Annotated in this window: 99 protein-coding genes, 1 tRNA gene and 2 pseudogenes (1 of these 102 only partly in view); 54 read left to right on the top strand and 48 right to left on the bottom strand. The window is 65.0% G+C overall.

The window, feature by feature from the left end; all coding sequences use genetic code 11:
* The 3 genes from HWX07_RS32430 to HWX07_RS32420 form a co-directional block, all read left to right on the top strand.
* A protein-coding gene (locus HWX07_RS32430) for a ClpXP protease specificity-enhancing factor (RefSeq protein WP_012327784.1) crosses the window boundary here: on the top strand, positions 1–162 show its final stretch. The gene continues 360 nt to the left of window position 1, outside the view; only the last 162 of its 522 coding nucleotides appear in the window; its start codon lies beyond the left edge, outside the window; its stop codon occupies positions 160–162.
* 18 nt (positions 163–180) lie between these two features.
* A tRNA-Thr gene (locus HWX07_RS32425) sits at positions 181–256 on the top strand.
* Between the two features lie 174 nt (positions 257–430).
* On the top strand, positions 431–1,648 hold the full coding sequence (locus HWX07_RS32420) for an integrase arm-type DNA-binding domain-containing protein (protein ID WP_175879127.1): 1,218 nt from the start codon (positions 431–433) through the stop codon (positions 1,646–1,648).
* Positions 1,649–2,268: 620 nt separating this feature from the next.
* Here the strand turns inward: HWX07_RS32420 and HWX07_RS32415 are convergent.
* The 9 genes from HWX07_RS32415 to HWX07_RS32375 form a co-directional block, all read right to left on the bottom strand.
* Positions 2,269–5,130: a DUF927 domain-containing protein gene (locus HWX07_RS32415; RefSeq protein WP_175879125.1), complete on the bottom strand. Its 2,862-nt coding sequence runs from the start codon at positions 5,128–5,130 to the stop codon at positions 2,269–2,271.
* Positions 5,131–5,257: 127 nt separating this feature from the next.
* Complete coding sequence (locus tag HWX07_RS32410) at positions 5,258–5,584, bottom strand: hypothetical protein (protein WP_009906778.1); 327 nt, start codon at positions 5,582–5,584, stop codon at positions 5,258–5,260.
* 9 nt (positions 5,585–5,593) lie between these two features.
* A complete protein-coding gene (locus tag HWX07_RS32405) occupies positions 5,594–5,941 on the bottom strand; it encodes a hypothetical protein (protein WP_009908645.1) in 348 nt (115 codons plus the stop codon).
* Positions 5,934–6,146 (bottom strand): hypothetical protein, encoded by a 213-nt coding sequence (locus HWX07_RS32400; RefSeq protein ID WP_124482805.1) that lies wholly within the window; start codon positions 6,144–6,146, stop codon positions 5,934–5,936. Before HWX07_RS32400 ends, HWX07_RS32405 begins: the two co-directional genes overlap by 8 nt.
* Positions 6,139–6,441, bottom strand: coding sequence for a hypothetical protein (locus HWX07_RS32395; RefSeq protein ID WP_175879123.1), 303 nt, complete (start codon positions 6,439–6,441; stop codon positions 6,139–6,141). Before HWX07_RS32395 ends, HWX07_RS32400 begins: the two co-directional genes overlap by 8 nt.
* Positions 6,434–6,610 (bottom strand): hypothetical protein, encoded by a 177-nt coding sequence (locus HWX07_RS32390; RefSeq protein ID WP_175879121.1) that lies wholly within the window; start codon positions 6,608–6,610, stop codon positions 6,434–6,436. Before HWX07_RS32390 ends, HWX07_RS32395 begins: the two co-directional genes overlap by 8 nt.
* 364 nt (positions 6,611–6,974) lie before the next feature.
* Positions 6,975–7,271 carry a hypothetical protein gene (locus HWX07_RS32385; protein ID WP_146254839.1) on the bottom strand — a complete coding sequence of 99 codons (297 nt, stop codon included), beginning with the start codon at positions 7,269–7,271 and terminating at the stop codon, positions 6,975–6,977.
* 2 nt (positions 7,272–7,273) lie between these two features.
* Positions 7,274–7,441: an AlpA family phage regulatory protein gene (locus tag HWX07_RS32380; protein WP_162631670.1), complete on the bottom strand. Its 168-nt coding sequence runs from the start codon at positions 7,439–7,441 to the stop codon at positions 7,274–7,276.
* 165 nt (positions 7,442–7,606) lie between these two features.
* Positions 7,607–8,140: a hypothetical protein gene (locus tag HWX07_RS32375; protein ID WP_038712382.1), complete on the bottom strand. Its 534-nt coding sequence runs from the start codon at positions 8,138–8,140 to the stop codon at positions 7,607–7,609.
* 373 nt (positions 8,141–8,513) lie between these two features.
* Between HWX07_RS32375 and HWX07_RS32370 the strand changes: the two genes are divergently transcribed.
* The 5 genes from HWX07_RS32370 to HWX07_RS32350 all read left to right on the top strand — a co-directional run bounded on the left by HWX07_RS32370 (position 8,514) and on the right by HWX07_RS32350 (position 15,398).
* Positions 8,514–10,556, top strand: coding sequence for an ATP-dependent endonuclease (locus tag HWX07_RS32370; protein ID WP_146254840.1), 2,043 nt, complete (start codon positions 8,514–8,516; stop codon positions 10,554–10,556).
* Positions 10,553–12,301, top strand: coding sequence for a UvrD-helicase domain-containing protein (locus HWX07_RS32365; protein WP_175879119.1), 1,749 nt, complete (start codon positions 10,553–10,555; stop codon positions 12,299–12,301). Before HWX07_RS32370 ends, HWX07_RS32365 begins: the two co-directional genes overlap by 4 nt.
* 234 nt (positions 12,302–12,535) lie before the next feature.
* On the top strand, positions 12,536–13,111 hold the full coding sequence (locus tag HWX07_RS32360; RefSeq protein WP_175879117.1) for a recombinase family protein: 576 nt from the start codon (positions 12,536–12,538) through the stop codon (positions 13,109–13,111).
* 287 nt (positions 13,112–13,398) lie between these two features.
* Entirely contained in the window at positions 13,399–14,196 is a 798-nt protein-coding gene (locus tag HWX07_RS32355; protein WP_175879115.1) for an alpha/beta hydrolase, read from the top strand.
* Positions 14,197–15,194: 998 nt separating this feature from the next.
* The gene (locus HWX07_RS32350) at positions 15,195–15,398 is read left to right on the top strand and encodes a hypothetical protein (RefSeq protein WP_175879114.1); all 204 of its coding nucleotides are present in this window, start codon (positions 15,195–15,197) and stop codon (positions 15,396–15,398) included.
* A 109-nt stretch (positions 15,399–15,507) separates the two neighbouring features.
* On the opposite strand, the gene HWX07_RS32345 is transcribed toward HWX07_RS32350, so the two are convergent.
* Positions 15,508–16,308 (bottom strand): cystine ABC transporter substrate-binding protein, encoded by an 801-nt coding sequence (locus HWX07_RS32345; protein ID WP_006477105.1) that lies wholly within the window; start codon positions 16,306–16,308, stop codon positions 15,508–15,510.
* 356 nt (positions 16,309–16,664) lie between these two features.
* Between HWX07_RS32345 and HWX07_RS32340 the strand changes: the two genes are divergently transcribed.
* From HWX07_RS32340 to HWX07_RS32300, 7 genes and pseudogenes are all read left to right on the top strand, one after another.
* On the top strand, positions 16,665–19,856 hold the full coding sequence (locus HWX07_RS32340; protein ID WP_175879112.1) for a type VI secretion system Vgr family protein: 3,192 nt from the start codon (positions 16,665–16,667) through the stop codon (positions 19,854–19,856).
* Positions 19,857–19,907: 51 nt separating this feature from the next.
* Positions 19,908–24,512 carry an RHS repeat-associated core domain-containing protein gene (locus HWX07_RS32335; protein WP_175879110.1) on the top strand — a complete coding sequence of 1,535 codons (4,605 nt, stop codon included), beginning with the start codon at positions 19,908–19,910 and terminating at the stop codon, positions 24,510–24,512.
* Positions 24,509–24,904 carry an immunity 50 family protein gene (locus HWX07_RS32330; protein WP_175879109.1) on the top strand — a complete coding sequence of 132 codons (396 nt, stop codon included), beginning with the start codon at positions 24,509–24,511 and terminating at the stop codon, positions 24,902–24,904. The genes HWX07_RS32335 and HWX07_RS32330 overlap by 4 nt, the downstream gene beginning before the upstream one ends.
* Before the next feature lie 395 nt (positions 24,905–25,299).
* Positions 25,300–25,575 carry an Imm53 family immunity protein gene (locus HWX07_RS32320; protein ID WP_175879106.1) on the top strand — a complete coding sequence of 92 codons (276 nt, stop codon included), beginning with the start codon at positions 25,300–25,302 and terminating at the stop codon, positions 25,573–25,575.
* Positions 25,576–25,639: 64 nt separating this feature from the next.
* Positions 25,640–27,501: pseudogene (locus tag HWX07_RS32315) on the top strand (RHS repeat-associated core domain-containing protein); the annotation flags it as partial.
* 566 nt (positions 27,502–28,067) lie between these two features.
* A pseudogene (locus tag HWX07_RS32305) lies at positions 28,068–28,386 on the top strand (type IV secretion protein Rhs); the annotation flags it as partial.
* A gap of 226 nt (positions 28,387–28,612) precedes the next feature.
* Complete coding sequence (locus tag HWX07_RS32300) at positions 28,613–28,930, top strand: hypothetical protein (RefSeq protein WP_011546583.1); 318 nt, start codon at positions 28,613–28,615, stop codon at positions 28,928–28,930.
* An 88-nt stretch (positions 28,931–29,018) separates the two neighbouring features.
* On the opposite strand, the gene icmH is transcribed toward HWX07_RS32300, so the two are convergent.
* The 3 genes from icmH to tssJ form a co-directional block, all read right to left on the bottom strand.
* A complete protein-coding gene (gene icmH, locus HWX07_RS32295; RefSeq protein WP_175879102.1) occupies positions 29,019–29,801 on the bottom strand; it encodes a type IVB secretion system protein IcmH/DotU in 783 nt (260 codons plus the stop codon).
* On the bottom strand, positions 29,798–31,144 hold the full coding sequence (gene tssK, locus HWX07_RS32290; RefSeq protein ID WP_006477098.1) for a type VI secretion system baseplate subunit TssK: 1,347 nt from the start codon (positions 31,142–31,144) through the stop codon (positions 29,798–29,800). The genes icmH and tssK overlap by 4 nt, the downstream gene beginning before the upstream one ends.
* A 102-nt stretch (positions 31,145–31,246) precedes the next feature.
* Complete coding sequence (gene tssJ, locus HWX07_RS32285) at positions 31,247–31,858, bottom strand: type VI secretion system lipoprotein TssJ (RefSeq protein WP_006477097.1); 612 nt, start codon at positions 31,856–31,858, stop codon at positions 31,247–31,249.
* Between the two features lie 372 nt (positions 31,859–32,230).
* Between tssJ and HWX07_RS32280 the strand changes: the two genes are divergently transcribed.
* The 13 genes from HWX07_RS32280 (at position 32,231) to HWX07_RS32220 (ending at position 48,618) form a co-directional block, all read left to right on the top strand.
* Positions 32,231–32,866, top strand: coding sequence for a tetratricopeptide repeat protein (locus tag HWX07_RS32280; protein WP_011546581.1), 636 nt, complete (start codon positions 32,231–32,233; stop codon positions 32,864–32,866).
* Positions 32,867–32,912: 46 nt separating this feature from the next.
* A complete protein-coding gene (tssB, locus tag HWX07_RS32275) occupies positions 32,913–33,428 on the top strand; it encodes a type VI secretion system contractile sheath small subunit (RefSeq protein WP_006484395.1) in 516 nt (171 codons plus the stop codon).
* A gap of 15 nt (positions 33,429–33,443) precedes the next feature.
* Positions 33,444–34,934: a type VI secretion system contractile sheath large subunit gene (tssC, locus tag HWX07_RS32270; protein WP_006477094.1), complete on the top strand. Its 1,491-nt coding sequence runs from the start codon at positions 33,444–33,446 to the stop codon at positions 34,932–34,934.
* A gap of 70 nt (positions 34,935–35,004) precedes the next feature.
* A complete protein-coding gene (locus HWX07_RS32265) occupies positions 35,005–35,508 on the top strand; it encodes a type VI secretion system tube protein Hcp (protein ID WP_006477093.1) in 504 nt (167 codons plus the stop codon).
* A 62-nt stretch (positions 35,509–35,570) separates the two neighbouring features.
* A complete protein-coding gene (gene tssE / locus HWX07_RS32260; RefSeq protein WP_006477092.1) occupies positions 35,571–36,056 on the top strand; it encodes a type VI secretion system baseplate subunit TssE in 486 nt (161 codons plus the stop codon).
* 76 nt (positions 36,057–36,132) lie between these two features.
* Positions 36,133–37,968 (top strand): type VI secretion system baseplate subunit TssF, encoded by a 1,836-nt coding sequence (gene tssF, locus HWX07_RS32255; protein WP_006477091.1) that lies wholly within the window; start codon positions 36,133–36,135, stop codon positions 37,966–37,968.
* Positions 37,932–39,032 carry a type VI secretion system baseplate subunit TssG gene (gene tssG / locus HWX07_RS32250; protein WP_006477090.1) on the top strand — a complete coding sequence of 367 codons (1,101 nt, stop codon included), beginning with the start codon at positions 37,932–37,934 and terminating at the stop codon, positions 39,030–39,032. Before tssF ends, tssG begins: the two co-directional genes overlap by 37 nt.
* A gap of 41 nt (positions 39,033–39,073) precedes the next feature.
* Positions 39,074–41,743: a type VI secretion system ATPase TssH gene (gene tssH / locus HWX07_RS32245; protein ID WP_175879100.1), complete on the top strand. Its 2,670-nt coding sequence runs from the start codon at positions 39,074–39,076 to the stop codon at positions 41,741–41,743.
* A gap of 44 nt (positions 41,744–41,787) precedes the next feature.
* A complete protein-coding gene (gene tssA, locus HWX07_RS32240; RefSeq protein ID WP_074801485.1) occupies positions 41,788–42,909 on the top strand; it encodes a type VI secretion system protein TssA in 1,122 nt (373 codons plus the stop codon).
* 66 nt (positions 42,910–42,975) lie between these two features.
* Positions 42,976–45,657 (top strand): type VI secretion system Vgr family protein, encoded by a 2,682-nt coding sequence (locus tag HWX07_RS32235; RefSeq protein WP_175879099.1) that lies wholly within the window; start codon positions 42,976–42,978, stop codon positions 45,655–45,657.
* A 2-nt stretch (positions 45,658–45,659) separates the two neighbouring features.
* The gene (locus HWX07_RS32230; protein ID WP_069232117.1) at positions 45,660–47,069 is read left to right on the top strand and encodes a hypothetical protein; all 1,410 of its coding nucleotides are present in this window, start codon (positions 45,660–45,662) and stop codon (positions 47,067–47,069) included.
* Positions 47,066–47,842: a hypothetical protein gene (locus HWX07_RS32225; RefSeq protein ID WP_175879098.1), complete on the top strand. Its 777-nt coding sequence runs from the start codon at positions 47,066–47,068 to the stop codon at positions 47,840–47,842. Before HWX07_RS32230 ends, HWX07_RS32225 begins: the two co-directional genes overlap by 4 nt.
* Before the next feature lie 206 nt (positions 47,843–48,048).
* Positions 48,049–48,618 carry a hypothetical protein gene (locus HWX07_RS32220; RefSeq protein WP_244130061.1) on the top strand — a complete coding sequence of 190 codons (570 nt, stop codon included), beginning with the start codon at positions 48,049–48,051 and terminating at the stop codon, positions 48,616–48,618.
* A 226-nt stretch (positions 48,619–48,844) separates the two neighbouring features.
* On the opposite strand, the gene HWX07_RS32215 is transcribed toward HWX07_RS32220, so the two are convergent.
* From HWX07_RS32215 to HWX07_RS32200, 4 genes are all read right to left on the bottom strand, one after another.
* Complete coding sequence (locus HWX07_RS32215) at positions 48,845–49,795, bottom strand: OmpA family protein (protein WP_175879097.1); 951 nt, start codon at positions 49,793–49,795, stop codon at positions 48,845–48,847.
* A gap of 4 nt (positions 49,796–49,799) precedes the next feature.
* Positions 49,800–50,789, bottom strand: a complete 990-nt coding sequence (tagF, locus tag HWX07_RS32210) for a type VI secretion system-associated protein TagF (protein ID WP_006477085.1) — start codon at positions 50,787–50,789, stop codon at positions 49,800–49,802.
* Positions 50,786–54,730, bottom strand: a complete 3,945-nt coding sequence (gene tssM, locus HWX07_RS32205) for a type VI secretion system membrane subunit TssM (protein WP_011546567.1) — start codon at positions 54,728–54,730, stop codon at positions 50,786–50,788. Before tssM ends, tagF begins: the two co-directional genes overlap by 4 nt.
* A 301-nt stretch (positions 54,731–55,031) precedes the next feature.
* Positions 55,032–55,877: a M15 family metallopeptidase gene (locus HWX07_RS32200; protein ID WP_175879096.1), complete on the bottom strand. Its 846-nt coding sequence runs from the start codon at positions 55,875–55,877 to the stop codon at positions 55,032–55,034.
* 121 nt (positions 55,878–55,998) lie between these two features.
* Here HWX07_RS32200 and HWX07_RS32195 point away from each other — a divergent pair, with 121 nt between their 5' ends.
* Entirely contained in the window at positions 55,999–56,991 is a 993-nt protein-coding gene (locus HWX07_RS32195; protein ID WP_175879095.1) for a phage tail protein, read from the top strand.
* Positions 56,992–57,202: 211 nt separating this feature from the next.
* Positions 57,203–58,231 (top strand): transporter, encoded by a 1,029-nt coding sequence (locus HWX07_RS32190; RefSeq protein WP_012327803.1) that lies wholly within the window; start codon positions 57,203–57,205, stop codon positions 58,229–58,231.
* 27 nt (positions 58,232–58,258) lie between these two features.
* Here the strand turns inward: HWX07_RS32190 and HWX07_RS32185 are convergent, their stop codons facing one another.
* Positions 58,259–58,411 (bottom strand): DUF1427 family protein, encoded by a 153-nt coding sequence (locus HWX07_RS32185; RefSeq protein ID WP_011694128.1) that lies wholly within the window; start codon positions 58,409–58,411, stop codon positions 58,259–58,261.
* A gap of 24 nt (positions 58,412–58,435) precedes the next feature.
* The gene (locus tag HWX07_RS32180; RefSeq protein ID WP_175879093.1) at positions 58,436–59,413 is read right to left on the bottom strand and encodes a zinc-binding alcohol dehydrogenase family protein; all 978 of its coding nucleotides are present in this window, start codon (positions 59,411–59,413) and stop codon (positions 58,436–58,438) included.
* Between the two features lie 162 nt (positions 59,414–59,575).
* Between HWX07_RS32180 and HWX07_RS32175 the strand changes: the two genes are divergently transcribed.
* On the top strand, positions 59,576–60,496 hold the full coding sequence (locus HWX07_RS32175) for a LysR family transcriptional regulator (RefSeq protein ID WP_012327805.1): 921 nt from the start codon (positions 59,576–59,578) through the stop codon (positions 60,494–60,496).
* Positions 60,497–60,618: 122 nt separating this feature from the next.
* On the opposite strand, the gene HWX07_RS32170 is transcribed toward HWX07_RS32175, so the two are convergent.
* Positions 60,619–62,787 carry a M1 family metallopeptidase gene (locus HWX07_RS32170; protein WP_012327806.1) on the bottom strand — a complete coding sequence of 723 codons (2,169 nt, stop codon included), beginning with the start codon at positions 62,785–62,787 and terminating at the stop codon, positions 60,619–60,621.
* A gap of 642 nt (positions 62,788–63,429) precedes the next feature.
* On the opposite strand from HWX07_RS32170, the gene HWX07_RS32165 reads away from it, so the two are divergent.
* From HWX07_RS32165 to HWX07_RS32150, 4 genes are all read left to right on the top strand, one after another.
* Complete coding sequence (locus HWX07_RS32165; protein ID WP_175879092.1) at positions 63,430–63,924, top strand: LEA type 2 family protein; 495 nt, start codon at positions 63,430–63,432, stop codon at positions 63,922–63,924.
* A gap of 154 nt (positions 63,925–64,078) precedes the next feature.
* A complete protein-coding gene (locus HWX07_RS32160) occupies positions 64,079–64,411 on the top strand; it encodes a YegP family protein (protein WP_175808571.1) in 333 nt (110 codons plus the stop codon).
* 136 nt (positions 64,412–64,547) lie between these two features.
* Positions 64,548–65,681, top strand: a complete 1,134-nt coding sequence (locus HWX07_RS32155) for a class I SAM-dependent methyltransferase (protein WP_175879090.1) — start codon at positions 64,548–64,550, stop codon at positions 65,679–65,681.
* Between the two features lie 89 nt (positions 65,682–65,770).
* Positions 65,771–66,661 (top strand): SAM-dependent methyltransferase, encoded by an 891-nt coding sequence (locus HWX07_RS32150; protein WP_077219032.1) that lies wholly within the window; start codon positions 65,771–65,773, stop codon positions 66,659–66,661.
* Between the two features lie 91 nt (positions 66,662–66,752).
* Here the strand turns inward: HWX07_RS32150 and HWX07_RS32145 are convergent, their stop codons facing one another.
* Positions 66,753–67,325: a DUF1415 domain-containing protein gene (locus HWX07_RS32145; RefSeq protein WP_012327811.1), complete on the bottom strand. Its 573-nt coding sequence runs from the start codon at positions 67,323–67,325 to the stop codon at positions 66,753–66,755.
* A gap of 85 nt (positions 67,326–67,410) precedes the next feature.
* On the bottom strand, positions 67,411–68,031 hold the full coding sequence (locus HWX07_RS32140; RefSeq protein ID WP_012327812.1) for a TetR/AcrR family transcriptional regulator: 621 nt from the start codon (positions 68,029–68,031) through the stop codon (positions 67,411–67,413).
* 214 nt (positions 68,032–68,245) lie between these two features.
* On the opposite strand from HWX07_RS32140, the gene HWX07_RS32135 reads away from it, so the two are divergent.
* The 3 genes from HWX07_RS32135 (at position 68,246) to HWX07_RS32125 (ending at position 71,731) form a co-directional block, all read left to right on the top strand.
* Positions 68,246–69,529 (top strand): MFS transporter, encoded by a 1,284-nt coding sequence (locus HWX07_RS32135; protein ID WP_175879088.1) that lies wholly within the window; start codon positions 68,246–68,248, stop codon positions 69,527–69,529.
* 157 nt (positions 69,530–69,686) lie between these two features.
* Entirely contained in the window at positions 69,687–70,292 is a 606-nt protein-coding gene (locus tag HWX07_RS32130; RefSeq protein ID WP_012327814.1) for a nitroreductase family protein, read from the top strand.
* 188 nt (positions 70,293–70,480) lie between these two features.
* Positions 70,481–71,731, top strand: a complete 1,251-nt coding sequence (locus HWX07_RS32125) for an Hsp70 family protein (protein WP_175879087.1) — start codon at positions 70,481–70,483, stop codon at positions 71,729–71,731.
* A gap of 103 nt (positions 71,732–71,834) precedes the next feature.
* On the opposite strand, the gene HWX07_RS32120 is transcribed toward HWX07_RS32125, so the two are convergent.
* Positions 71,835–72,038 (bottom strand): cold-shock protein, encoded by a 204-nt coding sequence (locus tag HWX07_RS32120; RefSeq protein ID WP_006477070.1) that lies wholly within the window; start codon positions 72,036–72,038, stop codon positions 71,835–71,837.
* A 418-nt stretch (positions 72,039–72,456) separates the two neighbouring features.
* Here HWX07_RS32120 and HWX07_RS32115 point away from each other — a divergent pair, with 418 nt between their 5' ends.
* Entirely contained in the window at positions 72,457–74,055 is a 1,599-nt protein-coding gene (locus tag HWX07_RS32115) for an APC family permease (protein ID WP_012327816.1), read from the top strand.
* A 111-nt stretch (positions 74,056–74,166) separates the two neighbouring features.
* Here the strand turns inward: HWX07_RS32115 and HWX07_RS32110 are convergent, their stop codons facing one another.
* From HWX07_RS32110 to HWX07_RS32080, 7 genes are all read right to left on the bottom strand, one after another.
* Positions 74,167–74,958, bottom strand: a complete 792-nt coding sequence (locus HWX07_RS32110; protein ID WP_175879085.1) for a class III extradiol ring-cleavage dioxygenase — start codon at positions 74,956–74,958, stop codon at positions 74,167–74,169.
* A 203-nt stretch (positions 74,959–75,161) separates the two neighbouring features.
* On the bottom strand, positions 75,162–75,758 hold the full coding sequence (locus HWX07_RS32105; RefSeq protein WP_175879083.1) for a UbiX family flavin prenyltransferase: 597 nt from the start codon (positions 75,756–75,758) through the stop codon (positions 75,162–75,164).
* A gap of 23 nt (positions 75,759–75,781) precedes the next feature.
* Positions 75,782–76,093: a Grx4 family monothiol glutaredoxin gene (grxD, locus tag HWX07_RS32100; protein ID WP_006477066.1), complete on the bottom strand. Its 312-nt coding sequence runs from the start codon at positions 76,091–76,093 to the stop codon at positions 75,782–75,784.
* Between the two features lie 67 nt (positions 76,094–76,160).
* Positions 76,161–77,003, bottom strand: a complete 843-nt coding sequence (gene prmC, locus HWX07_RS32095; protein WP_175879082.1) for a peptide chain release factor N(5)-glutamine methyltransferase — start codon at positions 77,001–77,003, stop codon at positions 76,161–76,163.
* A 7-nt stretch (positions 77,004–77,010) separates the two neighbouring features.
* Complete coding sequence (gene prfA / locus HWX07_RS32090; protein ID WP_006477064.1) at positions 77,011–78,093, bottom strand: peptide chain release factor 1; 1,083 nt, start codon at positions 78,091–78,093, stop codon at positions 77,011–77,013.
* 92 nt (positions 78,094–78,185) lie between these two features.
* The gene (gene hemA, locus HWX07_RS32085) at positions 78,186–79,484 is read right to left on the bottom strand and encodes a glutamyl-tRNA reductase (RefSeq protein WP_006477063.1); all 1,299 of its coding nucleotides are present in this window, start codon (positions 79,482–79,484) and stop codon (positions 78,186–78,188) included.
* Positions 79,485–79,510: 26 nt separating this feature from the next.
* Positions 79,511–80,275, bottom strand: a complete 765-nt coding sequence (locus HWX07_RS32080; RefSeq protein WP_175879080.1) for a response regulator transcription factor — start codon at positions 80,273–80,275, stop codon at positions 79,511–79,513.
* A 171-nt stretch (positions 80,276–80,446) separates the two neighbouring features.
* Between HWX07_RS32080 and HWX07_RS32075 the strand changes: the two genes are divergently transcribed.
* The 4 genes from HWX07_RS32075 to HWX07_RS32060 all read left to right on the top strand — a co-directional run bounded on the left by HWX07_RS32075 (position 80,447) and on the right by HWX07_RS32060 (position 83,794).
* Positions 80,447–80,701, top strand: a complete 255-nt coding sequence (locus HWX07_RS32075) for a hypothetical protein (protein ID WP_012327821.1) — start codon at positions 80,447–80,449, stop codon at positions 80,699–80,701.
* A gap of 18 nt (positions 80,702–80,719) precedes the next feature.
* Complete coding sequence (locus tag HWX07_RS32070; protein WP_012327822.1) at positions 80,720–82,534, top strand: aminopeptidase P family protein; 1,815 nt, start codon at positions 80,720–80,722, stop codon at positions 82,532–82,534.
* Between the two features lie 88 nt (positions 82,535–82,622).
* Positions 82,623–83,174: a cysteine hydrolase family protein gene (locus HWX07_RS32065; protein ID WP_012327823.1), complete on the top strand. Its 552-nt coding sequence runs from the start codon at positions 82,623–82,625 to the stop codon at positions 83,172–83,174.
* Positions 83,171–83,794, top strand: coding sequence for an HAD-IA family hydrolase (locus HWX07_RS32060; RefSeq protein ID WP_011546543.1), 624 nt, complete (start codon positions 83,171–83,173; stop codon positions 83,792–83,794). The genes HWX07_RS32065 and HWX07_RS32060 overlap by 4 nt, the downstream gene beginning before the upstream one ends.
* Before the next feature lie 140 nt (positions 83,795–83,934).
* Here HWX07_RS32060 and ettA read toward each other — a convergent pair whose 3' ends face one another.
* From ettA to gcvA, 3 genes are all read right to left on the bottom strand, one after another.
* Positions 83,935–85,602, bottom strand: a complete 1,668-nt coding sequence (gene ettA, locus HWX07_RS32055) for an energy-dependent translational throttle protein EttA (protein WP_006494122.1) — start codon at positions 85,600–85,602, stop codon at positions 83,935–83,937.
* 169 nt (positions 85,603–85,771) lie between these two features.
* Complete coding sequence (locus HWX07_RS32050) at positions 85,772–86,080, bottom strand: DUF3761 domain-containing protein (protein ID WP_012327825.1); 309 nt, start codon at positions 86,078–86,080, stop codon at positions 85,772–85,774.
* A gap of 90 nt (positions 86,081–86,170) precedes the next feature.
* Complete coding sequence (gcvA, locus tag HWX07_RS32045; protein ID WP_175808580.1) at positions 86,171–87,088, bottom strand: transcriptional regulator GcvA; 918 nt, start codon at positions 87,086–87,088, stop codon at positions 86,171–86,173.
* Between the two features lie 204 nt (positions 87,089–87,292).
* Here gcvA and HWX07_RS32040 point away from each other — a divergent pair, with 204 nt between their 5' ends.
* From HWX07_RS32040 to HWX07_RS32025, 4 genes are all read left to right on the top strand, one after another.
* Positions 87,293–88,561: an MFS transporter gene (locus HWX07_RS32040; protein WP_175879078.1), complete on the top strand. Its 1,269-nt coding sequence runs from the start codon at positions 87,293–87,295 to the stop codon at positions 88,559–88,561.
* 81 nt (positions 88,562–88,642) lie between these two features.
* Positions 88,643–88,987: an MmcQ/YjbR family DNA-binding protein gene (locus HWX07_RS32035; RefSeq protein ID WP_175879077.1), complete on the top strand. Its 345-nt coding sequence runs from the start codon at positions 88,643–88,645 to the stop codon at positions 88,985–88,987.
* 380 nt (positions 88,988–89,367) lie between these two features.
* A complete protein-coding gene (gene gabP, locus HWX07_RS32030) occupies positions 89,368–90,759 on the top strand; it encodes a GABA permease (RefSeq protein ID WP_012327829.1) in 1,392 nt (463 codons plus the stop codon).
* Positions 90,760–90,992: 233 nt separating this feature from the next.
* A complete protein-coding gene (locus HWX07_RS32025) occupies positions 90,993–92,192 on the top strand; it encodes a glycosyltransferase family 87 protein (RefSeq protein WP_175879075.1) in 1,200 nt (399 codons plus the stop codon).
* 174 nt (positions 92,193–92,366) lie between these two features.
* On the opposite strand, the gene ychF is transcribed toward HWX07_RS32025, so the two are convergent.
* Complete coding sequence (gene ychF / locus HWX07_RS32020) at positions 92,367–93,461, bottom strand: redox-regulated ATPase YchF (RefSeq protein WP_006477050.1); 1,095 nt, start codon at positions 93,459–93,461, stop codon at positions 92,367–92,369.
* 248 nt (positions 93,462–93,709) lie between these two features.
* Between ychF and HWX07_RS32015 the strand changes: the two genes are divergently transcribed.
* The 4 genes from HWX07_RS32015 (at position 93,710) to HWX07_RS32000 (ending at position 98,357) form a co-directional block, all read left to right on the top strand.
* Positions 93,710–94,888 carry a UbiH/UbiF family hydroxylase gene (locus HWX07_RS32015; protein ID WP_175879073.1) on the top strand — a complete coding sequence of 393 codons (1,179 nt, stop codon included), beginning with the start codon at positions 93,710–93,712 and terminating at the stop codon, positions 94,886–94,888.
* A gap of 90 nt (positions 94,889–94,978) precedes the next feature.
* Positions 94,979–95,707 carry a DsbC family protein gene (locus HWX07_RS32010; protein ID WP_006477048.1) on the top strand — a complete coding sequence of 243 codons (729 nt, stop codon included), beginning with the start codon at positions 94,979–94,981 and terminating at the stop codon, positions 95,705–95,707.
* Positions 95,708–95,812: 105 nt separating this feature from the next.
* Positions 95,813–97,612, top strand: a complete 1,800-nt coding sequence (locus tag HWX07_RS32005) for a PDZ domain-containing protein (protein WP_175879071.1) — start codon at positions 95,813–95,815, stop codon at positions 97,610–97,612.
* A 148-nt stretch (positions 97,613–97,760) separates the two neighbouring features.
* Positions 97,761–98,357: an NAD(P)H-dependent oxidoreductase gene (locus HWX07_RS32000; protein ID WP_011546535.1), complete on the top strand. Its 597-nt coding sequence runs from the start codon at positions 97,761–97,763 to the stop codon at positions 98,355–98,357.
* Positions 98,358–98,476: 119 nt separating this feature from the next.
* On the opposite strand, the gene HWX07_RS31995 is transcribed toward HWX07_RS32000, so the two are convergent.
* The 8 genes from HWX07_RS31995 to rpe form a co-directional block, all read right to left on the bottom strand.
* Positions 98,477–99,403 carry a uracil-DNA glycosylase gene (locus HWX07_RS31995; RefSeq protein WP_175879070.1) on the bottom strand — a complete coding sequence of 309 codons (927 nt, stop codon included), beginning with the start codon at positions 99,401–99,403 and terminating at the stop codon, positions 98,477–98,479.
* A 13-nt stretch (positions 99,404–99,416) separates the two neighbouring features.
* Positions 99,417–100,043: a CYTH domain-containing protein gene (locus HWX07_RS31990; protein ID WP_012327834.1), complete on the bottom strand. Its 627-nt coding sequence runs from the start codon at positions 100,041–100,043 to the stop codon at positions 99,417–99,419.
* Positions 100,043–100,828: an indole-3-glycerol phosphate synthase TrpC gene (trpC, locus tag HWX07_RS31985; protein WP_175879068.1), complete on the bottom strand. Its 786-nt coding sequence runs from the start codon at positions 100,826–100,828 to the stop codon at positions 100,043–100,045. The genes HWX07_RS31990 and trpC overlap by 1 nt, the downstream gene beginning before the upstream one ends.
* 28 nt (positions 100,829–100,856) lie before the next feature.
* Entirely contained in the window at positions 100,857–101,888 is a 1,032-nt protein-coding gene (gene trpD / locus HWX07_RS31980) for an anthranilate phosphoribosyltransferase (RefSeq protein ID WP_012327835.1), read from the bottom strand.
* A 13-nt stretch (positions 101,889–101,901) separates the two neighbouring features.
* On the bottom strand, positions 101,902–102,501 hold the full coding sequence (locus HWX07_RS31975) for an aminodeoxychorismate/anthranilate synthase component II (protein WP_069619494.1): 600 nt from the start codon (positions 102,499–102,501) through the stop codon (positions 101,902–101,904).
* Between the two features lie 13 nt (positions 102,502–102,514).
* Positions 102,515–104,008, bottom strand: a complete 1,494-nt coding sequence (gene trpE / locus HWX07_RS31970; protein ID WP_006477040.1) for an anthranilate synthase component I — start codon at positions 104,006–104,008, stop codon at positions 102,515–102,517.
* A 357-nt stretch (positions 104,009–104,365) separates the two neighbouring features.
* On the bottom strand, positions 104,366–105,130 hold the full coding sequence (locus HWX07_RS31965) for a phosphoglycolate phosphatase (RefSeq protein WP_175879067.1): 765 nt from the start codon (positions 105,128–105,130) through the stop codon (positions 104,366–104,368).
* Between the two features lie 4 nt (positions 105,131–105,134).
* Entirely contained in the window at positions 105,135–105,821 is a 687-nt protein-coding gene (gene rpe, locus HWX07_RS31960) for a ribulose-phosphate 3-epimerase (RefSeq protein ID WP_006482066.1), read from the bottom strand.
* 177 nt (positions 105,822–105,998) lie between these two features.
* Between rpe and apaG the strand changes: the two genes are divergently transcribed.
* Positions 105,999–106,373 carry a Co2+/Mg2+ efflux protein ApaG gene (gene apaG, locus HWX07_RS31955; protein WP_006477037.1) on the top strand — a complete coding sequence of 125 codons (375 nt, stop codon included), beginning with the start codon at positions 105,999–106,001 and terminating at the stop codon, positions 106,371–106,373.
* A gap of 21 nt (positions 106,374–106,394) precedes the next feature.
* On the opposite strand, the gene HWX07_RS37070 is transcribed toward apaG, so the two are convergent.
* Complete coding sequence (locus HWX07_RS37070) at positions 106,395–106,538, bottom strand: hypothetical protein (protein WP_226210963.1); 144 nt, start codon at positions 106,536–106,538, stop codon at positions 106,395–106,397.
* Positions 106,539–106,566: 28 nt separating this feature from the next.
* Between HWX07_RS37070 and HWX07_RS31950 the strand changes: the two genes are divergently transcribed.
* Positions 106,567–107,691, top strand: a complete 1,125-nt coding sequence (locus HWX07_RS31950) for an MltA domain-containing protein (protein WP_226210961.1) — start codon at positions 106,567–106,569, stop codon at positions 107,689–107,691.
* A gap of 285 nt (positions 107,692–107,976) precedes the next feature.
* Here HWX07_RS31950 and paaK read toward each other — a convergent pair whose 3' ends face one another.
* The 5 genes from paaK to paaN all read right to left on the bottom strand — a co-directional run bounded on the left by paaK (position 107,977) and on the right by paaN (position 113,601).
* Complete coding sequence (gene paaK, locus HWX07_RS31945) at positions 107,977–109,275, bottom strand: phenylacetate--CoA ligase PaaK (RefSeq protein WP_175879065.1); 1,299 nt, start codon at positions 109,273–109,275, stop codon at positions 107,977–107,979.
* 38 nt (positions 109,276–109,313) lie between these two features.
* Positions 109,314–109,766, bottom strand: coding sequence for a hydroxyphenylacetyl-CoA thioesterase PaaI (gene paaI, locus HWX07_RS31940; RefSeq protein WP_012327840.1), 453 nt, complete (start codon positions 109,764–109,766; stop codon positions 109,314–109,316).
* 1 nt (position 109,767) lies between these two features.
* Entirely contained in the window at positions 109,768–110,559 is a 792-nt protein-coding gene (paaG, locus tag HWX07_RS31935; RefSeq protein WP_012327841.1) for a 2-(1,2-epoxy-1,2-dihydrophenyl)acetyl-CoA isomerase PaaG, read from the bottom strand.
* Positions 110,560–110,604: 45 nt separating this feature from the next.
* Entirely contained in the window at positions 110,605–111,807 is a 1,203-nt protein-coding gene (gene pcaF, locus HWX07_RS31930) for a 3-oxoadipyl-CoA thiolase (RefSeq protein ID WP_175879063.1), read from the bottom strand.
* Between the two features lie 87 nt (positions 111,808–111,894).
* Complete coding sequence (gene paaN, locus HWX07_RS31925; protein ID WP_175879061.1) at positions 111,895–113,601, bottom strand: phenylacetic acid degradation protein PaaN; 1,707 nt, start codon at positions 113,599–113,601, stop codon at positions 111,895–111,897.
* Positions 113,602–113,730: 129 nt separating this feature from the next.
* Here paaN and HWX07_RS31920 point away from each other — a divergent pair, with 129 nt between their 5' ends.
* Positions 113,731–114,507: an enoyl-CoA hydratase gene (locus HWX07_RS31920; protein WP_012327844.1), complete on the top strand. Its 777-nt coding sequence runs from the start codon at positions 113,731–113,733 to the stop codon at positions 114,505–114,507.
* Positions 114,508–114,933 lie beyond the last annotated feature (426 nt).

Here is a 114,933-nt window from a genome sequence, read left to right as displayed (position 1 = left end):
CCGGCCGACGACGCGCAGCGTGACGAGTCGGTATCGCCGTTAGCGCCCGTCGCCGACAGCGGCGCGAACGAGGAACCGTCCGAAGGGGCCGACGAACCGCCGAAAACCGACGGCGACGGCTCGAAAGGCGGCAGCAGACCTCGCCTCAAGATCGTGAAATGAGGTAGAATCTCGCGCTACGCCGGCTTAGCTCATCTGGTAGAGCAGTTGATTTGTAATCATCAGGTGGCGGGTTCGAGTCCTGCAGCCGGCACCAAACACTAGTTTCAAGTAGTACCCGGAAGTCCCAAAACCCGCGTCCAGCCTAGCGCTGACGCGGGTTTTTTGTTTCAGGACGTCCCGTGAGAGGCCGGGGCATCCCCGAAATTTGGGGGTAAGATTTGGGGTATGACTTTGGCAATTTGGGGGTATGCCGTACCCCCGACGAACAATGAAAACCAAACCTCTTACCGACGCCAAGTGCCGCAACGCTAGATTCGATGAGGCCGGGGGAAACAAACTCTTCGACGGCGGCGGCCTGTATCTCGATCTGCGCTCCAGTGGTTCGAAGAAATGGCGGCTCAAATACCGGTTCAATGGCAAAGAAAACCTGCTGACGTTCGGCGACTATCCCGCGACGTCGCTCGCTGATGCTCGGTCGAGGCGTGACGAAGCGAAGCGGCTGTTAGCGGAAGGGAAGAACCCTGCGTTCGAGCGTGACGTCGAGAAGCAGACTCGCGCCATTGCCGCACAGAACACCTTCGAGGCCGTCGCGTTGGAGTGGTACGAGGCGCAGCAAGCGACATGGAGCGCTTCGCACGCGAACCGAGTCAAGAAACAGCTCGATCGCGAGGTGTTTCCCCTGATCGGCCAGCGTCCGATTTCTTCGATCGGCGCACCGGATTTGCTCGCGGTCATTCGACGAATCGAAGGTCGAGAGGCGTTCGAGACTGCGCGCAAGACGTTGCAGACGTGCGGCCAAGTCTTTCGCTATGCCGTTGCAACGAGCCGTGCCGAGCGAGATCCGTCGCCGGACCTGCGAGGCGCATTGAAGGCAGTGCCCGTCAAGCATATGGCGCGAATCGGCGAAAGCGAGCTACCGGAGCTGCTTCGCTCGATCGCTGCATATGAGGGCGAGCCGGAGACACGGCTCGCTCTGCGATTCCTGGCACTGACGTTCGTTCGTACGATCGAACTGCGGCAGGCCGAGTGGACAGAGATCGACGTGGAGCGCCGAGAGTGGCGAATTCCAGCAGAGAAGATGAAGATGCGCCGCGTGCATATCGTGCCGCTCGCTGACCAGACGATCGCGCTGCTTTCCGAGCTACGCGCGCTGACGGGCCACCGTCGCTGGCTGTTCCCGAACAGCCGTAGACCGTTGCAGCAGATGAGCGAGAACACGATCCTGTACGCGCTATACCGGATGGGTTATCGCAGCCGTATGACCGGGCACGGGTTCCGTGGTCTTGCCTCGACGATCTTGAACGAGAAGGGATTCAATTCCGACTGGATCGAGCGTCAGCTCGCCCACTCCGAGCAGGACGGTGTGCGGGCGGCATACAACCACGCCGAGTATCTGTCTGAGCGCCATCGCATGATGCAGTGGTGGGCGGACTATCTCGACAAACAGGGTGGGGCGAAGATCATCCCGATCGCGGCGGCAAGATAGATCCGTGCCGCTGCGAGTATGACCCCCTTCCGTGCGTCTCCCACCAGTAAAACGGACACGGCCTAGGCATAGGGTAAGCCGATGATTTGGCCCCTTATTATTATGTGCCCCCCCTATGTTTGCCGTCAGTAGAGAAAAGACGCGGGTGTGAGCCCCCGCGTCTTTGGCCTAGACGCAGGGTCCCCCGCATTCCGGCCTCCCTGACACTTGCGGCAGGCGCAACAATGCCTGATCGGGGCGCATCGCGAACACCCCCTCAAAAACACGTTGTCGACGCACCTCGAATCCCGGAGAACCCCGCCCCGTCTGGCTTCGCGGTCGCTACGGTCGGTCGGCACCTGTCCGCTCAGTGCAAAACGAGTTGGGGATTTGGAGATAAACGCCTGAATCGGCCGCAAAGCCTTATGGGGTAAGGCTTCGTGTGTCTCCAAACGATTTGGAGAACGCTGGAGATACTGGAGATAAACCGGGCTGGATTGTTACGGCTGAGGCAAGATTCGCGACAACCGCAGGCCCGGTTCCATCTGGAGCGGATCGCTCAAAGTAACTTTGACGCACGGGCCAAAAACGCCGCGCAAAGGAATGCCCGCCACCGCCCTCCCGGACGGCGGCGGTGCATTTCACAGCTCAAGCGTGAAGATGGACGGCAACACGCGATAGACCATGAACTTGCCGTGACCGGGGATGTATTCCTGCCGGTATGGGTAGCCGTCGCTACGCGGCATCAGCACGCCCCGCTTCATCAGTGCCTTGGCGACGATCTTGTGGTCGAAGCCGGCGCACACGTCCTTGCGGAACACGGCCGCTTCGATCAGGTATTCCGTCTCGACGCTTTCGGCATCGTCGGCACTCATCTTGCCGCCGAACTCGACGTAATACTCGCGATCGGAGGCGATGGGCGTGCGGCGCTCGTCGCGCTTCACGTGCTGCTTGAAGCCCGCTCGATGCGGCACGTTCGGCCGATGGTCGTCCTGCGCCCGGTTCATCCACACGAAACGGTTGTCGCCGTGTGCGGCGAGGAAGTGCTGTACCTGCCGCACGGCTTCCGCCTCGTCCGAGTTGCCGGTGCCGCCGCGCAGTTCGAGCCAGCCTTCGAAGCAGCGACGCGCGGCCTCGACCGCTTCGCCCTGCGGCCAGCCGGTCAGCCCGTGCGCCGTCGCCAGCTCGCCGGCCACCGCAACGAGGCAGAACCGCTTCGCGACACGCGCGACCTGCGAATGCGAGCCGTCCGGCACCCATTGCCCGACCAGCTCATCGACGCGCACACGCAGATGCTCGGCCAGCTCGCCGGCCTGCGACGACGCCCACTCGATGAACGCGGGGCCGGCGGTGCCGTAGTGCATGCCGGCGTGCCGCTCAAGATGCTCGATCAACGCGGCCGGCGTCGGAAAGCCGTGCAACTTCTCGACCACGCCCATTTCGCCGACCTCGGCCGGGATCGCGGGCAAGCGCACCTCGATACCGCCTTTCATGGGCTTGTTGCCCTCGGCCATCAGCGCGGACACGCTCTTTTCGCCGTTCGACAGGAACAGCAGTCGCCACGTGAGAACCGGCTTTGCCGAGCCGCTACGCGACGCACGGGCCTTGCCCGACTCGTTCGCGAGCATGTAGATCACATCGCCGACCAGGCGCGGCTCGACCTGCCCGATTTCATCGAGGATCAGCAGCGCGTCGCTATGCTGCGTGGCGACCGCTTCGAGCGCGTTGTCGGTTGCCTTCCAGCTCCGCACGTAGTCCGGCGAGCCGAACACGGACGCGGCGATGACGCCGCCGGTCGACTTGCCCTTGGACGTCGTGCCGAGCAGGTGGAAGCCGCCCGACTGAAGCCCGGAGAAGTGCAACAGCGGACCAGCGAAGGCGGTAGCGACGCAGAACAGCAGCCGGCTATTGCCGACGCAGTAGGCTGCGACCTCGCGTTGCCAGTCGTCCAGCGTGCCGCGCTCTTTGAACTGGCTCTGGATCGGCGTGTCGGCCTGATAGATCAGCGCCTCTTTGCCGGTGCCGATGACGCGATCGGGCAGCACGAACGCGCCGTGATGCCAGCCGACGCGCGGCACGCAGCGCACGCGCTCATCCGGCTGCGCCATCTGGACATAGTTGGCGATCTGCGTGCGGGCGATCTGCGTCACGCCAAGCTTCACGCCCATGTCGAGCAGCATGCGGCGCAGCTCCGTGCCGTCGCCGGCAAAGAGGCCGGCCGGCACCGCCCATCGTTTCAGGATGCCGTCGCGGTCCGTGAATTCGAGCAGGTAGCCCCACTCGCTGTTCATCTCGTTGCGCGTCTCCGCGATCACGTCGATACGCGTGCTGACCCAATGCGGCGGCAGCGGATCGCCCTGATTGTTGAAGCCGTGAAACCACACGCCCTTGTCGTCGACGACGAACCGCGACTTGCCATCCTGCGCGCGGGCCGTTTTGGGGCGCTTGGCGGGCTTTGCGGCGGCTGGAGCGGCCTTGCCCTTGCCAGCATCCGCCGAGCCGGCCTGAGCGAGCGCAGCGCGCACGGCGGCGGCCACCGCCTCCGGGCCGACGTGCGCAGCCAGGTCGTTGAAGTCGGTACCGGCTGCCGGGCGGTTCGAACCGAAGTCGGGCACGGCCACGATGCCGGCGACGGCCTCGGCCGCCGCGCGGGCCTTCGCCACGCCCGGATTGCCCTTCGTCGTGTGGTCGTCGTCCGCGCACACGACGATGCGGGCGTCCGGATACTGGCCGCGCAGCGCCGTCGCGACCGCGTGCAGATTGCCGGCATCGAACGCGACGGCGGCCGGATAGCCCGTTGCGGTCGCGAGCGTCGCGCACGTGGCGTAACCCTCGCCAATCAGCAGCGTGGACGGCGCGGAAGATAGCGGGCCGCCGATCAGCGAGAAGCAGCCCGCCTTGCGGCCGTTCGGCAGATAACGTTTCTGGCCGTCCGTCAAAACGAACTCCAGCGTCCACAGCTTGCCGTCCGCGTCACGCGCCGGGATGATCAGTGCGCTGTCACACGCGGCCGTCCCGATGCACAAGCCGCCGCGATAGACGCGCAGCGCGTCGACCGGGATGCGCTTGCGAACGAGATAGGGGTGATCGGCCGGCGCGGGCTCGGCCGCCGACCAGATCGACTCAGCGAGCGCCGACGCGGCTTGCTGTTTCTCGGTCAGTTCGGCCAGCTCGGCCGCTTCGCGTGCCGCGCGCTCGGCCTTCTGCCGCTCGCGCTCCGCTGGATCGACCGGCTTCGCCCGATGCGCGCGTGGATCGAAGCCGCCAAGCTTGGCGAGGTGAAACAGCGTGTTGATGGTGATCTTGCCGCCCTTGAACGACTTCCACACATCGCGCGCGTCCTTGCCGTTGTAGTTCTGCGCGCCTTGGCTCCATTCGTTCCAGAGGGCGAAGCCCTCCTCGCCAAACTCGGCCTTGAGCGCCATCCCCACCTGACTCCACGTGTCGCGGTCGTCGGGCGGGACATAGCCGAGCGCGACTCTCGCCCGCTCGAATTCGGACATGGGTGCGTTACTCATAGGTTCCCACTGGACGCGCGTCGGTCGGCTTCCGATTAGTAGTCCATATCGGATAAGCAGCTACCCGACGCGCGAAGAATTGAATGATTCGACGATGCCTAGCGGCGCAGCGTCAGCCGGCCGCGCGAGGCACCGACAGAACCGCACCGCCAGCCGTGACGTCGTTGCTGTAGACGTAGCGGCCGAGCCGCGACTCGCCAAGGGCGTCGTTGGCCGCCTCCAGCGCCGCGCCGATAGACGGCAGGGACGCGCGGAACAGGCTCAGCACAAGCCAGTAGTCGTCATCGGACATGGCCTTGTCGGCCGCCCAATGCAGGCTGTCCAGCAGCTCCATGGCGTCACTGATCCGCGTGCCGATACGGTTGCGGTCGGGCCGGTTCACCTCGGCCACGAAGTCCGACGCGAGCGGCTGCACGGCATTCTTGTTCGTCTTTGCCATGACCGCCCCTCAGTGCGTCGTGCGCGGTTCGCGCGTGACGAGGCCGAGCGCCGCGAACAGGTGCTGTTGCACGCGCCCCATCAGGCCGGCCGCGAACGCTTGGCGGCTGATCGTCACGCGGTGCGCGTCGACGTCGCCTGCGTCCTGCATGGCGGCTTCCATGCCGCGCGCGAATGCGGCGGCTTGATGGGCCGCGTAGTCGTGCAGCCGCACATCGCCTTTCAGGTCGAGCCATGCGTCGGCGCAGATCGCGCCCAGGTCGACGGCGAATTGCAGCTCGATCGGAGCGCCGGTATCGAGCGGTGGGGCGTTGTCGAATCCGTCGACAACCGCGGTTCGGATGCGTTGATCAGTCATGGCATGCCTCCGGTTGCGCGGTACGGCGCATTTCGGCGGAATACCGGCTCGCGACGCTTTGCCCCATGTCGACTAGCGCTCGCTCGTAAGTGCCCTCAGCAAGATGCGAACGGACAGCATCGAACAGGGCTTCGAGCTGGGCGAACTGATGGGCCGCACACACGGCGATCATCGTGACTTCGTTCGGCAGGCGGTATTTAGACATGGCGCACCTCCAGAATCGACGCGAGGAGTTGCCCGACATCGATCGTGCAATCCAGCTCCGCTTCGCCGCGAATCGGCGTGAGGTTCCAGTCGTGCACGGCTGCATGCGTGAATTCGCCGGACCGCCGACCACAGACGCTACGCCCCGAGACGGGGCCGCCCAAGATCCGCACGCGCCAATCGTGATCGGGCGTCGGGCGAGCCGATGCCACCTCGACCAGCATGCCGATACGCGAGCGAGCATCGCATTTCGTGACGATCGCGAGATCGCCAATCTTGCAGCGCAGCTCAGCCATGGCGCACCTCCGCACGGACGAGCGCCGCGATTGTGGCCAGTGCCGCGCCGGTTGCGTCGAGCGCGTCTTGATACGTGCTGGCGGTTGCCGCGTCGCGCAGTGCTGCGCGGACGATGGATTGAATGAGGTGGGATTGCTGCCCGGTATGGGCGTGCGACGACTGGCGCATTGGGTGCGACCTCCTTTGGGTTTGGCTACAACCCGCTCCCCGGTTCCAATCGGGGTGGGCGGGCACATGACGGGGTTGGAACACCGGACCAAAGGAAACCGGCACGGCCGAAGCCGTCCCCGCCAAGGCCCACCCATAAAAGAAGGCGCGCGAAGGCGTGCGGACGAAAAAATACCGCCTGAGCGGCGGTTGTCCGCCTTTGGATTCGGGGTTCCACGCCCGGCCGCTTTTGTCTCAGCGACGGTCACAGGATACTGCGCACCGCCGCAATGCGCAAATCGAGGAAGGGACAGACTAAAGGCAACGGCGTGACGCGGCCGACTCGCCGTGCCCTTCATCACGGCAAAGTGACTTTGGTGCGGCGTCATGCAGGGGCCTTCGGATCGAGGAGAAATACCGCGATCTTGATGACGTCGGCTGCCTTTTTTAATCTAGAAGGCATGCGCCGACCATCGATCTCGAAAATGGCGGCCGCAGCCATCATGCCGCGAGCCGCTTCCTTACGATCCGTATCAACACAATGCTCGTGCGCCAACGCGTAGCGCTCATGTTGATGCTCGACCAATGTCCAATAGTGCTGGACTTCGGCAGCCTTTTGCGTCGCACGCGCGGACTCTAAATCAATGGCAGTTTGTTCCGCCAACTTGGTCGTGTCGCTCATGCTCATGCCTCACCTCGCTTCGCGCGAGTCACGAGCCACAACTCTACGTCCCGTTCGAGCCAGCCAACGGCACGAACGCCGAGTGCGATTGGCCGGGGAAACGTTCCTGCCTGAATTCGGCGATAGATTTCGCTCTTGCTCAAACCGACACGCTCAATAAGCGGTCGCATGCGGACGACTCGATTGCCGGACGTTGACGACAGATTTTCCATTCAAGCTCCTCATCTCTAGGAACCGTGCGGGACTGCACGGGCTAATACGAAGCTTGAAGCGAGATACGCGACTACCGTATCGATAATCGCGTTTCGGTTGCGTCAAACAAGACGATCGATACGTCAGTCGCGTTTTTCATGCTTTAACCCACTGAGCCAGTTTCGCTTTACCTTGCGCACGTGATCTGCCGTAACACCAAGTCGCGCGGCGATCTCTGAGCAAACGTGACGACCCTGGATATCTTCGCCATTGCGTCGCCGTCGAGTCAGTTCAGCTGAGATCTTCGTATTTGTCGCCCCGGCAAGTCGGGCCGCTTGGGCCGGCTTGATAGCCTTGCGTCGCTTTTGCTTAGCTTGTTCTTGTCGCTCTCGTTGCTCCACCTGAAGCGTGGCAAAGCGGGCCTGCAATACGTCATGCTGCTCGGTAATCTCTGCAATCTGCATATGCAATGCATTGATTCGCCCTACGAGCGCGGTCTCGGTTTCACGTCGCGCGTAGTGCACAACAGCTTCCAACGCGCGCCCGTTGAAAAGCTCGTGTTTCATCAACTCTTGGGCCGCGCGCGGGTTGCCCGAATCGACGCACTTGACCAGCAAGCCCGCGAGCAATCCTATGGCTTCACCTACCGGGACATTCGGTGGGATGAGGTCCCGCATTTGGCCGAACGGGCTTTCTCCGCCATCAGCAGCAAAAGGCTGCGACGCTCGTTGCTTTGCAGCAACTGCAGCGACAGAGAGGAGGCTTCTGGCGCGAGGAACTGGGCGCCGCGCGCGGGAGCCGGAGTGCAGTTTCTGTCTGGGAGTCGGTCGAGAAGTATTCGTACTTGGCAATCGTGCACCCTTCTGTGCGACGACCTTCTGAAGAGTGCCAAGCCAGCCGGTGAAGGTGTCCGGTTTTCAGGTGGCCGCCCTAGGCTTGACGGTATATATTTTCCCACGGCTCGTATCTCGTTCGCTATGTCGGAGACGAAGCGTGTGCGGCCGATTCATGACATGCGGAGTCGCGCATAGACATTGGGGGAGGTGCCAAATGCAGTTGAAGAACATCTCAGTCAAGAATTTTCGACTGTTACATGACGTAAATCTGATGTTGGAGAAGCAAACGACCGTAATCGTCGGGCGAAACAACAGCGGTAAGACTTCTTTGACCGAAGTGATGAAGCGACTGTTGGGGGATAGTAGCCCCTCGTTTCAGCTGGAAGATTTTTCGTTTGGTACCCATGAAATGTTCTGGGGTGCTCTTGCTGCGGCGGCACAGAATCCCGAGGAATCCGAGGTGCGTAAGGCACTACCCAGCATCGAAATTCAGCTAACTTTCAGCTACGAAATTGGCGAGCCGCTGGGACCCCTTAGTGAGTTCGTGATTGACCTAGATCCTGCTTGCACCGAAGCGCTCGTCGTCGCGCGCTATACGCTCCGCGATGGCAAGGTCAAAGAGTTGTTTACAGATCTGACGGTTCCTGACGCTGCGGCCGAACCAGAGCAGATAGAACATGCGAGGGTCGCTCTGTTTAAGGCGCTGCGTGATCGCGTTCCACGCTTGTTCGCCACGGTCTTCGTTGCAGTTGATCCCCACGACGCAACGAATGAAAAGATTGTTGATGGTTCTGCGGTGAAAGCACTGTGTGCTAGTGGATTCATCAACGCGCAGCGTGGCCTCGACGATATCAGTCAGAAGGATCGCGTTGTCATAGGCAAGGTGCTCGAAAATCTCTTCGCAACCGCCAAGACGAACGCAAAAGATGCGGAGGACCATGGTACCGCCGAGCAACTCGAACAGGCGGTCAGCGAGATTCAGGAAAAGATCGGCGCGGATTTCAATTTGAAACTCGACGCGTTACTGCCAGCGCTTTCGTTGTTTGGTTACCCAAGTCTCTCAGACCAGAAGCTGCATACCGAGACCACCCTTGATGTTTCCCGACTTCTCACGAATCACACTCGCGTGCGCTACAGCGGCATAAACGGAGTTCACTTGCCAGAGGCTTATAACGGCTTGGGAACGCGCAACATCATTTTGATCCTGCTTCAGCTGCGCGAGTTCTTCAAGCTCTATTCGGCAATGGAGCCGCGACCGAATGTACACATCGTTTTTGTCGAAGAACCGGAGGTTCACCTTCACCCACAGATGCAGGAAGTGTTCATTCGGAAGCTTGGAGAGATTGCGGCGCTGTTCAGCAAGGAAATGGGAGCGCCGTGGCCCGTGCAGTTCGTCGTCTCGACTCATTCCTCGCATGTCGCCAATGAGGCGCATTTCGAGGCGATACGGTATTTCCTGGCTGCTCATGATGCGAAAAGCGGAACGAGGAGAACCAACGTAAAAGACTTGCGCAAAGGGCTGGAAGGAAAGGGCGAACCAGACAGAACTTTCTTGCACCAATACATGACCTTAACGAGGTGCGACTTGTTCTTCGCGGATAAGGCTGTTCTGATCGAGGGAACGACGGAACGGCTCTTGCTACCCCGCATGATCAAGATGTTGGACGAAGGGCGAGCAGCAACCCAGAAAATCGGCAGCCAATATATTTCCGTGATTGAAGTTGGGGGGGCTTACGCACATATCTTCTTCGATCTCTTGATCTTTCTTGAAATTCGCACGCTTGTCGTAACCGATATCGACACAGTAAAGTCAAATGGGAAAGGTAAATACGTGTCGTGCGAAGTGCGTCAAGGTACACGCACCAGCAATGCATGTATCAAGGCGTGGTTTAAGAATGATGTCACTCCGGCAGAACTCATAGCGGCCGATGCAGCCACCAAAACGCATGCCAGCCGGCGAATCACGTTCCAATTGCCAGAGCAAGAGCATGGTCCCTGCGGCCGTAGTTTCGAAGATGCCTTCATGTTGGCAAATCCGAAGCTTTTCACATTTGCAGGGCCGGGAGCCTCGGAACGTGAGACACAGGCTTGGGAGGCAGCGAAAGAGGTAAAGAAGTCCGAATTTGCCCTGACTTACGCGCTGTCGACGGACATATGGCAGATCCCACGCTACATAGCCGAAGGGCTCAATTGGCTGGCTGAGAACAGTCCACCGCAGGCGGACGCCGCGCCACTGGCAATAGGAGTCGTCGTATGAGTGCAGATCTGCAACCAAGCCCAGCCCTCGTGGCGGCACAGGCCGCAGACAATCAAGTTGCAGAATGCTTGAAGGACGGCGCGAGCTTTCTGCTTGAAGCCGGCGCAGGGGCAGGAAAGACCTACTCCCTGGTTGAAACCCTGCGACGCCTGATTGCCACCGAAGGCGATAGATTACGCCGACGAAGCCAGCGCATCGCGTGCATAACTTATACGAACGCCGCTACAGCGGTCATCAATGGGCGGATCGACGGGAACCCGCTAGTATTTACCGATACGATCCATGCATTCTGTTGGTCGCTGATTAAGGGGTTTCAGGCTGCGCTACGGGAGCGTTTGGCGGCGCTGCCCGCATGGCAAGAACGTGTAGCCAACGGTCCCGCGCTAACAACTCAAACCGTCGATTATGATCTCGGATACCGGCGCCTCACCGACACGCTCGTGTCGCTGCATCACGACGATGTGTTGGCCTTGACAGCGGCATTGTTGCCACTATCAAAGTTTCAAACCATTCTGGCCGATCGTTACCCGTTCATCCTCGTCGACGAGTATCAAGACACCAACACTGAGATCATGCAGGCTATCCAGGCCAACCTGCTGGGGCGGGTCGGCGGGCCTCAGATTGGGCTGTTTGGAGATCACTGGCAACGTATTTACGAGGATACGTGCGGCCATGTTGAGCACGAGGTGCTGACGGAGATTGGCAAGAAGGCAAACTTCCGATCCGCAACCTCGATCGTCAACGTACTCAACAAGATTCGGTATGAACTACCGCAGGCTGTGAAGGACGAGCGTTTTCTGGGCTCGGCGGTGGTCTATCACACCAACGCGTGGGTCGGCGATCGACGGACCGGAGCCGGCGGCGGCCACTGGAAGGACGATTTGCCGGCGGAGATCGCACATCAGTTTCTTGAGGCGTGCATCGCAAAGCTGAAGGGCGACGGATGGGACTTCGCACCAGACAAAACGAAAGTCTTGATGCTGACACACAACGTTCTCGCTGCCGAACAAGGCTACGCCGCACTTGCGAAGGTGTTCACATACACGGATCAATTCATCAAGAAGGAAGACGACTACATCGCGTTTTTTGCTGATCGACTTGAGCCTGCTTGCGATGCTTTTCAACGCCGTCGCTATGGGGAGATGTTCGATATTCTGGGCGACACGGTGCCTCAGTTCACCACCCATGCCGACAAGTTACGGTGGTCGACGGTGATGAGTGAACTCTTGGCATTGCGCCAATCTGGAACGATCGGAGAGGTAGTCGCGCATATCACCGCGCACGGCTATATTAGATTGCCAGAGGCGATCGGCCGACGCGAGCATGAAGCGGATCACTTCGAGCCGGCTGCCCAAGAGGATTTGCCTGAACGCGTGGTCGTTACAAGAAACCTTAGAACTGTGCCGTATCGGGAGGTAATTGCGCTCGACCAGTTCATTGATGGCCATACACCGTTCGCCACAAAGCATAGCGTCAAGGGCGATCAGTTCGAGAATGTGCTTGTCGTACTCGGCCGTGGCTGGAACAAGTACAACTTTGATCAGTACCTTCAATGGGCTGGATCAGGCAATATCCCGCTCGACAAACGGGTCGCCTACGAACGCAATCGCAATCTTTTCTACGTGTCGTGCTCGCGGCCGACGACACGTCTGGCGTTGCTATTTACACAGAAGCTTTCGCCGGAGTCAATTCAGACCTTGCAGTCGTGGTTCGGTGCCGACGCCGTTCATGACTTCATGCCATGACCAAATGATGCGCGTCAGCTTCCCACCGGCGTTGTGTTGGGGCGCACACCGCGTCGGATCGGCTTATGCCATTCGCATCGGGCGAATCCCCGCATCCAAGCCGATCGGGGGGGCGTGTCCGAAACCGATCCCTTTCGGGCAGGGGCATTTTGCCCTGTCCGTAAATAAGGGTTGAAATGTTTTGGACATTGCCTTACATTCGGACATCTATTTCGTACAGATTGAATGCCCGATATGTCTCGAACCTTTGCCTATGCCCGTGTCAGTACGTCCGACCAGACCACCGCGAACCAGTTACGAGAGATCGAGGCGGCCGGCTTCTCGGTCGACAGGCGCCGCGTTGTGTCGGAAAGCATTTCGGGGAGCGTAAGCGCCGATCAGCGGCCGGGGTTTGCGCAGTTGCTCGTCAAGATGGAAGAAGGCGACGTGTTGATCGTGACGAAGCTCGACCGACTCGGCCGCAATGCGATGGACGTGCGGGCCACGGTCGAGGGATTGGCCGAACGCGGTATCCGGGTTCATTGTCTCGCCCTGGGGGGCGTCGATCTGACTAGCGCGGCCGGCCGGATGACGATGCAGGTGTTGAACGCGGTGGCCGAATTCGAGCGGGATCTGTTGATTGAGCGCACGCACGCTGGTATCGCTCGCGCGAAGGCGGAAGGCAAGGCGATGGGGCGGCCGTCCGCCCTGTCAAACGAGCAGCGGGCGGACGTGCTGCGCGAGTTGGACGCGGGGGCAAGCGTGGCCGCGCTTGCTCGGCGATTTGGCACGAGCCGCCAGACGATCATGCGGGTACGCGACGCGGTCTAAGCGGCGCGCGCCGTTCAACTCACGCCCTGCTAGTGCCCGGCTCAGCGGACCAAGCAGACACTGTCAGGTTGTCTGGCTCAGTTCGGCCAGATGCGGTCGTTCGAGCGGGGCCAACGCGCATGCCGGAGCGGCACTTGATGTCCGTACTCCGGTCACGTGCCCGTCGCGCGCTCGCCTATTGACCCATGCTCCGGAGATTGATAGGATGGCCTCACTTTCAAAACGCCCTCCCGGTCCGCCGGGAGGGCGTTTCGTTTTGGTTCCTGCAACCAAAATGGAACCCTGGAATGAAAGCCTCTCTTGAAATCCGATCTGGCTCGGATGCCGGTCTCGGGTATGTGCAGTATGGCAATGGTCCAATTCGCGTGCTGGTCATGCACGACTGGCTCGGCGACCATTCCAGCTACGATGCAGTCATGCCTTGGCTCGATGGCCATTCGTTTAGCTACGTTTTCGTCGATTTGCGCGGCTACGGGCAATCCATCAACCTGGACGGTGAATTCACGGTCGAGGAGATTGCAGCCGATTGCCTCATGCTCGCTGACCGACTGGGTTGGACGCACTTCCATATCGTCGGCCACTCGATGACCGGAATGGTCACGCAACGTATTTCGGCGGACGCGCCGTCCCGCGTCATAAGCGCGATCGCCGTATGTCCCGTTTCCGCAGCTGGAAATCGGTTGAGTCCTGATGCACTGGCTTTCTTTGCCAGCACCATGCAAGACGACGACGCCCTTCGGCGGTTGTTTCGCTTCGTCACCGGAGGACTGTCCGATTCGTGGGCTGAACGTAAGGCCCGACAAAGCCGCGACACAGTCTCACCTGACTGCCGGGCCAGATACCTCGAAATGCTCGTCACGGCGGACTTCGTCGATGACGTTCGGGGTCTTGAAACACCGTATTTGGTCATCGTCGGTGATAAGGATCCCGGACTGGATTCGGAGGCAATGGCGCGCACTTTTCTCGCATGGCATCCGAACGCAGAACTGCAAGTTATCCCCAACTGCGGTCATTACCCGATGCAGGAGTGCCCGCCATATTTCGCAACCGTTATCGAAGGCTTCTTGAAGCGCGGCGCCATTTGACTTGACTGGCCGAAGGAAAGCTGTAAGCGGACATATTCGGGCACGGGCCTGGATTGTCCGCAACGGGTCGATCACGGCCCTTGATGAGGTGACGTCCAGGCAATCTCAGACCTGATCTGCCTCCGACTGAGAGGTTAGGTCTGGACTTGCACATCTCGGTCCCCGAATCACCAATTTTGTCGCGATTATGCCGCGCTTGCTTGCGCCAATCACTGACGTGATGCGACGGTTGCAAAGTAACTTTTCATTGAACACAAGGCCAGCTTTTGCCGTTGCATCGGGGAGGGCTGCGGCACGGGAGTTTCTTTGCGCGCAGCGTTCCAGACCGCAGGGTGCTTCTCGACACGGCTGGCGTCATGCGACGTATTTGCCGGCTATCTCCAACTTTGTCTCCAAGTAAATGAGTGTTTTGGAGATACATTTGGAGATAGTTGGACCCTTGACCAGTAAGGCTTTCGGGGTGAATTGAGCATATATCTCCAAATCTCCAGAAGTTTTCTGTTCGGGCGGCCGATGATCGGCGACCTACGCCACAATTTTTCGCTCGATGGCCTCATCCGCATTGGCTCACCCGATTGGGGGTATGTTTGGGGGTTCATGTTCCAACCGTCGATTTCATTTTCGTTTTGAATCAACGGATTGGATATGGATTGTTGATCCTGCAGCCGCACCAAATCCGAAAAAAGGGTTACGGAGTTTTCCGTAACCCTTTTTTCGTTCATGGAGCCGCGCGCCGCGATGGCGCGAGCACCATCGTCATCCCCCTTTTCTCGTCACACCCGCGTCACGCTGCACCGCTAACGTTGCACGCTCCCGTCGCGGCAGCATTGTCGCGGTCGGGGTGTACGTGACCGCGTCCGACGCCGTGCCCGCGTCGCGCAGGCTCACCCGGGATCTCGCTCCCGCCAGCGCCTTGGCTGCTGCCGCGCATCCATTCCATTCGAAAACGCGATCGACGCCGATCAAACTGCATCGCGCACGATCAGGAGACACGAACCATGCTGAGCCCGCATGAATTCTCGATGCTGTTGCGCATTGCACGTGCGACCGACAGTGTCGACCTCGCGAACCCGGCCTTTGCCGTGCTCGTGGAAAAGCGGCTGGTCGACGATACGCAGGTCCGCGTGAATGAGGTAGCGGCGCGCCCGGCGCTGACGCCGATCGGCCAGATGCTGCTTTCCCGCTTCGACGAGGCGGCCTGACGGAAAAAGGAAAAGGGGAAGAAGGGAAGAAGGCGAGGAGAACGCTGCAACTGCGCGTCACGCCTTCGCCGCAGCGAAAACGTGACGCATTGATCACGCGCCGAACCGCTTACTGCGCGACCGGCACCGTCACGTCGCTGCCGAACCAGTGCATCGAGATCTTCTTCAGCGTGCCGTCCTTGCGCAGCGACTCGAGCGCGTCGTTGATCGCCTTCTCGAACTTCGGATTGCCCTTGCGGAACGGGATCGCCATTTCCTGCTTGCCGCCATTCAGCACCGCTCCCGAGCGCAGCGGCAGGTTCGACGTCTTGATCATGTACGGCAGCATCAGGCGGTCGTCGAGCGTCGCCTCGATCCGGCCCGCGGCGAGGTCGCGCAGCTTCTCCGGCGCGCCCGGATACGTCTGCACCTCGATGCCCGGCACGGTGCGCGCCATTTGGTCGTAGTTGGTGCCGAGCGTCACGCCGAGCTTCTTGCCCTTGAAGTCGTCGAGCGACTTGAAGTTGCGCGTGTCGTCCTTGCGCTGGATCAGCTGCGCGGCCGAGTACGTGTACGGCTCGCTGAAGTCGAGCGCCTCCTTGCGCTGCGGCGTGATCGTGACCTGGTTGACGATCACGTCGAACTTGCCGGCCTGCAGGCCGGCGATGATGCCGCTCCATTCGGTCGGGATGAACTGCGTCTTCACGCCGAGCTTGCCGGCGACCGCATTCGCGACGTCGACGTCGAAGCCCTCGAGCTGGCCGGACGTGCCGCGCGAGTTGAACGGCGGATAGGTGCCTTCGAGGCCGACGCGCAGCACGCCGGCCTTCTTCACGGAATCGAGCAAGTCGTCCGCGTGCGCGGCGACGGCCGTGAAGCCGAGGGCCGACGCGAGCAGCAGGCCCGACAGCAGGAACTTCGAACGTTTCATCGCAGATCTCCAGGGTTCAGTGTCGTGATGTGAGCGCCGGCTCTCGGTCGGACCCGGCGGCGGCCGGCATACGGGCACGTAGACACTACTCGCAACCGCGCCGCGCCGGAAGTCGAATTGGCCCTGATTGCAATCGATTTCATGGGGCGGGGAAGGGCATCGCTGCGGCGCGGGTCGGTTTCGGCGAGCGGTCAGTCGGTGAGGTCTGTCTATCAGGCTCCCGGGCGCGTTTGAAAATGTGCTTTTGAATCAGGCTACTTTGGAGGGATTCGTGCAAAGTTTTGCCTGTAAAATCGCGCAAGCAAAATGAAGCTGCGCCATCCGAGGGCGCGTCAAAAGAAGAAAAGGCCGTAGCCATGAACATGCAGAACACAATCGCCGCATTGCGCGGCGGGTTGCTTCAGCAGGACCGGTTGTTGAAGCTCGATACGCCATTGGGGAGCAACGTCCTGACCGTGCAGCGGGCAGTTGGCCGTTCGCGGATCGGGCGCGCATACGAATTCACGCTCGACGTGTTGTCGGCCGATAGCGATCTGGAGCTTAAAAAGCTGATCGCGCAGCCGGTCACGTTGTGGATTCAGCAAGGCGATCGCAGCTATCGGCCGGTGAATGGCTACGTGCACACCGCGCGTCGTCTGGGCGCCGACGGCGGGCTCACGACCTATCAGCTCGCGTTCGCCGATTTCACCCATTTCCTGAAGTTCCGTCGCGACCAGCGGATCTGGAACGATACGACCGTCGACCAGATCATCAGCGACGTGCTGAACCAGCATCCGCAGGCGAAAGGCCATTTCCGCTTTGCGCTGTCGAAGCCGTTGCCGAACCGCTCGTACACGCGACAGCACGACACCGACTGGCATTTCGTGCATCGGCTGATGGAGGACGAAGGGCTCTACTGTGCGTGGCAGCAGGCCGACGACGGCAAGTCGCACACGCTCGTGGTGACCGACAACCTGCAGGCGTTCGCGCCGCTGTCGCCGCAGACCGTGCGCTTCTATCGTGGCGGGGCGGCGAGCGAAGCCGATGCGTTCACGCAATGGTCGGGCACGCGCACGCTGCAGAGCGTCACGCGATCGACGCGCACGTTCGACTACAAGAATCCCGCGCAGCCGTCGAATCCGAAAGGCACGTCGCTGCCGACGATGGCCGGTCAGGGCGAATTGCCCGATCAACTCGAAGTCTACGAATACACCGGTGCGTACACGTATCTGGACCAGACGCGCGGCGATCATCTGACGAAGATCCGGATGGAGCAGTGGGAGTCGGAGGCGAAGCGTTTCCACGGCGCGGGTGGCGTGCGTGCGATCGATGCCGGCCGGCGCTTCACGCTGGCGGATCATCCCGAACACGATCGCGATCCGGCCGACCAGCGCGAATTCGCGGCGATCGGCGTCGAATGGTGGATCGAGAACAACCTGCCCGTTGCGAACGGCAGCGCGGATTTTCCGTACAGCCTGCGCGACGCGTTGACGCAAGCGCAGGAGGGCTACGGTGCCGACCCCGCGTTTCGCGTGCCGCACGACGACGGCTCGGTCGGCTTCTATCTCGTCGAGGTCGAAGCGCAGCGCGTGAGCGTGCCGTACCGCAGCCCGTTCGAGCATCGCAAGCCGGAGATGCACCTCGAGACGGCGATCGTCGTCGGGCCGCAGGGCGAGGAGGTTTATACCGACGAGCTGAACCGGATTCGCGTGCAGTTCGTGTGGGATCGCCTGAACCCGGGTAACGAGAACGCGTCGTGCTGGGTGCGCGTCGTGCAGTCGGATACGGGCGGCGGCTACGGCGGCGTGCACGTGCCGCGCATCGGTGAGGAAGTGCTGATCGACTACGTCGGCGGCGACTGCGACCGGCCGCTGGCCGTCGGGCGCGTGTACAACGGCGCGAACCAGCCGCAGTGGCATAGCGACGGGATTCTGTCCGGCTATCGGTCGAAGGAGTATTCGGGCGGCGGCTACAACCAGCTCGTGATGGACGACGCGACCGGGCAGAACCGCGTGCAACTGATGAGCAGCAGCGCGAACAGCCTGCTGCATCTCGGCTACATCATCGACCAGAACGGCAATGCGCGCGGATCGTATCTGGGCAGCGGTTTCGATCTGCGCTCGGATGCATATGGCGCGGTGCGGGCGAGCCAGGGCCTGTACGTGACGACCCACCCGAAGGCGGCGAACAGCCAGCCGCTCGACGTGAAGGAGGCGCAGCAGCAGCTCGTGGCGGGCGAGAGCCTGGTCGAGGCGATGTCGGGCGTGAGCGAGCAGCATCAGGCGGAGAGCCTGAAGGACGCGCAGGACACGATGCGCGCGTTCACGGACGCGACGCAGGACAGCCAGTCGGGCAGCGCGGCGGGCGGGCGCACGGCGGGCGGCGGCACCGGTAACGCGAACGCGTTCAAGGAGCCGGTGATGCTGTTCGGCAGCCCGTCGGGAATCGGGATGTCGACGCAGCAGTCGGTGCATATGGTCGCGAACGATCACGTGAACGTGGCGAGCGGGCAGAGCGTGCACGTGGCCGCGGGCAAGTCGCTGATCGGCAGCATCGGGCAGAAGCTGAGCCTGTTCGTGCAGAACGCGGGGATGAAGCTGTTCGCGGGCAAGGGCAAGGTCGAGATCCAGGCGCAGTCGGACAACATCGAGGTGACCGCGCAGAAGGCGGTGAGGGTAGTGTCGGCGACGGACCGGATCGAGATCGCAGCCGATCAGGGGATTCTGCTGACGAGCGGCGGCGGATATATCCGCATCAAGGACGGCAACATCGAGATTCATACGCCGGGCGCGGTCGATGTGAAAGGGGCGTCGCATACGTTCGCGGGGCCGGCGAGCATGGGGTATCCGCTGCCGAGCCCGCGGCCGGATCAACCGGGGCAGCTCGAACTGTTTCACAAGTACGTGAACGGCGAGGCGGTGAAGGGCGGCCTGTTCACGGTGAAGGACGTGAACGGCGCCGTGCTGAAGAAAGGCGCACTCGACAACAGCGGCTATACGGTCGTGAGCGGCTTGCCGCCCGGGGCGGTGCGCGTCGAATTCGGGAAAGACCCACGCGAGTCGGATCAGCCGGCGAACTATTTCAAGCAGGTGAAGTGGCCGGCGGAGCCCGTGCAACCGTCGCCCGAGGCCGCGCAGGCCGCGGCGAGCGGACAGCTCGCAAGTCAGCTGCAAGGGATGGCGCCGGCCGCGACGACCGCGGCGATGGGGCTGGTGAGCGGCGGCGGCGCGGGTGCGGCCCTCGGCGGGTTCGCGAGCGCCGCATTGCCGGCTGCTGCGACCGCGTTGGGTGGCGCCGGCGTGGCGTCCGCGTTGCAGACCGCGTCGAGCCTGAGCGGTGCGGCGAAGCAGGTGGCCGGGATGGTTCAGGCCGCCCGTCAGGGCGGGCTTGCCGCGCTGGCCGCGCCGGCTGCGAATGCGGCGTCCGGGGCGTTGCAGGGCGCGTTGCCCGGTGCATTGCCGGGCGTGGCCGGTATCGCGGGCAAGGGCGCCACGACCGTGGCCTCGGCCGCGGGCGCGACGGGCATGAAGCTGCCGACAAGCGGGTTTGGCGGACCGTTGAAATCCTGAGAGGACGGCTCGTCAGCCGTCTTGAAAAAAACGAATTGAACGAACGACGACATGGCACAACAACTTCCACCCGGTGCAGAGAAGGAACAGGCTGTTTCCTGGCTCAGCGATATTTCACCGAAAGACGTGGCGGCGGGGGGCGACCGTTTCAATAAGTGGTTGCTCAAGATCAGCGGCAATCACATTTCGTTCGAGGATCTCAAAACCGTCGCGAGTGCGGTGCCGATCATCGGCAACCTGATGGCGTTCTACGATGCCGTGTGCGACATCGTGACGATCGTCGAGAAGCGTCATGCCGATCTGCTCGATTACCTTGGACTCGCGATCAACCTGATCGGGGTCATTCCGGTTCCGCCGCCGCTGGCGTCGTTCCGACTGTCGGCGCGGCCGCTGTTGGCGCTTGTGCGCAATCAGTTGCTGGTGTCTCGCGGCAATCTAGGGGCGGCGATCATTGGCGTGCTCGTTGCACACGTCAACGCCGCGGCCGCGACGGAAATCGAGAACTTCCTGAAGACGTTGCAGGAAGTTCTTGTCGATCTGCTGAATGACTGCGCGGCCAAGGCGCAGGAATTGATGGTCGGTATTGCCAGCGGACTCGAGCTTGCCCTCAAAGGGCAGATTTTCGACAGTAGTGCGAACGTGCGACGTACGCAGCAGATCGCGCGGAAGATGGGCGAGCGATCCTGGTACAACCCGAAGCTCTTGGTCGATGCGTTCGAGTACGGTTGCGAAGGTTCGATCGCGTTGGGCAAGGAAGCCGGAAACGCGACGGTCGGGACCGCCGCGAAGCTGGCGCCGGATTCGTGGCTCCAACCGTTTCGCGATATCGTCGCCTTCCTGAAGACTGAAGCGCCGAAAGTCGCGAAGGCCATCCGTGATCTGAATGGCAGCGAAGAAGGCAAGATGCTCTGGCTGATCGCGCAAGTGATCGAGGCCGTGGCAAGGGTGCGGGCGAGCGGCAAGCTTCGTGAAAAGACCGCCGACGTGCCGACTGGCGGCAAGGGAAGGGCACATCATGATCGCCCGCAGGAGCCGGTGGGTGCGGTCGAGCAGCATGCGCATCCGGAGGGGCCTGGCCAGAGCCCCTGCAAAGGTTGCGGGGTCGGCGCGTCGACCGGATCGATCGATTTCGCTTTCGGCGATGAGACGTTCACGCATACGGATTTTGAGCTGCCCGGCGCATTGCCGCTTGTCTGGGCGCGTACTTATCGGTCACGCCTGTCCGCATACGACACCGGAGAACTCGGCGCGCGATGGATTACGCCGTACACGACGCGCATCGATATAGAAGGCGACACATGGTTCTACCGTGATGCCAGCGGGCGCAGCATTGAGTATCGCGCGCTCGCAGCCGGAAGCGTGCATGACGATCTCTCGGAAAACCTGACGCTGTCGCGACTCGACGATACGTGGGTGACGATTGCGTACGGCCATGACGAGTTGCACGTGTATGAACGGCGTGGCAACGCGTTCAGGCTGGCGATGCAGAAAGATCGCGCGGGTAACACGATCACGCTCGACTACGATGCGCTCGACCACGTGGCGCGCCTGATTGATGCGAGCGGTAACGTGCTGTCGTTCGAGCACGACAAGCACGGCCGGATCGTACTGATCGAACAGGTGCTCGAAGACGGTAAGCGCCGCACGCTCGCGAGCTACGCCTATGACGAAGCGGCCGACTTGGTCCGCGCAACCGATCGGCACGGCAACGCGTGGAACTACCAGTACGACCGACATCTAGTGACGCGCTACACCGATCGTACCGGCCGTGGGATGTCGCTTGAATGGGACGGCGCGGACGCTGTCGACAACGCGAATGCGAAATGCGTGCGCGAGTACGCGGACGATGGCAGCCTCGATATCCGTCTTGCGTGGCATCCGAACATTCGATTGACCTACGTGACCGATGCGCTCGGTCAGACGACGCGTTATTACTTCAACATCAAGGGCTATGTTTATCGGATCGCCTATCCGGATGGGAATGAGGAGTGGTTCCGCCGCGACGAGCACAACAATCTGACGTTGCACATTCTGCCGGACGGCAGCGTCGAGCAGATGCGTTACGACGCGCGCGGTAACCGGACGTGGCACGAGCGCGCTGACGGTAGCATTGTCGAAATGGCATACGACGACAAGGACCAGATGATCCGGCTCGTCGATCCGAACGGGCATGTCTGGCAGCGCAAGTACGACGATGCGGGCAATCTCGTCGAGGAAATCGATCCGCTCGAGCACGCGACGAAGTACAGCTATAACGACAAGGGGCTGCCGACACAGATCACCGATGCCAAAGGCGGATCGAAGGCACTCGAATACAACGCCGCCGGGCAATTGACCGGCTACACGGACTGCTCCGGAAAGAAGACGGCGTGGCGCTACGACGATATCGGGCGTGCGATCGAGACAAAGGATGCTTCCGGGGGCGTCGTTGCTTATGCATATGGCCCGAACGGCCAGTTGACGGAGATTCGTTCGCCGGCCGGCGTCGAACACGTGCAGTACGATGCTGAAGGTCGGTTGCTTGGGCATACGGATCAACTCAATCGGTCGACGCGATATGGCTACGATGCCGTTGGCCGTATCGCGAGCCGCGCGGACGCGCTCGGGCAGACGATCGCGTATCGCTACGACCGTCTCGGGCGCTTGACTGCCCTGACCGATGCCAACTTTGCGACGTACCAGTTCCGCTACGATCCGGCAGGGCGGCTGATCGAGGAAATCGGCTTCGACGGCAAGTCGACGCGTTATCAGTACGATCCCGACAGCGGCAGTCTCGTTTCGATCGATGAAGCGGGTTGCGTGACGTCGGTCGACGTCGATGCGAACGGCCGTCTGCTGAAGCGCATCGCGGGTGACAGCGAGGAACGGTTCGCCTACGATCCGAGCGGCAGGTTGATCGACGCGGTGAATCGCTACAGCCGCGTGCAGTTCTTCTTTGATCCGGTTGGCAATCTGGTGCGTGAACATCACGCTTACGATCTGTTCGGCGACCGGCGCAGCTACGTGTGGCATCACGAATACGACGAACTCGGCAATCGGCGGCGTACCGTTCGGCCGGACGGGCATGCGGTCGACTGGCTGATGTATGGCTCGGGGCATGTGCACGGGATGCTGCTCGACGGCGAGGAGCGTGTGCAGTTCGAGCGCGATGACTTGCATCGCGAGACGGTTCGTGTGCTGTCGAGCAAGGTCGGGCAGCGCACGCACTACGATCCGGCAGGGCGCGTGCTGCAGCAGACGATCCAGCGGTCGACGTCGCCTGCGCCGCTTGCCGAGCGGCGGTATCGCTATGATGCAGCCGGGCAGTTGTCGCGAATTGAGGACAGCCGCAAGGGCGGGACCGACTATCGATACGATCCGGTCGGGCGTTTGATCGAGGCGGTCAGTCCCGTCGCGAAGGAGCGGTTCGCGTTCGATCCGGCGAGCAACATCATCGATCCGGTGCGGATTGCGGAGACGCCTGCATCGCGTCCGAGCCCGGTGCGGCCGGAAAGCACGTTGCCGGTCGAGGTGCCGAAGGTGCTCGGGAACCTGCTGAAGGCGTACGCGGGAATGCACTTCGAGTACGACGCACGCGGAAATCTGGTGCGCAAGCGCACGCCTGCGGGGCAGCAGGAATACGAGTGGGATGAATTCAATCGCTTGCTGTCTGCGCGGGTTGCCGAGACGGCGCGGCAGAGTCAGGCGCGGTATTTCTATGACGCGTTCGGTCGTCGTATTGCGAAGGAGGTGAACGGCGAGCGGACGGTGTTCGGGTGGGATGGCGACACGCTGGCGTACGAGAGTGATGGCGAGCGCGGCACGCACTATCTGTACGAGCCGGGGACGTTCGTGCCGCTGGCGCAGTATGTGGCGGGGCCGGTTGAGGGGATCGCGACGCCGGTATGGACGAGTACCGACCGCTATGTGCCCGAGGAAGACCCGCTGCAGAAGGTGCCGGAGCGGCGGGGCGACGCGGTGGTGTTCTATTACCACTGCGATCAGATCGGTACGCCGCAGCTTCTAACGGACGATGATGGTGATGTGGTCTGGGAAGCGTCGTACAAGGCGTGGGGCGAAGCGCGGGAGGTGATTGCGCGGGCGTCGAAGGCGGCGGGGATTGTGGCTAAGAATCCGCTGCGGTTTCAGGGGCAGCAGGGCGATGACGAGACGGGGCTGCATTACAACCGGCATCGGTACTACGATTCCGGAAGTGGGCGCTTCGTTAGCAAGGACCCGATTGGGCTGCCTGGCGGGATCAATCTCTATCAATATGCTGATAACCCAACAGGGTGGATCGACCCGCTCGGCCTTGCTCGCTGCCCTTGCGATCCGTGTGGTAAGTCTCGTCGGTCAAGCTTGAGAGATATTCGTCGACAGCTTGGCATCCCCTTGTCTCAACAGCCCATCAGTCAGAAAATGGTCCCGTTGACGGATTCCAGCGGGAATTGGCTTCTTGGTGACAACAACAAGCCCGTTATGACACGGGAACTCACCTATCAGGTCGGTGGTAGAAATGTGGTCATCCAGGACCATTCCGCAGGCCACGTGTTCGGAGAAGGGGGGATCGGCGATCAACCGTCACACCACAACGTGCGCCCCGAAGAAAACACCCGTACAGGAAAGATCCAAGGAATGGATGATCACTATTACTTCGACTGCCGGAACAAGAAATGAACCTGATACAGCGGATCATGAATCCACAAGCCCTTACGGCGCTTTATGGGAGCGAAGCACCGCTTGATGGTGCCGAGATCGTCGAGATTCAGCTCAAGCGGGACGAACCTCGAGTGTCGGTGAGAATCATGACCACTCAGAAGCCTTTTTCTCAGCCGAGCCGATGGCCGAAAAACTATGACGTCGTCTATCTGAGCTTGTCATTTATCGGTGTTTCCGGCCTTTCCATCGGAGGGTGGGGGTACGACAACATTGTTGCGGCGTTTGTATCGACCGTCGCGGACAATGTTGCTTCGATAACGATCAATTGCAAGGAAGGTGCGTCGATTGCATTGAAGTACGACTGGGTTCGCGTGGAGGGAATCACATACGGCGATCTAGGTAGCGCCTAACTTTTATCAAGGCGCGCCGAGTCCGGCACGGTGGATTGATCCGTTGGGCTGTCGACGCAATGTGTGAAGTGCCTACCAAGTTGCAGTGACTATACGTCCCGTGGGTCGAAAAATGAGGAGGAGATAGCACGTGAGTTTTCCGGGCAGATCAATCAGAATTCAGTGACGTTCTCGACATCGACCATGCAGGGCTACATCGATTTGCAAGGAGCATCGTATTTCGACAAAGCTACTGGTGTTGATATTCCAACTCCGCATGTCCAGACTCGGAAAATAAATGTTGATCCAAAAAACGGTCAAGTGACCACGTCGAAAAGGACAGCGGTTACGAGGGCTGCGACCAAGCAAGATATTCGAGTGGCTAGGGAACTGGCAAGGCGAAAAGGGTTGTGCAAATGAGCGATCTAATAGCTGCGCTGCAGCGTTGGTATACATCCCAATGCAATGACGTTTGGGAGCACTCTTATGGTGTGGAGATTGTCAATGTCGACAACCCGGGCTGGAGAGTCAAGATAAATGGTGCCACAGCCAAGAGGCCGACCAATATCAACATTGAGCGTGACGACGAGGATTGGATCAGGGTAAGCGCCACTGAAACGGAGTTCATCGGGTATGGCGGTCCTAGTAATTTGCAGGAAATTCTGGAGCTTGGTATGGATTGGCTTCAGTAACAAACAAGGGCCGCAGTTGCGGCCCTTGTTTGTTATCGGTGGTTGGACCTGAAATTGTTGCTGGAGTGCCAGTCTCGTTTTGATTGATGAGGTCAGGTGTTTGACATCGATGCAAACGAGCGTCTGCCGAAGCGCATCGCGGGTGACAGCGAGGAACGGTTCGCCTACGATCCGAGCGGCAGGTTGATCGACGCGGTGAATCGCTACAGCCGCGTGCAGTTCTTCTTTGATCCGGTTGGCAATCTGGTGCGTGAACATCACGCTTACGATCTGTTCGGCGACCGGCGCAGCTACGTGTGGCATCACGAATACGACGAACTCGGCAATCGGCGGCGTACCGTTCGGCCGGACGGGCATGCGGTCGACTGGCTGATGTATGGCTCGGGGCATGTGCACGGGATGCTGCTCGACGGCGAGGAGCGTGTGCAGTTCGAGCGCGATGACTTGCATCGCGAGACGGTTCGTGTGCTGTCGAGCAAGGTCGGGCAGCGCACGCACTACGATCCGGCAGGGCGCGTGCTGCAGCAGACGATCCAGCGGTCGACGTCGCCTGCGCCGCTTGCCGAGCGGCGGTATCGCTATGATGCAGCCGGGCAGTTGTCGCGAATCGAGGACAGCCGCAAGGGCGGGACCGACTATCGATACGATCCTGTCGGGCGACTGATCGAGGCGATCAGTCCCGTCGCGAAGGAACGGTTCGCGTTCGATCCGGCGAGCAACATCATCGATCCGGTGCGAACTGCCGAGACGCCTGCATCGCGTCCGAGCCCGGTGCGGCCGGAAAGCACGTTGCCGGTCGAGGTGCCGAAGGTGCTCGGGAACCTGCTGAAGGCGTATGCGGGGATGCACTTCGAGTACGACGCGCGCGGCAATCTGGTGCGCAAGCGTACGCCGGCGGGTGAGCAGGAATACGAGTGGGATGAATTCAATCGCTTGCTGTCTGCGCGGGTTGCCGAGACGGCGCGGCAGAGTCAGGCGCGGTATTTCTATGACGCGTTCGGTCGTCGTATTGCGAAGGAGGTGAACGGCGAGCGGACGGCGTTCGGGTGGGATGGCGACACGCTGGCGTACGAGAGTGACGGCGAGCGTGGCACGCACTATCTCTACGAGCCGGGGACGTTCGTGCCGCTGGCGCAGTATGTGGCGGGGCCGGTTGAGGGGATCGAGACGCCGGTATGGACGAGTACCGATCGCTATGTGCCGGAGGAAGACCCGCTGCAGAAGGTGCCGGAGCGGCGGGGTGATGCGGCGGTATTCTATTATCACTGTGATCAGATCGGCACGCCGCAGCTTCTAACGGACGGTGATGGCGATGTGGTCTGGGAAGCGTCGTACAAGGCGTGGGGCGAAGCGCGGGAAGTGATTGCGCGGGCGTCGAAGGCGGCGGGGATTGTGGCGAAGAATCCGCTGCGGTTTCAGGGGCAGCGGGTTGACGAGGAAACGGGGCTCGCCTACAACCGGTATCGGTACTACGATCCGAGTTCGGGGCGCTTCGTGTCCAAGGATCCGATCGGATTGGCTGGCGACATCAACGTTTATCGATACGCACCGAATCCGATTGGGTGGGTTGATCCGCTTGGCTTGCTTAAGCTGAACTATGACAAGAGTACGAGAAGTTGGAGCACACCGAACGGATTGATTTACGGCCAAGGATCCAGACATGGCAATCGAGTTAAGCATGTTTTGGATCACGAATCTCCCAATCCGAAAAAAACGACTCATTCCGTGTTCTGCACATGCAAAAAAGGAGGTTCGTTAGACTTGGTAGACGAGGCTTGGGCAAAGCGAGGTCGGCCTTTGACTGACGACCCGGGAGCTTATGTTGTTCCGATGGGGCGGGTTGTAGGAACCGCCGGTGAAACAAACGTAAGGATAATTACTCGCCCTGGGACTAACGAGGTTATATCGGCTTATCCGGTGCATTGAAGGAGGGAGAATGATTTGCCCGCGGTGTGAGCAAGATGAGATTGTCGAAGCACGAATCAAGGCGAATGGTCAAATGATTTATATTTGCCCTGAGTGCGATGCGACATGGTTTTCATTCGATGAAGTAAATTCCAGAAATTTCATTGATTACGGAACATATATGAAATCGATTGGGTTGTCTCAACTATGGGATGAATTGGAGGTAATTAAGCAGGTTTGATGATAAAGGGGCCGCCTGCGTGGCCCCTTGCATGAATGTGCGCAGAATCGCGGCGAATAGGAGGCGTCATGATGCTCGTACAGTATGCCTCTTCGCGGGTGTAGGGATTGCGACGCTGGAGGGGAAGAGCGCCAATCACTATGTGCCGGACGAGAATCCGCTGTAGAACGCGCCAGTGTTATTTGGGGGCGAAATTGTTGCCACACGGCTGGTCTCACTTTGATTGATAAGGTCAGCTGAAGCGCATCGCGAGGAACGGTTTGCCTACGATCCGAGCGGCAGGTTGATCGACGCGGTGAATCGGTACAGCCGCGTGCAGTTCTTCTTCGATCCGGTTGGCAATCTGGTGCGTGAACATCACGCTTACGATCTGTTCGGCGACCGGCGCAGCTACGTGTGGCATCACGAATACGATGAACTCGGCAATCGGCGGCGTACCGTTCGGCCGGACGGGCATGCGGTCGACTGGCTGATGTATGGCTCGGGGCATGTGCACGGGATGCTGCTCGACGGCGAGGAGCGTGTGCAGTTCGAGCGCGATGACTTGCATCGCGACGGTTCGTGTGCTGTCGAGCAAGGTCGGGCAGCGCACGCACTACGATCCGGCTGGGCGCGTGCTGCAGCAGACGATCCAGCGGTCGACGTCACCTGCGCTGCTTGCCGAGTAGCGGTATTTCTATGACGTGCTCAGTCAGACGACAGAGCCAGCTTCCGGAATAATTCTGTGCATCGCCACCGAAGGGAAGGGTGCCGGCAACAAATCGCCGGGGTGTTGCTGAGTCCGGACGGCGGAAAGCAATAAGACCCGGTGGTGGCCCGATTCGGCATAATCATGGCTTGCTACCGTGACCTATCCCCGCAACGCGTTCACCCCGTTCAACCGCAATACCCATGTCGACCACCCCCGCGACCATCGCGTCGCTGCAGCACATTCTCGAACATCCGGGCGACTTTTCCGGATGGCTTTGCCTGCCACCAACGCCGTGGGCGCTAGATACAGAGGGCGTATTCACCGAAGACGCTGACAACACTGAAGTCGACACGCCGCCCGCCGCCGCCCCACAACCCGGCTGGCGCGTCACGCTGAACAGCGCGACGATCGAAGACATCGTGATCAACGCGCATGACCAGGTCGACGAACCGACCGTCGCGCAATTGTTCGACGCGTTCGTGTTCTACGTCGACAACGACGAGTTCATTCTGCTCTGACGAGGCACGCGCCCCACGCCACAGCAAAAAAGGACCGCCAGTGCGGTCCTTTTTCACGAGGCATCAACATTCGAACGAAGCCGATTCCTCAAGGCAACGAAATCGTCAAATTAGCCGACTCCGGGCCCACCTTGATCACCTGCGAATACGGCGCCAACGCCTGCAGCGTCTTGTCCTTGAGATAGGTATTGAGCCCGAGATACCCAAGCAACGCAACGAGCGCGAACACGGTCCCGATCGCCCACACCGGCACCTCGCGCTTCAACCGGTGCGCGATCTGGTCCGGCAGCGGCCAATGCGGCGCGAACGGCGCGCGCTTGCCCTTCATATGCGCGATCTCGTCCCCAAGCCGCGCGGTCAGATACGCGAGCTTCTCCGGCCCTTCGAGCAGATACTTGCCCTGGAACCCGAGCAGCAGGCACATATGAAACACCTCGAGCGACTGCAGCCGCGCCGCACCCTGCGCACGACACTCCTCGAGATACTGGAAGAACTTCTCGCCCGCGAGTTGCTCGCCGAACAGCACGAGCTGCAGCGGCCGGCGTTCCCAATCCGCGCGGATCTTGAACTGCGACGACAGCACCATTTCGTCGATGGCCGCGCAGAACGCGAACTTCGCACCGTACACGTCCTCGGCGGCGATATTCAGCTTCTTCGCGCCGCGCTCGAAATCCGACAGGAACTCCTGGATCCGCGTGCTGAACTCGCTGGCGCTGTCCGGCTCCCGCTTGTTCTTGAGCAGAAACAGCATGAAGAACCCGTCGTACAGCAGATCGAGCAGCGAGCGGGCCTGGAACGCGGCGTCCGTCGACGCCGGGCTATGCGAGGGCGGCGGCACGTTGTCGCCAAACAGGGAAGGCGCGTAGCTCATGAGGTGACCGCGATCAGTTCGAATTTCAGGTCATTGATGCCAGTCGGCGCATAGATCATCGCGGACTGGGCCTGCAGCATGCGCTCGTACAGCGGGCTGCGTGAATCGAGCGCGAAGTAGCACGCGCCGGGGCGCACCGGAATCGCGGGCGGCACCTGCGGCGTGTACGACAGCCGCACGCCGGGCATCGCCGACAGCACGAGCTTGTCGACGTCGTCGGGCGCGCCGACCTTGAAGCGGGCCGGCACCGCATCGACGAGCTCGACGCTCGGCATGTCCGCGGACACCGCGAGGTAGAACTCGGTCTTGTCGTCGATCTTGCCGGAATCGAGGCGGCCGAGGTGGAACGACGGGCGCACCTCGTCGAGCGTGATCGCGAAATAGCGCGTCGAAATCACGGTGTCGAGCAGTTCGCGCAGCATCAGGTCGAGGCGCGCGAAGCTCGGGCCCGGGTCGTCGTGGCGGTACACGGGCAGGTCGGCGAGCGTATAGCCCTTCGAGAACGTCATCAGCTGGCCCGCGAGGCGCAGCAGTTCCTGGAACAGCCGCTCCGGATGCAGTGCCGCGTGCTGGTGCAGGTGCGCGAGCGTCGCGAATGCGGCATTCGCCGTATGCAGCAGCCAGAACGACGCGATGTCGCCCGAACGGAATTCGATGATGTTCTTCGACGGCTCGCGGTGGAAGCCGTACAGCGCGTTCACCTTGGCCTGCAGCGCGTCGACCAGCTGGCGCAGCCGCTGGTGCAGGATCGGCGACGCTTCGATCGCGAGGCACGGCGGCACGAAGCTGTCGTCGATCTCGAAGCCGGACGTCGCGGTGCGGCGCACGCGTACGAGCGGCACCGACAGCAACTGGTCGCGCGGCTCGCTGTGCGCGATCAGCTTGACCTGCGTCTTCAGGAACGTGATGTCGGCTTCGGCGGCGTCGGTGAAGTTGTCGGCGACGCTCGTCTGCTCGCTGACGAACCGCGTCATGAAGCCGGCGGCCGGATCGTCGCTGTAGTTGGTGCCGTTCTCGCGCAACGGGTGCAGCGCGAGATAGAACACGAATTCGTTGATGCCGTCGGGCAACGTATCCAGCGCGATCGGCGGCGGCAGATCGTCAGCCTGCGGCGCGGCATACAGCGCGCCGTCCGGGAACACGAGCGCGAGCTCGGCGACCCGCAGCACGTTGCTGCCGAGCGCGTCGCGGTCGATGCGCACCGAGCGCACGCCCCAGTTGTACGGCTGGATCGCCTGGATGGACTCGAACAGGCGCGCCTCGTGGTACGCGTCCTGCCGTTGAAAGTGTTGAGGCCGGAGGAACAGCCCTTCCCCCCACAGCACCTTGGCCGAATAACTCATGTCAAATCCGGTTAATGTGGCGTTGCGATGTAATCGATTTGTTCGTGCCCGAATTAAATCGCCAAGTGTTAACTCTTGTTAATTGACATCCGTGCGTCATCTTTAACCGCAGGAAACCGAAGACAGCAGATTCAGCGGTTGCGAGGGCGCACCTTGTTGCGGTGCGATGACCGTGCCGTCGGTGACCGTCATCGCGCAATTATGCAGGCCGATGATTATGCCGGATTTCTCCGATTTCGCCGGATCGAATGTCAGTTTCCATCGTTGCAGCGCGGGATCGCGGAACAGCGCGACGATGCCGAATGCCTGGGCTTCGCGAGATACCTTCTCGGTTGCCGTATAGCGCTGGCCCGGAATCAGCGTGATTTCGCGCACATTCAGCAGATCGGCGCCGAGTGCAGCTTTTTCCTTGGTCGGATCGGTAAATGCGTCGAACGGCGCTTGCTGGAACGAGGTCGGGTCCTTCAGCGCATAAAGCCGGACGACGAGCGCGAGCGGCTTGTGGTCGGTCGCGGCATTCAGGTTCGGCGCGGCGGCCAGCGTGAGCCCGATGTTGCGCGGCGGCTTCTGCGCGTCGGGCACCTCGGGCTTGCCGATACCGGCCGCGGACATCACGGCGCTCGCGGCCGAGCCGAGCAGCGGGGCGGCCGCGCATCCGGCCAGAAGGGCGCAGGCAACCAGCGGCAGCGCGTAGCGAATCATGGACGATCTCATCGTTTTTCCGGCGTGCCGCCTTTATCCCTGTCAAAACTGCCGGGTATTGCCGCGTTCGCCGCGCCTCCCCGACATTGCACCGTTCAACTATTAAGCACGCCCGCGTCGGGCGAGCGTCCGGAAATTTTTTCCGCCATCCGGGCGGCGCGTCGAGCGACCAGTAAAACTTGCGCATTCCGGCCCGAGGAAAAACCGCCGCGAGCCCGCAGCGATCGGCCATTCGAGGGGGTAGCGCCCGGTTTTAAAAGGAATTACTCTTCACACGACGATTGAATTATGAAAAATTGATCGGTACTATACCCGCGCGCTTCTTGCAAAGCAAAAGAACCAGATTCTCAACGATTTAAAACTCACGCGCCGGTGGATATAACGATGAAAGACCGTCTGTTCGCAAAACTGTCTGGGGTAGTGGTGGCTTGCGGCGTGATCGCCGGCTGTGCGAGCCAGCCTCCCGCGCCGCCGACTGCGGAAGTGTTCAACAAGTCGCTGGCCGATGCGGACGCCGTCGCGAAGGCGGGGGACCAGGACAAGGCGCTCGGCCTGTACCAGCAGCTCGCGAAGTCGGATCCGACGCGCGAGGAACCGTGGTCGCGCATCGCGCAAATCCAGTTCGCGCAAAACCATTACGGGCAGGCGATCGTCGCCGCCCAGGAAGCGCTGCAGCGCGACGCGACCGATCGTCAGGCGAAGAGCGTGCTGGCCGTTGCCGGCCTGCGGATCGCGACGCAGTCGCTCGGCGAGCTGCGCCAGGACGCATCGCTCGCGGGCGATGCGAAGTCCGACGCGCAGGCGCTCGCGAAGCAACTGCGCGATACGCTCGGCGAATCGGCGCTGTTTCCGCCGGAAACCAAGACCGTGAAACCGCGCCCGCCGCGCCGCGTCGTCCATCGCCCGAAGGGCGGGGCCGCACCGGCTGCCGATGCGGCTGCGCCGGCCGCACCGAGCGCGCCGACGCCGCCCGTGGCGCAAAAGGGCAGCGCGGACCCGTTCGGCGCACTGCGCAACTGAAACCGCAACTGACGCGATAACCACAACTAACCTGGGAGCCGTCGAGATGGCCAAGAAAGAAAGCATTCAGAAAAGCTTGCAGAAAATACGGCCGCCGCGCGTCCAGCTGACCTACGAGGTCGAGAAGGGCGATGCGATCGAGGTGAAGGAGCTGCCGTTCGTCGTCGGGGTCGTCGGCGATCTGGCGGGCCAGTCCGAAATCGAGCAGCCGAAGCTGCGCGATCGTAAATTCGTCAACATCGACCGCGATAATTTCGACGACGTGATGAAGGCGATCGAGCCGCGTGCCGCGTTCCAGGTGGAAAACCGCCTGAGCCCGGAAGGCGGCAAGTTCGCGGTCGACCTGAAGTTCCGCTCGCTGTCGGATTTCAGCCCGGACGAAGTCGTCGAACAGGTCGAGCCGCTGCGCCGCCTGCTCGAGGCGCGCTCGAAGCTCGCCGACCTGCGCAACAAGCTCGCCGGCAACGACAAGCTCGAGGATCTGCTGTCCGAGGTGCTGAAGAACACGCAGCAGCTGCAGGAGCTCGCGAAGGGCACCGGCGGCGACAAAGACGGCGAATGACGACGGAGTGTTGAGATGAACCAGCAAACGGCTGCGGCCCAAGCGAGCGGCGCGGAATACGCCGCCGGGACTTCGCTGCTCGACGACATCGTCGAGAAGAGCAAGGTCGCGAAATCCGATTCCGAGCATGCGCGTGCGAAGGACCTGATCGGCGAACTCGTGCACCAGGTGCTCGACGGCACGGTGATCGTGTCGGACAACCTGTCGGCCACGATCGACGCACGCGTCGCGGAGCTCGACCGCCTGATTTCCACGCAGCTTTCCGCCGTGATGCACGCGCCGGAATTCCAGCGCCTCGAAAGCACGTGGCGCGGGATGGATTATCTGGTCAAGGAAAGCAACACGGGCCAGACGATCAAGATCAAGGCGCTGCACGCGCCGAAGCGCGATCTCGTGCGCGATTTCAAGGGCGCGAGCGAGTTCGACCAGAGCGCGCTGTTCAAGAAGGTCTACGAAGAGGAATTCGGCACGTTCGGCGGCTCGCCGTTCGGTGCGCTGATCGGCGATTACGAGATCTCGCGCCAGCCGGAAGACATGTACTTCATCGAGCAGATGTCGCACGTCGCGGCGGCCGCGCATGCGCCGTTCATCGCGTCGGCGTCGCCGGAGCTGCTCGGCCTCGAGTCGTTCTCCGACCTCGGCAAGCCGCGCGATCTCGGCAAGGTGTTCGACACCGTCGAATACGCGAAGTGGAAGTCGTTCCGCGACGCCGAGGATTCGCGCTACGTCGGCCTGACGCTGCCGCGCTTTCTCGGCCGCCTGCCGTTCAATCCGAAGGACGGCCAGACCGCGGAGAACTTCAACTTCGTCGAGGACGTCGACGGCACCGATCACGACAAGTACCTGTGGTGCAACGCGGCATGGGCCTTCGCGGCCCGCCTGACGGCCGCGTTCGACGACTTCGGCTGGTGCGCGGCGATCCGCGGCGTCGAAGGCGGCGGCCTCGTCGAGGATCTGCCGACCCACACGTTCAAGACCGACGACGGTGAAGTCGCGCTGAAGTGCCCGACCGAAATCGCGATCACCGATCGCCGCGAAAAGGAGCTGAGCGATCTCGGCTTCATCCCGCTCGTCCATTGCAAGAACTCAGATTACGCCGCGTTCTTCGCTGCGCAGTCGGTGCAGAAGCCCAAGAAATACAGCACCGACAGCGCGAACGCGAACGCCGTCCTGTCCGCCCAGCTTCAGTACATCTTCTCGGTATCGCGCGTCGCGCACTACCTGAAGGCGATGATGCGGGACAAGATCGGCAGCTTCGCGTCGGCGCAGAACGTGGAGACTTTCCTCAACCGGTGGATTTCGCAGTACGTCCTGCTCGACGACAACGCCTCGCAGGAACAGAAAGCGCAATTTCCGCTGCGCGAGGCATCCATACAAGTGTCGGAGATTCCGGGCAAGCCGGGCTCGTATCGTTCGGTCGCGTTCCTGCGCCCGCACTTTCAGCTCGACGAACTCTCGATTTCTCTGCGACTTGTCGCTGATCTGCCCAAACCGGCAAATTCATAAGCGAGTAAATCGCCCGGGCGGGCCGCCTGGGTAGGACGTTAAAACCACCTCTTTGGGGAGTCGAAGGGCCATGTTACATATGCACTTGCAGTTTGGTAGTCCCGCGGTGAAGGGCGAATCCGCGGATAAAGACCACCAGGGCTGGATCGAACTGAAATCGTGGGATCACTCGATCGTTCAGCCGCGTTCGGCAACCGCATCGACCGCTGGCGGTCACACGATGACGCGTTGCGAGCACGGCGACATGATCTTCACGAAGGAAATCGATTCGTCGAGCCCGCTGCTGTATCAGCACGCTTCGGGCGGTACCACGTTCGACGAAGTGACGGTCCATTTCTCGCGCGCGGACGGTGAAGGCAAGCGCGTGCAGTATCTGGAAGTCAAGCTCAAGTACGTGATCATCTCGAGCATCGCGCCGAGCGTTCGCGAGGAAGGTCTGCCGCTCGAGACGTTCTCGCTGAAGTACGCAGCCGTGCAGTGGAAGCAAACCCAGCAGAAGATCGGCGGCAACCAGGGCGGCAACACGCAAGGCGCCTGGAGTCTGACGAAGAACGACAAGACCTACGCGGTCTAAGGTCGGTTGCGGCAACGGGGCGCCTCGCGTCCCGTTGTCGTTTTCGCTGTCAACACCGGCCGATGAAACGATTCGAACCCAGTTTTCTCGACAAGCTGTTCGACGACGAACCGCATCTGCCGGCCTCGGCAGCGATGCGGCAATTGTCGCTGGACGAGCTCAAGAACACGGTCGCCCGCGACGTCGAGGCGATCCTCAACACCCGTATCGCGCACACCGAGAACGAGCTGGCGGCGCTGCCGGAATGCCAGAAGTCGGTGCTGACCTACGGGCTGAACGATTTCGCGGGGCTGAGCCTCGCGAGCCACTACGACCGCGCATTCATCTGCAAGTCGATCCAGCAGGCCATCGCGCGCCACGAGCCGCGCCTGCAGCAGGTGCAGGTGACGTTCGAGCTGAACGAGCAGGCCACCAACGCGCTCTACTTCGCGATCCAGGCGCTGCTCGTCGTGCACCCGGCCGAGGAGCCGGTCAGTTTCGACGCGATGCTGCAACCGTCGACGCTGCAGTATTCGGTCACGCGCGCACGCGCGGCACGAATGCAGTAAATCAAGCCGCCGAGCGGGCCGGACCGCCCGGTGGTCAATCAGGTCCGGCAGGAAATATTGAGGTTCGGGGTCGTCGATGGAAGAATTGCTGCCGTATTACGAACGCGAATTATCGTTTTTGCGGCGCTATTCGCGAGATTTCGCCGAACGCTATCCGAAGATCGCCGCGCGGCTCGCGCTGTCCGGCGAGCATTGCGAGGATCCGCACGTCGAGCGGATGATCGAGTCGTTCGCGCTGCTCGGCGCGCGCATCAACAAGAAGCTCGACGACGATTACCCGGAATTCACCGAAGCGCTGCTGGAAGTGCTGTATCCGCACTACCTGCGGCCGTTCCCGTCGTGCTCGATCGCGCAGTTCACGCCGGCGTCGCCCGGCCAGCAGACCGAACCGGTCGTGATCGATCGCGGCACCGAGCTGAAAAGCCGTCCGATCCGCGGCGTGCAATGCCGGTTCCGTACCGCCTACGACGTGACGCTTGCGCCGATCCGCATCTCGGAAGCGCGCTATACGCCGGTTGCGCTCGCGCCGAGCGCGACGGTGCTGCCGTCGAACGCGACGGGCGTGATCTCGATCACGTTCGAATCGCTCGCCGCGCAGCTCGATCTCGGCGCGCTGAAGCTGTCGACGCTGCGCGCGCACCTGCACGGCGAGCAGTCGTTCGTCGCCGCGCTGACCGATTGCCTGTTCGTCAACGTGCTCGGTGCGTACGTCGAGCCCGAACGCAACGGCCGCTGGACCGCGCTGCGCAAGCTGCCGATCGCGCAGGCCGGCTTCGCCGAGGACGACGCGCTGATCGACTATCCGGCGAAATCGCACCCCGCGTACCGGCTGCTCACCGAATACTTCGCGTTCCCCGACAAGTTCGATTTCGTCGACTTCGACCTCGCGGCGATCGCACGCGCATCGGGCCGCTGCCAGCGCGCGACGCTGCATCTGGTGCTGCAGGACGTGCGCAGCGATTCGCATATCGCGCGCTTGCTCGAACTGCTGACGGCGAGCCATTTCCGGCTGTTCTGCACGCCGATCGTCAATCTGTTCCGCCAGCACGGCGAGCCGATCCGCATCACGCACCGCGCGGTGTCGTATCCGGTGATCGCCGAGGCGCGGCGTGCGTTCGCGTACGAGGTGTACTCGATCGACTCGGTGAAGCTCGTCCGGCAGCAGGCGCACGAGGAATCGGTGATCGAGTTCCGGCCGTTCTATTCACTGCATCACGGCGAATCGGCGCGCATCGGCCATTACTGGTTCGCGCGCCGCAACGACTGGGTCGCGCAGAAGAGCCCCGGCTATGAAACCGAGATCTCGATCGTCGACATCGACTTCGAGCCGACGTCGCCGCAGACCGACACGCTGAGCCTCGACCTCACCTGCACGAACCGCGACCTGCCTTCGATGCTGGCGTTCGGCCTCGAAGGCGGCGACCTGTTCCAGGAAGGCGGGGCGCAGACGAGCGGCATCTCGCTGCTGCGCCGCCCGACGCAGAGCGTGCGCTTCGAGCGCGGCCGCGCCGCGCACTGGCGGCTCGTGTCACATCTCGCGCTCAACCACGTGTCGCTCGTCGCGCACGGCCTCGCGCCGCTGAAGGAAATGCTGACGCTGTACGACCTGCGGCGCACGGCCGTGTCGATGCGCCAGATCGACGGCCTGGCCGGCGTCGAGCAGCGCGGGGCGGTGCAGTGGCTGCCCGGCAAGCCGTTCGCGACCTTCGTGCGCGGCATCGAGATCCGGCTGACGATCGACGAGGAGCACTTCGTCGGCGCGAGCCTTGCGTCGTTCGTGCGCGTGCTCGACAGCTTCTTCGGGCTGTACGTCCACCTCAACAGTTTCGTTCAATTGGTCGTCGTGTCGAAGCGCACCGGCGAGGAGATCATCCGATGCAAGCCCCGAACCGGCGAATCGATCCTGGCGTAGTCGACGCGCTGCTCGACGAGCCGCACCGCTTCGAGTTCTTCCAGGCGGTGCGGGTGCTCGAAGGGCTGTTCGCGCGGCAGGCGTCGGATGCGCCCGGCGCGTGGCGGCAGGGCGACGTGGTCGCGCAGCACATCGCATTCCGCAACACGCTGTCGCTCGGCTTCCCGCCGAGCGAGATCGAAGGCGCGCGTTCGTTCGACGACGACGGCGCGCCACTGAACTCGGACGACGAGCGCGACGCCGCGCTGGCCGCCGGCGAGCTCGGCCGCGTCGAGCTGACGCCCGCGTTCTTCGGGCTGCTCGGCGGGCAGGGCGCGCTGCCGCTGCACTACACCGAGCAGATCGTCGCGCGCGAGCACTTGCGGCGCGATCACGCGGCGCGCGCGTTCTTCGACGTGTTCTCGAACCGCGCGACCGCGCTGTTCTATGCGGCGTGGAAGAAATACCGGCTGCCGTTCCATTACGAGCTCGACCGCGACGAGCGCTACCTGCCGCTGCTGCTCGCGATCGCGGGCGTGCCGAGCGACGAGGTGCGCGACAGCCTCGCGGCCGGCCCGGGCGGCGTGCTCGACGAAGCCGTGGCCGGCTATGCGCTCGCGGCGCGGCACCGGCCGATGTCGGCCGCGTACCTGCAGCGCACGCTGTCCGATTACTTCCGCGTGCCGGTGAAGATCGACCAGTTCGTCGGCAAGTGGTACGACGTGCCGTCCGATCAGCTGAGCGTGCTCGGCGAAGTCAACGCGGTGCTCGGCGCGACGGCGCTCGTCGGCGAGCGCGTGTGGCAGCGCGACATGCGCGCGCGGATCGTCGTCGGCCCGCTGTCCAAGCGCGACTACGAAGCGTTCCTGCCCGGCGGCGCGCACGCCGTCGCGCTCGAGCGGATGCTGACGCTGCTCGCCGGCGTCACGCTCGAGTACGAGGTGAAGCTCGTGCTCAAGCGCACCGAGGTCGGCGCGAGCGTGCTCGGCGCGGGCTCGCGGCTCGGCTGGGATGCGTTCCTGTGCACGCGCGATGCACTGGAGGACCGCTCGGACGCCCGCTACGAACTGCACGTGATTCACTGAGACCCTAACAACAACACGCAATCGAACCTGAGATCGACGCCATGAGCACGCCTCTGAAGACCCTGATCACGAAACTGAATCCGCTGTGCCGCCACGCGACCGAGCGTGCGGCGAGCGCGTGCCTGGCGCGCGGCCACTACGAGGTCGATCTGGAGCACCTGTTCCTCGCGTTGCTCGACGAAGCGACGGGCGACCTGCCGCTCGCCTTGCGCGCGAGCCGCGTCGATCCGCATGCGCTGCACGCCGATCTCGAACGCGAGCTCACGCGCCTGAAGACCGGCAACACGCGCACGCCCGTGTTCTCCGTGCATCTGATCGCGCTGTTCGAGCAGGCGTGGCTGATCGCGTCGCTCGATTCGCAGCTCGGCCGCATCCGTTCCGGGCACCTGCTGCTCGCGCTGCTGACCGCGCCGGATCTCGCGCAGTTCGCGCAACGGATGTCGTCGCGCTTCGCGGAAATGAACGTGACGGACCTGAAGCACAAGTTCGACGAAATCATGGCCGGCTCGAGCGAAACCGAACCGCGCCAGGCGGACGACGACGGCAGCGACGTCGCGCCGGCCGCCGACGGCTTTGCGCCCGCGGCCGGCCCGTCGAAGACGCCCGCGCTCGACACCTATACGACCAACCTCACGCAGCGCGCGCGCGACGGCAAGATCGACCCGGTGATCGGCCGCGAAGCGGAGATCCGCCAGGCGATCGACATCCTGATGCGCCGCCGCCAGAACAACCCGATCATGACCGGCGAGGCCGGTGTCGGCAAAACCGCGGTCGTCGAAGGGCTCGCGCTGCGGATCGCGGCCGACGACGTGCCGCCGCCGTTGCGCGGCGTCGCGCTGCACGTGCTCGACATGGGCCTGCTGCAGGCCGGCGCGAGCGTGAAGGGCGAGTTCGAGAACCGGCTGAAGAGCGTGATCGACGAGGTGAAGAAGAGCGCGCACCCGATCATCCTGTTCATCGACGAGGCGCACACGATCATCGGCGCGGGCGGGCAGGCCGGCCAGAACGATGCGGCGAACCTGCTGAAGCCCGCGCTCGCGCGCGGCGAGCTGCGCACGATCGCCGCGACGACGTGGAGTGAATACAAGAAGTACTTCGAGAAGGATGCGGCGCTCGCGCGGCGCTTCCAGGTCGTGAAGGTCGAGGAGCCGAGCGAGCCGCTGGCCGCCGCGATGCTGCGCGGGATGTCGGGCCTGATGGAGAAGCACTTCAACGTGCGGATTCTCGACGATGCGATCACCGAGGCCGTGCGCCTGTCGCACCGCTACATCAGCGGCCGCCAGCTGCCGGACAAGGCGATCAGCGTGCTCGACACAGCGTGCGCGAAGGTCGCGCTCGCGCACAGCGCGACGCCGGCGGCGATCGACGATACGAAGAAGCGCATCGAGCGCATCGACGCGGAAATCGCGTCGCTGGAGCGCGAGGCGGCGGGCGGTGCGGCGCACGACGAGCGGCTCGGCGAGCTGCGCGGCGCGCGCGACACGGCGCTCGAACAACTGGCGAAGGATGAGGAACGCTACGAGGCCGAGCGCGTGATCGTCGCCGAGATCACCGAGCTGCGCGACGCGCTCGACCGCGCGCGCGGCCCGTCGGAAGACGGCCAGCCGGTCGACGTGCAGGCCACCCGCGAGAAACTCGCCGAACGCGTCGCGGCGCTGCACGCGCTGCAGGGCGGCGAGCCGATGGTGCCGCTGCAGGTCGACGGTCACGTGGTCGCCGAGATCGTCGCCGCGTGGACGGGCATTCCGCTCGGCCGGATGGTGAAGGACGAGATCGACACCGTGCTGAACCTGCAGCCGCTGCTGACCGCGCGCGTGATCGGCCAGGACCACGCGCTGGAGGCGATCGCGCAGCGCGTGCGCACCGCGACCGCGAACCTCGAAGATCCGAACAAGCCGCGCGGCGTGTTCATGTTCGTCGGGCCGTCGGGCGTCGGCAAGACCGAGACGGCGCTGGCGCTGGCCGACATCCTGTACGGCGGCGAGCGCAAGATGGTCACGATCAACATGAGCGAGTACCAGGAAGCGCACAGCGTGTCGGGCCTGAAGGGGTCGCCGCCGGGCTACGTCGGTTACGGCGAAGGCGGCGTGCTGACCGAGGCCGTGCGCCGCAACCCGTATTCCGTCGTGCTGCTCGACGAGGTCGAGAAGGCGCACCCGGACGTGCTCGAGATGTTCTTCCAGGTGTTCGACAAGGGCACGATGGACGATGCCGAAGGGCGCGAGATCGACTTCCGCAACACGCTGATCATCCTGACGTCGAACGTCGGCTCGGCCGCGGTGATGCAGGCCTGCCTGAACAAGCCGGCCGAGGAACTGCCCGACCCGGACGCGCTCGCCGAGACGCTGCGTCCGCAGCTGTACAAGACCTTCAAGCCGGCGTTCCTCGGCCGGATGAAGGTCGTGCCGTATTACCCGATTTCCGACGACGTGCTGGCCGAGATCATCGAGCTGAAGCTCGAACGCATCCGCCGCCGGATCGACGCGAACCACAAGGCCGCGTTCGAGTGGGACGAATCGCTCGTTGACGCGGTGCTCGCGCGCTGCACCGAGGTCGACTCGGGCGCCCGCAACGTCGACCACATCCTGAACGGCACGCTGCTGCCGGAGATCGCGGGCCACGTGCTCGGCCGGATCGCCGACGGCGCGGCGATCGCGCGCATCGCGGTGCGCGCGGACGAGGCCGGCGAATTTGCGTACACCGTCGAATGAGCCCCCGCACGCGACATCTGATGCATCAACGGATTCACTGAACCATGCCGATCAATCTCCCCGAGCTGCTGACGCCGATCAGCGATGCGTCGCCCAGCGGCGACGACCTGCTGTTTTCGAACGAATTCGACGCGATTCAGGACGCGCGGCGCTACGACGACCCGACGCTCGACCAGGGCGAATGGGTAACCGAGATCAAGGAGGCCGACTGGGGCTTCGTCGTCGACCATGCGGGCGAGCTGCTGCGCACGCGCACCAAGGACCTGCGGCTCGCCGTGTGGCTGACCGAGGCGCTCGCGCTCGAGGACGGCATCACCGGCCTCACCGAAGGCTATGCGTTGCTCGAAGGCCTGTGCCGCGACTTCTGGGACACCTTCCACCCGCTGCCCGAGGACGACGACATCGAGCACCGGCTCGGCAACGTCGCGTGGCTGTCCGGCCGCACGGCCGAGCTGCTGCGCGCGGTGCCGCTGACGGACGGCGCATCGAATGCGTTCAGCACGCTCGACTGGGAAGTCGCGCAGCACGTCGCGCAGTCGATCAAGCGCGACCCCGAACACGCGGACGACATCGCGCGCGGCAAGCCGTCGATCGACCAGATCGACGCGTCGCGGCGCGTGACGTCGATCGCGTTCTACACGGCGCTGCTGGCGAACCTGAAGGCGTTCGAATTCGCGCTCGATGCGTTCGAGGAGCGGCTCGTCGAGCGCGCGGGCGATTCGGCGCCGAGCTTCCGGCAGGCGCGCGACGCGTTCGAGACCGTGTACCGGCTCGCCGAGCGCTTTGCGCGCGAACAGGGCTATACGGGCAGCGCGCCGCACGCGCAGGCGGCGCCGCAGGCCCAGCCCGAACGCATCGAGCCGGTGTTCGGCCAGCCGATCCAGACCGAGGAGACTCACGTGCAGCAGCAGACCGCTTCGCGTCCGCCGGTGACGCAGATGATCGCCGGCATCCAGAACCGTGCGCAGGCCGTCGACCAGTTGCGCGCGGTGGCGCGCTATTTCCGTCAGACCGAGCCGCACAGCCCGGTCGCGTATCTCGCCGACAAGGCGGCCGAGTGGGCCGACATGCCGCTGCACAAGTGGCTCGAAAGCGTCGTGAAGGACGACGGCTCGCTGTCGCACATTCGCGAGCTGCTGGGGGTGAGGCCCGACGAGCAGGCGTGAACGATTGTTTGTTGACCTGAGAGCGCGGGCCCGGCGGGCTCGCGATGAACAAGAAGAAGGTGACGCATGAACGTGACCGAACTGGCCCAGGCGATTCGTGGCGGCCTGATCCAGCAGGATCGGCTGCTGAAGACGGACATCCCGTCGCTGCCGAACAATGCGCTCGTGCCGCGTCGCGCCGTAATCCGCTCGGAGCTCGGCCGTGATTTCAGCGTAACGCTCGATCTGGTGTCCACCGCGAGCGACGTCGAGCTCAAGACGCTGATCGCGCAGCCGATCACGCTGTGGATCCAGCAGGCGGACAGGTCGTATCAGCCGATCAACGGCTATATCCATACGGCGCGGCGGCTCGGTGCCGACGGCGGCCTGTCGAGTTACCAGCTGCGCTTCGCGTCGTGGATGCACTTCCTCAAGTTCCGTAGCGACATGCGGTACTGGCAGGACCAGCCGGTCGACGCGATCCTCGCCGACGTGTTCGACAGGCATCCGCAGGCCAGGGGCCAATACCGGTTTGCGCTGTCGAAGCCGCTGCCGTCCCGTTCGTACTGCCGCCAGAGCGAAACCGACTGGAACTTCGTGCATCGGCTGATGGAGGACGAAGGGCTGTTCGGCTTCTGGCGGCACAGTGAAGACGGGAAGGCGCACACGTTCGTCATCACCGACGACCTGCATACCGTCGATGCGCTGTCGCCGAATACCGTCAGGTTCGATCGCTCGGGCAGCGGCACCGAAACCGCCGGTTTCACGCAATGGACCGCGTCGCGGACCTTGCAAAGCACGCTGCATACGACGCGCACCTTCGACTACAAGTCGCCGTCGTCGGCGGGCAATCCGAACGGCACGTCGCTGCCGACGAAAAGCGGGCAGGGCGATCTGCCCGATCAGGCGGAAATTTACGAATACACCGGCGCTTACACGTATCCGGCGCAGGACCGCGGCGAACACCTGTCGAATATTCGCCTCGAGGAATGGGAGTCGCGTGCGAAGCGTTTCTTCGGCGTGGGCGGCGTGCGTTCGATCGACGCCGGCCGGCGTTTCACCCTCGTCGACCATCCGGAGCACGATCGCGATGCGGCGAGCGACCGCGAGTTCGCGGCCATCGGCGTCACGCGGTACATCGAGAACAATCTGCCGGCTTCCGACCACGAAGCAAGTTTCCCGCATAGCTTGCAGGACGCGCTGGCGCAGGTGAAGGCCGGGCACGGGAAAGGGGTTGCGTTCGAGGTCGGGCACGACGACGGCTCGGCCGGGTTTTATCTCGTCGAGGTCGAGGCGCAGCGCGCGAGCGTGCCGTATCGCAGCCCGTTCGAGCACCGCAAGCCCGCGATGCAGCTCGAGACGGCCGTCGTGGTCGGTCCGAAGGGCGAGGAGGTCTATACCGACGCGCTGAACCGGATCAAGGTCATGTTCGTGTGGGACCGACAGAGCGAAGGCCGCGAGACGGCATCGTGCTGGATGCGCGTCGTGCAGTCGGATACCGGCGGCGGTTACGGCGCGGTGCATATTCCGCGCGTCGGCGAGGAAGTGCTGATCGGCTACATCGGCGGCGACTGCGATCGGCCGATCGTCATGCATCGTGTCTACAACGGGGCGGCCAAGCCGCAGTGGCATAGCGACGGGATACTGTCGGGCTTCCGGTCGAAGGAGTATGCGGGGTCGGGGCACAACGAGATGGTGCTCGACGACGCGACCGGGCAGAACCGCGCGCGCCTGTTCAGCAGCAGCGGGAATTCGCTGCTTCATCTCGGCTATCTGATCGAGCAGAACGGCAACACGCGTGGTGCGTATCTCGGCTCGGGTTTCGATCTGCGCACGGATGCGTACGGCGCGCTGCGCGCGGGCCAAGGGCTGTACGTGACGACGCATCCGAAGCAGGCGAACAGTCAGCCGCTCGATGCGAGCGAGGCAAAGCAGCAGCTTGGCAGTGCAGAAGGGTTGATCGAGTCGATGTCGCAGGTCAGCGAGATGCATCAGGCGGAGAGCCTCGGTACCGGTCGCGATGCGCTGAAGCAGTTCGCCGATGCGACGCAGAACAACGTGGCGGGGGCGGCCTCGGGGGGCGGCAGGACGGCCGGCGGCGGAACGGGGAATGCCAATGCGTTCAAGGAACCCGTGATGCTGTTCGCGAGCCCGGCGGGGATCGGGATGGCTTCGCAGCAGTCGGTGCATCTGGCGAGCGAGCAGCAGACCAATATCGTCAGCGGGCAAAGCACGTTTGTTACCAGCGGGAAATCGCTGATCGCCGGCATCCGGGATCGCATCAGCCTGTTCGCGCAGAACGCCGGGATGAAGTTGTTCGCCGGTAAAGGGGCGGTGGAGATCCAGGCGCAGAACGACAATGTCGAAATGATCGCGCAGAAGACGGTGAAACTCCTGTCTGCGACGGCAACGATCGAAGGCGTCGCGAAGGAGGAGATTCTGCTGACGTCGGGCGGTGCGTATGTCCGAATCAAGGGTGGCAACATCGAGATTCATGCGCCGGGCAAGATCGACGTGAAGGGCGGGCAGCACGCGTTCAGCGGGCCGACGAGCATGCACAAGACGTTCAAGGCGGAAGGCAAGAAGGCGGATATGCGGATTCGCTACGTGGATGCCGATGGCAACGTGCCGCATGGGGAGCCGATCAAGTTCACGACCGAGGACGGGACCGAGCATAGCGTCGCGCTAGACGCGGAAGGCAAGGCGGAATTGAAGAACATCGATTTTGACGAGTTCGTGGCCAGTCAGGTCAAGCGGATGGGAGAGTGAACATGGGTGGCAAGGCGCTTGTTCAACATCAAGTTTGTATCGATCTGCCGGGGGAGCCGGTCAGTTGCTGGGCCGAGACGGACATAACGGTGCTGTTGCGAAAGCATCGGGACGTGGTGTTCGAGGTGCATTTGCACAAAGGCAATAACTATACGGTCGAGGCAACTGACGATTGGTTTTACGACACCAAGGCGAAGCGGCGGGTCAAGACGGGAAAATTTCAGGACGGAGAGCGCTATCACATCTGGGTCGGCCGTGATTTCAAGGGATTTCTCGTGCTGAAGAAGGACGGGATGGAGCTTCAGCGATATTCGATGCTCCTCTTGAACACCGACAGCCACGGTTCCGATCCTAAAACGAAGCCGGAGCCGATTACGCTCGTCTATGGCGGACAATCGGGAGTAAGCGGCACACCGAAAATCGCGAATTTCTGGCAATACCCTTCCGGTTCATCGAGCGCCGCGACCGGCCAGCCGACCTATCCCAATTGGCAAATTGGTCTTTCCGGACTGTCGTCAGGTATGACCACGATCAACGATGAATACAGCTGCAGAATGTTGTTGCCACTCGCCGCGCCCACTGCGCAAGCGGAATCGTCGCAAGTGATGCATATATTCGAAGTCGATGTGAAGACAATACCGAAGAATCTGATCACGGCACTGGAAACGGGCGGCGCGGATGAGACGGCGATCGATACGGCCCACGTCGCGACTCGCAACTGGATCATCGGTCAAGTCGCTGGCTTTTTTGGATACGTCGGAGACAATTTGCCGTGGATCCGCGAGCTAATGAAGAGCAAGTTCAAGTTGATCAAGATCGTTCATCGCAAGGCCGGACCCAAGTGGTATGTGGTATTCAAGGGAACCATAGGGTCCAGAACGGAAATATCCGCTGCCAAGTACAGCGTGAAGAATACGAAGATTCTGGCGATCACCGGAGGCGCCGGCACCGCGAAATCGATGGCGCAGGCGGCGTGGCGCAGCGCCAAGGGCGCCGTGACGACCAAGGCCGGTGTTATTACGCTTGTATTGACGATCGTGCTGGACTTCGCGGAGTGGTATCACGACTACAAGCAGGTCGACTCCTCCGGAAAGCCTCGAAAGGACTTGTGCGATCTGTTCGCAAAGATTGGCATTGATCTGGTTGTCGCAGGGCTGACGGCCGCTTTGACATCGTTGGTGGTAGGAGCGATTGCGTCGGCGGCGGCGGTTGCTGCAGTTCCGGTGGCGCTTACGGTCGCAGTCGCGATTGGCGTCGCCGTTGCGGTCGGGTATATCGTCAATTACGTGGACAAGAAAGTGGAATTTACCAAGTGGGTGGCGAACAAATTGCGCGAGATCGGGGAAAGCTACGAGAAATACATGCCCAAGGACTACAACCCGTACTCGCCGATGTTTGGAGCCCTGCCATGAGAAACGAGGTAGTCGCTTGCGGCGCTGAGAAGTCGCTGTCATCGGCCGTTGCCCAGGCCGTATGGACCGGGATTCTGCTGAATGCGTTAGCGGTTGCGCTCGCGTTTACCGCTTACAAATTCGATTATGGCGTTTCCGGCCTTCCTGGCCAAATCAGCGTAGCAATTGCCGTGGCGTGCGTGGCGACGCCGGTGATTTGCTGGCTCGTGTGCCGACGCACAAACAAATTCATCGTCTATGGGTGGCTCAGGTTGGTCAGTTTGCTGTCGGCCTATGCGTTGATCGGGATCGCCTTTTACTTCTACTACTTCATTTTCGCGCCGATGCCAGTTTTTGCACGGGTCGCCGGATTGGCGATCGGAGGCGGGCTTAGCGTCTACTGGACCGTGTATTCCTACCTCGCACTGACGCGCCATATCGCACATTCAGATTTCGAGGGCAGGGCGTTTGACATCGATGACGGAGCGATCGTCTGCCGGAAGGACTTCTTCGAGACTCTCGACGCCGCATATGCAGAGCGTAGCCCGTTCGTCAAATGGCACTCATGGATTGTCATGGCGCTTGCGCCATTCTTTTTGGTGCTCAGTCGGCTGCTGTCGATGTACTTTGGGACAGGCGGCGTACTGTTCTTTGTTGCAGCAATCAGTTTCCCCGCGTCGCTCTGGTTAATCGGCGTCATGATCCGGGTCGGGGTGACGATGATCCAGTTGCCGTACGCGATGGAGCAAAAATACCGAAAGCCTGTGCTGATGGCGCGTGACGCATCGTTCTAGCGCGGGTGAGCGCCGCAACGGCAATCAAACCAGGTGATACGAAAGCGGGGGGCGGTCAGTGACGTCGGGGCGTATGTATGAAGAGTGTTGATCGACTCCGGCCTGATCACGTGTTGGAGATGGTGAGGAAAGCCGTCCCGCTGTGCTTGGTGTTACCGTTGCTGGGCGCAGGGATATCGTATGCCGCCTATACGGACGAATTGTCAATGTCGACCTGGCCCTGGAGGATCGGCGTTCTGGTTGCATTAGGTTGCTGCACGGGACTCCTGCTCGTCCATGTGAGATATCGCGGTACGAACGAGTTGTTCGCTTACGGACTCGTCATGTCGCTGGGCACGTTCGCGACGTACTACTTTTTCGGCATATTCGGATATTTCTGCTTCTTCATCTTTGCGCCTATACCCGACCTGGCGCGGTGGCCGGGATTGATCGGCGGCATCGTACTTAACATTTTCTGGGCGGCAATAGCGTACCGGAGCGTGCGTCATACGATCGAGGCAACGCCCTTTGTCGGCAACGTATTAGACGATCGCGGGGAGGTCGTCATTTATGACGTTCAGCGCGGAGTAACGGAGTTCGAGCGGCACCACAAGGAGCCTTCCGCCATCCCGAAATTTGGCCGACATATCGTGTTCGGGCTGGCGCCGCTTTACCTGATACTGAGTCGCCTGCTTTCATCGAGTATCGGGGCAAACGGCGTGCTACTGTTTTTGGCCGTAATGAGCATGCCGCTGGCGTTGTTGTTGTCAGCTTGCTCGTGCGCAACTACGTATTGATGGTCGCTTTGCCCACGCGGATCGAGAAGGAGCGTGGCAAACGTGTATTGGTGACCGGATAGGCCGCATTTTCTTGTGGACGAATGTCGCGTGATGTCGAACGTATCGTCTCCGACGAGCGAGGTTGGCCACAATGTGTCCGCCCTCTCGCCAGAGAATCGGATCGATCGCGTCTCGGGCGCGCTGGAATCGGCGCACGGCCCGTGTAAGAGGGCCGTCGCCCCGCTTACTGCCCCACCCGGAACTCGATCCGCCGATTCCTAGCCCGCCCATCCGCCGTATCATTCGGCGCAATAGGCTGATCCGGGCCCACCCCCGTCGTCGTCATCTGCTGCGGCGGAATGTTCTTCGTGATCAGATAACCCTTGACCGCATCCGCGCGCGCCTGGCTCAGCGCGATGTTCGACGTCCGGTTCCCCGAGTTGTCGGTGTGGCCGATGATGTCGACCGTGCGGTTCTGCATCTTCGCCAGTGCGGCCGCCATCTGGTCGAGGATCAGCTTGCCCTGCGGCGTCAGCGTCGCGCTGCCCGTCTCGAACTCGATCGTCCGGTTCGCGAGCGTCTGGTCGAGCACGCCCTGTTCGGACGCCGACACGCGCAGCCCGTTCTTGATCGTATACGTCGGGTTCAGCGTGTTCGCCATGTCGCTCGCGAGCTGCTGGCGCTGCGCCTCGTTGTGCACCTCGCCCTTCATCTCGATCTGCGTGCCGTTGATCTTCAACTGGCCCTTGCTGATCTGCTTGAGCTGCGCGCCGAGCAGCTTCTGCACGTTCGCGCTCCAGTTCGGCGGCGTCGCGACGTCGCCCACCTCGACCTGGTCGACGACGTTCGCCGCGCCGTACGTGTCGCGCAGCTTCTGCAGTACCGCTGCCTTCGTCGCCTCGTCGGGCACCTTGCCGCCGACCACCACCTGGCCGGGCGTCGCATTCGCGGGCGGCGGCGCGATCGTGCCGGCGGTGCCGTGCACCACCGTGCCGGACGCGCCGCCGGCGTTCGGGTTCGCCTGCGGCAGCGCGGTCGTCGCGACCGTGCCGTTGCCGACCGGCGTGACGGTCGCGCCCGTGTTCTGCGCGAAGGCCGCGCCGCTCGCGACGAGGCCGGCCGCGAACAGCGCGGCGAGGGCGGGCGAGACGGCGGCCGACAGGCGCGCGCGCCGGACCTGAATCGTGCGATGCATGCCGTCAGCCTCCGATGAACGCTTCGCGGAACGCGTCGATGGCGACGCGTAGCGAGAGTTGCGGTTGTTCGAGGTAGCTGACGAGCTTGCTGATCTGGTGATCGTTTTGCGCATGGGCGTCGATCCACTCGGGATCGTCGATGTCGATGTTGTGGGCGGCGTAGGTCTGCGGGTCGACGACGCTCAGCAGCGTCTTCGCCGACGCGCCGTTGAAGCCGATGACGAGCCGTTCGCGTTCGGCGATCGTGCCGATGAAGATCGCGAGCTCGAAGTCGGCCTGCGCGACGAACGGCGCGATCAGTTCGAGCCAGAACGCGGCGACGAGGCTGCGGTAGAACGGGTCGACCGGCAGCGGCAGCGTGAGGCCGCGCTCGATGTGCGACGAGCCGCTCTGCATCACCGGGCGCAGCAGCGAGCCGAGCGCGAGCATCGCGCCGCGCAGCCGCACCGGATGACCGCTTTCGAGCAGCATCTCCTGCAGGCCGTACAGCGTCTGGTGTTCGACGAAATCGTTGAAGGTGCCGTCATGCGACGTGCCGGGGCCGCCGATGTCGATCGGCACCTGCGTGTCGCCGAGCGCCTGCAGCGCGCCGGGCGGCTCGTCCTTGCCGAGCAGCGGCGGGATCTGCGCGGCGACGCGCGACCACAGCCGCGCGAACGCGAGCGGGCTGCGCGCGAGGAACGCGAGCGGCCGGTCGACCTCGAGCGCGGTCGCGCCGAGGAACGGGAAGCGGCGCATCGACACGTCGTGGCTCGCGACCATGTGGCCCGCGATTGCGAGCTTGCTGCGCGAGCCGAGGAACGCGAAATGCATCGGCTTCGCATCCTCGTAGACGATCTTCCAGCGCGGATCTTCCGCGAGCAGCTCCAGAGCCTGCGCGATCCAGCGATCGAGCGTCTGCAGCAGTTGCGGATTGTGCGCGCTCTTCACGAAGTCGCCGCGCGACGGAATCTTGCCGAAGTAGGCGATTTGCGCCTGTACGGTTTGCGTCATTGCGCCCTCTGTGCATTCGTTGCGTTGGCGGCCGCGACGGCCGGCGCGGCGCCCGGCGTGCCGGTACCGGCTTGCGTCGCGTTCTGCGCGGCGCCCGCGCTCGCGTCGGCGACCGACGACGGCAGCTGCAGGCCGCGCAGGCTCTGCTGCTGCGGCTGGTCGCCGCCACCGGCCGACGGTTGCGACGTGCTGATGATGCGCATCGTCACCGACACGTTCACGCTGCCCTGTGCCCACGTCAGGTCGAAGGTGCCGTCCGGACGGCGCTTGCGCTGCGCCGAGTTGATCAGCTTCTCGAGACCGTAGCGGCCCGGCTCGTTGACGAGCTGCACCGTGCGGCCGTCGAAGGTCGTCGCGGACAGCGTCGCGCCCGGCGCGCCCTGCGGGTTCGGCCACACGAAGTTGGTCCACTGCGGCGGCGTGTTGCGGTAGCGCAGTTGCTGGCCGTCGATCGCGATCGTGTATTCCGTCGTGCCCGTGCTCGGTTGCGGCAGGATCTGGAACACGGTCTGCGGCTCGGCCGACGCGGCCGCGCTGCCGGCGGCGCCGCCCGCGAGCGGCGCGACCCACCGTGCGAAGCCGTTCGTGAAGTCCGGCGTGAGCCCGATGCCCATGTCGCCCCACGTGCGGGCGGCGAGCGTGTCGCCGCGGCGCACCGCGAGCGGCCCGAGCGTCGTGCCGACGAACTTCGCGATCGAGCCGTCCGGGCCGAACACCTGCGCGATCTCGCCGGCGCCGGCCTCGACCTTCGCGTTCGCCGCGAACGGGTACTTGGTCGCGAGCGAGCTCTGGAACGGCTGGTAGACCTGCGCGTTCCACACCTTGTTGACTTCGGCGCTGGCCGGCTGGATCACGACCGCGAACGCCTGCATCAGCGGCCGCACCAGCAGCGGGCGCAGCGACTTGCGTTGCGAATCGGTCAGGCCCGTCAGCATCTGCTCGTCGACGAGCTTGAGCGAATCGGCGAGTTCCGAACCGTTGCCGTCGAGCGTCTGCTGCATCAGCTGGCGTGCGCCCGGCCCCGGGTCGCCCTGGTTCTTGATCACGTTGAAGCGGGTGCGGACCTTCGACAGCGACTCCATGTAGCCCTTCAGCATCGACGTGCCGTCATGCGTCGCGACGATCCGCGCGAGCCCGACGAACTCCTGGCCGATCGGACCCATCGGCACCTCGGCCGGATTGCCGTTGATGTCGATGTTGGCTGCCGCCATCTGGCCGGCCTGCGAGCGCGTGAACAGTTGCTTGACCCAGTTCACGACGCCCGTCTGCGCCTTCTTGATCGTCACGTTCGCGAGCGACGGGTTGTCCCACGACGTCTGGTCGTACGCGGTCTCGAGGATCTTGCGGATCGGCGAATCCTGCGGGTCGCCCAAGCGGTTCATCCCGTCGACGGCCTGGCCGAAGCTGGTGAAGCCCTGTACCGCGATGCCCTGCATGAACTTCTGCCAGTGCTGCGCGTACTCGGTCTTGTACATGCCGACGAGCGTCTTCTGGATCTGCTCGGGGCTGCCCTCGAGCGTTAGATCGTCCTGCGTCGACGTGTTGAGCACCCAGTCCTTCGCTTGCAGCTCCTTGGTCGCCGCATCGCGGATCGCCGGCTGCACGTAGTCGAACCACGCTTCGCGCGTGAACGTGCCCGGAATCGCGTAGCTGCCTGCCACGAGCCCCTGGTTGCCGTCGCCGACGATGCGCGCGATGGTCATCGGCGCGAAGCGGGTCGACGCGCGGGCCTTGATTTCCTCGTACACGCGCTGGCGGGCCGGCATGCCGCGTACGACGCGGCGCAGGTTCTCGCGGGTCTGGTCGACGAGCGCGAGGTTCGCGTCGATCATCGGCCAGTCGTCGTCGTTCACGCGCGACAGGTAGAACGAGATCATGCGCTCGGCGCTCCGGATCATCTCGTCGCGCGGCATGTTGCCGCGATTCGTCTCGAGCCAGCCGCGCCAGAAGCGGGCGAGCTGGTCGGTCAGGTGCGCCTGTTCGACGTGACGCTTGTCGGACAGCATCAGGTAGGTCTTCAGCGCGTTGTACGCGTCCTGCACGTTGGTCGGCGACGCGTCGCTGTAGAGGCCGCCCTGCGGCGCGGCCGCCTGTTGCGGGGCGGCGGCCGGCGCGGTGCCGGACGCGGCCAGCATGGCGCCCGCTTGCGGCGCGGCGCCTGCCGCGTTCGTCGAGACCGGCAGCGTGCCGCCCTGCACGGCGCCCGATTCGGGCGGGCGCGTCATCGGCACGAGTTGCTCGGGGTGCGCGTTCACGTCCTTCATGAACGACGCGAGGTTCTGCGACACCGGGGCCAGCAGGATCTGGCGCACGCCGTTGTAGTACTCGGTCAGCAGGTGCTGCTCGAGACGGTCGCCCTGGTACAGGCCGAGCGACACCGACAGCGGCTTGTCGCGGCGGAACTGTTCGAGCTGCTCGATCCGGTCCTCGATGATGTCCATCGCCTGCAGGCGCGACTGCAGGTCGTTGCGGCCCTGTTGCAGGCGCGTGACGTTGTCGAGGTCGGCCTGCACGTTCGCGACGAGCTGCTGGTTGCCGATCGTCGACCAGGTCCAGCCGCCCAACGCGAGCGCGAGCGCCGCGACGAAGCCGAAGAAGGTTGCGTAGCGCAGCCGCGTCTTGGTCGGACTCGCGAACTGGCGCACCGTCTGACGGTCCGCGAAGATCACCTTCGAGAACAGGTCGCGCAGGAAGAAGCCGTTCTTCGAGAACGCGCTGTGCGGTTTCGGCAGCGCGCTGCCGTCGAGGCCGAAGCGGTGCGCGATGCGCTGCGCGGCCGCGCTGTTGGTTTCGCCTTCCTGCAGCGCGCTGGTGAAGTAAAAGCCGCGGAAGATCGGTTTGTACTGGAACGGGTTGTTCTCGAACAGCGTCGCGAGGAACGCGCGCAGCGACGGCTTGATCGTCGAGAATTCGAGCGGGAAGCTCAGCTGGCCCGGCGACAGCTGGTTGCCGCGCGACAGCGACAGCTGCGCGACGCTGATTTCCTTCAGCCCTTCGTAGAGCTCCTCGAAGTGCGTGTCGAACTGGGCGACGACGTCACGCTTGTCGTCGGGCTCGTAGGGCAGGGTGGCGCCCCACACGCGGTCGTACTCGTGCTTGTCGCTGCTGCTGAAGAATTCGGTGAAGCCGGTGATCAGGTCGGCCTTCGTGAACATCACGTAGACCGGCGCGAACACTTCCAGCTTTTCGGTCAGCTCCTGAACGCGCTGACGGAGGTTCTTCGCGAGGTTGATCGCGAATTCGGGGCGATTGCCGGTGAGTTCGGCGATGCTGGCCGTGACGATGATGCCGTTGATCGGCGCCTTCGGACGGTAGCGCTTGAGCAGCCCGAGGAAGCCGAGCCACTCGCTGCGGTCTTCCTCGTGCACCGAATAGCGGCCGGCCGTGTCGAGCAGGATCCCTTCGGTCGTGAAGAACCAGTCGCAGTTGCGCGTGCCGCCGATGCCGTGGATCACCGCGCTGTTCTTGTCCGCGAACGGGAACTGCAGGCCGGAATTGAGCACGGCGCTGCTCTTGCCCGCGGCCGGGTTGCCGATCACGATGTACCACGGCAGTTCGTACAGCGCGGAGCCGCCCGACACCTGACCGATCTTCGACGTCTTGATCGTCTTTACCGCATCCGACAGGCGCGTGCGCAGCACGTCGAGGTCGGCCGTCTTCGCGTCCGGCGCGAGCGCCGCGGCGGCCGGTGCGGCGATCTTGCCGGTTTCCGCCTGCTCTTCCAGCACCTGGCCGAGCTGCTGGTTCGCGCGCTTCACGCGCCAGCGGCGCCATAGCGCGACCACGAGCCACAGCGCGAGAACCGCCGCGAACGCGAGCGCCGCCCACAGGAGCGGCAGCTGCAGCATGTCGGCGACGATGAACAGAATGGCCGCTAGCGCGACGATCCCGACGATCGAGAGCGTACGCGGATGAGTCAGCACGTTGAGGATGCGTTGCATAGGACGTTCAGGTTCCGGTGCGATTCGGTGAGGCGACGCAGGCGCGTCGAGCGGCAAGGGTGGCGCCGCGATGTGTCGCCATGCTGTCAAACGGGGTGAAGGAGGCTGGCATCAATGCGCTCGCGGCATCGGAGAAGGCGCGCGCATTAACGAAAGGACGCTGTGAGATTTAAAACGGAAGCGGCGGCCGGAAAAAATCGCGCACCGGAATGCCCGATTGTTTGCGCCGCCCAAATCGTTTCCTGCCGGGTGATTAAAAAGCCCCATGCCGCCCTCATTATTTCTTGTCCGGCAGCCCTGACTAGCTGCCGCGTCCCAGTTTAAAACCGGGTTTATGGTATTCCACGTGCCCGAGATCCATCATCTTCCATCGGCCGCCCCAGGTCAGGCCGACTTGCTCGGCGACCTGGCCGTACAACTGGTAGCCGCGCATCGCCCACGGATCTTTCTCGGAAATGACCAGCTTGCCGTCGCGCAGGAATGCGTTGTCGGCCGCCAACCCGAACTGGTGATAACTCTGGAAGGCCGCCGCATTGGTCACGTTCGTGCCCATCTGCGCGAGCCGGTTCTGCCGTTCGGGGCTCCGGTAACCTTCCAGCAGCGCCATTTCATAGCCATGTTGTTCGTGCATGATCTTGTAGACCAGCAGCAAACGCGTACGGAAATCCGGGTCCAGCAGGTTCCAGTCGCGGCTTGCATCCTTGAGCGCCGGGCGGACCTGTTCGACTTCCTTCGTGGCAAAGACTTCCGGCGGCAACGGCGGTGGCGGCACGAGTTGTTCGCCCTGCAACAGCGCGGCGATCTTCTCGTCGGGCACGCGCGCCGTGTCGTCGTACTGAAATAATTGCCGACCGCGTAACGCAATGGCCACCAATGGCGGCGTCGCAAGAATACCTGCCGACACCATAATCATCAAGCGCCGCCGAACCAGTAAATTTTGCACGTCGTTTAATGCGCCGCGCGTCACGGTTGCCGATTTAACAATTTGACTGCGCGTGCGTGCGGCGCGCTCGTTCGCACGGCGCGTCAGACGGCCGTGAAACTGGGCGACGGATTCGAAAACGGTCGCGCGGATACCCGGTAAAAGCAACAGTGCCGCAACGGCGACGGCGAGGGCGAAATAGGCGACGAGTGCGACGGCAATCAAAGAAATCCCCGGAAATTGGAATTGATTGTGTTTTGCAATGCTTGCTCTTAGAATCAGGCTGCTTCGAGAGGCCGGGCTATATTATCGCGGTGAATTAAACCAGGATTCAATGAGACGCTGAATGAGTGCGCCGGAAAATTCAAATTCGAAAACTCCGCCCAGCCTGCTGTCCGATACTAAACCGGCAGGCGAGGGAGGACCTCGGCAGTCGCGCATTCTCGCGGATCTGGAAGGGCGTGTCACGCCGCCCGCCGAGCCGCCGCGCCGTTCGCTGAAGGCGCCGATCGCCGCCGTGGTGGCGTTGGTCGTGGCCGTCGGCGGCTGGGGCGCATGGCGCATGCAGCAGTCGTCGGGCGAACCGCACGTAGCGGTGGCGGCCGCGACGGCACCCGCGGCGGCTGCGCCGGACAAGGCCGCGCCGGCCAGCGGCGCCGCCGTGCAGGTCGCGCAGAACGGCGCGTCCGCCGCATCGGCCGCGCAACCGGCCACGATCGTCAACGACGACTCGGCGTCCCAGACCGTTGCATCCGCATCGGCTTCCGCCGCCTCTGCGGCGGACAACAGCCGGCTGTCGCGCGCGCTCGCCAACGGCGCCGACGATGGCTCGGGCACGGCGGCCGCGGCCGGCGTCGCCGCAACCGCAGCCGCCGCAGCGGCGACGACCAAGACCGCGAAGGCCGACGCGTCGAAGAGCACGAAGGTCGCGGCTCACGGCAAGACCGACACGAAAACCGAGGCGAAGGCCGACACGAAGGCCGAAGCCCGCAAGCATCGCAAGGAACAGCAGGCCGAGCTCGCGCAGGCGAAGAAGCGCCGCGAAGCGACGCCGACCCGAACCGCGAAGGCGGGCGCGAAGGACGATCCGGATGCCGATCTGCTTGCGGCGCTCGTCGCGCGCACGAAGCCGGCCGACAAGAAACTCGCCGCCGAGAAGGCGCAGGCCGTGCCGACCAAGGCGTCGGCGACGACCGGCGGCTCGCTGGCGTCGCGCGTGAAGGCGTGTTCGGAGCGCGGTTTCTTCGAGGATCAGCTGTGCCGCTGGCGCGTGTGCGACGGTCACTGGGGCAAGGACCCCGCGTGCCCGAGCGCCGCGCAGTCGGAGACGCGGCAGTAACGCGTGCCGCGCACGTCACGAGGTCTTTCCGGTCAGCGCCGCCCATTGGGCGGCGCGTTGTTTTTGGGGCAGGAGAAGCTGCCGGTATGATGCCGTGTGACACTGTCACGAGCGCGTCACGCCCGTCGGGCATACGTCTCCTTTCTTTTCCCGGCGCGGGCCCGCGACCCGCGATGTGCGGCGCGCCGCGCGCCGCACCACCTTCGACACGATGGACCTGATCGTACAGACTTACGGTGCCGACACGTCCGGCATGGTGTGCGGATTCCGCTTCGATCCGGGCGGCGCCGGCGCGATGCTCGATGCCGACGCGGCCGCCGCATGGCTGCGCACGTGCCGCGAGCACGGCGCGGCCGCATCGGGCGATTTCGTCTGGCTGCACTTCAATCTCGCGCACGGCGCGAGCGAGCGCTGGATGCGCACGCATCTCGGATTGCCCGACAGCTTCTTCGAATTCCTGCACGAAGGCTCGCGCTCGACGCGCATCGAGCAGGAGGACGGCGCATTGCGCGCGGTCGTCAACGACGTGATGTTCAATCTCGAGCTCACGCCGTCGGAGATCGCGACGCTGTTCGTCCACGTCGAGCGGCGCATCATGGTGACCGCGCGGCTCAAGCCGCTGCGCTCGGTCGACACGCTGCGCGCGTGCGTGCGCGACGGCGAGCAGTTCCGCTCGCCCGCGGAGCTGCTCGTGCACCTGCTGCGCGACCAGGCCGACCTGCTGATCCAGATCATGCGGCGCACGAGCGTCGACGTCGACCGCATCGAGGATCGCTTCCTGTCGCAGCGGCTCACGTCGAGCCGCATCGAGCTCGGCGCGATGCGCCGCACGCTGACGCGCCTGCAGCGCATGCTCGCGCCGGAACCCGGCTCGATCTTCCGGCTGCTCGCGAAGCCGCCCGCGTGGCTGCACACGGAAGACGTGCAGGAGCTGCGCGAGTCGACCGAAGAGTTCTCGCTGGTGCTCGCCGATCTGGCGGGGCTCAACGAGCGCATCAAGCTGCTGCAGGAAGAGATCGGGTCGCGCCTCGACGAGCAGAACAACCGGACGCTGTTCACGCTGACGCTCGTCACCGTGATCGCGCTGCCGATCAACATCGTCGCCGGCTTCTTCGGGATGAACGTCGGCGGCGTGCCGTTTTCGGAGAACAAGCACGGCTTCTGGCTGATGGTGCTGCTGGTTGCCGGCTTCACCGCGCTGGCCGCGTGGTGGGCGTTCCGGCGCCGCGACGATCGCTAGCGCGCCATCGGGCGACGCATCAACGCCTCAACGCAGCAGCGCGATCGCGCGTTCTCCGATCACCATCCCGAGCAGGCCGACGAGCGCAACGAGCGGCGGGGCCGGCGAGCGCACGTGCAGCAGCGCGTACAACACGCCGACACCGACGCCCACCGCGAGCGAGGTCACGTAATCCATCATGGCGGTCTCCTGTAAGGTCCGGTGTCAGGGCTTGAGGATGACGCGCTCGCGCGCACCGGCCAGCACCGCGCGATACGCGTCGTGCGCACGCTCGAGCGGGTACACGTAGTCGTCGCCGATCGGGAACGGGCGCAGCGTGCCGTTGCCGAAGCCGGGCGCGAGCGTATCGAGGATCCGCGCGACCGCGGCCGCGCCGAGCTGCAGCGAATCGATGCCCACGAACGTGTGCTGGCCGCGATAGAACGCGAAGATGTCGAACGGCACGCTGCGCTCGATCGTCGAGATAAAGATCTGCCGCGCACCGATCGCCATCGACGCGTTCGCCGCGTCGAAATACGGGCTGCCGACCGTGTTGTAGACGATGTCCGCGCCGTGGCCGCCGGTCAATTCGCGCACCGCGTCGGCCACCGTCCGGCTCGATGCGTCGATCATATGGACGTCGCCCGACGCGTGGCCGCGATAGTCGCCGGGCCCGCGCTCGACGCCGATCACGGTCGCGCCGCGCGCGCTGGCGAGCTGGATCGCGGCCTGGCCGACCTTGCCGTTCGCGCCGAACACGAGCACGACGTCGTCGGCCGTCGGCATGCCGGCCCGGCGCAGGCCCTCATACGCAGTGACGAACGGCACGCCCACGCCGGCCGCCTCGTCGAGCGTCAGCACGCTCGGCTTGCGGCGCACGTACGCGGCGTCCAGCACGAGCCATTCCGCATGCGAACCGTCGCGCCCGACACCGAGATCACCGCCCGAGCCCCACACCGGCGCGCCGATCCAGTCGTCGGGGCCGCTGCGCACGATGCCGGCCCAGTCTCGCCCCGGCGTGCGCGGCCACACCGCATGCGGCATGCGGCCGAGCGCGGCCTTCACGTCGCTCGGGTTCACGCCGGCCGCGCGCACCTCGATCAGCATCTGGCCGTCGGCCGGTACGGGCGGGGCGATGTCCCGGACCCGCGCGTCGAGCGACTCGATGTCGGCGGCGGGGGTATCGAAGCGGATGCTGCGCATGATGCTCTCCCTGAACGATGGCCGCCGCCCGGCCCGGCGGGCCGGCGCGTGCGGCGGATGAAACCGGTGAATGCAGTCTAGTGGGCCCGGTTTGACGCGGAAACGTGCAAAGGCGGATGATTGCTTTGCGTTTTCCGCATAGCCAAATTCGCAGGCTCACGAATGGACGATTTCCTTTCCCCGCACCTCGCGCTGTTCGTCGACGTGGTCGACCAGCAGAGCTTCTCGGCGGCCGCGCGCCGGCTCGGCGTTGCCGCGTCGTCGGTCACGCGGCGCATCGACCGGCTCGAGACGCAGCTCGGCATCCGCCTCCTGCATCGCACCACGCACGCGCTGCGGCCGACCGAGGCCGGGCAACTGCTGTACGGGCGCGCGACCCGGATGCTGGCCGAGCTGCGCGGCTTGCAGGAAGACCTGCACAGCCAGCACGACGAACCGGGCGGGCTGCTGCGCGTCGACTGTCCGGCGCCCTTCGGCCGGCGGCACCTGATGGCCGCGCTGGCCGCGTTCATGCAGCGCTATCCGGCGCTGCAGGTCGACCTCGTGCTGACCGACAGCATGGTCGACCTGCAGGGCGCGCGGCTTGGTTCCGACGTCGATCTCGCGGTGCGCATCGGCCCGCTCGAGGACACGCGTTTCGTCGCGACGGTGCTGGCGCCGCAGCGGCGCGTGCTGTGCGCGAGCGCGGCCTATCTCGCCCGGCGCGGCGAGCCCGCATCGCCCGACGCGCTCGCCGGCCACGACTGTCTCGCGTGGCATGGTGCGCCGCCGCCCGGCGCATGGCGCTTCGGCGAGCGCCGTCACGTGCCGGCGCAACCGCGGTTTCGCAGCAATCATTCGGAAGCGTTGCTCGAGGCGGCCATCGACGGGCTCGGTCTCGCGCACCTGCCGACCTGGCTCGCGGCGGACGCGCTGCGCGACGGACGGTTGCGTGCGCTGCTGCCGCAGTACGCGGCGGCGCCCGAGCAGGCGACGATTCACGTGCTGCGCCAGCAGGCGCGCGGCAGTGCGCGCACGTCGCGGCTCGTCGCGTTCCTCGCCACGTGGTTCGCGCAGCCGGCGTGGGACGCCGCGTGGGCGTGACGGCGGGTGCACGCCGCGCTCCATGAAAAAAGGGCCTCGCATGCGAGGCCCGTCAACAGGTCGGAGAAACCGGTACGCCGGCCGGCGCCGCGGGTCGCGCGGCACCGGCCGGATTCGCACCGTTACTGCGTCACTACCTTGCGCGGCTTGAAGAGACCCTGGTATTGCCGTGCCGGACGTTCCTTCGTCACCGCTTCGATGCCGCCGAAGGTCGGCGTCTGGCGCAGCTTCATCGCGGCCGGCGAAGCGACCGAGCCGATCGACGTCGAGCGCGAAGCCGGCGCGAGGTTGTTCGCGACGAGCAGCGCCGCTTCGCTCTTCAGGTTCGCCAGCAGCACCGGATCGGTCGAGTTGTTCACCTGCGTGAGCAGCCCGCTCCAGGCCGTGTCGCTGTAGTTCACGACGTAGTAGTCGAGACCGCTCGGATCGGCGACCACGCCCGTGCAGCCTTCGATCCGCGTCTGCGCCTGCGTATCCTTCAGCGCGAGCGTCGTGCGTTTCGCGAGACCCTGACCGTACGCGAGCGTGATCGGCACCGTCCACTGCAGGCCCGGATACGCGTTCTTGTTCGGGAACGGCTGCTGTTTCAGCGTGACGACCGTCTGGTTCTTTGTCAGGTCGCACTGCGTGTCGAGCGAGATCAGCGGCACGCCGGTCTGACGCACGTAGCTGTCGCCGATCGGGCCGACCGCCTGGCCGCTTTCCTTCGACAGCGCATCCCACAGACGCTTCGGCGTCCCGTTGCCGAACGAGTAGTCGACCAGGTACTGCTGCAGGCCCTTACGCAGCGTCTGCTCGCCGAGATAGTTCTCGAGCGTCTTCAGCACGTGGCCGCCCTTGTCGTACGTGAACGCGCTCGCGCTCAGCACGAAGTCGTTCGACGCCCAGTCGTTGAAGTTCGGCGCGACCGGGAACGCGTTCGGGCCGATGTCACGATTGATCACGCGGTACTTGTTCTTCACCTGATCGAGCCAGCTGAACTCGTTGGGGAAGAACTGGATCGTCGTCTTCGTCTCGAAGAACGTCGCGAACGATTCGTTGAGCCACACGTTGTCCCACCAGTCGGTGGTCACGAGATCGCCGAACCACTGGTGCGCCACTTCGTGCGTCAGCACTTCGTTGCCGTAGTGCGACATCGGCTGGCCCGGCTGCGGCAGGATGTCGTCGGCGAACTCGAGGATCGAGCCCCAGTTCTCCATCCCGCCGAAGTTCAGGTCCTTCTGCTCCTTGAACGCATCGTTCGCGGCCACCGTGTCGAACTTCGTGAGCGGCAGCGGGATGCCCGTGTAGCGGTAGTAGTAGTCGAGCGCCTGCTTGGTGCGATCCATCGCCGGCTTCGCCCACTCGCTCATGCCCGGCGGCGTGAACACGCGCAGGTGCAGGCCGCCCTTGCCGCCCGGCAGCGGGCTCGTGAAGTCGTCCTCGTAGGTATCGAACAGGCCGCCGCCGAAGAACAGCAGGTACGACGGCATCGGCGGGGTCTTCTCGAACTGCACGAGCTTGTAGCCGCCGCCGACGTTGGTCGACGGCTTCTCGGCCGCGTTCGACACGACGCGCCAGCTTTGCGGCACTTCGGCCGTCACTTCATACGTCGGGCGGAACGCCGGCTCGTCCCAGCCGGGGAACCACTGGCGCGACAGGTTGGTTTCGCCCTGCGTCAGGATCGCGCCGCTCGTCTTGCCGTCGGTGCCCTTCAGGTCGACGCGGAACACGCCTTCCGCGGCCGAGCAGCCCGGATACGGATCGTCGCCGCAGCTGCCGCCCGTCTGCGTGGCCGGATCGTCGTACGACTTGAAGTTGATGATGCCCGACCACTCCATGTGCAGCGAATAGTTGCCCGGCGCGATCGTGCCGGCGGCGGGGCGCAGCTGATAGAAGTCGCCCTTGTCCTGCGGCGTCGCGATCAGCTGGATGTTGCCCGGCTGCAGCGTGATGCGGCCGTTGGTGAACTTGATCCGGTGGCCGGCGATCACGATGTTGTTGACCGGCTTCAGCACCTTGATTTCGACGTCGGCGCGGCCGTCGAACGCGTTCAGCGCGTCGTTCGGGCGGAACCACAGCCGGTAGTTCACGGGCACCACGGTGTCCGGCAATTCGACAGGCGAGACGCTCTTGTCGACGTTCGATGCGCTCGGCGGCGCGGTGACGGCGGGCGACGAGCTTGTATGCGGCGCGCCGGCGGAGCTGAGCGCGGAAGCGGAGCCCGCACCGCCGTCGTCACCGCCGCACCCGGCGAGCGCGAGTGCGGCGACGAGCGGCAGATAACGCATCTTGCGAATATGAATCGACATGACTGAAACCTCGATTGTTGAAAGAATCGTTCAGTGCTGCGAAAACGCCGGCAAAAGCGATCCCCTCGCCGTTTAATCAACAGCGAAAAAATGCTAATGACGGATTATTCGAAAAGACGGCGGCCGACTACGTAAAGGTAATCATGGTTTACTGCCCCCTCTGGATTTCCGGATGTCGGTTAACTGGCCGGTTCAAAATGGCCGGGCGCGTGTTGTACTGAATTGATTTCGCGCGCACGACACGGGGCCGCACGCCCGACGCGGGCGCGCAATCCCTTTGAACCGACGACCTACGGGGCTGGCCGGGCCAGTCCGCAGGACGGAAGGACAGCGTGTCGCCGTCCCGTAAATTCGCCGTCATGCGGCTTCAAGGTTTGTCGGCTTGCTCCAAGGATGCGTAAATATACTTGATGGTTTTGGGTAAAGGAAACGAAAAATTTAGAAAGAGCATCTATTGAATCCCGGGTGCTTCATTGAATGCTGAAAGTCATTAATGCGCTTTCCGTTTGGCTGGCAATTTCGTAGTTTTAATCTATTAACGATCTTGCGGCCCTGCAGAAACTACGAAATCCGGTGATGGTTGGCATGGTCGGTACAATGCATCGACGACCCGTTCACCGATTGCCGCGAGGAGACTGTCCCATGCCACGAGCCCTGTTCCGAGCCGCGCCGTTGCGCGCCGTGCTGCTGCTGTTCGCGGCCGTGTTCCTGCTGGGTGGTTGCGCGGGGTTCACGCGCGAGCCGGTGCGCGTGTCGGTCGCCGGGCTCGACCCGCTCGTCGGGCAGGGCCTCGAGATGCGCTTTAGCCTGAAGTTGCGCGTGCAGAATCCGAACGATGCGCCGATCGACTACGACGGCATCTCGGTCGCGCTCGACCTGAACGGCACGCCGTTCGCGAGCGGCGTCAGCGATCGGGCGGGCACCGTGCCGCGGTTTGGCGAGGCCGTGCTCGACGTGCCGGTTTCGGTGTCGGCTTTCGCGGCCGCGCGGCAGGCGTGGAACCTGCCCGGCGCGGCCGCGAACGGCGAGCTGCCGTACGCGCTGCGCGGCCGGCTCGCCGGCAGCGTGCTGGGCACCGTGCACTTCAACGACGCGGGTACGCTCCGCCTGCCCGCCATGCCCGGGTGGGGCGGATAGGGCTTTCGATCAGGATTTAACATCGGTCAAATGTGAACAAAATTTCACTATTTGACAGTCTTCAACCATTATCTTCATGGAATATCGATTTTTGTCGAGGTGGTCCCTACACTTGTCGACGTCCGAGGGTCGGACATTCTTTTAGGGGAAATCCATGGCGGCAAAATTCGAGCTCATGAAGGCCACGAACGGCCAGTACTACTTCCACCTGAAGTCGGGGAACGGCGAGATCATTCTCGCGAGCGAGCGGTACGAGGAGAAAAGCGGCGCGAAAAACGGGATCGCGTCCGTGCGGGAAAACGCGCCGCTGGACGAGCGCTACGAGCGCAAGCTCGCGCACAACGGTGAGCCGATGTTCAATCTGAAGGCAGCCAACCACCAGATCATCGGCACGAGCGAAACGTACAAAACCGTGCAAGGGCGCGAGAACGGCATCGCGGCCGTCAAGCGCGATGCGCCCATCGCGGAAACCTTCGATCTCGCCTGAGTGACGGTTGCGCCGCGGCGAACGCTCCCGGGCGGCCGTCGCGGCGCCCGTTTTGCCGGGTCGGGCAAAGCGCGGTATGGTGTGGTCCGCGCGGCGAATTCTCGCCGCCGCTGAAGCCAACCGTAACCGAGTTCGCGTGACCGATTTCCCCGTTTTCCACTGGACCGACGCCGACGGCGTCGATCATGCCGTGCGCTGGCGCTCCGAAGCCGGCGTGCAACCGCCGAAGCGCGCGGTGCCCGCCGACGACCGCCTGACCGCCGACGCGGCCTACCGCCTCGCCTGCGAGGGCACCGCGCTCGTCTGGCAGGGCGACTTCCAGAATGCGCGTCAGCTCGTGCAGGCGATGGCGCGCCGTGTCGAACGCAAGCCGAAGAAGGCGAAAGCCGCGGCCGGCGTCGAAGCATTCAACCTGCATCGTCTCGCGCAATCGCAGCGCGCCCGCACGCTCGGCATGCTGCTGATCCCGCTCGACGCCGATTACACGATCCCGCTGCGCCGCTCGCCCGACGTGCGTGCGGCCTGCGAGGAGGCGTACGGCCCCGGCGGCGCGCCGTCGGTCGTATCGCTGCGCGAACTGCTCGGCCTCGTCGGCGCGCATGAGTGGCGCAAGAAGGGCGTGCCGATCCCGGCGCTCGGCGGCGCGCCGATCCATCCGCACTACGGCGTGTTTTCGCCGGTGCGCGGCGAATACGTGGAACTCGTCGCGCGTGCGCCGCTGCCGGCGACGTCGCTCGCGTTCGATATCGGCACGGGCACCGGCGTGCTGGCGGCAGTGCTCGCGTCGCGCGGCGTCGAGCGCGTCGTCGCGACCGACCAGGATCCGCGCGCGCTCGCCTGCGCGCGCGAGAACGTCGCGCGGCTTGGTCATGCGGGCCAGGTCGAGATCGTCGAGGCGGATCTGTTTCCCGCCGGCCGGGCGCCGCTCGTGGTCTGCAATCCGCCGTGGGTGCCGGCCCGGCCGAGCGCGCCGATCGAATACGCGGTCTACGACCCGGACAGCCGCATGCTGCGCGGTTTCCTCGCCGGGCTCGCCGCGCATCTGGAGCCGGGCGGTGAAGGCTGGCTGATCCTGTCCGATTTCGCCGAGCATCTCGGCCTGCGGCCGCGCGAAACCCTGCTGCAATGGATCGACGAAGCCGGCCTCGTCGTGCTCGGCCGCGACGACATCCGCCCCGCGCATCCGAAGGCGACGGACGCCGACGATCCGCTGCATGCGGCGCGTCGCGCCGAGGTCACGTCGCTATGGCGGCTCGGCGCCCGGGCCTGACCGCGTATTTTCGGTAAACTGACGCCATTCCTCACGAATTTCCGCCGCCGGGCCGTGGTCGACCGACCGTGGCCCGGCGGCGCTTCACGATGTCGAACAAGACCCACGAAATCCGCCCGGAGCAGTCCGTCGAGCTGCTGAAGGAACTGCACATCCTCACCCGCGACGGGAAGCTGAACCAGGACAGCCGCCGCAAGCTGAAGCAGGTCTATCACCTGTTCCAGTTCATCGAGCCGTTGCTCGCCGGCGTGCAGGCCGACAAAGGCCGCGTGACGCTCGTCGATCACGGCGCCGGCAAGTCGTATCTCGGCTTCATCCTGTACGACCTGTTCTTCAAGCAGCAGCCGGGGCACGGCACGCCGGCGTTCGCGTCGCACGTGTACGGCATCGAGACGCGCGAGGAACTCGTCACGCGCTCGACCGAGCTCGCCGCGCGGCTCGGGTTCGGCGGCATGTCGTTCCTGAACCTGTCGGTCGCCGATTCGATCACGTCGCCGCAACTGCCCGACACGGTCGATGTCGTCACCGCGCTGCACGCGTGCGACACGGCGACCGACGATGCGATCCGCTTCGCGCTCGCGAAGCGCGCGCAGCACATCGTGCTGGTGCCGTGCTGCCAGGCGGAAGTCGCGGGCGTGCTGCGCAAGAACAAGGGCAAGTCGCTCGCGAATGCGCTGACCGAGGTGTGGCGGCACCCGCTGCATACGCGCGAATTCGGCAGCCAGATCACCAACGTGCTGCGCTGCCTGCAACTCGAGGCGCACGGTTACCAGGTCAGCGTGACCGAGCTGGTCGGCTGGGAGCATTCGATGAAGAACGAGTTGATCATCGCGCAGTACAAGAACCTGCCGCGCCGCAAGCCCGGCGAGCGGCTGAACGAGATCCTGGGGATGTTCGGGCTCGCCGAACTCAACGAGCGCTTCTTCGTCGCGCAAGCCGCAGCGGCGGGCGACGCCGCCGTCGAGCCGGCCGAAGGCTGACGGCGCGGGTGCGCGGGCATGGCGCCCGCGCCGCATGTTGCACGCCGCATGTTGCACGCCGCACGTGACACGCTGCACGTGACACGCCGTGTCACACGTCGTCGCCCGGCCGGCGCATCCATTCGCGCCAGCCTTCGTGGCCAAGGCGGCGCAGCGTTTCCTGATTCTTTTCGTAGATCGCGGACGCGTCCGGAAACGCGTCGACCGCGCGCGCGATGCTGTCCTCGCGCAGCAGGTGCAGGATCGGATACGGCGCGCGGTTCGTGTAGTTCTCGATATCGTCGGGTTCAGTGCCGTCGAACTGATATTGCGGATGGAAGCTCGCGATCTGCAGCACGCCGTCGAGCCGCAATTGCCGCACGAGCCGCTCGGCGAAGAACAGCGCATCGTTGTAGTCGACGAAATCGGCGAATGCATGCGGGTAGATCACGAGCGTCGTATCGACCTGCTGCGGGTCCGCCGCGTCGAGCAAGCGCAGTTCGGTTTCGAGTTCGGCGAGCGCGTCCTCCAGGGTCGTCGCTTCGCTGATCGCGTAGCGCACCTGTTCCTTCACGTAGACGCTTTTCGCGAACGGGCACAGATTGAGCCCGATCACCGCGCGCGCGAGCCAGTGCCGCGTGGCGGCGAGGATGTCGTCGTGCGAGTCGGGGCGAGTGTCGGTCATCGGGATACCAGTCGGGCGGAAGGGCAAAAAGGGCAAAAAGGGCCGCATTGTAGCGGGCGCGCCGCGGACGCACCCGCGCGGCCCGTCACGCGCAGGCCGCTTCGATCAACTGCGTGACGAGCGCGGGTGCGGTGCCGATCGGCGTTTCGCCGTGCCGGTAGGTCTGGCTCGCCGCGTAGATGCCTTCGACCACCAGCGCGAGCGCATCGGCGAGCGCCTTCGGCTGCCGTGCGCCGGCGCCTTCGCACAGCGCGACGAGCCGTTTCATCAGTTGTTCCTTGTTCTGCGCGACGCGTTCGCGCGCCGGGTGCGACGCATCCGGGAATTCGGCGGCGACGTTGACGAACGGGCAGCCGCGATAGTCCTTTTGCGTCGCGCGCTCGGCGAGATCGACGAAGTACTGGATCAATTGCGCCTTCGGCTGCCCAGGATGCTTCGCGGCGCTTGTGTCGAGCCGCTCGAAGAAGCATGCGTCCATGCGCTCCAGATACGCGAGGATCAGCTCGTCCTTCGACGAGAACTGGCGGTACAGGCTCATCTTGTTCACACCCGCGCGCTCCACCACCGCCTCGACGCCGACCGTGCGCACGCCTTCCCTGTAAAACAGCTCCTCGGCGGCCCGCAGCAGGTGCTCCTGCGCGGTGGCGCCGTCGATCGGCCGGCGTATGCGCCGCGCCGGCGGTTTGGCGACCTCGATGCCCGACATGATGACCCTCGACTACGTAATGGATTGCTTGACATGTTACCGACTGGTAACTACGATCGCAACACACTTGTGACCGGTCGGTAACAATCGCCGTCGGATCAACAGGCAAATGCGTCGGCCCGGGTCAGCCGATGTTGAAATGCGCGGCGGAGGTGGCCTGGTCGGGGCGGAGCGGGTGCGATGGCACCGCAACCGCCAACTGGAGAACGCGAAGATGAACTGGGCAGTGACACGAATCGGCGGGCGCTTCCATTACGGATGGCTCGCGGCGGCGGTGGTATTCCTGATCCTGCTGGCGGCAGCCGGCACACGCGCGACGCCGAGCGTGCTGATGGTGCCGCTCGAACGCGAGCTCGGCTGGAGCCGCGCGGCGATTTCGCTGGCGATTTCGGTGAATATCGCGCTGTATGGTCTGACGGGCCCGTTCGCGGCCGCCGCGATGCAGCGCTTCGGGCTGCGTCCGACGATCCTCACCGCGCTGGTGACGATGAGCGCGGGCGTCGCGCTGTCGTCGATGATGGCGCAGAGCTGGCAGATGGTCGTGATCTGGGGCCTGATGGTCGGCTGCTCGACGGGCGTCGTCGCGCTGACGCTCTCCGCGACCTTCGTCACGCGCTGGTTCCATGCGCGGCGCGGCCTCGTGATGGGCATCCTGACCGCGAGCACGGCCACCGGCCAGCTCGTGTTCCTGCCGATGCTCGCGGCGATCGCGCAGCGCCACGGCTGGCGGCCGGTCGTGCTGGTCGTCGCGGTGGCGGCCGCGATCGTGATTCCGCTCGTCGCGTTCCTGCTGCCCGAGCGGCCGGCCGACGTGCAGTTGCGCCCGTACGGCGAGCCGGCCGATGCGCCGCCGGCGCCCGACGCGACGAAGGAGAACCCGCTCGCGGTCGCGTTCCGCACGCTGCTGATGGCGAGCCGCTCGCGCGATTTCTGGCTGCTGTTCTTCAGCTTCTTCATCTGCGGCGCGAGCACCAACGGCTATGTCGGCACGCACCTGATCGCGATGTGCAGCGACTACGGGATGACCGAAGTGCAGGGCGCGTCGCTGCTTGCGGCGATGGGCATATTCGACCTGTTCGGTACGACGTTGTCGGGATGGTTGTCGGACCGTTACGACAACCGCGTGCTGCTGTTCTGGTATTACGGGCTGCGCGGGCTGTCGCTGATCTACCTGCCGCATGCGTTCGGGATCGATTTCTTCGGGCTGCCGCTGTTCGCGATGTTCTACGGGCTCGACTGGATCGCGACCGTGCCGCCCACCGTGCGGCTCGCGACCGACGTGTTCGGCAAGGCCGCGGCGCCGGTCGTGTTCGGCTGGATCGTGGCCGGCCACCAGCTCGGCGCGGCATTCGCGGCGCTCGGCGCGGGGCTGCTGCGCGCGAGTCTCGGCACCTATACGATCGCGTCGATGATCTCGGGCGGGCTGTGCATCGTGGGCGCGCTGATCGTGCTGCGGATCAACCGCGGCCCGTCGCGCGCGGCGGCGCAGGCAGCCTGATCGGAGCGCATCCGACCGGCCGCATACCCCGCGGCCGGCCATTGCACGCACGGAGATTTGCATAGTGCGGCAGGATAGGGCGCGCCGTCGCTCAAGCGGGTATGCTTGCGGTTTGCCGGGCGTTCGCGCCCCTTCATCGATGTCAGCGAGGAACCGCATGTCTGTCAAACCTGCTCCCACCACTGTTTCGATTCACGATCTGATCGCGGGCCGCTGGAGCCCGCGCGCGTATTCGGATGAAGCCGTCAGCGCCGGCGATCTCCACACGGTGCTCGAAGCGGCACGCTGGGCCCCGTCCGCGTACAACGCGCAACCGTGGCGTTTCATCGTATTCGATCGCACCCGGGACGAAGATGCGTTCAAACGCGCATTCGCGACGCTGGTGCCGTTCAACCAGGGCTGGAATGCACCGGCGCCGGTGCTGATCGCGGTCACCGCGCACACGCTCACGCCGAAGGGCGAGCCGGCGCCGACCGCGCTGTACGACGCCGGCGCCGCCGCGATGTCGCTGGTGCTGCAGGCGCATGCGCTCGGCCTCGCCGCGCACCAGATGAGCGGGTTCGACGCGAAGGCGTTCCGCGACGCGTTCGCGATTCCGGCGGACGTCGCGATCGTGTCGATCATCTCGCTCGGCCACTATGGCAACGTCGACAAGCTCGATCCCGTGCTGCGCGATCGCGAAAAGGCACCGCGCACGCGCCATGCGATCGGCGAAGTCGTCTACGCGGGTGCGTGGAAGAAGAGCTTCGACGCGGCAGCCTGACTCCGCAGGCGGGCAGGCTGCATCGCGCATCCTGTCCGCGCATGTTCCCGGTGCGCCACGCCGCGCGCCGTCGCCACCGGCGCCCGTTGCGCGGCACCGGTGGCCGGCCCCGGTTGTGATCGCGCGGGCTTCATGTTAAAAAGCCCGTCCTTTCCGTTTTCGCGCCGGCCCTGCTGCGGCAATTTCCCATGACTTACTGCGCGATCGATTTCGGCACGTCCAATTCCGCCGTGGCGCTGCCCGACGGCGATGGCATGCGCCTCGCGCCCGTCGAGGGCGACCACCTGACGCTGCCCACCGCGATCTTCTTCAACAACGACGAAGAGACGGTCGAATACGGCCGGGCGGCGTTGGCCTCCTATATCGACGGTTTCGACGGCCGGCTGATGCGCTCGATGAAGAGCATCCTCGGCTCGCCGCTTGCAGAAACGACCACCGATCTCGGCGACGGCAGTGCGATCGCGTACACCGAAATCATCGCGCGCTTCCTGATGCACCTGAAACGCAAGGCCGAAGCGCGCGCAGGCGCGCCGATCGGACGCGCGGTGCTCGGCCGGCCGGTGTTCTTCGTCGACGACGATCCGCGCGCCGACCGTCTCGCGCAGGATCAGCTCGATGCGGCCGCGCGATCGGTCGGCTTCGCGGACGTTCACTTCCAGTACGAACCGATCGCCGCCGCGTTCGACTACGAGTCGCGCCAGCCGGCCGAGCGTCTCGTACTCGTCGCCGACATCGGCGGCGGCACGTCCGACTTCTCGCTGGTGCGTGTCGGCCCGCAGCGGATGGCGCGCCTCGAGCGCAAGGACGACGTGCTGGCGCACCACGGCGTGCACGTCGCGGGCACCGACTACGACCGGCGGGTCGAGCTGGCGGCGATCCTGCCCGCATTCGGCTACCGTTCGCTCGACCCGGAAGGGCGCGAGCTGCCGAACAAGATCTATTTCGATCTCGCGACCTGGCACCTGATCAACACCGTCTACACGCCGAAGCGGATCGGCGAGCTGAAGCTGATGAAGCACCTGTACCAGGACGTGCGGCAGTACGACCGGCTCACGAGCGTGGTCGAGCAGCGGCTCGGGCATGCGCTGATGGCGCGCGCGGAAGAAGCGAAGATCGGCGTCGCGGCGGGTGGGGAGACGATGATCGACCTGAACGACGTGGAAGAGGATCTGCTGATCGCGTTCGACGCCGATCGTCTCGTCGACGCGAGTCGGGACGATACCGCACGCATCGTCGATGCCGCACGCGAGACGGTGCGGCTCGCGGGCGTGGCGCCGCGCGATGTCGGGGCGTTGTATTTCACCGGCGGTTCGACGGGGCTCGCGTTCCTGTCGGGCGCGCTCGCCGGCGCGTTCCCGGATGCGCAGCCGGTGTTCGGCGATCGCCTCGCGAGTGTCGCGACGGGTCTCGGCATTCACGCGCAGCGATTGTTCGGCTGAACGGCGGGCGGCTGAACGGCCGCCATGCCGGGCGGACGACCCATGCCCAAAAACAAAAAGCCCCGCCGAAGCGGGGCTTTTTACACGAATGATCGCGCCAAGCTTAGACCGGACGGATGTTCGCAGCTTGCAGACCCTTCGGGCCCGTCTTCACTTCGAATTCAACCTTCTGGTTTTCTTGCAGCGTCTTGAAGCCTTCGACGCGGATTTCCGAGAAGTGCGCGAACAGATCGTCGCCGCCGCCTTCCGGGGTGATGAAGCCGAAGCCCTTTGCGTCATTGAACCACTTGACGGTACCGGTTGCCATGTTACTTGTTCCTAAAAAGATAAAACGGGGCCGAGGCCCATGGGGTGCGGAAAATCAAGGAAGGGGTAATAGGACCACCGGAGTACCGTTGATGGGCGAACTACGAAAGAACCAATTCACTCGCCACTTGAAATCCTGCGAAGTCCTTTATACGGCTAATCCGTCTGATGGTCAACCGTATTCCCGTACTCTCAGGGTTATTGCGGATATCAGGTTTACAAAGCTTGCAAGCGATGCGAATTTTTTGTAGGGGCTGACCGATTTTGGCGCCACGTTCGAGGTGCAACCGTTAAACTACGCGCCGCGTGGACGGGTTGCCCCGATCGGGTGACCCTCCCCCCAAGAATGCGTGCGCGGTGCTGTCCGAGCCGATCCCGGACCGCAGGCCGACCATGCTTTTTGAGACACAGGAGAGGATGTGAAGAGTTCTATTCAACGGAACATCGGCCCGTTTGCATTGATGCTGACGGGGCTGGGTTCGATTATCGGCTCGGGCTGGCTGTTCGGTGCCTGGAAAGCCGCGAAGATCGCCGGTCCGGCGGCGATCTGCGCCTGGATCATCGGCGCCGTCGTGATTCTGGCGATTGCACTGACGTATGCGGAACTGGGCGCGATGTTCCCCGAGTCGGGCGGCATGGTGCGTTACGCGCGCTACTCGCACGGTTCGCTGGTGGGCTTCATCAGCGCATGGGCCAACTGGATCGCGATCGTATCCGTGATTCCGATCGAGGCCGAAGCGTCGATCCAGTACATGAGCACGTGGCCGTATCCGTGGGCGCACGCGTTGTTCGTGAACGGAGAATTGCAGACCCTCGGCCTGCTGCTGTCGGCGGTGCTGGTCGTCGTCTACTTCATGCTGAACTACTGGGGTGTGAAGGCCTTCGCGCGGGCGAACACCGCGATCACGATCTTCAAGTTCCTGATCCCCGGCCTCACGATCCTCGGCCTGATGCTGACGAGCTTCCACTCGGAGAACCTCGGCGTCGCATCGAATGCGAGCTTCGCGCCGTACGGCTGGTCGGCCGTGCTGACCGCGGTCGCGACGAGCGGCATCGTGTTCGCGTTCAACGGCTTCCAGAGCCCGGTGAACCTGGCCGGTGAAGCGCGCAATCCGTCGCGCAGCGTGCCGTTTGCGGTGATCACGTCGATCCTGCTGGCGCTCGTGATCTACGTGCTGCTGCAAATGGCCTATATCGGTTCGGTGAATCCGGCGGACGTCGCGAAGGGCTGGGCGCACTTCAACTTCTCGTCACCGTTCGCGGAACTCGCGATCGCGCTGAACCTGAACTGGCTCGCGATCCTGCTGTACGTCGACGCGTTCATCAGCCCGAGCGGCACCGGTACGACCTACATGGCGACGACCACCCGCATGATCTACGCGATGGAGCGCAACAACACGATGCCGAAGATGTTCGGCAACGTGCATCCGATCTACGGCGTGCCGCGCCAGGCGATGTGGTTCAACCTGCTCGTGTCGTTCGTGTTCCTGTTCTTCTTCCGCGGCTGGAGCTCGCTCGCGGCGGTGATCTCGGTCGCGACGGTGATCTCGTACCTGACCGGCCCGATCAGCCTGATGGCGCTGCGCCGTTCGGCGACCGATATCGAGCGCCCGCTGTCGATTCCGCTGATGAAGCTGATCGCGCCGTTCGCGTTCGTGTGCGCCTCGCTGATCCTGTACTGGGCGAAGTGGCCGCTGACGGGCGAAATCATCCTGCTGATGATCGTCGCGCTGCCGGTGTATTTCTACTTCCAGGCTAAGTCGGGCTGGACCGGCTGGGGCGCCGACCTGAAGGCCGCATGGTGGCTGGTCGCGTACCTGCCGACGATGGCCGTGCTGTCGCTGATCGGCAGCAAGGAGTTCGGCGGTCATGGCTACCTGCCGTACGGCTGGGACATGCTGATCGTCGCGGCGATTTCGCTGGTGTTCTACTTCTGGGGCGTGAATACCGGTTACCGGACCCAGTATCTCGACGAGCGCGAGTCGCACGACGAGATCCTCGAGGGGGTCGGTGCCTGACGCCTGACCTGTCGCCGGATTCGGCGGCGACAGGATGCAGTGAAAAAAGCCCGCCCGGGCGTTGCTCGGGCGGGTTTTTTGTTGGCCCGGCGGCGCCGCCGCCGTCCAGGCTCAGGCGCCGGGGCTCGCGAACACGTAGTTCGTCATCGCGAGCACGCGCTGATAGGTGCCGAGCGACTGGATGCCGAGTTGGTAGTCGTCGTCCGCCGCGCCGAGCGCAGTGAAGACCGGCAGCAGATGTTCGTCGGTCGGATGCATCAGCGCCGCGTGCGGCGCCTGCCGCCGGTAGTCGAGCAGCGCGTCGACGTCGCGGGCGGCCAGTTTCGCCTCGAACCAGTCGGTGAATTCCGCGACGCGCGGGTCCGCATCCTCGGGCGCCGCGCCGAAATCGGCGGCGCGCAGGTTGTGCGTGATCTGGCCCGAGCCGATCACCATCACGCCTTCGTCGCGCAGCGGCCGCAGCGCGCGGCCGAGCGCGAAGTGATGCGCGGCATCCGCGCGCGGCTGGATCGACAGTTGCGCGACCGGCACGTCGGCTTCCGGAAACATCAGCAGCATCGGCACCCACGCGCCATGATCGAGGCCGTGTTCGGTCGTCGCGGTCGCGATGCCGGCCGTGTTCAGCAGCGCGGCCGCGCGCTCGGCGACGTCGGGTGCGCCCGGCGCCGGATAGCGGATGTCGTACAGCGCCTGCGGGAAACCGTAGAAATCGTGAATCGTCTCCGGATGCGCGGCGACGCTCGCGACCGGTCGTTGCGTGCCCCAGTGCGCGGACAGCATCAGCACCGCGCGCGGGCGCGGCAACTCGGCGCCGAGGTGCGTAAACGCGCCGGACGGCAGCGCCGGGTCGATCGGCAGCGTCGGGGCGCCGTGGGACAGGTACAGCGAAGGCAAGCGGTTCATGGTGGTGACCTGCAAAAGGGATTTGCCTGTGACTATAGGCGTGTACCGTGCATTGATAAATCGACGCTACGGAATTTGATTGACGCTTGTTTGTTGATAATCGTGGCGAAGGCAGGCTTTCGGATGCCGGGTCACATCGGAAAGCGTGAAATGGAGGGAGTTGCTGCGCGAATCGGTGGAGATCCGCGCAGAAGAGGCGTGGCTTACTGCGCGTGCCGGATGCCGGGCCACGGCGTCGTGAGCGGCGCGCTGAGGGCGAACAGGTCGAGGACGCGTGTGACGGTCTGGTCGACGAGTTCCTCGATCGTCTTCGGCATCGCGTAGAACGCGGGCAGCGGCGGAAAGACGATGCCGCCCATTTCGGTGACGGCGGTCATGTTGCGCAGATGCGCGAGGTTGAACGGCGTTTCGCGCACCATCAGCACGAGACGGCGGCGTTCCTTCAGCGTGACGTCGGCCGCGCGGGTGACCAGGTTGTCGGACAGCCCGTGCGCGACGCTCGCGAGCGTCTTCATCGAGCAGGGCGCGATCACCATGCCGTCGGTCGCGAACGAGCCCGACGCGATCGTTGCGCCGACGTCGCGCACCGAATGCACGACGTCCGCACGGCTTTCGATATCGGCCTTCGGCAGCTTCAGTTCATGCTGGATGTTGAGCCAGCCGGCGTTCGAAATCAGCAGATGCGTTTCGACGCCGCCGGCGGCGCGCAGCAGATCGAGCAGCCGCACACCGTAGATCACACCGGTGGCGCCGGTGATCGCGACGATCAGCCGGCGCGGCGGCGCGCTGGGAGATGCCATCGAAAAGGGGCGGGTGCCGCGTGTTACGCGGCGGCGAACAGTTGCTGCAGTTCGCCCGACTGGTACATCTCCATCATGATGTCCGAGCCGCCGATGAATTCGCCCTTCACGTAGAGCTGCGGGATGGTCGGCCAGTTCGAAAATGCCTTGATGCCCTGGCGGATTTCGTCGTCCTCGAGCACGTTGACCGTCTTGAACTGGTCGACGCCGCAGGCCTTCAGCACCTGCACGGCGCGGCCCGAGAAGCCGCACATCGGGAATTGTGCGTTGCCCTTCATGAAGAGCACGACCTGGTTTTCGTCGACGATTTGCTTGATACGTTGTTGGGTGTCCATGACTGACCTTGCGTTTGCGGGGCGTTAGAACGAAATGATAGCGGATTTCAACCGGGCGGGCCGGGCATCAGCCCGGCAGGCGGCCGCCGGTCGTGCGTTCGATGGCGGCGAGATCGGCGAGCGATTCGACCGCGACGAAGCCGTGTGACGCCAGTATCGCGCGGACGGCTTCGGCCTGGTCGTAGCCGTGCTCGATCCACAGCGTGCCGCCCGGTTTCAGATGGGCGCTGGCGCCCGCGACGATCGTTCGGATCGCGCTAAGGCCATCGGCATCGTCGGTGAGCGCGCCGCGCGGCTCGAAACGCAGGTCGCCTTGCGCGAGATGCGGATCGTGCTGCGCGATGTACGGCGGGTTGCTGACGATCGCGTCGAATCCGAGCGCGGGATCGAGCGCTGCGTACCAGTCGCTCTGCAGCCAGTGCAGCGGGCCGCCGGGGCGCCGCGCGTCGAGCAGCTTGTCGGCGTTGCGTTGCGCGACCGCGAGCGCGGCCGGCGAACGGTCGAGCGCCCAGACGCGTGCATCGGGGCGCTCGGCGGCGATCGACACGGCGATCGCGCCGCTGCCGGTGCCGAGATCGAGCACGGCTGCGTGCGGCAGCCCGTCGATCGCATCGAGCGCGGCTTCGACGAGCAGCTCGGTTTCTGGGCGCGGGATCAGCACGTCGGGCGTCACGTCGAACGGGCGGCCGAAGAACTCGCGCGTCCCCACCAGTTGCGCGACGGGCTCGCCGGCGACGCGGCGCGCTTCGAGCGCGCGGTAGCGTTCGATCGCGGCGGCGTCGAGCGGCGCGTCGCCGCGCGTGATCAGTTGCGTGCGGGTCCAGCCGAGCGCGTGCGCGAGCAGCACGCGTGCATCGACCGGGTCGAGCGGCGAGGCGCGCAGCAGGGCGTCGGCGGTGGTCTCGGACATCGTGGCCTCAGTCGGCTTCGCCGAGCGATGCGAGCAGCTCGGCCTGGTGCTCGGTGACGAGCGCGCCGATCAGTTCGTCGAGATCGCCGTCCATGATCGCCTCGAGCCGGTACAGCGTCAGGTTGATCCGGTGGTCGGTCATCCGGCCCTGCGGGAAGTTGTACGTGCGGATGCGCTCCGAACGGTCGCCGGAGCCGATCAGGCTCTTGCGCGTCGCGGCTTCCTTCGCATGCTGCTCGTGATACTGCTTGTCCTTGATGCGCGCGGCGAGCACCTTCAGCGCGCGATCCTTGTTCTTGTGCTGCGAGCGGTCGTCCTGGCATTCGACGACGATCCCGGTCGGGATGTGCGTGACGCGCACCGCCGAATCGGTCTTGTTGATGTGCTGGCCGCCCGCGCCGGACGCACGGAACGTGTCGATCCGCAGGTCGGCCGGATTGATCTCGACCTCGCCGATCTCGTCGGCTTCCGGCATCACGGCGACCGTGCATGCGGACGTATGGATGCGCCCCTGCGTCTCGGTGGCCGGCACGCGCTGCACGCGATGGCCGCCCGATTCGAACTTCAGGCGCGAATACGCGCCCTGGCCCGCGATTCGCACGATCACTTCCTTGTAGCCGCCGAGATCCGATGCGCTCTCCGACATCATTTCGACCTGCCAGCGCTGGCGTTCCGCGAAGCGCAGGTACATGCGCAGCAGGTCGCCCGCGAACAGCGCCGATTCGTCGCCGCCCGTGCCCGCGCGGATTTCGAGGAAGATGTTGCGGTCGTCGTTCGGGTCCTTCGGCAGCAGCATCTTCTGCAGCTCGGTCTCGAGGCGCGCCATGCCCTCGCGCGCGCTGCGGATTTCGTCTTCCGCGAAATCGCGCATCGACGGATCGGCCAGCAGCTCCTGCGCGGCCGTTTCGTCGCTGCGCGACTGGCGCCATAACGCGTATTGCTCGACGACCGGGCCGAGTTCCGCATGTTCGCGCGTCAGCTTGCGGTACTGGTCGAGGTCGGCCGTGACGTTTTCGCGGCTCAGCAGGTCGTTCAGTTCGGCCAGCCGTGTGGACAGCTGGTCGAGCTTGCGTTGCATGCTCGTCTTCATGGTGTGGAGCGGCGCTCCCGGGCAAGGGGTATTCGGAAAGGATAGGCCGGCGGCAGGACAATGCGCGGCCGGCGGCAGGCGACCGGGCGGCGCTAGTGGCCGGACTGGTCGTTCGAGCGCGGCGCGTGCTGATAGAAGCCGCGCATCAGGTCGATCAGCGAATCGCGATCGGCGCCGTTGACGCGGTTGAGCGCGCTCGTCGGGCCGTGGATCAGCTTGTTGGTCAGCGCCTGCGACAGGGCTTCGAGCACGGCGGCCGGATCGTCACCGCGCGCGAGCAGCTTCTGCGCCTTTTCGACTTCGGCTCGACGCAGCGCGTCGGCCTGCGTATGCATGTGACGGATCACCGGCACGACGCTGCGCGTGTCGAGCCATTGCATGAAATTCTGCACGCGCGTCTCGATGATCGCCTCCGCCTGGGCGACCGCGGCCTGGCGCGATGCGTTGCCCTCGCGCACGATCGCGCCGAGATCGTCGACGGTGTACAGGAACACGTCCTTCAGCTTGCCGACTTCGGGCTCGATATCGCGCGGCACCGCGAGGTCGACCATGAAGATCGGCCGGTGGCGGCGCGCCTTCACCGCGCGCTCGACCGCGCCGAGACCGATGATCGGCAGCGTCGACGCGGTACACGACACGATGATGTCGAATTCGTGCATGCGGGTGGGCAGGTCGGCCAGCGGCATCGCGCGGCCGTTGAAGCGTTCGGCGAGCCGCTGGCCGCGTTCGGCCGTGCGGTTCGCGACGACCAGTTCGCGCGGGCCTTGCGCGGCGAAGTGCGTTGCGCACAGCTCGATCATTTCGCCCGCGCCGATGAACAGCACGCGCTGATCCGACACCTTTTCGAAGATGCGCTGAGCGAGGCGCACCGCGGCCGCGGCCATCGACACCGACTGCGTGCCGATTTCGGTCGTGCCGCGCACTTCCTTCGCCACCGCGAACGTGCGCTGGAACAGCTGGTTCAGATAGGTGCCGAGCGCGCCCGCTTCGGTCGCAGTGCGAACGGCATCCTTCATCTGGCCCAGAATCTGGGTTTCGCCGAGCACCATCGAATCGAGGCCGGACGCAACGCGAAACGCGTGCCGGACCGCTTCCGACTGCGGCAGCGCATAGACGTGCGGCGCGAGTTCGTCGACCGGAATCCGGTGATACTCCGACAGCCAGCGGACCGCGCCTTCACGGGCAGCACGATCGTCGGTCGCGCAATACAGTTCGGTGCGGTTGCAGGTGGAGAGGATCGCCGCTTCGGGCGTATTCGGTGCCTGCGGGCCGAGAAACACGTTCTTGAACGTGACGAGAGCCGGCTTGATTTGCTCGAGCGGAAACGCCACGCGTTCGCGCAGGGCGACAGGCGCAGTGTGGTGGTTGATTCCGATCGTGAGGAGTTGCATATCGAGGGCTATCGTTTAGCCCCATATTATAGCGTTTCAGCGATTTCCTCACTCGCGGCATACCGGGCATCGGCGTGGCGGGGCCACGAATTTGGGGGCTCGATCGGTACGCGGTCGAGCTGGTAGCCGAAGCCGTAGAGCGGCAACAGCCGGTAGCCGCGCTCCGGAAGCAGTTGCAATTTGCTGCGCAGCCGGGACGCGTGCGTGTCGAGCGTGCGCGACTTCATGTCGCGGCGGCGCGCCCATACCGTTTCGAGGATATGGGCGCGTGACACGGGCCGCGACAGGTTCGTGAACAGCAACTGTGCGAAACGAAACTCCTTCGGCGTGAGTGAAACGATTGCGTCGCCGAAACGTACGAGGCAATGCGTGGCGTCGAATGCGTATTCGCCATACATTTCGCGCGAACGGGTGGGCGCCCGCCGTACGCCTGCGCGGCGGATCAGCGCGTTGACGCGCGCGAGCAGCTCGGGCCCGCTCACGGGCCGCACGAGACAATCGTCGGCGCCCGCGTGCAGGCACGAGACGATTTCACTTTCGCGCGCCGACTGCATCACGGCGATGGCCGGCAACCCGGGCAGGACCGCCTGCGCGCGCGGAATGACTTCCTGCGCCGGCTGGTCGCCGGCCCAGTGGCCGGTGACCAGCATGTCGCAGGTGTTGTCGGCGGCGAGCCATTCGAAGAAGGCGGTGCTGGACGGAAACGCGTGGCACACGTGACCGCCCGCGAAGAGCAGGCGGTTCAGGAGTGCGGTATGGCGCGACTCCGGATCGATCAGAGCGATTCGCATGACGATTTCTTCAATACGGCAGCCGGTGTGCGCTTGCCATAACGTCGAGTCGGCCCCTACACTCGAACGTTCGCGGCGCCCGGCTGGTCTCGGGTTCGATGGATGAATCGATGCTAGCCGCTGGCAATGTTCACGCCTATGGGACGAATCCGAATTTATAGAAGGCGTTGAATGAACTGGTTTGGAATCCTTGTCCTGGGAGCGGCCGTCGGGCTGTTGGGCCGCTGGCTGCATCCGATGCGGCGCACGGGCCGGCCGGCGTGGTGGATCGCGGTGCTCGTCGGCATCGTGGGCGCGGCCGCCGCCCGCATGGTCGGCAATCTCTCGGGACTGTTTTACGATGGCGAGACGCTCGAATGGCCGGTCTGCACCGGCGTCGCGTTCCTCGCCGTAGCCGTGACGGTCGCGCTGTCGGCCCGTCGCTGAATGCTCTCAGGTGAAATCATGAATGCCCGTCTCCCCGAAGTCTCGCCGGTGCCGGCCCGTCTGGCGCTGCTGCGCGACGCCATGGTCCGCGAGAACCTGGCCGCCTATCTCGTGCCGTCCGCCGATCCCCATCTGTCCGAATACCTGCCCGAACGCTGGCAGGCGCGCCGCTGGCTGTCCGGCTTCACGGGCTCGGTCGGCACGCTGGTCGTGACCGCGGATTTCGCCGGGTTGTGGGTCGACAGCCGCTACTGGGTGCAGGCCGACGCCGAACTGGCAGGCACGGGCGTGCAGCTGATGAAGATGACGGGCGGACAGCAGAGCGCACCGCACGTCGACTGGCTCGCGCAGAACGTGGCGGCCGGCGCGACGGTCGGGGTCGACGGCGCTGTGCTCGGCGTCGCGGCCGCGCGCGGGCTGACGGCTGCGCTGAGCGCACGCGGCATCGCGCTGCGTACCGACGTCGACCTGCTCGACGCGATCTGGCCCGAGCGGCCGGGGCTGCCCGGCGACGCGGTGTTCGAGCACGTGGCGCCGCAGGCCGACACGACGCGTGCGAGCAAGCTGGCCGAGGTGCGCCGCGCGATGCACGCGCAGGGCGCGCAGTGGCATTTCGTGTCGACGCTCGACGATCTCGCCTGGCTGTTCAACCTGCGCGGCGCCGACGTCAACTTCAATCCGGTGTTCGTTGCGCACGCAATGATCGGCGCCGATCGCGCGACGCTGTTCGTCGCCGACGGCAAGGTGCCGCCGGCGCTGGCCGCGTCGCTCGCGCAGGATGGCGTCGACGTCCGCGCCTACGACGCCGCGCGCGCGTCGCTCGCGGCGCTGCCCGACGGCGCGACGCTGCTGATCGACCCGCGCCGCGTGACGTTCGGCACGCTCGAGGCCGTGCCGGCCGGCGTGAAGCTCGTCGAGGCCGTGAATCCGTCGACGTTCGCGAAATCGCGCAAGACGTCCGCCGAGATCGAGCACGTGCGCGTGACGATGGAGCACGACGGGGCCGCGCTCGCGGAATTCTTCGCGTGGTTCGAACAGGCGGTGAACCGCGAGACGATCACCGAGCTGACGATCGAGGAAAAGCTCACGGCCGCGCGCGCCCGACGCCCCGGCTATGTGTCGGCGAGCTTCGCCACGATCGCCGGCTTCAACGCGAACGGCGCGATGCCGCACTACCACGCGACGCGCGAGTCGCACGCGACGATCGCCGGCGACGGCCTGCTGTTGATCGACTCCGGCGGCCAGTACATGACGGGTACGACCGACATCACGCGCGTCGTGCCGGTCGGCACCGTCAGCGACCTGCAGCGGCGCGATTTCACGATCGTGCTGAAGTCGATGATGGCGCTGTCGCGCGCCCGCTTCCCGCGCGGCATCCGCTCGCCGATGCTCGACGCGATCGCGCGTGCGCCGATGTGGGCGGCCGGGCTCGACTACGGCCACGGCACCGGGCATGGCGTCGGTTACTTCCTGAACGTGCATGAGGGCCCGCAGGTCATTTCGCACTACGCGCCGGCCGAGCCTTACACGGCGATGGAAGAGGGGATGATCACGTCGATCGAGCCGGGCGTGTACCGACCGGGCCAGTGGGGCATCCGGATCGAGAACCTGGTCGTGAACCGTGCGGCCGGAAAGACGGAATTCGGCGACTTCCTCGCGTTCGAGACGCTGACGCTGTGCCCGATCGACACGCGCTGCGTGCTGATCGAGATGCTGCACGACGAAGAGCGCGCGTGGCTGAACACGTATCACGCGACGGTGCGCGAGCGCGTCGGCCGGCACGTGAGCGGCGACGCGAAGGCGTGGCTCGACGCGCGCACGCAGCCGATCTGACGCAACGCATGGTAACGGCCGGATAGCGATCCGGTAACGATCCGGTAACGATCGAACGACGGCCGGACGATAACAGCGAGGGCAGGCAATGGCGGACACCGCGGTGATCGTGGTCGACATGCAGCGCGGGCTGGTGGAGCGGGCGCAGCCCGCGTACCGGCTCGACGACGTGGTGTCGGGCATCAACCGGTTGACGGCGGCGGCGCGCGCGGCGAATGCGCCGGTGTGCTTCGTGCAGCACGACGGCGACGCGGACGACGACGTCGTGCCCGGCACGCCGGGCTGGGAACTGCATGCGGGGCTGGTCGTCGGTCGCGACGACTGGCGTGTGCGCAAGCAGGCGAGCGATTCGTTTCACGACACGCCGCTCGCGGCGCAGCTCGATCGCCACGGCATCCGTTCGGTGCTGATCTGCGGCTATGCGACCGAGTTCTGCGTCGATTCGGCCGCGCGCCGTGCCGCGTTGCTCGGCTACCGGACGACCGTCGTGTCCGACCTGCACACGACGAACGAGCGCGCCCACCTGTCGGCGGCGCAGATCGTCGCGCACCATCACTTCATCTGGAACAACAATTCGCTGTCGGGCAACGCGGTGACGCCGCGTCCGCTCGCGGACGTGCTCGCGACGGAGTTCGCATGACGATCAAGGCAGTGGTGTTCGATTTCGGCGGGGTGCTGATCGACTGGAGCCCCGAGTACCTTTACCGCGAACTGATTCCCGACGCCGCCGAGCGTCGCTGGTTCCTCACGCACGTGTGCGCGATGGACTGGGTGGTCCGTCAGGACGGCGGGCAGACGATCGAGGAAGGCACGGCCGAACTCGTCGCGAAGTTTCCGGAGCACGAAGCGCTGATCCGCGCGTTCTATGCGCGCTGGCACGAGATGATCGGCGGTGTGCTCGAAGAGGGCGCGGCGCTCGTCGACCGGCTGGAAGCGCAGGGGATGCCGCTGTTCGGGCTGACGAACTGGTCCGCGCAGACGTTTCCGTATGCATGGGACAACTTCCCGGTGCTGCGCCGGTTCAAGGACATCGTCGTGTCGGGCCGCGTGAAGCTCGTGAAACCCGATCCGGCGATCTACCGCGAGATGCATGCGCGGATCGAGCCGCACCTGCCCGGCATCGCGCCGCACGAGCTCGTGTTCATCGACGACAACGCGCACAACGCGGCGGCCGCGACGGCGCTCGGCTGGCACGGCATTCATCACACGAGCGCGGCGGCGACCGAAGCGCGGCTGCGCGAACTGGGCGCACTGGTGTAAGCGGCGGGGCGAGCGCCAGGCGAAAAAAAGCGGGCCATGGGCCCGCTTTTTCGTTGTGCCGTTCCGGATGCGGCCACCTTCGATCACCTTCGGCGTCCAGCCCCGCGTGATCGCGGCGCCGGGCGCCCGGGCCGCGCCGCTCAGCGGCTGATCGGCTTGTAGCGCAGACGCTTCGGCTTCGCGGCTTCCTCGCCGAGGCGCGCACGCTTGTCGGCTTCGTACTCCTGGTAGTTGCCGTCGAAGAACGTGACCTGCGAATCGCCTTCGAACGCGAGGATGTGCGTCGCGATCCGGTCGAGGAACCACCGATCGTGCGAGATCACCATCACCGAGCCGGCGAATTCGAGCAGCGCGTCTTCCAGCGCGCGCAGCGTTTCGACGTCGAGGTCGTTCGACGGTTCGTCCAGCAGCAGCACGTTGCCGCCCGAGATCAGCGTCTTGGCGAGGTGCAGGCGGCCGCGTTCGCCGCCGGACAGGTTGCCGACGATCTTCTGCTGGTCGCCGCCCTTGAAGTTGAAGCGGCCGATATACGCGCGCGACGGCGTTTCGTACTTGCCGACCGTCAGCACGTCGGCGCCGCCCGAGATTTCCTCGAACACCGTCTTCGAACCGTCGAGCGCGTCGCGGCTTTGGTCGACGTATGCGAGCTTCACCGTCGGGCCCATCACGACTTCGCCCGAATCCGGCTGTTCCTTGCCCGTCAGCATCTTGAACAGCGTCGACTTGCCGGCGCCGTTCGGGCCGATGATGCCGACGATCGCGCCGGCCGGGATCTTGAAGCTCAGGTTGTCGATCAGCAGGCGGTCGCCGAACGACTTGCTGACGTTCTTGAACTCGATCACTTCGTTGCCGAGGCGCTCGCCGGCCGGAATGAAGATTTCCTGCGTTTCGTTGCGCTTCTGGTATTCCTGGCTGCTCAGCTCCTCGAAGCGGGCGATACGCGCCTTCGACTTCGCCTGGCGGCCCTTCGGGTTCTGGCGCACCCACTCCAGTTCCTTCTTGATGGCCTTCTGGCGTGCCGATTCCGACGCCTCTTCCTGCTTCAGGCGCTCTTCCTTCTGGTCGAGCCAGCTGCTGTAGTTGCCCTTCCACGGAATGCCGTGGCCGCGGTCGAGTTCGAGAATCCACTCGGCCGCGTTGTCGAGGAAGTAGCGATCGTGCGTGACGGCGACCACGGTGCCCGGGAAGCGCACCAGGAACTGCTCGAGCCAGTCGACCGATTCGGCGTCGAGGTGGTTGGTCGGTTCGTCGAGCAGCAGCATGTCGGGCTTCTCGAGCAGCAGCTTGCACAGCGCGACGCGGCGCTTTTCACCGCCCGACAGGTGCTCGATCTTGGCGTCCCATGGCGGCAGGCGCAGCGCGTCGGCGGCCACTTCGAGCTGCTGCTCGGGGCTGCCGCCGTCGCTCGACGCGAGGATCGCCTCGTATTTCGCCTGCTCGGCCGCGAGCGCGTCGAAGTCGGCGTCCGGTTCGGCGTATGCCGCGTAGATTTCTTCCAGCTTCTTGTTCGCCTGGAACAGGTCGCCGAGGCCTTCCTCGACGGCTTCGCGCACGGTCTTCGTCGGATCGAGCTGCGGTTCCTGCGGCAGGTAGCCGATGTTCAGGTTCGGCATCGGCGTGGCTTCGCCTTCGATGTCCTTGTCGACGCCCGCCATGATGCGGATCAGCGTCGACTTGCCCGAGCCGTTCAGGCCGAGCACGCCGATCTTCGCGCCGGGAAAGAACGACAGCGAGATGTCCTTCAGGATCTGGCGCTTGGGCGGCACGATCTTGCCGACCCGGTTCATCGTGAAAACGTATTGGGCCATTTCGGTGTGAAAGTCAGAAGTGGTTGGGACGGCCGCGCAGCGCGCGGGCGTGGCGGCGTCGGGTGATTCGGTACGGAGCGTGCCGCGCGGGGCGCGGCGGTGCGAGCGCGTATTGTACTTCGCCGCCGGCTGCCGCTGGCGCGGTGCAGGCCATTCGGCCGACCTTCGCTTACAGCCACGCGGCGACGCCGCCGTGCCCCGAGCACGTGCCGCGCCGGTGACGGCTGAAGCTGTACGTGCCGTCGCGGCAGCGCGCGCTCGCGCCGTCCGGCACGCGGCCCGATTTCGAATGGGCGGGCGCATGCACGGTTTCGCCGTCGCGGTTGCGATACGTGTCGTGACGGTCGAGATCGGCTTCGTTGCCGTAGCCGGGTGATGCTCGATAGGCGTGCGCGGCAGGGGGCAACGCGGCGCCCGCGACGAAGAGCGCGGCGGACAGGGTCGCGACATGTGTCGCACGGCGGAGCAGGGCACGCATGGTCTCTCTCGTTCGGTTCGTTGTTATCGAGGTCGGGCCGATGGCCCGCGCCGCATGTTAGCCGGATCGACGCGGCGCCGCCGCGCGACGCTAGGCCGCGCCGGTCATCGACGCCGCGCCGTCGGCCTGCGCGGCATCGAGAATCCAGCGGCGGAACGCGGCAACCTTCGGCCGTTCCGCGTGATGCGGCGGATAGACGAGGTAGTACGCGAAATCGTCGAGCCATGCGACGTCGGCAAGCTGCACGAGCCGGCCGCTCGCCAGCTCGCCGCGCACCATCGCAGCCGGCAGCAACCCGGCGCCCTGGCCGGCGACGATCGCCTGCAGCAGCAGGCCCGAATCGTCGAACGCCGGGCCGCGCGGCGGGCCGAAATCGTCGATCCGCTGCGCACCGAACCAGATGTGCCAGCCCTTGCGTTCGGCGTCGTGCAACTGCGGCCAGCCGACGAGCTCGGCCGGCGTCGCCGGCATGCCGAGCCGCGCGACGAGCTCGGGCGACGCGAGCGCGACGATTTCCACCGTCAGCAGGCGTTCGCTGCACAGCCCGATGTAGCGCCCGAGGCCGTGGCGGATCGCGACGTCGACGCCGTCGCGCGCGAAATCCGCGAGCGCGTGGCTCGTGAGGACCTGCAGGTCGACGTCCGGGCACGCCTGCCGGAACTGCGCGAGGCGTGGGACCAGCCACGCGGACGCGAAGAACGGCGTGACGCTCACCGTCAGCACGCCGCTGTCGGCGGCGCCCGACACGCGCTGCGACGCATCGGCGATCTGCCGGAACGCGTTGCGCACGGGCGGCAGGTAGTCACGGCCGGCGGCCGTCAGCAGGATGCCGCGGTTCACGCGCTCGAACAGTTGCACGCCGAGATGCGTCTCGAGCGTGCGGATCATCTGGCTCACCGCACCGGGCGTGACCGACAGCTCCTCGGCCGCCGACTTCACCGAGAGGTGGCGGGCGGCGGCTTCGAACGCGCGCAACGCGTTGAGCGGCGGCAGGCGGGAACGAGTCATTCAGTTTTTCTAAAGCGAAAGGTCGACGAAATATCGTTTGAGACGACGTGTATGCGCGCGTACCGTTGATGCATCGGATCGCCCGTTTCGCGGCTGCCTGTCGGGTGCCGATCGGCGGCCGATGCGATCAACATAGTTCAACTATATCCACGGGGCAATCCGGACGCCGCCCGGCAGCCGGTGGAACCCGAAAGGAGCATCGTCATGAACCGCCCGGGCGCGTCACGCGTTTTCCATGGCTGGTACGTGGTGGCGGCTGCGTTCGCCGTCACGTTCGTCGGGTTCGGCAGCGCCTATACGTTCAGTGCGTTCGTCGAATCGCTGCAACGGGATTTCGCCGCGTCGCGCGGCCAGATCTCGCTCGTGTTCTCGCTCTCCGGCTTCCTGTACTTCGGTTTCGGCATCGTCAGCGGGCCGCTGGCCGATCGTTTCGGCTCGCGGCGGCTCGCCGTCGCCGGGATGCTGCTGACCGGCGCGGGGCTCGCGGCCGCCGGCGCGGCGCATACGCTGCTGCAGGTCTATGTCGCGTACGGGCTCGGTGTCGGGTTCGGCGTCGGCTGCGCGTACGTGCCGGCCGTCGGCGCGGTCCAGCGCTGGTTCGTGCGCCGGCGCGGGTTCGCGTCGGGGCTTGCGGTCGCTGGGATCGGCGTCGGCACGCTGGTGATGCCGCCGCTCGCGTCCGCGCTGATCGCGCAGGTCGGCTGGCGCGGCGCGTACTTCACGCTGGCCGCGCTCGTGATCGTGCTGGGAGCCGGCATGTCGCTGTTGATCGAGAACGACCCGCGCGGGCGGGGGCTGTTGCCGGACGGCGATGTCTCCGGTGACGACGGCGGCCGGAATGCGGCCGCTTCCGCGGTCGCCGCGAACGTACCAGCCGGCGCGACGGTGCGCGAAGCCGTCACGTCGCGGCCGTTCGCGAGCCTCTACGCGGCCTGCCTCGTCTGTTCGTTCGGCGTATTCGTCCCGTTCGTTCACCTCGTGCCGTACGCGCTCGATCACGGCGTCGCGCCGTCGACGGCCGTGCTGCTGCTCGGTGCGATCGGCATGGGCAGCACGGCCGGCCGCTTCTTCCTCGGCGGCCTGGCCGATCGCTTCGGCCGCCGCGCGTCGTTGCTCGCGATGTTCGCCGGCATGGCCGTTGCGCTGGTCGCGTGGGCGGGCGCCGGCAGCGTCGCGACGCTGGCTGGGTTCGCGCTCGTGTTCGGCGTGTTCTACGGCGGCTGGGTCGCCGTGCTGCCGGCGGTCGTGATGGACTATTTCGGCGGGCGCAACGTGAGCGCGATCATCGGCATCCTGTACACGAGCGTCGCGTTCGGCACGCTGATCGGGCCGGCCGCCGCCGGCTTCATCTACGACGCGGGCGGCGGCTATCTCGTACCGATCCTCGCGAGCGCCGCCGCGAATGCGATTGCGTTCGCGATCGTCGCGGCCGCCGGGCGTGCGCCGGCCGCCGCGCGTGCGGCCGGCGGATAGCGCCACCCGGCTGGGCGTGCCGCGCGATTTCCGGTAGGGTGGCCGGACCGTCAACCATCGACGCCCGGTCGGGGAGGCACCGTGACATTCGACGAAGTCCGGCAGATCGCACTGGCGTGGCGCGGCGTCGAGGACGGCACGTCGTACGGCACGCCCGCGCTCAAGGTGAAGGGCAAGCTGCTCGCGCGGCTGCGCGAGGACGGCGACACGCTCGTCGTGAAGGGCGTCGGCCCCGACGAGCGCGCATGGCTGATCGAGTCGGCGCCCGACGTGTATTACGTGACCGATCACTATGTCGGCTGGCCGATCGTGCTGGTGCGCTTGTCGGCCGCGCATCCCGACGCCGTGAAAAACCTGCTTCTGCGGGAATGGCACGCGATCGTGCCGGCGAAGTGGCGGGACGAAGCTGCCCGCGACACGCACTGAATCGCGCCCACCCCGCGCGCGATGCGGCCTGCCGAACCGGATCAAGCGTTGCATCGGTTCGTATCGATGCAACGAGTGGTTCCATCGAAATTCTTCAATTGGTTCTTAGTGAAGAACCGTTTGATGCTTACACTCCTTCGCTTCGAAGGCGGCTGACGACAGCCGACGGAACGGGCGTACGCGATGCGCCGGCGCCCGGTGCGCCGCATCGCACCCGCGGCTTCGCAGACTGCGCGGACGACCCGACCGGAACGGCCCCATCCGGCCCATGCCCGTGTGCGACGCACCCGCGGCCGCGGCCGGATTCAACAACGACAACTCCCCGCGCCGCCTTCACGCGACACACGGTCGTACCGGAACCGTTTTTTGGAGAGAGACAGATGAGTGGAAGCAACACAGGCCTCGGCACTGGCCTGAAGCAGCGTCACGTGACGATGATGTCGATTGCCGGTGTGATCGGCGCGGGCTTGTTCGTCGGCTCCGGCCACGCGATCGCGGAAGCCGGGCCGGCATCGATACTCGCGTATGCGATCGCGGGCGTGCTGGTCGTGCTGGTGATGCGCATGCTCGGCGAAATGGCCGTCGCGCATCCGGACAGCGGGTCGTTCTCGACCTATGCCGATCGAGCGATCGGCCACTGGGCCGGCTTCACGATCGGCTGGTTGTACTGGTGGTTCTGGGTGCTGGTGATTCCGATCGAGGCGACCGCCGCCGCGACCATCCTCAATGCGTGGTTCCCGGGCATCGCGACGTGGATCTTCGCGCTCGGCATCACGCTGCTGCTCACCGTCACCAACCTCTTCTCCGTCAAGAACTACGGCGAATTCGAATTCTGGTTCGCGCTGATCAAGGTCGTCGCGATCGTCGTGTTCCTGTGCATCGGCGGTGCGGCGATCGTCGGCATTATTCCCGCGCCGGCCGTGTCGGGCGTGTCGAACCTGTTCGTGCACGACGGCTTCATGCCGCACGGCGCGAGCGCAGTGCTCGCGGCGATGCTGACGACGATGTTCTCGTTCCTCGGCACGGAGATCGTGACGATCGCGGCCGCCGAATCGGACAACCCGCAGCGCCAGATCGTACGTGCGACGAACTCGGTCATCTGGCGTATCACGCTGTTCTATCTCGGCTCGATCCTCGTCGTCGCGGCCATCGTGCCGTGGAACGACCCGCTGCTGCCGAAGCACGGCTCGTATCAGCGCGCGATGGAGCTGATCGGCGTCCCCAACGCGAAGGCGATCATCGACGTGATCGTGCTCGTGTCGGTCGCGAGCTGCCTGAATTCGGCGCTGTACACCGCGTCGCGGATGCTGTTCTCGCTGTCCCGGCGCAAGGACGCGCCCGCCTTCCTGCATCGCACCGATTCGACCGGCACGCCGCGCGCGGCGGTGCTCGCATCGACCGCGTTCGGTTTCCTGACCGTGATCGCGAACTACCTGATGCCGGAGCAGGTGTTCGGCTTCCTGCTCGCGACGTCGGGCGCGATCGCGCTGCTCGTGTATCTCGTGATCGCGATCTCGCAGTTGCGGATGCGCAAGACGCTCGAAGCGGGCGGCGCGGACCTGACGTTGCGGATGTGGCTGTTCCCGTGGCTCACGTGGGCGGTGATCCTGTTCATCTGCGGCACGCTGACCGTGATGTTCGTCAGCGAGGAGCACCGGATGGAAGTCGGCGCGACGGCCGTGCTGGCGTTGATCGTGCTGCTCGCGTCGTGGCTGAACAAGCGCGGCCGCGATGCGCGGGCGAACGCGGGGCGCCGGGTGTCGGCGACGTGATCTGATCGCGTGATGTAGTGGCGGGGCGGGAGCCTCGCTGATGAACATGGCCTGACCGGCATTTGCCGGCCGGGCCATTTTTCTTTCGACGACGCACGGATGCCGTTGCGAGTATCGGCCGCGCGGCATCGGTCGTGGGAGACGCACGCTGCTGCGTGCTGCCGACGGGAACGTCGTCTGCCGAAACGATCGTCGCCTATACTCGACGAGAAGAAAAATCGCGGGGGTGGGCGATGGGGACGGTGCACGGATCGGGCAGTCGCGCGGTCGACGCGCGGCGCGTCGGCACGTATGCAGCCGCGGTACTCGCGCTGCAGATCGTCGTTCTGGCTGTCTGGGCGATGAGGTACTACGGCTGGCACGATCGCTCATCCCCGATGGTCGGCTCGGACTTCGCGATTTTCTGGGCGGCGGCCCGTGTCGCGATCGAGCACGGCGCCGCGGCGATCTTCTCGCCCGGGTGGATGCAGCCGATCGAAGCCGCCCTGCGGCCGTTCGACGACTTCGCTCCGTGGCCGTATCCGCCGACGTTCCTGCTCGTCATCCTCCCGTTCGGCCTCGTGCCGTTCGTCTTCGCGCTCGTGGTGTTCGCGACACTGCAGATCGCCTGTTATGCGGCGGTCGTCGCGCGTGTCGTGCGCCCGCTCGACAGGCAGCTGCGCGTCGCGATTGCCGCATTTCCGGGGCTGCTCGGCGCGGCGCTCACGATGCAAAATTCCTTCATGACGGTCGCGGCGGCGGCCGCGGCGCTGCTCCTGCTCGAATCGAGCCCGGTTCTGGCGGGCGCATGCATTGCGGTGCTGATCGTGAAGCCGCAATTCGGCGTGCTGTTCCCGTTGGCGCTCGTCTGCGGGCGCCACTGGAAGGCATTGATATCGGCCGGCGCGTTCAGTGCCGGGATCGTCGCGGTGTCGCTGGCGGCGTTTGGCGTGCGGGCGTGGGCCGCGTTTTTCGCGTTCATGCCGGCGTTCCACCACAACGTGGTCGAGTACGGCGACACGCTCCGGCGGGGCATGCCGTCGACGATCTCGCTCGCCCGCGCAGCCGGGCTATCCGTCGGGCCAGCCTACGCCGTGCACGCGGTGGTCGGGGTACTGGCGGTCGCGGCGGTCGCCGACGTCTGGATTCGCCGTTCGCGCTTCGCGCTCCGCGCCGCCGCGCTGGCCGCCGGGACGCTGCTCGTGCAGCCTTACTATGTGTACTACGACCTGCTCTGGCTGGTGTTGCCGGTTGCATTCCTGCTGCTGGACGCGCGGAACGTCCCGTTGCGCCGAGCCGAGATCGTGATCATCGTGCTGGCCTGGCTCGCGCCGGCGCAGGCCTTCGTCGCGGTGATCAGCGGCACGGGTTGGCCGGTCGCGTCGGCGATGCTGGTCGCGCTGCTCGCGGTGATCGTAATCCGGAGTCGCGAGCCGGCGCCGGTGGCTGCGTAGCGGTTGCCGGGTGAGCGGGTGGGCGGGTGGGCGGGTGGGCGGGTGAGCGCATGTTGCTGCAGTCGGTCGACCCGAGCGGAACGATGCCGGGCGCATGAAACAGAAAACCCCTTGCGGCGCCGAGGCCGCAAGGGGTTTTCCGTGTATTGCCGTACTACGCCTGGGGTGATTCGCTCAGACGTTGAACAGGAAGTTCATCACGTCGCCGTCGTGCACGACGTATTCCTTCCCTTCCGCACGCATCTTGCCGGCTTCCTTCGCGCCTTGCTCGCCCTTGTACGTGACGAAGTCGTCGAACGCGATCGTCTGCGCACGGATGAAGCCGCGCTCGAAGTCGGTGTGGATCACGCCGGCCGCTTGCGGAGCGGTATCGCCGATGTGGATCGTCCACGCGCGCACTTCCTTCACGCCCGCGGTGAAGTAGGTCTGCAGGCCGAGCAGCTTGAAGCCCGCGCGAATCACGCGGTCGAGGCCCGGCTCTTCCATGCCCATGTCGGCGAGGAACGCTTCCTTGTCCGCGTCGTCGAGATCGGCGATTTCCGCCTCGATCGCCGCGCATACGGCGACCACCGGCGCGTTTTCGCTTTCCGCGTACTTGCGTACCGCCTCGAGGTGCGGGTTGTTCTCGAAGCCGTCGTCCTTCACGTTGGCGACGTACATCGCCGGCTTCGCGGTGATCAGGCAGAACGGCTTGATCAGCGCCTGTTCGTCGTCCGACAGCGCGAGGCCGCGCACGGCCTTGCCCTGGTCGAGCTGCGCGCGCACCTTTTCGAGCACCGCGACGAGCTTCGCCGCTTCCTTGTCGTTGCCCGACTTCGCCGCCTTCGAATAGCGCGTGAGCGCCTTCTCGATGGTGCCGAGGTCGGCGAGCGCGAGTTCGGTGTTGATCACTTCGATGTCGTCGATCGGGCTGACCTTGCCGGCGACGTGGATGACGTTGTCATCCTCGAAGCAGCGCACGACGTGCGTGATCGCATCGGTTTCGCGGATGTTCGCGAGGAACTGATTGCCGAGGCCTTCACCCTTGCTCGCACCCGCGACGAGGCCCGCGATGTCGACGAATTCGACGACGGCCGGCACGACACGCTCCGGCTTGACGATCTCGGAGAGCGCCTTCAGGCGCGTATCGGGCACTTCGACGATGCCGACATTCGGCTCGATCGTGCAGAACGGGTAGTTCTCGGCGGCGATGCCGGCCTTGGTCAGCGCATTGAACAGGGTGGACTTGCCGACGTTGGGCAAGCCGACGATGCCGCATTTGAGACTCATGGAATCCTTCGGACGGGTGAGGCGGCGCGGCCGGACAGGGCACGGCGGCGCGGGAAAAAAGGGGCGGCCGGCGCGTGGAGCGCGGCGGGCCGACGGTCAAAGACGCTATTGTACCGTGCCGGCGCCCCGGATTCCGGGCTTGCCGCCGAACGGCCGATGCGGCGGGCCGCCGCGCGGGCGCACCGGCCTGCGATTCTGCTGATTTCCCGCAAAGTCCGGCCGCGTAAGGGTTTGGCCCCGCGGCTATAATGCCCGCCATGACTGCCCACCACTCCTTCGACGTCGCCGTGGTCGGCGGCGGGCTCGTCGGCAAGACGGCCGCGCTCGCGCTGACCCAGTCCGGCTACAAGACAGCCTTGCTCGCCCAGCCGGCCACGCCGCGCCCCGCCGATCTCGCGTTCGACACGCGCGTCTACGCACTGTCGTCGAGTTCGCAGGCGTTGCTCGAGCGGCTGCGGGTCTGGCAAGCGCTCGACCACGGCCGGCTCGCGCCCGTCTACGACATGCGCGTGTATGGCGATGCGCATGCCGAACTGCATTTCTCCGCCTATCAGGCGTCCGTGCCGCAACTCGCATGGATCGCCGAATCCTCGCTGGTCGAGGCGTCGCTCGACGCCGCGCTGCGGTTCCAGCCGAACCTCACGTGGTTCGATTCGCGTGCGCAGGGCTTCGACGTGCGCGACGACGCGGCCGTGCTGACGCTGTCGTCGGGCCAGGTGCTCGAAGCCGATCTCGTCGTCGGCGCCGACGGCGCGCATTCGTGGGTGCGCTCCCAAATGGGGGCCAGGGTAGAGCGGCGCGACTACCGGCAAACGGGCGTCGTCGCGAACTTCAAGGCATCGTTGCCGCACCGCGAGACCGCGTACCAGTGGTTCCACGAAGGCGAGATCGTCGCGCTGCTGCCGCTGCCGGACGGCCACGTGTCGCTCGTGTGGTCCGCGCACACCGCGCATGCCGAGGCCCTGCTCGCCCTCGATCCGGCGCAGCTCGCGGCCGAGGTCGAGCGCGTGTCGCACGGTCAGGTCGGCACGCTCGAATGCGTGACGCCGGCCGCCGGCTTCCCGCTGGCGCTGCAGACGGTCGACAAGCTGATCGCACCGCGCGTCGCGCTGGTAGGCGATGCCGCGCACCTGATCCACCCGCTCGCGGGGCAGGGGATGAACCTCGGGCTGCGCGACGTCGCCGCGCTCGCCGACGCGATCGCGGGCAAGGAAAGCTTCCGCAATCTCGGCGATACGGTCCTGCTGCGCCGTTACGAACGTTCACGCCGCGAGGACATCCGCGCGCTGATGGTCGCCACCGACGGCCTGCAGCGGCTGTTCGCGGTGCCGGGCTCGCTCGCGAAGGCGGTGCGCAATGCGGGCATGGCGTTCGTCGGCGCGCAGCCGCTCGTGAAGCGCTGGCTCGTGTCGGCCGCGCTCGGCTGAGCGAACCTTCCGCCGCCGCGCCGGTCGGAGACGGTTCCGTTACGGCGTACACTGTGCCGTGCACTCCGATTGAGCTGAAGGAAGATTTCAATGAAAAAAACGATCCGCATCGCATCGCTGGCGCTGGCCGTCACGATGGCGACGCTCGGCTGCACCGCGCAGGCCGACCAGACCACCGACAAGCTGAAGGCCACGCTGCAAGCCCGTCTCGGCAACGACGCGCCGATCAAGAGCGTGTCTAAATCGCCGGTCGCAGGCCTTTACGAAGTGAACCTCGGCTCGCAGATCATCTATAGCGACGCGGCGGGCGACTACGTGCTGCTCGGCGATCTCGTCGACGCGAAGACGCACAAGAACCTGACCGACGCCCGCCTGTCCGAAATCAACAAGATCGACTTCGCGAGCCTGCCGTTCGCGAATGCGATCAAGATCGTCAAGGGCAACGGCGCCCGCAAGATCGCGGTGTTCTCCGATCCGAACTGCCCGTACTGCAAGAAGCTCGAGACGACGCTGCAGTCGGTCGACAACGTGACCGTCTACACGTTCCTTTACCCGGTGCTGTCGCCGGATTCGACCGCGAAGTCGAAGGCGATCTGGTGCGCGACCGACCGCGCGAAGACGTGGGAAAGCTGGATGCTCGACCACCGCGCGCCGTCCGGCGCCGGTACCTGCGACACCACCGCGCTCGACAAGAACCTTGCGCTCGGCCGCGGGATGAACGTCACGGGCACGCCGACGATCTTTTTGCCGGATGGCCGCCGCCTGCCGGGCGCGGTATCGGCCGACCAGCTCAACCAGGCGCTCGCCTCGAGCAAGTAACCGACTGCACGCCGGGCGCATGGCCCGGCCAGCGAGGGGCGCCCGCATGATCTGCCGGCGCCTCTCTTCGTTTTCGCCGCCGTATTCGACCGACCGATTGCCACGATGACCCAGCCGATCCGCTATTCGATTGTCCCGAAAGATCTTGCCGCGCACTTGTTCGAAGTGACGGTGACGGTTGCCGATCCCGATCCTGAAGGCCAGCGTTTCTCGCTGCCGGTATGGATTCCGGGCAGCTATCTCGTGCGCGAGTTCGCGCGCAACATCGTGACGCTGCGCGCGTTCAACGACGCGGGCCGCAAGGTGCGCATCGCGAAGACCGACAAGCACACGTGGCAGGCCGCGCCCGTGACCGGCGCGCTGACGCTGCGCTACGACGTGTATGCGTGGGACCTGTCGGTGCGCTCCGCGTATCTCGACGAATCGGGCGGCTTCTTCAACGCGACGGCCGTGTTCCTGAGCGTCGCGGGCCACGAGGCGGCGCCGTGCGAAGTCGACATCGCGAAACCGGCCGGCGCGGCATTCCGTACGTGGCGCGTCGGCACCGCGCTGCCCGAAGCGGGCGGCACCCGGCGTTACGGTTTCGGCGCGTATCGCGCGGCGAACTATGACGAGCTGTCCGACCATCCGGTGACGATCGGCGAATTCGCACTCGCGACGTTCGACGCGCACGGCGTGCCGCACGACATCGTGATCGCCGGGCGCGTGACGCAACTCGACCTGGAGCGGCTGCGTACCGATCTGAAGCGCGTGTGCGAAGCGCAGATCGCGCTGTTCGAGCCGAAATCGAGGAAGGCGCCGATGGACCGCTACGTGTTCATGACGCTCGCGGTCAGCGACGGCTACGGCGGCCTCGAGCATCGCGCATCGACCGCGCTGATCTGCAACCGGACCGACCTGCCGGTGAAGGGGCGCCCGGAAACGACGGAAGGCTATCGCACGTATCTCGGCCTCTGCAGCCACGAGTATTTCCACACGTGGAACGTGAAGCGCATCAAGCCGGCGGCGTTCGTGCCGTACGACCTCACGCGCGAGAACTACACGTCGCTGCTGTGGCTGTTCGAGGGCTTCACGTCGTATTACGACGACCTGATGCTGGTGCGCAGCGGGCTGATGTCGCAGGACGACTATTTCGCGGCGCTCGGCCGCACGATCGGCGGCGTGCTGCGCGGCACGGGCCGGCTCAAGCAGAGCGTCGCGGAAAGCTCGTTCGACGCGTGGATCAAGTACTACCGCCAGGACGAGAACGCGACCAACGCGATCGTCAGCTATTACACGAAGGGCTCGCTCGTCGCGCTGGCGTTCGATCTCGCGATCCGCGCGCAAACGCGCAACCGGAAGTCGCTCGACGACGTGATGCGCCTGCTGTGGCAACGCTACGGCCGCGACTTCTATCGCGGCAAGCAGGCGGGCGTGGACGAAAACGAAGTCGAGGCGCTGATCGAGGAGGCGACGGGCGTTGCGCTCGGCCGCCTGTTTGCCGACGCCGTTCACGGCACGCGCGACCTGCCGCTCGCCGAACTGCTCGCGCCGTTCGGCGTGACGCTGGCCCCCGACGTCGCGACCGGCGCGGCCGCGAAACCGACGATCGGCGCACGCCTGCGCGGCGGCGCGGACTGCACGTTGGCGGCGGTCTATGAAGGCGGCGCCGCGCATCGCGCGGGGCTGTCGGCCGGTGACACGCTGATCGCGGTCGACGGGCTGCGCGTGACGGGCACGAACCTCGATGCGCTGCTCGCACGCTACCGGCCGGGCGACAAGGTCGAGATTCACGCATTCCGCCGCGACGAGCTGCGCACCGCGAAGCTGAAGCTCGACGGCCCGGAAATCACCCGCTACCGGCTGACGGCGGCCGCGAAACCGGCTGCGGCCACGAAGGCCCGCGAAGCCTGGCTGAAGGGGTAATCGTACGAAAGCGGGTAGCAGGGCACGATCGGCGATTGTTCTGTTGCTGCAACAATCCGTCGCCCTGAGCCCGCTTTTTCGCGGTCATGTGGCCACGCACAATGGCGTCACTCGCGCTACCGAAGCGCAACCCCACCCGGAGCCTGACATGACGACCATTCTGCAAATCAATTCCGCTGCGCGTTCGCAAGGTGCGCAATCCACGCTGCTGGCCAACGAACTGACGGCAAAGCTGCAACAATCGAACCCCGGCGCGAACGTCGTGGTTCGCGACCTGCTGGCCGATGCGCTGCCGCACCTCGACGAATCGGTGCTCGGCGCGTTCTTCACGCCGGCCGACAAGCGCACCGCGGAACAGAATGCGATCGTCGCGAAGAGCGATGCACTGATCGCCGAACTGCAAGCGGCCGACATCATCGTGATCGGCGCCCCGATGTACAACTTCGGCATCTCGTCGCAACTGAAGACGTACTTCGACTGGATCGCCCGCGCAGGCGTCACGTTCCGCTACACCGAGAACGGTCCGGAAGGCCTGATCAAGGGCAAGAAGGTTCACGTGGTGACGGCGCGCGGCGGCAAGTACCTGGGTACGCCGAACGACAGCCAGACCCCGTACCTGCGCACGTTCCTCGGCTTCATCGGCCTGACCGACGTGAGCTTCATCCACGCGGAAGGCCTGAACCTCGGCCCGGACGCGCAGAGCGCCGCGCTGGCCGGCGCACGCGAAGCGATCGCCGCCGCGTAACGCGTCAGGTCGATGCGGGTGCGATGCACCCGCTGCGTCGCCCGATAAAAAAACGCCGCGTCCTTTCAGGGACGCGGCGTTTTTGCATTCGGCCGGCGAACTCGCCGCAACCGAGGCCGTTACGCGAGCGTTTCGGCTACGTCCGGCAGGCGCCAGTCGATCGGTTCGCGGCCGGCGGCGGCCAGATAGTCGTTGGCGAGCGCGAAATGGCGGCAGCCGAGGAAGCCGCGGTGCGCGGACAGCGGTGACGGATGTGGCGCCTCGAGCACGCAATGCGCATTCGCATCGAAGAGCGCCCGCTTGGCCTGCGCGTGCGCGCCCCACAGCATGAACACGAGCCCGCGATGACGGCCGGCGAGCTCGCGGATCAGCGTATCCGTGCATTGCTCCCAGCCGCGCTTCGCATGGCTCGCGGCCGCGCCGCGCTCGACCGTCAGTACCGTGTTGAGCAGCAGCACGCCCTGGCGTGCCCACGTGTCGAGGCAGCCGTGACGCGGCGTGTCGTGACCGAAGTTCGCCGCGATTTCCTTGAAGATGTTGCGCAGCGACGGCGGCGTGCGGACGGCCGGCGGCACCGAGAACGCGAGGCCGTGCGCCTGCGGCGTGCCACGGTCGTCGCCGTGGTACGGGTCCTGGCCGAGGATCACGACCTTCACGTCGTCGGGATGCGTCAGGCGCAGCGCGCGGAACACGTCGGTCGGGTAGACCGTCTTGCCGGCGGCACGCTCTTCATCGACGAAGCGGCACAGCGGCGCGTACGCGTCGCTGTCGGTGAACGGTTTCAGCACGTCGCGCCAGACGGCCGGCAGCGCGTCGAATTGCGCGGCCAGATGCGGCACGTCGGCGGCAACGGGCCGCGAGGGCGAGGCGGCCGGGGCCGACGCGGCGAGCACGGGCGCCGGTGCGGCGGTTTTCTTCGCGGGTTTGCGCCCGGCCGCGGGCGGCTCGGAAGCCGGGGACGGAATATCGGCCGGTGCCGTTTCCGGCACGGGATCGTCGAACAGCGACGCCTGTTGCGGCGCGCGGGAAGTCTTGCGGGTTGCCATGCGTGATGCGAGTTTATTGCGCGCGCAGCCGGTAGCCGCGCTGCGCCTTGCTGATGTTTTCGGGAACGAGGCCCGGCAGCGCCTGCTGCAGTTCGGCGGCGAGCTTCGCGAGCGCCGTTTCCGGGCCGTCGATCAGTTCGAGTTCGATTTCGCTGATCGGTTCGCGGCGCGTTTCGTGTTCCGCCTGGACGACGATCTCGCCGAGGTCCACCGCGGCCTCGACGGTTGCGCCGCCGATTGCGATGCGCCACAGCGTACGCGAAAAATCCGTGCGGAACAGCGCGTGCAGCGCGCCGGCCGCGTCATTGAGCGCGGCGGCGGCTTCCGGTACGTCGCAGGCCGCGACGAGCGCATCGATTTCGAGCGCGTCGCCGGCGACCGGCAGTTCCCATTCGTGGCGGCTATGCAGGCCGCCTTCCGCGCTGCCGACCGTCTTGAACGTCTGCAGCCACCCGTCCGGCGTGCGGCGCACGCGCACCGCGCTCTTCGAGCGCGCCAGCGCGAGATCGGGCGTGTCGTAATAGACGTTCGCGAGCGTGATCGCGTGGCCGGGTTCGCCGGTCAGCGTCTCGAAGAAGCGGCGCGCGGCGTCGGCCTGGCCGGCCGGCAGCGCGAGCTTGATTTCCTGTTCGATCGCCATCAGAAGAACATCCGTGCGAGTTCCTCGCCCGGCTGCTCGGCGCGCATGAACGCCTCGCCGACGAGGAACGTATTCACGTTCGCCCCGCGCATCGTGTCGACGTCGGTGCGCGACAGGATGCCCGATTCGGTCACGACGATGCGATCCGCCGGAATCATGTCGAGCATGTCGAGCGTGGTCTGGATCGACGTCTCGAACGTGCGCAGGTTGCGGTTGTTGATGCCGAGCAGCGGCGTCTTCAGCGTCAGCGCTTGTTCCATCTCGTGGCGGTCGTGCACTTCGACCAGCACCGCGAGGCCGAGCGAGTGCGCATACGCTTCGAGATCCTGCATCAGCGGCGTGTCGAGCGCGGCGGCGATCAGCAGGATCGCGTCGGCGCCCATCGCGCGGGCTTCGACGATCTGGTACGCGTCGACGATGAAGTCCTTGCGCAGCACCGGCAGCGTGCAGGCCGCGCGCGCTTCCTCGAGGTAGCGGACGCCGCCCTGGAAGAACTGCTCGTCGGTCAGCACCGACAGGCACGCGGCGCCGTGCGCCGCATACGAGCGCGCGATGTCGGCCGGCACGAAATGCTCGCGCAGCACGCCTTTCGACGGGCTGGCCTTCTTGATTTCGGCGATCACGGCGGCGTTGCCGGCCGCGTGCTTCGCGCGCAGCGCGCCGACGAAGTCGCGCAGGTCGCGCGCGGACGCTTCCAATTTCAATGCCTCGAGCGGCGTGCTGCGCAGGGCCGCCGCGATTTCTTCGCGCTTGACGGCGATGATTCGGTCGAGAATGTCGCTCATAGGGGTTCCTGCTGGATTCGTAAGAGGGTCAGCGCTTGAATTGCTGCGTGAAGCGCACGAGTTCGTCGACCTTCGCGCGGGCCTTGCCGCTCGCGATCGCTTCGCGGGCGAGCTGGATGCCGTCCGCGATCGACTCGGCGATATTGGCCGCGTAGAGCGCGGTGCCCGCGTTCAGCGTGACGATCTCGCGCGCGACGCCCGGCTGGTTGTCCAGCGCGCCGAGCAGCATCGTGCGCGATTCGTCGGCATTTTCCACCTTCAGCGTGCGGTTCGACACCATCTGCAGGCCGAAGTCCTCCGGATGGATCTCGTATTCGTGCACCTTGCCGTCGCGCAACTCGCCGACGAGCGTCGCGGCGCCGAGCGACACCTCGTCCATCCCGTCCTTGCCGTACACGACGAGCACGTGCTGCGCGCCGAGACGCTGCATCACGCGCACCTGGATACCGACGAGGTCGGGGTGGAACACGCCCATCAGCTGGTTCGGCGCGCCGGCCGGATTGGTCAGCGGGCCGAGGATGTTGAAGATCGTGCGCACGCCGAGCTCGCGGCGCACGGCCGCGATGTTCTTCATCGCCGGGTGATGGTTCGGCGCGAACATGAAGCCCATGCCGGTTTCGGCGATCGACGCGGCGACCTGGTCCGACTGCAGGTCGATATTCACGCCGAGCGCCTCGAGTACGTCGGCGCTGCCGGACTTGCTCGATACGCCGCGGTTGCCGTGCTTCGCAACCTTCGCACCCGCGGCCGCCGTGACGAACATCGACGCGGTCGAGATGTTGAACGTGTGCGAGCCGTCGCCGCCGGTGCCCACGATGTCGACGAAGTTCGAGTTGTCCTGCACCTCGACGTGGTTCGCGAATTCGCGCATCACGGTTGCGGCGGCGGCGATCTCGCCGATCGTCTCCTTCTTCACGCGCAGCCCGGTGATGATCGCGGCCGCCATCACGGGCGACAGGTCGCCGCGCATGATCAGCCGCATCAGGTGCAGCATTTCGTCGTGGAAGATTTCGCGGTGCTCGATCGTGCGCTGCAGCGCTTCCTGCGGGGTAATCGTCATCGTGAGGCTCCCGTCAGGCGGCCGGCGCGGCCGCGTGGGCCGCTGCACGATGCTGCTTCAGGAAATTCTCGAGCAGCGCATGGCCATGCTCGGAGAGGATCGATTCCGGGTGGAACTGCACGCCTTCGACCGGCAGCGTCTTGTGGCGCACGCCCATGATTTCGCCGTCGTCGGTCCACGCGGACACCTCGAGGCAGTCGGGCAGCGATTCGCGCTCGATCGCGAGCGAGTGGTAGCGCGTCACGTCGAAATGCTTCGGCAGATCGGCGAACACGCCGCGGCAGTCGGTTTCGATCCGGCTTACCTTCCCGTGCATGATGGTCTTCGCGCGCACGACACGGCCGCCGAACGCTTCGCCGATTGCCTGATGGCCGAGGCAGACGCCGAGGATCGGCTTCCTGCCCGCGAATTCGCGCAGCACGTCGAGCGTGATGCCCGCGTGTTGCGGATTGCTCGGGCCGGGCGACAGGCAGATCGTGTCGGGGTTCAGGCGCGCGATGTCGTCGAGCGTGATTTCGTCGTTGCGGTAGGTACGCACGTCCTCGCCGAGTTCGCCGAAGTACTGGACCAGGTTGTAGGTAAACGAGTCGTAGTTGTCGATCATGAGCAGCATGGTCAGTCTCCGGTCAGAAGTCGCTATCGAGGCCGTCCTGGACCTGTTCGGCCGCACGCAGCACCGCGCGCGCCTTGTTCTCGGTCTCTTGCCATTCGGATTCGGGCACCGAATCCGCGACGACGCCGGCCGCCGCTTGCACGTACAGGTTGCCGTTGTGGATCAGGCCCGTGCGGATCGCGATCGCGAGATCCATCTCGCCCGAGAACGACAGGTAGCCGACCGCGCCGCCGTACAGCCCGCGCTTGACCGGCTCGAGCTCGTCGATCAGTTCCATCGCGCGCACCTTCGGCGCGCCGGACAGCGTGCCGGCCGGGAACGTCGCGCGCAGTACGTCGTAGTTCGTCATGCCGGGCTTCAGCTTGCCTTCCACCGAGCTGACGATGTGCTGCACGTGCGAGTACTTCTCGATCACCATCTTGTCGGTCACCTGCACCGAGCCGATTTCCGCGATGCGGCCGACGTCGTTGCGCGCGAGGTCGATCAGCATCACGTGCTCGGCGATCTCCTTCGGATCGTTGAGCAGCTCGGTCGCGAGTTCCGCGTCACGCTCGGGCGTGTTGCCGCGCGGGCGCGTGCCGGCGAGCGGCCGGATCGTGACGATCTGGTCTTCTCCGCGCTTTTCCTGGCGCACCAGGATTTCCGGCGATGCGCCGACCACGTGGAAATCGCCGAAGTTGTAGTAATACATGTACGGCGACGGATTCAGCGAACGCAGCGCGCGGTACAGCGACAGCGGATTGTCGCGGTACGGCTTCGTCAGCCGCTGGCCGACCTGGATCTGCATCAGCTCGCCGGCGGCGATGTATTCCTTCGCCTGGCGCACGGCGGCCAGGTAGTCGTCCTTCTTGAATTCACGGAACGTCTCGGTGCGCACGCTCGCCGACGTGACGGGCGGCTGCACGGTCGTGCGCAGGCGCTGCTTCAGTTCGCGCAGGCGGTGTTTCGCCTTCGCATACGCTTCGGGCTGGCCCGGGTCCGCGTAGATGATCAGGTAGAGCTTGCCGGCGAGGTTGTCGATCACCGCGACTTCCTCGGTCAGCAGCAACTGGATGTCGGGCAGGCCGAGATCGTCGCGCGGGGCGGTGTTCGCGAGCTTCTTCTCGATGTAGCGCACCGCGTCGTAGCCGAAGTAGCCGGCGAGGCCGCCGCAGAAACGCGGCAGGCCGGGGCGCTGCGCGACCTTGAAACGCGCCTGGAACGATTCGATGAACTGGAACGGGTCGCCGTCGTGCGTCTCGACGACCTGGCCGTCGCGCACGACTTCCGACACGCCGTTGCGGGTGCGCACGAGCGTGCGGGCCGGCAGGCCGATGAACGAGTAGCGGCCGAAACGCTCGCCGCCGACCACCGATTCGAGCAAGAACGAGTTGGCGCCCGCACGTTCGGGCTGGGCCAGCTTCAGGTAGAGGGACAGCGGCGTTTCGAGATCGGCAAGGGCCTCCGCGATCAGCGGGATGCGGTTGTAGCCTTCGTTCGCCAGCGATTGGAATTCGAGTTCGGTCATGTTCCGGTCCTGTTCGGGACGAGCGGCGCGTGCGCCAGGGATCATTTGACGCTGCGCGGGTGGCCGTCGGCGAAAGGGCGGTCGATCGAGAAGTGCCTGTTGCCGGCCGGCACTCCGGGCGTGAACGTCGCGAGCCTGCGGCCGATCCTGAACGCAAGCGTTCGGGCGCGGTGGAACTCGAGGTGGTGCGACGGTCGGCGCGCGGATGCGCAGCGAGATAAAAAACGGCGCTGAAGACGTACTTCAGCGTACCTCATCGAAGAGGTTAGCGCGACCAGCGACGCCAGGGCCAGGCTCCCCGGTCGATGCTGCTCAGACTCCGTTTTTTATTCAGAAACATGCGGATGGAAGAAATAATCAGACGGTTGGCCGGGCGGCGTTGTGCGCGGAAATTGCGCGAGCCGCGACCAGCAACGAATCGACTATACCATCCGAATTTATCGTTTGTATAGCTTTGCCGTGGTTGTAGCCGTACGGCACCGTCAGCGTCGCCATCCCGGCCGCGCGGCCTGCCAGCGCGTCGTTTTCCGAGTCGCCGATCGCGACCGCGGCGTCCGGCGCGACGCCGAGCGCGTCGCAGGCCGTCAGCATCGGCAGCGGATCGGGCTTCTTGCGCGCGACGCTGTCGCCGCCCAGCACGATGCCGAAGCAGCCGGCCAGCCCGTATTGTTCGAGCAGTTCGACCGCGAAGCGGTGCGGCTTGTTGGTCACGCACGCGAGCCGGATGCCGGCTGCGCGCAGCGCGTCGAGCCCGGCCGCCACGTCCGGATAGAGACGCGTGTGGTGACCGTTGATCTTCGCGTATTCGCTCTGGTAGATCGCCAGTGCGTCGTCGAAGCGCGCGTGCGCTTCGTCGGCCGGGAAGCGCGGCTTCAGCACGCTCTGGATCAGGTGTTCGGAGCCCTTGCCGACGTAGCCGATCACTTCGTCGCGCGACGTGGCCGGCGCGCCGAGCTGCGCGAGCATCCCGTTCAGGCCGGCCGTGAAATCGTCGGCGGTGTCGACCATCGTGCCGTCGAGGTCGATCAGCGCCGCATCGATGCGCGGCGCGGCGAAGCGGATCGGGGCCGCGTCCGCAGCAGCCCCGGCCGGCGCGCGGCCGGCGAACGACGAGTGGGCCACGGCGTCAGCTCCGTTCGACGGTCGCGAGCGCCGCGCGCATCTCGTCGATCACCTTGCGGTAGTCGGGCTTGCCGAAGATCGCCGAACCCGCGACGAACGTGTCGGCGCCGGCCGCCGCGATTTCCGCGATGTTGTCGGCCTTCACGCCGCCGTCGACTTCGAGCAGGATCTCGCGGCCCGTGCGCTCGGTGTACGCGTCGATGCGGGCGCGCGCCTCGCGCAGCTTGTTCAGCGTCTCCGGAATGAACGACTGGCCGCCGAAGCCCGGGTTCACCGACATCAGCAGCACGAAGTCGAGGCGATCCATCACGTGGTCGAGGTAGTTCAGCGGCGTGGCCGGATTGAACACCAGACCGGCCTTGCAGCCGTGGTCGCGGATCAGCGACAGCGTGCGGTCGATGTGATCGGAGCCTTCCGGGTGGAAGCTGATCAGGTTCGCGCCGGCCTTCGCGAAATCGGGCACGATCCGGTCGACCGGACGCACCATCAGGTGCACGTCGATCGGCACCTGCACGTGCGGGCGGATCGCCTCGCAGACGAGCGGGCCGATCGTCAGGTTCGGCACATAATGGTTGTCCATCACGTCGAAGTGAATCCAGTCGGCGCCGGCGGCGACCACGTTGCGGACTTCTTCGCCGAGCCGTGCAAAGTCGGCCGACAGGATGCTGGGGGCGATGCGGAATTGAGTCATGGCAGGGGAGCGGGGACGTTGCGGCGCAAAACCGTCATTCTACCGTCCGGCGACCCGGTGCGCGGCGGCAGGCCGTGCGGTTGCGGCCCGATTGCGCATAGAATGCCGAACCAATGCGGCGCGCCCGCGGCCCGGCCGCTCGAGTCGGCGCGCGCGGTTACCTAGAGCGGACACACCATGAGTCAGTATCAGTTCACCGTTTCGGTGAAAACCAGCTACTTGCCGGAACAATCCGACCCCGATCACCGTCAATACGCATTCGCGTACACGCTGACGATCCGCAACACCGGACAGGTTGCGGCGCAACTGATCGCACGTCACTGGATCATCACGGACAGCGAAAGCCACGTGCAGGAAGTGAAGGGGCTCGGCGTCGTCGGGCACCAGCCGCTGCTGCAGCCGGGCGAGCATTTCGAATACACGAGCTGGGCCGTGATCGCGACGCCGGTCGGCACGATGCGCGGTGCGTACTTCTGCGTGGCGGAGGACGGCGAGCGTTTCGAGGCGCCGGTCGACGAGTTCGCCCTGCACATGCCGCGCACGCTGCATTGAGCGTGCAGTGTGTGGCGCGCGTCAGCGCGGCTGGCGGTCGTTGTGACGGGCCTGCTTCTTTTTGCCCGACGACGTCCACACGACGATGAAGATCAGCAGGGCAAGCGCGACGAAGGCTTCGAGCGCGAAGATGAGCATCGGATATTGGTCGAGAAAATCTGACATGGCGGTTTCCATCAAGAACGGACATTGTATGTGGTTTGGGCCCCGGCTGGCCGGGTGGATGGCCGCCGTCGCGACGGCGGCGCTGCTCGCGGCGTGCGGCGGCGCGCCGACGCGAACTTCCGCGCTGAAGCCGCCGACCGGCGCGGCGATCATGCCGGGGCAGGTTGCCGCGAAGCGGCTCACGCCGGTCGCATGGCAGCAGGTGCCGGGCTGGCAGGACGATTCGCTGATCGGCGCGACGGCCGCGCTGCGGCAGAACTGCGCGCGGCTGGCGCGCCAGCCGGCCTGGGCGCGCGCTTGCGCGGCCGCTGACCGGCTCGACGAGCTCGACGTCAGCAGCGCCCGCGCCTTCTTCGAAACCTATTTCACGCCGTTCCAGTTCGCGAACACCGACGGGACGCTCGACGGGCTCGTGACCGGCTATTACGAGCCGCTGCTGCACGGCTCGCGCGTGCGCCGGGGCCCGTATCAGTACGCGCTCTATCGCTGGCCGGCCGGCTATCGCGCGGGTGCCGCGCTGCCGGCGCGCGCCCAGCTCGAGCGCGCCGGCATCCTCAACGGTAACGAACTCGTGTGGGTCGACGATCCGATCGAGGCGTTCTTCCTGCAGGTGCAGGGCTCGGGGCGCGTGCTGCTTGACGACGGTTCGGTGATGCGGGTCGGCTTCGGCGGCACCAACAATCAACCGTACCGTTCGATCGGAAAATGGCTGCTCGATCGCGGCGAACTGACGCCCGCGCAGGCGACGATGCAGGGCATCAAGGCCTGGGCGAAGGCGAACCCGACGCGCGTCGACGCGCTGCTCGACACGAATCCGCGCTTCGTATTCTTCCGCGACATGCCGACCAAGGAGGATGCGCCGCACGGCGGCGCGGACGGTCCGATCGGTGCGCTCGGCGTGCCGCTGACGCCGGAGCGTTCGATCGCGGTCGATCCGTCGTCGATCCCGCTCGGCACGCCGGTGTTCCTGCAGACCACGCGTCCGCTGACGAATACGCCGATGAACCGGCTCGTGTTCGCGCAGGATACGGGCTCGGCTATCAAGGGCGGCGTGCGGGCGGACTATTTCTGGGGGCTTGGCGATGACGCGGGCGACCAGGCCGGCCGGATGAAGCAGGTCGGGAGGATGTGGCTGCTGTTCCCGAATTCGTGATTGGGGGCGGCGCGGGTTGCCCGGAGGGTGGCTCGTGAACGAGACGCGACATGGATGGCGCGTCTCCTGCGCGCGGGGCGTGCCGGTCTGGTCGTCGGTGTACCCGTGAGATTTCAGTTCGCGTGATGCTCTGCGTGTCACGTCGAACGACGCTTTGGCGTAGAACAGCCCGATCGGCGTTGGCCGACCGGGCTGTTTCATTTGCAGGCTCGGATTCGCCGCTGCGCGGCGTGCGGGCGGCGAGTGCGCGAAATTCGCGCCCGTCGCCTGCGCGGCGAGGTGACCTCAGCCCTTGCGCTTGTCGATGACGCGGCGCGCCTTGCCGACCGAGCGCTCGATGCCGTTTACGGGCAGCACGTTGATCACGGCCGTCACGCCGATCAGCGACTTGATGTCGTACGCGAGCGCCTGTTTTGCCGCCTGGATCGCCGCGGTGTCGGGCGCGGTTTCCGGGCAGGGTTCGACGTTGAGCGTCAGCACGTCGAGCGGGCCTTCCTTCGTCAGCACGATCTGGTAGTGCGGCGCGAGCGCGCGCTGCTTGAGCAACTGTTCCTCGATTTGCGTCGGGAACACGTTGACGCCGCGCACGATCATCATGTCGTCCGACCGGCCGGTGATCTTCTCCATCCGGCGCATCGTTCGGGCGGTGCCCGGCAACAGGCGCGTGAGGTCACGGGTACGGTAGCGGATGATCGGCAGCGCTTCCTTCGTCAGCGACGTGAACACGAGCTCGCCGAGTTCGCCGTCCGGCAGCACTTCGCCGGTTTCCGGGTCGATGATTTCCGGATAGAAGTGGTCTTCCCAGATGGTCGGGCCATCCTTGGTCTCGACGCATTCGGACGCCACGCCCGGGCCCATTACTTCGGATAGCCCGTAGATGTCGACCGCGTCGATGCCCATCCGCTGTTCGATCGCGACGCGCATGTCGTTGGTCCACGGCTCCGCGCCGAAGATGCCGATGCGCAGCGAACTCTGCACGGGATCGAGGCCCTGGCGCTCGATCTCGTCGGCGATCGACAGCATGTAGCTCGGCGTGACCATGATGATGTCGGGCCGGAAATCCTGGATCAGCTGTACCTGTTTCTCGGTCTGGCCGCCGCCGAACGGGATCACGGTGAGGCCGGCGCGTTCGGCGCCGTAGTGCGCGCCGAGCCCGCCCGTGAACAACCCGTAACCATAGCTGACGTGCACCTTGTCGCCGCGGCGCGCACCGGCGGCGCGGATCGAACGTGCGACGAGGTTCGCCCACGTGTCGATGTCGGCCGCCGTATAGCCGACGACCGTCGGCTTGCCGGTCGTGCCGGACGACGCGTGGATGCGCGAGATCTGGTCCTGCGGCACCGCGAACATCCCGAACGGATAGCTGTCGCGCAGATCGCCCTTCGTCGTGAACGGGAAGCGCGACAGGTCGGAGAGCGTTGTCAGGTCGTCCGGATGCACGCCCGCTTCGTTGAACTTGCGGCGATAGACGGGCGAGTGGTCATACGCATGCCGGAGCGACCACTTGAGGCGTTCGAGCTGCAGCGCGGTCAGCTCGTCGCGTGAGGCGGTCTCGATCGGCTCGAGCGGTAGCGGGGTAGTCATGCATGTCTCCAGTGTTTGTTATGGGCGAGCCGTCGACGTCAGCGGTCTTCCGGGATGACCGTGCCCTTGATCTGGGCGGATTTGCCGCGAAACATCGCAACCGTGTCGCCTGTCTGGTTCGTGACGCGGATGTCGTAGATGCCGTGGCGGCCGGCACGCGCCTGCTCGATCGCCTCGGCTGTCAGCACGTCGCCGCCGTGCACGGGGCGGAGGAATTCGATCGAGCAGCCGGCCGCGACCGCATTCAGGTTGTACGAGTTGCACGCGAACGCGAACGTCGAATCGGCGAGCGTGAAGATGATGCCGCCGTGGCAGGTCTGGTGCCCGTTCAGGAATTCGGGCCGCACCCGCATCTGAAGGCGGGCGTAGCCTGCGCGTACTTCGGCGATTTCCATGCCGAACGCGCGGCTGCAGGCGTCGGCGTCGTACATGGCTTGCGCGGTGGCGCGGGCGAGCGAGTCGGGGTCGAGCGTGGCGGTCGCATTCGTCATGTCAACGCCCCTCGAAGCGCGGTGCGCGCTTCTCGATGAAAGCCTGCACGCCTTCCGCATAGTCGTGCGATTGGCCGAGCTTGCGCTGCAGGTCGCGTTCCACGTCGAGCTGCTGATCGAGCGTGGTGGTGACGCTGTCTCGCATCGACTGCTTGATCGAAGCGATGGCGAGCGTCGGCTGCTGTGCGAGCTGGGTGGCGAGTTGGCGGGTTGTCGCGACGAGCGCGTCGTCGTCGACCGCACGCCAGATCAGGCCCCACTGTTCGGCCTGCTCGGCGCCAAGCTTGTCGCCCGTCAGCGCGAGCCCCAGCGCACGTGCCATGCCGACGCGTTGCGGCAGGAACCACGTGCCGCCCGAATCGGGCACAAGCCCGATCTTGACGAAGGCCTGGATGAAACTGCTCGAGCGGGCGGCAAACACCAGATCGCACGCCAGTGCGAGATTCGCGCCGGCGCCGGCTGCCGTGCCGTTGACGGCGGCGATCACCGGAATCGGCAGGCGCTGCAGGCGGCGGATCAGTGGATTGAAATGCTCGTCGATCAGCGTGCCGAGATCTGTGGACGCGCCCGGCGTGAAGTCGAGGTCGGCCAGATCCTGCCCCGCGCAAAACCCGCGCCCCGCACCCGTCAGGATCAGCGCGCGCGCGCCGGCCGCCTCGACTTCATCGAGCGCCGACTGCAGTTCGCGATGCATCGCCCGCGTGAAGCTGTTCAGCTTGTCGGGGCGGTTGAGCGTGATCGTGGCCACGCCCGCGGCCTGATCGATATCCAGCTGGATCGCCTGATAGGACATGCAGTGTCTCCTTCATGACTTCGTTATAGGCGGGCGGCGCGTGGGTTACACGCGTTCGATCGCGATCGCGATGCCCTGGCCGACGCCGATGCACATCGTACAGAGCGCGAAGCGGCCGCCGGTACGCTCGAGTTGATGGAGCGCGGTGGTAACGAGCCGCGCGCCCGATGCACCGAGCGGGTGGCCGAGCGCGATCGCGCCGCCGTTCGGGTTCACGCGCGGATCGTCGTCGGCGACGCCGAGCATGCGCAGTACGGCGAGACCTTGCGACGCGAACGCCTCGTTCAGTTCGATCACGTCGAACTGGTCGATGCGCATGCCGAGCTGGTGCAGCAGTTTCTGCGTGGCCGGCGCGGGGCCGATGCCCATCACGCGCGGCTCGACGCCGGCGGTCGCCATGCCGACGACGCGCGCGCGGCGGCGCAGGCCATACTGGTCGGCCGCCTGCGTATTGGCGAGCAGCAGCGCGCAGGCGCCGTCGTTCACGCCCGACGCGTTGCCGGCCGTTACCGAGCCGTCGGGACGCACGACGCCCTTCAGTTTCGCGAGGGCCTCGAGCGACGTTTCGCGCGGATGTTCGTCGCGCGACACGACGATGGCATCGCCTTTCTTCTGCGGAATCGTGACCGCGACGATTTCTTCAGCGAGCGTGCCGTCCTGCTGCGCCCGCGCGGCCTTCTGTTGGCTGCGCAGCGCGAACAGGTCCTGATCCGCGCGGCTGATGTTGTAATCGACCGCGACGTTCTCGGCGGTTTCCGGCATCGAATCGACACCGTACAACTGTTTCATCAGCGGATTGACGAAGCGCCAGCCGATCGTCGTGTCGTAGATGTCGGCCTGGCGCGCGAACGCGCTTGCGGCCTTGCCCATCACGAACGGCGCGCGCGTCATGCTCTCGACGCCGCCTGCAATCATCAGGCGCGCTTCACCTGCCTTGATCGCGCGTGCGGCCGTGCCGACCGCGTCCATGCCGGAACCGCACAGCCGGTTCAGCGTCGTGCCCGGCACGGCAGTCGGCAGGCCCGCCAGCAGCGCCGACATGCGCGCGACGTTGCGGTTGTCCTCGCCGGCCTGATTCGCGCAGCCGTAGATCACGTCGTCGATCGCCGCCCAGTCGACGTCGCGATTGCGCTCGATCAGCGCCTTGAGCGGCACCGCGCCGAGGTCATCGGCTCGGACATCTTTGAGGGCGCCGCCGTAGCGGCCGATGGGGGTGCGAATCGCATCGCAGATGTAGGCGTCTGTCATGGGCGTATCGGTGAGTGACGAACCCGCCGGGTGGCGGATTCGTTCATGGTAGAGAACGTGGGGGCGTTTGCACGTCGGCCAATCGGGTTATGCCGTCTGGCCAGCTTCCGCGGGTGCCGCCTTCGGGGCAACATGGACGCGGCTTTGCACCACGCGGAACCGGTTGGCGACGAATGCCGGGTCGGCCAGCGCTGCGTTGGCTGCCGGGTTCGCGCCCGTGCCGTGGAAGTCGGAGAACGCGGCCGACTGGTTGACGAATACGCCGCCCGTGAGGTTGATCGACAGCGCGACGCCGCCACGCACTGCCGCGTCGTGTGCGGCGTCGACGATTGCGTCGTCCGTGCTGTAGACGGAGAGGGTCAGCGCGCCATGCTCGGCGGCGATTTCACCGGCGAGATCGAGCGACTGCGCGGTCGAGTCGGTCGCGATCACGAACGAGATCGGGCCGAACCACTCCTGGGTGAATTTCTCGCGGTCGGCCACGTCGAGTTGCAGCACGAGCGGCGTACGCACGCGCGCATCGGGGAAGGCGGGATGCTGGAGCGTCACGCTGTCCGCGAGCACGCGGCCGAGCTTGCGCGCGTCGTCGATGCGCGCAGTCACGCCTTCGTTCTGGATCGCACCGATCAGTTCGACGGAGCGAGCCGGGTCGCCGGTGAGTTTTTGCACGGCAACCGCGATCGCTTGCGCGACTTCGTCGAAGCTCGCATGGCCGTCGGCCGTCCGGATGCCGTCGCGCGGCACGTAGATGTTCTGCGGTGCCGTGCACATCTGGCCGGAGTACAGCGCCAGCGAGAACGCGATGTTCTTGGCGGCGGCCTTCAGGTCGTCGGTCGAGTCGATCACGATCTGGTTGACGCCGGCTTTTTCGGTGTAGACCTGTGCCTGATGGGCATGGCGTTCGAGCCACGTGCCGTTCTGCGTGCTGCCGGTGAAGTCGATCAGCTTGATCTCGGGGCGCAGCGCGAGGTCCTGGACGAGGGCGCCGTCGTTGGGTTCGGTCGCGAGGAGCGTGACGACGTTCGGATCGAACCCGGCTTCGCGCAGCACGTCGCGGGCGATCCGCACCGTGATGGCGAGCGGCAGGATCGCGCCGGGATGCGGTTTGACGATCACGGTATTACCGGTTGCCAGGTCGGCGAACAGGCCCGGGTAGCCGTTCCAGGTCGGGAACGTGCAGCAGCCGAGCACGAGGCCCGTGCCGCGCGGCACGATCGTGTAGCGCTTGTGCATCGCGAGCGGCGGGTTCTTGCCTTGGGGCTTTTCCCAGTGCGCGTCGGCCGGGATGCGGCGCAGTTCGTCCCACGCATAGGCGACCGCCTCGAGGGCGCGGTCCTGCGCGTGCGGGCCGCCGGCCTGGAACGCCATCATGAAGGCTTGCCCGGTAGTGTGCATCACGCTGTAGGCAATTTCGAAGCTTGCGCGGTTCAGGCGCGCCAGGATTTCGAGGCTGACGCCGACCCACGCGCTCGGCCCGGCTTCGCGCCACGTGCGTTGTGCGGCGGCGGCAGCAGCGATCAGTGCGTCGGGCGTCGACTTCGGGTACCGGACGCCCAGCGCGATGCCGTACGGCGAGCGCTCGGCGCCGACCGTTTCACCGGTCGCCGGCTGGTCGAGCACGAAGGTCTTGTCGAGGTGTGACTTGAACGCGGCCTCACCGTCCGCGCTGGCGCTTTCCCCGTACACTTTGGGGCTCGGCATTTCGGCGAACGGGCTCCAGTACCCGCGGCTCTCGATGGCGGCGAGTGCGTGTTTCAGCGTGTCTTCGTGCTTCGTGAACAGTGCGTGGGTCATGGCGGCGGCCTGATGAACGTTGAGAGGGATTGGATCGATTAATTAACCGACCGGTTGGTCGGAGAATGGTAGCATCAAACTATTCGCATGTGCGAGGCGTTTCTCATTTCATTGATCGAGGAGAAATAGATGGCTTACGAGAACATCCTGGTGGAGACCCGGGGGCGTGTCGGTCTGGTCACGCTGAACCGTCCGAAGGCGCTGAATGCGCTGAACGATGCGCTGATGGATGAGTTGGGCGCGGCACTGAAGGCGTTCGATGCCGACGACGATATCGGTGCGATCGTCGTGACCGGCAGCGAGAAGGCATTCGCGGCCGGCGCCGACATCGGCATGATGGCGACCTATTCCTATATGGATGTTTATCGGGGCGACTACATCACGCGCAACTGGGAGACGGTCCGCGAGATCCGCAAACCGATCATTGCCGCGGTTTCGGGCTTTGCGCTGGGCGGCGGCTGTGAACTCGCGATGATGTGCGACATCATCTTCGCGGCGGACACGGCCAAGTTCGGTCAGCCGGAAATCAAGTTGGGCGTCATGCCGGGTGCGGGCGGCACACAGCGTCTGCCGCGCGCGGTGTCGAAGGCGAAGGCGATGGACATGTGCCTGACCGCGCGCTTCATGGACGCCGCCGAGGCCGAGCGTGCCGGGCTCGTTTCGCGCGTTCTGCCGGCCGACAAGGTGCTTGAGGAGGCGATTGCCGCCGCAGCGACGATCGCTGAGTTCTCGCTGCCGGCGGTCATGATGGTCAAGGAGTCGGTGAACCGCGCGTACGAGACGACGCTGGCTGAAGGCGTTCACTTCGAGCGCCGGCTGTTCCATTCGCTGTTCGCAACCGAAGATCAGAAGGAAGGGATGGCGGCATTCGTCGAGAAGCGAAAGCCGGTGTTCAAGCACCGCTGATCGACTGGCATCGGTCAGGTGTTCGGCGGCTGGCCTGCATCGGTTATCGGCGTGATCGCCTTGCCCCGCTCATCAAAAGCCTCCGTGCGCGGCAGCGCACGGAGGCTTTTTCAAACTTTCTTCACAAAGCGCTTGCGTGGATGGGGGCGGGTGCTTAGAATCACGCCTCTTTCGCGCTAACGGAAACGCAGCGCGGGAGGAAGGGAAGCAGTGCTGTTGGGGTTCGGAAGTAGCGAGCCTTGGCGGTACGGAAGTTGAGCCCCGCGGTCGCAACGAAGTCGTTCAGAAAGTTGTTGACGAGCTGCGAAACACGGTTCATAATCTCGCTTCTCTGCTGCTGAAAACGCAGCGCTGCTGAGGGGTTCAAGATTCCTCGCAGAAATGCTCTTTAAAAATTAACAGCCGATAAGTGTGGGCGCTTGATGG

Origin of the sequence: Burkholderia sp. BCC0097 (genome assembly GCF_902832985.1) — a bacterium.
Classification (GTDB): domain Bacteria; phylum Pseudomonadota; class Gammaproteobacteria; order Burkholderiales; family Burkholderiaceae; genus Burkholderia; species Burkholderia orbicola.
Note: the sequence above shows the minus strand (reverse complement) of the source record. Positions and strands in the feature narration are given on the sequence as shown.

Bases quoted from the DNA above. Each gene is read 5' to 3' on its own strand.
- HWX07_RS32300 (WP_011546583.1), top strand. From the start codon at position 28,613: ATGTCGACCACCCCCGCGACCATCGCGTCGCTGCAGCACATTCTCGAA.
- HWX07_RS32015 (WP_175879073.1), top strand. From the start codon at position 93,710: ATGCCCGCCATGACTGCCCACCACTCCTTCGACGTCGCCGTGGTCGGC.
- HWX07_RS32065 (WP_012327823.1), top strand. From the start codon at position 82,623: ATGGCGGACACCGCGGTGATCGTGGTCGACATGCAGCGCGGGCTGGTG.
- HWX07_RS32230 (WP_069232117.1), top strand. From the start codon at position 45,660: ATGGGTGGCAAGGCGCTTGTTCAACATCAAGTTTGTATCGATCTGCCG.
- HWX07_RS31995 (WP_175879070.1), bottom strand. From the start codon at position 99,403: ATGGCAACCCGCAAGACTTCCCGCGCGCCGCAACAGGCGTCGCTGTTC.
- HWX07_RS32135 (WP_175879088.1), top strand. From the start codon at position 68,246: ATGAACTGGGCAGTGACACGAATCGGCGGGCGCTTCCATTACGGATGG.
- pcaF (WP_175879063.1), bottom strand. From the start codon at position 111,807: ATGACAGACGCCTACATCTGCGATGCGATTCGCACCCCCATCGGCCGC.
- HWX07_RS32235 (WP_175879099.1), top strand. From the start codon at position 42,976: ATGAACGTGACCGAACTGGCCCAGGCGATTCGTGGCGGCCTGATCCAG.
- HWX07_RS31990 (WP_012327834.1), bottom strand. From the start codon at position 100,043: ATGGCGATCGAACAGGAAATCAAGCTCGCGCTGCCGGCCGGCCAGGCC.
- HWX07_RS32125 (WP_175879087.1), top strand. From the start codon at position 70,481: ATGACTTACTGCGCGATCGATTTCGGCACGTCCAATTCCGCCGTGGCG.
- HWX07_RS32370 (WP_146254840.1), top strand. From the start codon at position 8,514: ATGCAGTTGAAGAACATCTCAGTCAAGAATTTTCGACTGTTACATGAC.
- HWX07_RS32415 (WP_175879125.1), bottom strand. From the start codon at position 5,130: ATGTCCGAATTCGAGCGGGCGAGAGTCGCGCTCGGCTATGTCCCGCCC.
- tssJ (WP_006477097.1), bottom strand. From the start codon at position 31,858: ATGAGATCGTCCATGATTCGCTACGCGCTGCCGCTGGTTGCCTGCGCC.
- HWX07_RS32365 (WP_175879119.1), top strand. From the start codon at position 10,553: ATGAGTGCAGATCTGCAACCAAGCCCAGCCCTCGTGGCGGCACAGGCC.
- HWX07_RS32040 (WP_175879078.1), top strand. From the start codon at position 87,293: ATGAACCGCCCGGGCGCGTCACGCGTTTTCCATGGCTGGTACGTGGTG.
- trpD (WP_012327835.1), bottom strand. From the start codon at position 101,888: ATGACGATTACCCCGCAGGAAGCGCTGCAGCGCACGATCGAGCACCGC.
- HWX07_RS31920 (WP_012327844.1), top strand. From the start codon at position 113,731: ATGGCTTACGAGAACATCCTGGTGGAGACCCGGGGGCGTGTCGGTCTG.
- trpE (WP_006477040.1), bottom strand. From the start codon at position 104,008: ATGACCGAACTCGAATTCCAATCGCTGGCGAACGAAGGCTACAACCGC.
- HWX07_RS32400 (WP_124482805.1), bottom strand. From the start codon at position 6,146: ATGTCTAAATACCGCCTGCCGAACGAAGTCACGATGATCGCCGTGTGT.
- HWX07_RS32190 (WP_012327803.1), top strand. From the start codon at position 57,203: ATGGACCTGATCGTACAGACTTACGGTGCCGACACGTCCGGCATGGTG.
- HWX07_RS32175 (WP_012327805.1), top strand. From the start codon at position 59,576: ATGGACGATTTCCTTTCCCCGCACCTCGCGCTGTTCGTCGACGTGGTC.
- HWX07_RS32025 (WP_175879075.1), top strand. From the start codon at position 90,993: ATGGGGACGGTGCACGGATCGGGCAGTCGCGCGGTCGACGCGCGGCGC.
- HWX07_RS32280 (WP_011546581.1), top strand. From the start codon at position 32,231: ATGAAAGACCGTCTGTTCGCAAAACTGTCTGGGGTAGTGGTGGCTTGC.
- HWX07_RS32130 (WP_012327814.1), top strand. From the start codon at position 69,687: ATGTCTGTCAAACCTGCTCCCACCACTGTTTCGATTCACGATCTGATC.
- paaG (WP_012327841.1), bottom strand. From the start codon at position 110,559: ATGTCCTATCAGGCGATCCAGCTGGATATCGATCAGGCCGCGGGCGTG.
- grxD (WP_006477066.1), bottom strand. From the start codon at position 76,093: ATGGACACCCAACAACGTATCAAGCAAATCGTCGACGAAAACCAGGTC.
- prmC (WP_175879082.1), bottom strand. From the start codon at position 77,003: ATGTCCGAGACCACCGCCGACGCCCTGCTGCGCGCCTCGCCGCTCGAC.
- HWX07_RS32390 (WP_175879121.1), bottom strand. From the start codon at position 6,610: ATGCGCCAGTCGTCGCACGCCCATACCGGGCAGCAATCCCACCTCATT.
- HWX07_RS32220 (WP_244130061.1), top strand. From the start codon at position 48,049: ATGTCGACCTGGCCCTGGAGGATCGGCGTTCTGGTTGCATTAGGTTGC.
- HWX07_RS32345 (WP_006477105.1), bottom strand. From the start codon at position 16,308: ATGAAACGTTCGAAGTTCCTGCTGTCGGGCCTGCTGCTCGCGTCGGCC.
- HWX07_RS31975 (WP_069619494.1), bottom strand. From the start codon at position 102,501: ATGCTGCTCATGATCGACAACTACGACTCGTTTACCTACAACCTGGTC.
- tagF (WP_006477085.1), bottom strand. From the start codon at position 50,789: ATGACGCAAACCGTACAGGCGCAAATCGCCTACTTCGGCAAGATTCCG.
- rpe (WP_006482066.1), bottom strand. From the start codon at position 105,821: ATGACTCAATTCCGCATCGCCCCCAGCATCCTGTCGGCCGACTTTGCA.
- HWX07_RS32105 (WP_175879083.1), bottom strand. From the start codon at position 75,758: ATGGCATCTCCCAGCGCGCCGCCGCGCCGGCTGATCGTCGCGATCACC.
- HWX07_RS32005 (WP_175879071.1), top strand. From the start codon at position 95,813: ATGACCCAGCCGATCCGCTATTCGATTGTCCCGAAAGATCTTGCCGCG.
- HWX07_RS32185 (WP_011694128.1), bottom strand. From the start codon at position 58,411: ATGATGGATTACGTGACCTCGCTCGCGGTGGGCGTCGGTGTCGGCGTG.
- HWX07_RS32405 (WP_009908645.1), bottom strand. From the start codon at position 5,941: ATGACTGATCAACGCATCCGAACCGCGGTTGTCGACGGATTCGACAAC.
- gcvA (WP_175808580.1), bottom strand. From the start codon at position 87,088: ATGACTCGTTCCCGCCTGCCGCCGCTCAACGCGTTGCGCGCGTTCGAA.
- HWX07_RS32330 (WP_175879109.1), top strand. From the start codon at position 24,509: ATGAACCTGATACAGCGGATCATGAATCCACAAGCCCTTACGGCGCTT.
- tssA (WP_074801485.1), top strand. From the start codon at position 41,788: ATGCCGATCAATCTCCCCGAGCTGCTGACGCCGATCAGCGATGCGTCG.
- HWX07_RS32160 (WP_175808571.1), top strand. From the start codon at position 64,079: ATGGCGGCAAAATTCGAGCTCATGAAGGCCACGAACGGCCAGTACTAC.
- paaI (WP_012327840.1), bottom strand. From the start codon at position 109,766: ATGACGAATGCGACCGCCACGCTCGACCCCGACTCGCTCGCCCGCGCC.
- HWX07_RS32195 (WP_175879095.1), top strand. From the start codon at position 55,999: ATGAGTGCGCCGGAAAATTCAAATTCGAAAACTCCGCCCAGCCTGCTG.
- icmH (WP_175879102.1), bottom strand. From the start codon at position 29,801: ATGAGCTACGCGCCTTCCCTGTTTGGCGACAACGTGCCGCCGCCCTCG.
- HWX07_RS32120 (WP_006477070.1), bottom strand. From the start codon at position 72,038: ATGGCAACCGGTACCGTCAAGTGGTTCAATGACGCAAAGGGCTTCGGC.
- HWX07_RS32145 (WP_012327811.1), bottom strand. From the start codon at position 67,325: ATGACCGACACTCGCCCCGACTCGCACGACGACATCCTCGCCGCCACG.
- HWX07_RS32050 (WP_012327825.1), bottom strand. From the start codon at position 86,080: ATGCGTGCCCTGCTCCGCCGTGCGACACATGTCGCGACCCTGTCCGCC.
- trpC (WP_175879068.1), bottom strand. From the start codon at position 100,828: ATGAGCGACATTCTCGACCGAATCATCGCCGTCAAGCGCGAAGAAATC.
- HWX07_RS32180 (WP_175879093.1), bottom strand. From the start codon at position 59,413: ATGCGCAGCATCCGCTTCGATACCCCCGCCGCCGACATCGAGTCGCTC.
- HWX07_RS32335 (WP_175879110.1), top strand. From the start codon at position 19,908: ATGGCACAACAACTTCCACCCGGTGCAGAGAAGGAACAGGCTGTTTCC.
- paaK (WP_175879065.1), bottom strand. From the start codon at position 109,275: ATGACTACCCCGCTACCGCTCGAGCCGATCGAGACCGCCTCACGCGAC.
- HWX07_RS32355 (WP_175879115.1), top strand. From the start codon at position 13,399: ATGAAAGCCTCTCTTGAAATCCGATCTGGCTCGGATGCCGGTCTCGGG.
- HWX07_RS32350 (WP_175879114.1), top strand. From the start codon at position 15,195: ATGCTGAGCCCGCATGAATTCTCGATGCTGTTGCGCATTGCACGTGCG.
- HWX07_RS32170 (WP_012327806.1), bottom strand. From the start codon at position 62,787: ATGTCGATTCATATTCGCAAGATGCGTTATCTGCCGCTCGTCGCCGCA.
- tssH (WP_175879100.1), top strand. From the start codon at position 39,074: ATGAGCACGCCTCTGAAGACCCTGATCACGAAACTGAATCCGCTGTGC.
- HWX07_RS32010 (WP_006477048.1), top strand. From the start codon at position 94,979: ATGAAAAAAACGATCCGCATCGCATCGCTGGCGCTGGCCGTCACGATG.
- tssF (WP_006477091.1), top strand. From the start codon at position 36,133: ATGGAAGAATTGCTGCCGTATTACGAACGCGAATTATCGTTTTTGCGG.
- HWX07_RS32075 (WP_012327821.1), top strand. From the start codon at position 80,447: ATGAACTGGTTTGGAATCCTTGTCCTGGGAGCGGCCGTCGGGCTGTTG.
- prfA (WP_006477064.1), bottom strand. From the start codon at position 78,093: ATGAAGACGAGCATGCAACGCAAGCTCGACCAGCTGTCCACACGGCTG.
- ettA (WP_006494122.1), bottom strand. From the start codon at position 85,602: ATGGCCCAATACGTTTTCACGATGAACCGGGTCGGCAAGATCGTGCCG.
- HWX07_RS37070 (WP_226210963.1), bottom strand. From the start codon at position 106,538: ATGTCAGATTTTCTCGACCAATATCCGATGCTCATCTTCGCGCTCGAA.
- apaG (WP_006477037.1), top strand. From the start codon at position 105,999: ATGAGTCAGTATCAGTTCACCGTTTCGGTGAAAACCAGCTACTTGCCG.
- ychF (WP_006477050.1), bottom strand. From the start codon at position 93,461: ATGAGTCTCAAATGCGGCATCGTCGGCTTGCCCAACGTCGGCAAGTCC.
- HWX07_RS32080 (WP_175879080.1), bottom strand. From the start codon at position 80,275: ATGCGAATCGCTCTGATCGATCCGGAGTCGCGCCATACCGCACTCCTG.
- tssE (WP_006477092.1), top strand. From the start codon at position 35,571: ATGAAACGATTCGAACCCAGTTTTCTCGACAAGCTGTTCGACGACGAA.
- HWX07_RS32320 (WP_175879106.1), top strand. From the start codon at position 25,300: ATGAGCGATCTAATAGCTGCGCTGCAGCGTTGGTATACATCCCAATGC.
- HWX07_RS32410 (WP_009906778.1), bottom strand. From the start codon at position 5,584: ATGGCAAAGACGAACAAGAATGCCGTGCAGCCGCTCGCGTCGGACTTC.
- HWX07_RS32265 (WP_006477093.1), top strand. From the start codon at position 35,005: ATGTTACATATGCACTTGCAGTTTGGTAGTCCCGCGGTGAAGGGCGAA.
- HWX07_RS32140 (WP_012327812.1), bottom strand. From the start codon at position 68,031: ATGTCGGGCATCGAGGTCGCCAAACCGCCGGCGCGGCGCATACGCCGG.
- HWX07_RS32165 (WP_175879092.1), top strand. From the start codon at position 63,430: ATGCCACGAGCCCTGTTCCGAGCCGCGCCGTTGCGCGCCGTGCTGCTG.
- HWX07_RS32420 (WP_175879127.1), top strand. From the start codon at position 431: ATGAAAACCAAACCTCTTACCGACGCCAAGTGCCGCAACGCTAGATTC.
- gabP (WP_012327829.1), top strand. From the start codon at position 89,368: ATGAGTGGAAGCAACACAGGCCTCGGCACTGGCCTGAAGCAGCGTCAC.
- HWX07_RS32070 (WP_012327822.1), top strand. From the start codon at position 80,720: ATGAATGCCCGTCTCCCCGAAGTCTCGCCGGTGCCGGCCCGTCTGGCG.
- tssM (WP_011546567.1), bottom strand. From the start codon at position 54,730: ATGCAACGCATCCTCAACGTGCTGACTCATCCGCGTACGCTCTCGATC.
- paaN (WP_175879061.1), bottom strand. From the start codon at position 113,601: ATGACCCACGCACTGTTCACGAAGCACGAAGACACGCTGAAACACGCA.
- tssC (WP_006477094.1), top strand. From the start codon at position 33,444: ATGAACCAGCAAACGGCTGCGGCCCAAGCGAGCGGCGCGGAATACGCC.
- HWX07_RS32150 (WP_077219032.1), top strand. From the start codon at position 65,771: ATGTCGAACAAGACCCACGAAATCCGCCCGGAGCAGTCCGTCGAGCTG.
- HWX07_RS32000 (WP_011546535.1), top strand. From the start codon at position 97,761: ATGACGACCATTCTGCAAATCAATTCCGCTGCGCGTTCGCAAGGTGCG.
- tssB (WP_006484395.1), top strand. From the start codon at position 32,913: ATGGCCAAGAAAGAAAGCATTCAGAAAAGCTTGCAGAAAATACGGCCG.
- HWX07_RS32215 (WP_175879097.1), bottom strand. From the start codon at position 49,795: ATGCATCGCACGATTCAGGTCCGGCGCGCGCGCCTGTCGGCCGCCGTC.
- HWX07_RS32385 (WP_146254839.1), bottom strand. From the start codon at position 7,271: ATGAGCGACACGACCAAGTTGGCGGAACAAACTGCCATTGATTTAGAG.
- HWX07_RS32375 (WP_038712382.1), bottom strand. From the start codon at position 8,140: ATGCGGGACCTCATCCCACCGAATGTCCCGGTAGGTGAAGCCATAGGA.
- tssK (WP_006477098.1), bottom strand. From the start codon at position 31,144: ATGAGTTATTCGGCCAAGGTGCTGTGGGGGGAAGGGCTGTTCCTCCGG.
- HWX07_RS32380 (WP_162631670.1), bottom strand. From the start codon at position 7,441: ATGCGACCGCTTATTGAGCGTGTCGGTTTGAGCAAGAGCGAAATCTAT.
- HWX07_RS32225 (WP_175879098.1), top strand. From the start codon at position 47,066: ATGAGAAACGAGGTAGTCGCTTGCGGCGCTGAGAAGTCGCTGTCATCG.
- HWX07_RS31950 (WP_226210961.1), top strand. From the start codon at position 106,567: ATGTGGTTTGGGCCCCGGCTGGCCGGGTGGATGGCCGCCGTCGCGACG.
- tssG (WP_006477090.1), top strand. From the start codon at position 37,932: ATGCAAGCCCCGAACCGGCGAATCGATCCTGGCGTAGTCGACGCGCTG.
- HWX07_RS32110 (WP_175879085.1), bottom strand. From the start codon at position 74,958: ATGAACCGCTTGCCTTCGCTGTACCTGTCCCACGGCGCCCCGACGCTG.
- HWX07_RS32395 (WP_175879123.1), bottom strand. From the start codon at position 6,441: ATGGCTGAGCTGCGCTGCAAGATTGGCGATCTCGCGATCGTCACGAAA.
- HWX07_RS32060 (WP_011546543.1), top strand. From the start codon at position 83,171: ATGACGATCAAGGCAGTGGTGTTCGATTTCGGCGGGGTGCTGATCGAC.
- HWX07_RS32360 (WP_175879117.1), top strand. From the start codon at position 12,536: ATGTCTCGAACCTTTGCCTATGCCCGTGTCAGTACGTCCGACCAGACC.
- hemA (WP_006477063.1), bottom strand. From the start codon at position 79,484: ATGCAACTCCTCACGATCGGAATCAACCACCACACTGCGCCTGTCGCC.
- HWX07_RS32340 (WP_175879112.1), top strand. From the start codon at position 16,665: ATGAACATGCAGAACACAATCGCCGCATTGCGCGGCGGGTTGCTTCAG.